The following is a 113,246-nucleotide window of genomic DNA, read 5'->3' as shown; positions in this document are numbered from 1 at the left end:
GATCTTCTGCGGCTGGGGGTCGCAGGTCGCGAGGGGCGGCAGATCCGCTCCCGACTTCTGCCGCCAGGAGATCTACGACGAGTTCCTCACCACGCTGGCGACGGCGTCGCTGGAGCCGGGCACGATCATCGTGGACGATCGCTGGCAGGCGGAGTACGGCACGGCCGAACCGGATCCCGAAGCATGGCCGGACCTGCGCGGGTGGATCGCCCAGAGGCATGCCGAAGGACGCCGTGTGCTGCTCTGGTGGAAGGCATGGGATCCCACCGGCCTGCCGGTAGACGAGTGCATCACGGATGCCGCGGGCCGAGCGGTCTCGGTGGACCCGGGCAGCGAGGCATACATGAGACGGCTCGATGACATCATCGTCCGCCTGCTCGGACCGGATGGACTGGATGCCGACGGGTTCAAGGTGGACTTCACGCAGCGCACCCCGAGCGGCAAGACGCTCCGGCCGGCACCGGGCAGCGACGGAGTCTGGGGTGTCGCGGGGCTGCACCGTCTCGTGCAGCGCATCCACCGTTCCTCCAAGGCGGTCAAGCCCGACGCTCTCGTGATCACGCACACCGTGCATCCGTCCTTCGGCGACGTGTGCGACATGGTCCGCACGAACGACGTGCTCGAGCACGACGTCACGGGTGCGCCCGTCTCGGTGGCGGCCCAGCTGCGCGCGCGGTACGAGATCGTGGCCACGACTCTGCCGCGGCATCCGGTCGACACCGACCAGTGGCCGATGCCCAGCCGCGACGAGTGGCTCGACTACGCACGGGCGCAGGGCGGCATGGGGGTTCCCGCGCTGTACTACATCGAACGGGTCCGGGACGACATCGAGCGGGTCAGCGACGACGACGCCATCCTGCCCGAGCACCTCGCCGTGATCGGAGAGACATGGGCGGCGTATCGGAGCGCCCGCGAGTGACCGCCACCCAGATCGCGCGGGGCGTGTGGCGGATCGCCGACACGTGCCACGTGTACGTGCTCGTCGACCCCGACGAGCCGTTCGGCAAGCGCGATGCGGTGACCATCGACTTCGGGTCGGGTCTCGTGCTCGACCACCTGGCCGAGCTCGGCATCCGCCGCGTGACAGATGTGCTGATGACGCACCACCACCGCGATCAGGCCCAGGGTCTGCCGCGCGCCGTGCGGCATGGTGCACGGATCCACGTTCCGCCCGTCGAGGTGGAGCTGTTCGACCGCGTCGAACAGATGTGGTCCGGTCGCCAGCTCGACAACGACTACAACCTGCGGCAGGACCGCTTCTCCCTCCTCGCATCGGTGCCCGTGCACGGCACCGTTCCGGAGTATCGCGACCTCGTCTGCGCCGGCGTCGCCCTCAGGGTGCTGCCGACCCCCGGCCACACGATCGGGTCCGTCACCTATCTGCTGGAGCGGGACGGCGAGCGCATCGCGTTCACGGGCGATCTGATCTACGCACCGGGCAAGGTGTGGTCGCTGGCGGCGACGCAGTGGTCGTACACCGAGAACGAGGGGCCCGCCATGACCGTGCTCAGCGCGCTCATCCTCTCGGCCGAGAACCTCTCGCTGCTCGCGCCGTCGCACGGCGATCCGATGCGAGAGCCCGAGGTGGCGCTGCAGCTTCTCGTCGAGGCCATGCAGCGCTACATCGACTCCCGGCGGCCCTACCCGTGGGACGTGCGTGCGCGCCTGGACGATCCGTTCGTCGCCCTGACCCCGCACCTGCTCCTGAACCGTTCGACCATCTCGTGCTCCTACGTCTTGCTCTCAGAGACGGGCGAGGCGCTGCTCATCGATTACGGGTACGACATGACGACCGGGCTCGTGCACAGCCAGGAGCGCAGCGCCCGACGGCCGTGGCTCGCGTCGCTTCCGGCACTGCGCCGCCACCACGGTGTGACGAACGTCACCGTGGCGCTGCCGACGCACTATCACGACGACCACGTGGCCGGCATGCCGCTGCTTCGGGATGTGGAGGGCACCGAGCTGTGGATCCCCGAGAACGTCGCACCGGTCCTCGCCGATCCGTGGCTCGAGGATCTCCCTTGCCAGTGGTATGACCCGATTCCGGCCGATCGTGTCCTGCCGCTCGATCGGCCCTTCACGTGGAACGAGTACACCATCACGGCGTACGCGCAGCCGGGGCACACGCTCTATGCGGTCGCCTACGCGGTCACCGTCGACGATGTGCAGGTCGTGTTCACCGGCGACCAGCAGCAGGGACTGGGCGGCCGCGATGGGCGCCGCGACATCATGAACTACCAGTACCGCAACCTCTTCCGCCTGGGCGACTACATCCGGAGCGCGGAGCTCTATCAGCGGATCGCACCCGGCCTGATGGCGACCGGACACTGGGAACCGCGATGGGTGGAGCGCGGATACCTCGACTACCTGACCGAGGAAGGCCGGGCCGTGGACGACATCCACGAGGAGCTGCTGCCGCTGCAGGAGATCGGGATGGCACCGCACGGGCAGACCGCCCGGATCTCGCCGTACCGAGCTCGCGCCGCGGTGGGGGAGCGCCTCGCCTACCGCGTGTCTGTGCGCAATCCGCTCCCCGAGGCGGCGGACGTGCGTGTCGCCCTCGTACTCCCGCCGGGCTGGCACTCGCCCGAGACCGAGTTCGCTGCACGACTGGAATACGACGAGGAGGCGCTCTGGGATGTGGCGGTCGTTCCGTCCGCCCCGGGCCGCCGCTTTCGCTTCGCGATCGATGTCACCATCGGCAGGCTCATGCTGGGGCAGCACGCAGAGGCGCTCATCGATGTGGAGCCGGTCCCGGCTTGAGTGGTGCCGCAGGCTGATCGAAGGCGCCGTAGAGGGCGCGATACACGAAGCCGCGTCGCCGCTGCGACTGCCGAGCGCGCCGTTCGACGTCCGCCGGATCGACCGACTCCAGCAGCCGCCGGTGCAGGCGGTCGAGCTGCGCCGCGTGCTCCGCATCCGAGGCGAGGTCGCGCCGCTCTCCGGGATCGTGCGCGAGGTCGTACAGGTGCTGCTCGTGGCCGTGCACCAGCACGTACTTCCACGAGCCATCGCGGAGCAGAAAGCACGGCGCGTGGACGCCCTCTCCGTGATACTCCGCGATCACCGCGTGCTCCGGTGCCCGGTGACCACTCAGCGCGGGACCGAGGTCCGCGCCGTCGAGGTCAGGGGGCAGCGGTGCCCCGACGAGGCCTGCCAGTGTGGGCAGCAGATCGACGAGGCTGACGGGCGTGGAGATCTCGGCACCCTGCACGATCCCCGGCCCGGCGATGATCAGCGGCACCCTGATCGAGCGTTCGTAGAAGGCGCGCTTCTGCAGCATGCCGCGGTCGCCGAGCATGTCGCCGTGATCGGCGGTGAACACGATGATCGTCTCGTCCGGGCGAGGGAGCGCGCGCAGAAGCTCCCCGACGCGGATGTCGAGCTCGCGCACCAACGCGTAGACCGTCGAGTGCATCCAGCGCAGGTTCTCCGGCTGCATCAGCCGGTCCAGCACCTGGTGGACGTAGTGGAAGTCGTCGAGCCAGCGGTCCATCACGCCCGCGGGCGGCACCACTTCGGGAGTGAGCCGCGGGCGCGCGTCCGCGAACCGAGCCACCTCGTCGTCCGGCGCCCAGAACGGGTTGTGCGGGGCATGGTACGAGGCGATGGCGAAGAAGGGCGCGTCGTGGTCGCGCGAGAGGTAGCCGAGCGCCTCCGCGTGGATGTGCTCGTCCCGCTCGGTGTGCAATTCCTGCCGGAAGCGTCGGCGGTAGGCATCCGTCGATTCGCGCGCCAGGTAGGACTCGCCCATCATCTGAGGACTGTTCGGGTTGCCGGCGCTCGGTCGGTCCCAGTCGTAGGCGAGCGCGTACAGCCCCGGGTCGTGCGCCTTGCTGTAGTCGGTGTCGAGGGCCAGCCGCTCATCGAATCCGTGGTGCTGGTCGTGCCCGATGAAGTGCATCTTGCCGATGATGGCCGTGCGGTAGCCCATCGACCGGAACGCGTGCGCCACGGTCGGGTGGTCCGATGCGAACTCGCTCGCGTTGTCGAAGCAGTCCAGCCGGCTCGCGAGGCGTCCGGTCAGCATGGACGCGCGCGATGGAGTGCACAGCGGGGCATTGCAGGATGCCTCGAACCGCACGCCCCGAGCGGCGAGCGCATCGATCTCGGGAGTGGCGCCGTTCCGGTCGCCGTAGGCGCCGATCAGGTCGGGCGGCAGCGAGTCGCACTCGATCACCAGCACATCGGGCAGTTCGGGGCGGGACATCCCTCCACGATGCCACCGCCCGGCCGTGCTTCGAAGCACAGAACCGGTGCTCTTCGCAACCCCCGTGACTACCGGGCGGAGAAGGCGTGACAATCTTCTGAAAATGGGAAGGAGTGTGCGTTGGACATCGTTCTCGTTCCCGGGCTCTGGCTGGATGCCACATCGTGGCAGGACGTCGAGTCCCGGCTCGCCGCCGCAGGACATCGGCCCCTGGCGCTCACCCTCCGCGGCTTCGAGTCGCGGTCTGCCAACCGTTCCGGCATGATGCTGGCCGATCACGTGGCCGAGATCGTGTCGGCCATTGATCGCTCCGACGGTCCGGTCGTGCTCGTGGGGCACGCGGAATCCTGCGGGCTCGTTCATGCCGCGGTCAACAAGCGCCCCGAATCGATCGCGCGCGCCGTGTACGTCGGCGGACTGCCCAGCGCCGACGGCGCCGGGGTGCTCAGCGGCTTCACCGCCGACTCCGGGGGAAGGCCCACGCACACCGGCGGGCAGCGCGTGATCGACGCGGGCCTCGCCTCCCTCTACTACCGCATGACGGAGAACGCGTCGCATGTGCTGGACGGCGTGCAGCGGTTGACGGATGCTCGCCGCTACGACGTGCCCGTGACTGTCGTCGCCACCGAGTTCAGCACCGACGACGTCCGTCGGTGGATGTCGCTCGCGATCGACCCCGCCCGCGAACTGGCGCAGATCCCGGATGTGACCCTGGTGGATCTGCCTTCCGGCCGCTGGACGCAGATGGAGCGCCCCAACGATCTCTCGGATGTGCTGCTCGAGGCGGTCGCTCTCTGCGAGGCGCAGCTCGAACCCCGCTGATCCGTGCCCGGCATGGTGCTCTCAGGTCAGGACGTCGTCGAGGGCGAAGACGGCGTCCGCCGCGGATGCCGTCCGGGCGATCAGGGCCGCATTGCGCTCGTCGGACTCCTCGACGAAGCGCGCCGCGTCCTCGGGGCTGCGTCCGGCTTGTCGATGGCGCGCCTCGAGGCGGGCGCGGCGCACCTCGGCCGGCGTATCGAAGTACCAGACGGCGTCCAGCTGCGCGCGGGCGGCGGTCCATCCGGATTCGGGATGAAGCAGGTAGTTTCCCTCGACGACGACCAGCGGCAGCCCAGCCGGCACCGTGATCGCATCCGGGATGGGGTCGCCGACGACGTGATCGAACGCCGGCACCGACACGTCCTGGTCGGTGGTGTTCCGGATGCGACGCAGAGCCGCAGCGAAGGCGTCGGCGTCGAACGTGTCGGGTGCACCGCGGCGGGCCAGAAGGGGGGTTCCCACGATCTGTGCGCGGGTGAGGTGGAACCCGTCCATCGGCACCACGACGGTGGTCGCCGGTCCGAACGCTTCGGCGATGGCGGAGGCAACCGTCGACTTGCCTGTGCCGGGCGGGCCGGTGATGCCCAGAAGAACCCGCGAGGGGCCGTCACGCAGCAGGGCACGCGTGGCCGTGACCAGTTCCGGGAGGTTCGTCGAGCGGGTCATGTCACTGCCACCTCGGGAGCACTTCGTCAACCCCGATGACGGCAGGGAGCGAAGCGTGATTGTCTGACGGAGAAAGGAGCATGAAGCCCAAGGCGCGCGTCTCTTTTCGTCGCGATCAAGGGGTGGGATCGATTGCATACGACGCTAGTTCCGACGTCCCATCGACCGCAATCGTCAAGGTCACGAATACACAACGGAACGCCAGGATGCGGGCGCAAGTGCCTTGTGCGTAAACGCATCCCTCCTGTACGGTCACGTGTGGGATGGTTCCCACACAGCACCACGCAACTCGCACTCCCGCGCGAAGGCGCCTGGGAGCGTGCGCCCGAAAGGACAGTTCAATGAAGAAACGGCAGAACGCCCTCGTCGCGGTGACAGCCGCGGCGTCCCTCTTCACACTCACCGCGTGCGGTGGTGGGGGCACCGCGACGACCGAAGGCGCGGAATTCTCGGAGGACTACTCCGGCACTCTGACGGCGTGGGGGTTCCCGGAGCCCGACGAGGTCGCGCAGTCCCGCATTGACCTCGCAGACGACAAGCTGGCCGAGTCCGACACCGAAGTCGATCTCGACAACTCGCCTTTCGACGCGCAGAAGTTCACCACCCTCGCGGCCAGTGGCAACATCCCGGACGTCGTCGTGATGGACCGGCAGTTCGTCACCACCTACGCGTCCCAGGGCCTGATCATGCCGATCGACGACTGCTTCGCCCTTTACGACATCGACCCGCGCGAGTACTGGTACCCCCAGGTCGTCGACGACGTCACGTGGGACGACGAGGTCTGGGCGGTCCCGCAGTTCTACCAGCCGCCGGCGATCATGCTCAACGCCCGGGTCATGGGCGAGACGGGCGTCACTCCGGAGCAGCTCAATGTCTCGGATCAGGACGCCTTCCTCGCTGCCGTCGAGAAGATGACGGTCATGAACGGGCAGAACCCCACGCGCCTGGGCTTCGACCCCCAGGGTCCCTCCAAGGCGGGCCTGTGGATGCTGAGCTTCGGCGGGTCGACGATCGGTGAGGACGGCGAGCCCACGCTCGACAACCCGAAGAACGCCGAGGCGATCGACTTCCTCAAGAAGATCTACGACCTGCAGGGCGGGTACGCGAACGTGAAGAGCTTCGTCGACTCCTTCGACGTGTTCGGCGAGAACAACTCGTTCGTGGCCGACCAGGTCGGCGCCGCGATCTTCGACCAGTGGTACGTCAATGTGCTGACCTCCTACGCCGAGCAGGTGGACATCGGGGCGATTCCGGTCGTCACCCAGGAGGGTGAGCCGTTCACGGTTGCCAGCGGGACATCCGTGGTGATCCCGGCGGCGTCGAAGAACCCCTCGGCGGCGTGCGATTGGGCTCTGACACTCACCTCGCTCGAGGCCTGGGAGGCGGCCGGCGCCGCTCGCGCCGAGACGACCGAGGCCGACCCCGGTCGCAACGGCATCAACGCGGGTCTGTTCACCGGTTCGCCCGAGGCCGACCAGACGATCCGTGAGTCGTACGTCAAGGAGACGGGCTACGCCGGCTTCGACCAGGCGATCGCGACGTACTACGACGTCGCATCCAGCGGCGCCTCGTTCGGATCCTCGCCCGCCGGTCAGCAGATCCAGTCCGAGCTGCAGAACGCGGTGACCTCGGCCCTCCTCGGAGAGAAGTCGGCCGCCGACGCGCTCGCCGACGCTCAGAGCGCCGCACAGCGCGCGTACGACCAGGTCGCAGGCTAGGCAGGCCAGGCTAGACACCGCCGGCCGGCACCGGTCGGCTGGGCACCACCACAGGGCGGCCTCCTTCGGGAGGCCGCCCTGTGGCGCGCCGGCCGCCGTGCACAACGGCGGCTAGGCAGGCCAGGTTAGACACCGCGGCCGGCACCGGTCGGCTCGGCACCACCACAGGGCGGTCTCCTTCGGGAGGCCGCCCTTTGGCGCGCCGGCCGCCGTGCACAACGGCGGGGATTCCTTAAGACACCCCGAGCTTGGGCTTCCGGTGTCGGTGTGTCCCAGTGGATCGCCGCGGTTGTGCCGGCCGGACTCTCGTTCGGCGTGATGAATCGGGCTGAATGTCGAGCGTGCGTCTCCCGCCGCGAGTGCACCTTCCGGGCCGCTCAGCGCCCACTGTCGCGGCGGATCGTGCACTCTTGCGTGGGTTGGGGCGCTCGACTCCATCCCGGCCATGCCCTCCAGCCGAGTCCCGGCGGGCCGCCAGTGGTGTGCACACGGGCGCAGATCCGTCGCCAAACGCCGGGTTGCGGCGTCCGTTCTCGGTGTGTCGAAGCGGATCTGCGCCGTTGTGCTCGGGGTCTGCGGCGGGCTTCAGAGGCGGTGTTGCGAGTGGGGGTTGGAGGCGACGGGCGAGGGTCGGTGGTGCACAACGGCGGGGATTGTCGGGGACACGCTGGGCTGCGGCGTCCGGTGCCAGTGTGTCGGGGAAGACACCCGCCGTTGTGCTCGGGCGGCCCGTCAGCGAGGAGGCGCTGGGCCTCGGGTCTTCCCGGATCGGGGAATGGGCCAACACCGGTCGAGCACAAGGGCGCAGATCCGTCGGGAAACGCCGGCTGCGGCATCCGGTTCTCAACGTGTCGAACTGGATCTGCGCCGCTGTGTTCGGGGAGCCGGTCAGCGAGGCGGCGTTGGGCCTCGGTACTCTCCGGATCGGGAGCCGGGCGAGGTCGGTCGTGCACAATGGCGGGGACTGTGGGGGAGACGCCGAGATTCGGCATCCGGTGTCGGTGTGTCGGAGAGGATCACCGCCGTTGTGCTCGTGGTCGCGGGGGGAGCCGGCGCAGCGAGTTGCGGGATCGTGGATCCTGGGCGCCCCGCCAGGCTCGAGTGAATTCCGGGTCCACGGAGCGCGAACGCTCCGCGGGTTGGATCGGCAGCCGGAGGGCCCGGGATCGATACGACGAGAAGAGGGCGGCAGCCCGGATGCGGGATGCCGCCCTCTCACGGTCGAACGGTGATCAGCCCTTTCGGCCCTGGGTTGCGAGGCCCTCGACGAAGTACTTCTGACCGATCGCGAACAGGATCAGCATCGGGATGGTCACGAGGAGCGCGGCGACCATCACGTACTGGTAGTCGCCGTGGCCGCCGTTCGTCGGGCTGTACTTCGCCATCGCCGATGCGATGCCGAGTGGGGCCGTGTACCCCTCCGGCGAGCCGGCGTTGAGGTAGATCAGCGCCGCCTGCAGGTTGTTCCAGCTCGCCTGGAACTCGAAGACGAACACGATGATGAACGACGGGATCGACAGGGGCATCGCGATCTTCCAGAACATGCCCCAGTAGCCGAGGCCGTCCATGCGCGCGGCCTCGAACAGTTCACGCGGCAGTCCGAGGAAGAACTGCCTCTGCAGGAAGATGTAGAAGGCCGAGCCGAACAGGTTCATCCCCCACAGCGGCACGCTCGTCCCGACAAGGCCGAGCTGGTTCCAGATGAGGTACTGCGGCACGAGGGTGACGGCTCCCGGCAGCATCATCGTGGCGAGCACCAGACCGAAAAGGAGCTTCTTCGCCGGGAAGTTGAAGTACGCGAAGCCGAAGGCCACGATCGAGCTCGAGACAGCCACGAAGGTCGCCGCCAGGAGCGCGATGTAGAGGCTGTTGCCGATCCAGTTGAAAAGCGGCAGCTCCGAGAACACCGTGACGAAGTTGTCGGGCCGGAAGGTCTTCGGAATCAGCCGGTTGTCGAAGACCTCTCCGCGCGGCTTGAAGCTCGCAGCGAGCAGCCAGGCGAAGGGGTAGAGGAACAGCAGGGAGAAGCCGATCAGCAGCGCCCACTTCAGGACGGTGGCGACCCAGCCGCCGAGAGACTTCTGCTTCTTGCGCTTGGGCGGCTTCGCGGCGGTCGTCGGCTGCGAGGGGGTGGAAGCGGTGCCCTCGCGGTCGGCGCGCTCGTCGGCCGTTTCGGGGGCCGCGGGAACAATGCGCTCGGTAGTCATCAGCGTTCGCTCTCGTAGTAGACGAATCGGTTGCTCAGCTTCACCTGGATCAGTGAGATCACGATGATGATGATGAACAGGAGCCATGCCATGGCCGCGGCGAACCCGAAGTTGAACTGCCGGAAGGCCTGCTGGAACAGGTAGATCCCGTAGAAGAGGGATGCGTCGGATGCTCCTTGCACCTGATCCCGGTAGAACAGCAGATACGCCTGGTCGAAGACCTGGATGGCCGCGATCGTGAGCACGATGATGTTGAAGAACATGGCACCCGAGATCATCGGCAGAGTGATCGAGAAGAAGCGGCGGATCGGTCCCGCGCCATCCAGCTCGGCCACCTCATACAGATCGCGTGGCACGTTCTTGAGCGCCGCGAGGAAGATGATCATCGTTCCGCTGACTCCCCAGAGGGTCATCAGCACGATCGAGGGCTTGATCCATGCCGGGTCGAGCAGCCACTGCGGCCCTTGGATTCCGATCGCGGCCAGACCCTTGTTGATCGCACCTTGGTTGCCGTTGAGCAGGAGCAGGAAGATCGCCGCGGTGGCGACCATCGGCGTCATCTTCGGCAGGTAGTAGAGGGTGCGGAACACGCCGGATCCCCGGTTCACCCGGTTGAGCAGCAACGCCAGGGACAGCGCGAAGATGATCTCGAAGGGCACGGCGAGAACGGCGTAGAAGAGGGTGTTCGACAGCGAGAGCATGACCTTCGGATCGGAGATCAGCGCCTCGTAGTTCGCGAAGCCGGCCGGGCGAGCGGTGTTGGTGGCCAGCTGGTAGTGACTGAAGGAGATCACCAGGCTGTAGACCATCGCGCCGAACGTGAAGACCAGGAAGCCGAAGAGCCATGGCGAGATGAAGAGATAACCCGCGATCGCCTCGCGACGGTTGTACTTCTTCCCGCGGACCTTCTCGATCTTCTTCTTCTTGCCGGCCTCCGCCGCTTCGGGCGCTGGCTTGAGTTCCGTCGTCGTCATCTCGATGACCCTCGACGGCGCTTTCTCGTCAGTAAGAACATCGCCGTTCCCCTTTCCTGAGACATCATTGACTCCAGCCACGAGTGTGGTATCGATACCACATAGCACATTCGAGCTTATGCGCGGCCTGCGCGGGGCGCAAGACGGGAGTAATTCCGGACCTGCTGCGGTATAATCCTACGTTTCCGGGCCTCGGGGGGCGCCGAAACGCGGGATATCCGTGTGAACGGCTCCGAGTATGCCACTTCGCGCGGAATCCCGATATCCCGCTTGGCTGTGCTCAACGGCGGCCGAAGTCCGTTGACCGCCTAGGCCGGATGTGGGTACGTTCTCACACCGGGCGAAGTGGCATCGGGTGGGGCGACGGGATGTCGGGGTGCTTCAGGATCGGTTGCGCGAGCAGGGCGGCGTGCTGCCGGGGTAGCCGATCAGGACCTTCTCGTACGCAGTCGCGCGATCGTCTCCTCGTCGAGCTGAGCCGCGCCGGACGCGCTCAGGTCGAGCGCGAGACGAGCGCTTGCCTCCAGTTCCTCCGCACGATCCGCGGCGCGCTCGACGCTCTCGCCGCAGCAGAGGCTCCCGTGGTTGGCCAGAAGAATCGCCACCGCACCGGCGTGGACGGCCGCCGCGAGAGGTTGGGCGAGTGCGGGCGAACCGGGGTCGGCGTAGTCCAGCAGAGGCACATCGCCGAGGCTCATCACGCGATAGGGGGTGTATGTCGGGAGCGCCGCCGACCCGCCGGGCTCGGCGGGCAGGCAGGCGATCGCCGTACTCGCCGCCGAGTGCAGGTGCACGACGCCGCCGATCGCGGGATCCGCGCGGTACGCCGCGGCGTGCAGCGGCCACTCCTTGCTGGGCGCCGCGCCGGCGAGCCGGCGTCCGTCCAGGTCGAGAACGGCCAGATCGGATACCTCCACGCGCGACAGCGCCGACCCGGTCGGCGTCACGAGCAAGCGGTCACGGACCCGGGCGCTGATGTTGCCCGAGGAGCCGGGCGAGAGACCCTGGGCCACGAGGTGCCGGGCCACCGCGACGATGCGCCGGGCGGTGTCGGACTCCTCGTCGCCGGAGACGGGTGTGGTGTGCGCGGTCACGTGGCAGCCGCCTCCCACGCCCGTAGGAACAGGTCTTCGCCGCCGAAGTTGCCGGACTTGAGCAGCACGTGCAGGCGAGGACCTCCGGCGACCGCCCCGGCGGCGCCGATGCCCCACGCCACCCCGGCATCGACCCGACGCGTCAGGCGCAGACGCTCGATGCCGAGGGCGCGCGTCACGGCGCCCGAGGTCTCGCCCCCTGCGATGAGCAGGTGCCGGGCGCCCAACCGCTCGACAGAGCCGAGGGCGATGGCGGCCAGCGCATCCTCGACGGCGGCTCCCGCTCGCTCGACGCCGAGCGCCTGCTGGGCGAGGCGGAGCGCCTCGAGATCGTGGCTCGCGCTCACCACGGCCGGGCGGTCCGGATGCCGCATCCAGAAGTCTTCGAGCAGCGCGAGTGCCCGAGCGACCTCGCCGCCGCCATCCGCGGCCGCGGCCACCGCGTCGACGGTCGCGGTGACGGGACCGCCCCTGGCGACCTGAGCCCGGGTGCGCTCGGAGGCGCTGCCGACGAGGATCAGGCGCCGGCCTCCTTGGTGTGCCTCGACGGGATCGGATGTTCCGCCGCCGGGCCCGGCGCGTCTCGCCAGCGCGGTGATGAGCCCGGCGCCGCCGCCGACGAGGCAGGGGTCGAGGGCCTCGACGGCGATCGCAATCGAGTCGAGGTCGCGTTCATCGAGCGCGTCGACGAGAAGGTGGGGGGCGCTCGCCGTGCGTATCGCCGCTGCCAGCGCGGGAGGACCCGCACGCACGTCCCGATGGCGCACCAGCCCGACCGGCAGTGTCGTCTGCCGGCCGAGCACGCGCACGAGGTCGGGATCGGTCATGGGCGTCAGCGGGTGATGTGCCAGAGAGCTCTCGGAGACGAGCCGGTCGCCGACGAACAGGTGACCGCGGTAGACCGTGCGATCCGCATGGGGCGTGCACGGGGTGCCGACGGAGGTGGCGAAACCGCCCGCGGCCATCAGCGCCTCGGCGACCGGACCGATCATGCCCTCGGGCGTGGAGTCGAAGGTGGAGCAGTACTTCTGATACCACCGGGTGATCCCGCGCCGGCGCAGCCACTCGGCGGCGGCGAGCGAGTCGTCCACCGCGACCGCTCGCGGTGCGGTGCGGGTGCGAAGGCCGATCACCACAGCGCCGCCGTCATCGGGCAGGTCCTCTTGTGCGGGAACGCCCAGCAGCACGTCGACGGTCAGCCCGATCTCGCGCAGTTCGGCCGCCACATCGCAGGCTCCCGTCACATCGTCGGCGATCACGCCGATGCGCTCGTTCACGGAACCACGGCCGTCGGCGTGACAGCCCCTGCCGAAGCCGAGGCCGAAGCCGAAGCCGACGCGGAAGCGGATGAGGAGGCGGAAGACGATGCGGCGACGTGGAGGGTAGGACCGGCGACTGTCCCGAGCGCTGCCGCACCGGCCGCGTCGGTGACGATGTCATCCACCGCATCCAGGCGGGCGAGGCGTATCGGTGCCCTCGCACCGACCTTGGAGGCATCCGCCACGACGAGCACCCGGCGGGCCGCGGCGATGAGGGCGCGCTTGACGGCCGCATCCAGCGCATCGCCGCCGAGCAGCCATCCGTCATCGATCGCAGGCACGCTGATGACCGCGACATCCAGCGCCAGGCCCTCCAGCGCGTGCAGCACGGCGGGACCGACGAAGCTCCGGGTCGCCCGCTGGTACACGCCTCCGGCGACGATGAGGTCGAGGTCGTCGCGGCGCTCGACGGCTTCGATCACGGGCACCGAATGCGTGACGACCCCGCTGTGCGGGGGAAGCACCGGCGCCAGGAGGGCGACGGTGGTGCCCGAATCCAGGCCGATCGTGCCACGGTCGAGCAGCGAAGCGGCGTGCTGGGCGATGGCGCGCTTCGCGTCGGACGCCAGCCCCGCTCGCACCCCGAACGCGGGTCGCGCGGTCCCGCCCAGCCACGCCCCGCCGAGCACGCGCTCGAGCGCGCCCTCCGCGGCGAGCTTCTCGATGTCTCGCCGCACCGTCATCTCGGAGACCCCGAGCGCGGACGCCAGTTCCGCGGAAGCGACATAGCCGGTTCGCCCGGCGACACGGAGGATCTCCGTTCTGCGGGCATCCGCTTGTCGATAGCGCATGGCGTCATCAAAGCGGGCGCTCCTTGGTTTGTCAATCCGCGCTCATCACTTGACCGGTTTGTGAATCGCCGCACATACTGACATCCATGCTCGTGAGTCCCGTTGTCCGCCGATCCGGTGCGAGGGCGATTCCGCAATGGTGATCGCGCTCGGCATCGACGTGGGAAGCACCGCGGTCAAGGCATCCGCGGTCGAGCTGACGGAGAGCGTGCGCGAGCTCGCCGTGGCGACCGCTTCGGTCGCCGGCCTGGATGCGCCGGCGCTCGTGCGCGCCGCCCTCGCCGCGGCGGCAGCGGCGCTCGAACGTGCGGCGGCCGGCCCGGCGCGGGTCGTCGGAATAGCATCGATGGCCGAGACCGGCGCGATCACCGACGCCGACGGATCCTCGCACGGTGCTCTCGTTCGTTGGGACCGGCTGCCGGACCACCGACGCCGGGACGAGCTCGAGGCGCGCCTCGATCCTCGGGCGCTGCACGCTACGACGGGCGTTCCGCTCACGCGCAAGCTCCCCCTCCTGACGTGGGCGGAGCTGGCCACCGGGCAGGACGAGCCGCCGAGGCACTGGGCGTTCACGGCGGACCTCGTTGCCGCGGCACTGACCGGCCGCCGGGCGACCGACCACACCCTCGCCGGAAGGAGCGGGGCACTGCCGCTGCCCGAGGCATCCGCGTCGCTGACCCTCGCCTGGGATGACGAGCTCCTGGCGGCCTTCGGCATCGCCCGCGGGTTCGCTCCCGACGTTCTCGCCCCGGGCGAACCGGCGGGGATCGTCAGCCAGGAGGCCGTCGCCGCCCTCGGTGGGCTGGTCGATCCGGATGCATCGGTGTACATCGCCGGTCATGACCACGCCGTCGCGGCCTGGATCGGGAGTGCCCGTTCGCGGGGACGTCGCGTGCGGTCGATCGGGACGACCGAGGCGGTCGTGGCGATCGCCGCCGGCGAGGTCGACAGGGAAGCGGCCTGGCGAGAAGGCATCAGCGTCGTGCGCGCCGTCGACGGAATCCTCGAGGGCGCGCTCGCCGGCAGCCCGGCGGCCGGGTCACTTATCGAGGACTGGCGCACACGTGTTCTGGAAGACGGTGAAGACGGCGACGAGCTGATGATGCGCGCGAGGCTCGAACGTGGCCCTGACGAGGCGATCGCGCTGCCGTATCCCCGTGGCAGGCAGTGCCCGCACCCCGACGCGTCGGCAGCACTCGTCTTTCGCGGCGTGCCCGCCGGGGACCGCATCGCCGAGCTGCACGCGCTGCTGCGCGGCATCGCGGCGCACGGCGGCTGGATGATCGAGGCGGCCGAGGCGCTCTGCGGGGTGGCAGCACCACCGGTGCTCGTCGGTGCGCCGTACCGGCTGAACGGGCGGCTCGCCGCCCTCAGCGCCGCGGTGGCCGGAACGCCTCTCGAGCTCGTCGATCTGGCCGCGCCCGTGGCAAGCGGTGCGGCGGCGCTCGCCGCCGACAGGGACGGTCTCGCCGGGGAAGTGCATGCTCCGACACGTCTGATCGACCCCGACCGCGTGACCGATGACGGCTTCGTCGATCGGTTCCGGGCGGCGATCGCCGAGTCGGCAGTCTCCGCCCGGCCGCCGACCCGCACCCCATGACCGACCACCGCCCGCACGCCGCACCATCGCGCCGCGTGCACCGAAGAGGAGAACCATGACCCGCACACTCGACGCGATCGCCCGACCCGCGGGCGGCCTCGCGATGGTCGCCATGGACCAGCGCGAGAGCCTTCGTCACATGTTCGATCAGGCAGGCGCCGGCCGGCCCGGCGACGAGGTGCTCGAGCGGTTCAAGCGAGATGTCGCCACCGAACTCGGCGGACTGGCATCCGGATTCCTCGTCGACCGCGACTTCGGCGGCCTCGGCATCCTCGACGACGGCCTCCTTCCGGCGGGATGCGGCTTCATCCTCGCCGCGGACGCCCTCACCCAGGATCCGGGGGGTCCGGTCGAGGAGACGGAGCTGGACGAGGGCGCACTGCACAGCGTCCGCGAGGGCGTGGATGCGATCAAGCTCCTGATCATCTGGCGACGCGACGACCGACGTTCGGACCGGGTGGCTCTGGCCGAGCGATTCATCGCCGAGGCGCGCGAGCGCGGCGTGCTCTCGGTGCTGGAGCCCGTCGTCCGCGCGACCCCCGCCGAGCTCGACGACGGCTCGTGGGACGTGGAGGCGGCGATCCGCGAGGCCGCGCGGGAGCTGTCGACCCTGCGTCCTTCGCTCTACAAGGTGCAGGTCCCCCTCGGCGGTGCGGGCGAAGAAGCGGAGCAGCGCGCGGCGAGCGAGGAGCTGGCGGCGGACATCACGGGGCCTTGGGTCGTGCTCTCGCAGGGCGTGGAACGGGACCGCTTCGCACAGGCTGTCGAGGCCGCGTGCCGCGCCGGCGGGAGCGGATTCCTCGCCGGCCGGGCCCTCTGGAGCGACATCGTGGGAGCACCGGATGTGCCGGTGGCGCTCCGCGAGAAGGCGCGCCCGCGGCTCGAGCACCTCGTCGGCATCGTCGACCGGCACGCCCGGCCGTGGACGGAGGCGTGACCGTGCGCCTCGGTCTGCTGCACACGGTGCCCGCTCTCGCGCCCCGGTTCGACGGCATGCTGGCGGCTCGCGTGCCCGGTTCGACGGCGCTGCACATCGTGGATGCCGAACTGCTCGCCGAGGCGGTGCGTGCGGGCGTCGGAACCGAGGTGCGAGAGGCGGTCGCCGCGCACGTCCGGTACTTGGTGGACCTCGGAGTGGACGGGGTGCTGGTGACCTGCTCGTCGATCGGCGAGGCGACCGAGGTCGCGGCCCAGGACGTGGCCGTCCCCGTCGTGCGCATCGACACCGCCATGGCGGAGCGCGCGGTGCGCATCGCCCGAGCGGGAAGCGGCCGGATCACGGTGCTCGCGACCCTGGAGGCGACGCTCGGTCCGACCGGCCGCCTGCTCGAGCGGCTCGGCGGCGATGGGCAGCGCGTCCGCGCCTACGTCGTGGCGGGCGCGCTGAGCGCGCGGGAGGCGGGCGACACGGATCGGCACGACGCCCTCATCGTCGACGCGCTGAGGGCGGCGGCCGCCGAGGCGGACGTGCTCGTGCTCGCGCAGGCCTCGATGGCGCCTGCCGCCGACCGTGCCGGGCTGGACATTCCGGTGCTCACTTCACCGGATCTGGCGATGGATGCCGTGATCGAGCGTGTCAGGGGGCGCTGAGGTGGGGCGATCGGGCGTCCGGCTGCTCGTCTATGCGGACAGGCTCGGCGGCGACCTGACCCGGCTGGGCGCGATCCTCGACGGCCCGCTGCGGGACCTCACCGGCGTGCACATCCTGCCGTTCTACACACCTTTCGACGGTGACGATGCGGGGTTCGACCCCGTGGATCACGCCCGGGTCGACCCGCGCCTCGGAGACTGGGCCGACGTCCGGCGGCTGGCAGCGGATCGGGAGGTGACGGCGGATCTCATCGTCAACCACACGTCGGCGGGGTCGGAGGAGTTCCGCGACTGGCAGGCCAAGGGCAGCGAGTCCGTCCATGCGGGCATGTTCCTCACGATGGACCGGGTCTTCCCCGGCGGGGCCACCGAGGCCGGCCTGACCGGCTTCTACCGTCCGCGCCCGGGACTGCCGATCACCCCGTACGCGGTCGGCGGCCAGCGGCGACTCGTCTGGACGACCTTCATGCCCAGCCAGGTCGACCTCGACGTCGATCATCCGGCCGCGCTCGCCTACATCGACCGCATCGTGTCGAGGCTCACGGAGGCGCGCGTGGAGGTGGTGCGCCTCGACGCCGTCGGGTACGCCATCAAGACCCCCGGGACCGACAGCTTCATGACGCAGCACACGCTGGCGTTCGTGGAACGCCTGACAGCGCGCATCCGGAAAGCGGGCCTCCGCGTGCTCGTCGAGGTGCACGCGCACTTCGAGCAGCAGCTGGCGATCGCCCCCCTTGTCGATCTCGTCTACGACTTCGCCCTGCCCGCGGTGCTGCTGCACGCCCTGGGCGCGGGCGACGTCGAACCCCTCGCGCGCTGGCTCGACATCCGGCCGCGCAACGCCGTCACGGTGCTCGACACCCACGACGGCATCGGCATCATCGACGCCGGCCCGGTCGCGGGCCGACCCGGGCTGCTCACCGAACAGGACATGCGGGCGATCTTCGTGCGTGCGTCGCAGGCGACCGGCGGACATTCGGAGCTGGCATCCGTCACCCCGCAGTGGGCGAGCATGCCGCATCAGATCAACGCCACGTTCCCGAGCGTGGTGAACGATGACACCGCCTATGTGATGTGCCGCGCGGTCCAGCTGCTGCTGCCGGGCGAGCCGCAGCTGTATTACGTGGGGCTGCTCGACGGGCGGGACGACCGCGAGCGGTTCGCCGCGACCGCACAGGGGCGCGAAGTCAACCGCCATGTCTACGACGACGCGGAGCTCGCCGAGGCGCTTGCACGGACCGTGCCCCGGGCGCTGCTCGCCCTCGCCCGCCTCCGCCGGAACCACCCCGCGTTCGATGGGGAGTTCTCGTGGGAGCGACTCACCGAGACGTCGCTGCGTCTCGGGTGGCGGTCTGCCGACGCGTCGCTCGAACTCGACGCACAGTTCGCCCCCGACTCACGCGGGTTTGCCCTGCGGAGCCGGGTCGGTGAACGGGAATGGTCCTCAGGCACGGTGGCGGAGCTGGCGAACGGCGCACTCCAGGATGACGGCCGAGAGGGCATCACGTGAGGAGCGACCGAGAACGAGGAGGCGCCTTGCCGGTGCGGCCCTCTACGCCTCCGGCCAATCCCTCAGCTCGGTGGTGAGCTGCTCGAGGTACGCCGGCGGTCCCGCCTCGGCGAACCACAGCCAGAGCTCGGCGGCGTGGATCGGGAACCATGCCCGCACGAGGGACGGGTCGGCGCCGTACCCGTTGACGAGCGCGTCGACGGATCGAGGGTCCTTGCGCGACGCGCCCCAGGCGGCCCGCGCGAGCTCCCTCAGGGGGTCGCCGAGATGCGCCGCTTCCCAGTCGAGAACGGCCGTGATGGTGCCGTCGACGGCGAGCAGGTTTCCGTCCGTCCAGTCGCCGTGGCAGAACACCTGGTCACCGGCGGGCGGAAGGGCGAGGGGCAGCGGGGGACCGCCGGCGTCTCGGTAGCGGCGGATGATATCCGCGTCGTCCGGCGCCCCCGGCAACCCGACGGGAGGCGGCAGCTCGTGCAGCCGACGAAGGAGCACCGCCGACGCGCGGAGGCCGTCGAGCCGAGCATCGGCGCTCTCGCTGTCCAGTCGCTCACCGGCCATGAGGGTCATGAGAATCGATCCGGGGCGCACCTCGACGAGCTCGGGCACCGGCAGGTCGGTCTCTGCAAGGGCGCGCAGGGCGAGGACCTCGGTGTCGTGCCGCGAGGCATCCGTCATCCGCTTCTCCACCAGGGTGCGCCCACGGTGCTCCATCAGCCGGACATGACCCACCGCCCCCTGCCGCATGCCTTCATCCTGGCAGTCGCTCGGGGGCGATGTCCCGGTTCCCGGATGGGCCGAGGGTGGTATCGTTACCACAACTCGCCCACACCGCGGCTGAGGCGCCAAGACCTCGATCCGTCCCGGTGCGGCTTTCACGAGCCGACCCCGACACGATCGACGCCCCTGGCAGCGAGGAAGACATGAGCTCCAACCCGTTCCACCCCGTCGCGGTTCCGCGGCGTCGGGCCACGATCAAAGAGGTCGCCGAGGCCGCAGGAGTGTCCCGCTCGACTGCGTCCCGTGCGCTCGGGGGCAACGGCTACGTCGCCGAACCCGTTCGTGCGCGGGTCCGTCTCGCCGCGAAGAAGCTCGGGTATGTCGTCGATGCGACGGCGCGCAGCCTCAAGCAGCAGTCGAGTCGCCTCATCGGCGTCGTCGTCTCCGACCTGAAGAACCCCTTCTACGCGGGCCTCGCCTCGGGCGCGGCGCAAGCTGCGCGCTCCGCCGGCTACACGACCGTGCTCATCGACGATCGCGATGGCGGATCGGACGAGAGCTACGCGGCCGAAGCCCTCGTCGCGCTGCGGGTGGCGGGCATCGTGGGAACGCCCGTCTCGGATGAACTCGTCACCTTCGCGCTCGGGCACGGCATCCCGGTCGTCGAGGTGGACCGGCGCTTCGCGCCGGACCGGGCCACCGGGGTCGTGGTCGACAACCGTGCGGCGTCTCGTTCGGCCACCGAGCACCTTCTCGCGCTCGGGCACCGCCGGATCGCGCTTCTCATCGACGAGACGGAGTGGACCACCGGGCTCGAGCGGCTGGAGGGGTACTCCGACGCGCTGCGGGGGAGCGGCCTGCCGCTCGATGACCGACTGATCGTCTCGGCCGGGTGGGATGCAGCGGACGCGCGTCGCGCAGCGAACGAACTCCTCGGCGCCGGCGATCGACCGACCGCGATCTTCGCCGCCAACAACCTGCTCGCCGAGGGGGCATGGCGCGCCGCGCACGATCGCGCGCTTCGGATCCCCTCCGACCTGTCGCTCGTCGCCTTCGACGACGCCGCGTGGATGTCGATGGTCGAGCCGGGCATCACGGCTGTCGTGCAGGACCCCGGAGCCATCGGCATCGCCGCGGTGGAGGCGGTTCTCGCGAAGATGAAGGTCCCCGCTTCACCCGCCGCGACGGTGATCGTTCCCACACGCATCGTCCATCGCGGGTCGACGGCCGCCCTCCCCGGTTGACGGCACCGCGGAGACCCGCGCGACAGCGCGAGTTGACCGCCCCGAAACGTGCCCATAGGATGTGGGAACGATGTCACAGCAATCCCACTGGACATCGATCGGTTATCGAGGCAGGGGACGTCATGGCCGCTGAGTCGCCACCGGTACTCGCACTGGACATCGGCGGGACGAAGCTCGCCGTCGGCGTCGTGACCCCGGTCGGCGACATCCGCGGCTATATCGTCGAGCCGACGCGGAAGGACGAGGGCCATCGGAAGGTGATCCGCCGCCTGTTCGCCCTGGGGCAGCAGGCGATCCGGGATGCCGCGCTCGGGCCCGTGGCAGCTGTGGGAATCAGCAGCGGTGGGCCGCTCGACCCCGAGACGGGTGTCGTGATGGCTCCCCTCAACCTGCCGGACTGGATCGACGTTCCCCTCGGCGACCTCGCGCGCGCCGAGTTCGGCATCCCGGCCGTGCTGGTGAACGACGCGACCGCCGGCATGCTGGCGGAGCATCGGTACGGCGCCGCTCGGGGAGCCGATATCGCGCTCTACCTGACCATCTCGACGGGCGTCGGCGGGGGCGCGGTCGTGCACGGCCGACTGCACCGCGGATCCGCCGGCAACGGGGGCGAGTTCGGCCACGTGATGGTGCGCCCTGGCGGCCGTCGCTGCACCTGCGGGCGGCTGGGCTGCCTCGAGGCGTACGCCTCCGGCACCTCGATCGCCGCTCGTGCACGCGACGCTCTTGAAGAGCACGGCGCGACGTCGCCTCTCGCCGCCCTGCCCGTCGTGGGGGCCGAGCAGGTCGTGGCGGCGGCGCGCGCCGGTGACGCGCTGGCCGTGCGCCTCTGGACGGAGACCACCGATGTCATCGGTCAGGCCATCACCGACCTCGTGAACACGTTCGAACCCGAAGTGGTGGTCCTCGGCGGCGGCGTCACGCGCGCCGGCGACCTATTGATCCAACCGGTCCGCGACATCGTCGCCCGCACGGGGATGCCGCTGGCGGCCGCGTCCGCGCGCATCGAGTTCGCCGAACTCGGCGAATCCGTGTGCGTGGTGGGGGCTGCCGCCCGCGCATTCGACTATCTGGAGGAATACACCCTTGTCCGTTGATCATCCGGACTGGATGCATGCTCAGCTCAACGACCATCGCGCCGTCGCCGACGCGATGCAGGACCTTCTGCCCGGCGTTCGCTCGGTGGGCGAACTGCTCATCGAGGCGTATCAGGGGACCGGCATCCTCTACACCTTCGGCAACGGCGGCAGTGCCGCGGATGCGCAGCACCTCACGGGGGAGATCATCGGACACTACAAGCGGGATCGTCGCCCGCTGCCGGCGGTGACGCTCTCGACCGATCCGACGACCATGACCTGCATCGCGAACGACTACTCGTACGACGACGTCTTCTCGCGACAGGTGCGGGCCCTCGCGCGGCCGGGCGATGTCGTGGCCGCCTTCACGACGAGCGGGCGCAGTGCGAACATCGTCGCGGCGCTGCGCGCCGCAAAGGAGAAGGGCGCGACGACTGTGCTCTTCGGGGGTGGCGACGGTGGCCCGTCGAAGGAGTTCGCCGACGTCGCGCTGCTCGTGCCGTCATCCACCACACCACGAATCCAGGAGATGCACACCTTCATGCTTCACGCGATCTCGGAGATGGTCGACGCGTGGGCCGACGAGGACGAGGAGTACGCGTGAGCGATGCGTCGAGGGCCGGTGCCCCCACGGCCAACGCCCCGTCCGGCCCGCAGCCGCGTGACCTCCCGGCCGCCCCTAGACCCGCGGCATCCCCCGACCGCACGATCCACATGATCGGCAACGCGCACCTCGACTGCGTGTGGCTCTGGCCATGGCAGGAGGGTTACCAGGAGGCGCGCGCGACGTTCTGGTCGGCGATCCAGCGGATGGACGAGTATCCGGACTTCGTGTTCACGTGCGATCAGATGGTGCTGCTGTCGTGGGTGGAGGAGTCCGATCCCGAACTGTTCGAGCGCATCCGCGAGCGGGTCGCCGAGGGGAGATGGGTCAACGCCGGTGGGTGGTGGGTCGAACCCGACTGCAACATGCCGATGGGGGAGTCCTTCGCGCGGCAGGGGCTGTACGGACAGCGGTACCTGCAGTCCCGATTCGGCCGGATGGCGGAGGTCGGCATGAACGTCGACCCCTTCGGCCACAACGTGATGATCCCGCAGATCCTGCGCCAGCAGCGCATGGACTCGTACATGTTCCTGCGGCCGGGCCGTCAGGAGCTGGACTTCGACGACACGCTGTTCTGGTGGGAGTCGCCCGACGGCTCCCGGGTGCTCGGCTACCGCATCCCGTTCGAATACGGCAGCCCTCCGGGCGACATCGTGGGGCAGACGGAGAAGTCCCTCGGCATGCTGGACCGCAGCCTCGGGCAGATGATGGTCTTCTACGGCGTGGGCAACCACGGCGGGGGCCCGACCAGGGCGAACATCGAGTCGATTCATCGGTATGACCGGATGGGCTCGTTCGGGAGGATGAAGATGTCGTCTCCGCGGGAGTACTTCGACGAGATGCTCGCGCGAGGCCCGAGATTCCTCGACGCTCTGACCGTGCGCCGCGATGACCTCCAGCATCACGCGCCCGGATGCTACTCGTCGCACTCGGGCATCAAGGCGTGGCAGCGCCGCGCCCAGTTCGCGGTGCTCTCCGCGGAGCGGTGGGCGGCCGTCTCCGCCCTCCACGACGGGATCGAGTACCCGCGTGGGGAGCTCGAGAACGCCTGGAAGCAGATCCTGTTCAATCAGTTCCACGACATCCTGCCGGGTTCCGCGATCGAGCCGAGCTACGACGATGCCCGCGACCAGCTGGGAGAGGCCACGGCGATCGCCAAGCGCATCATCGCGAAGGCGCACAACGTGCTCGCGCGACAGGTCGACATCCCGATCGACGTGGGCACCCACCCGGTGCTGGTGTTCAACCCGCACCCGTGGCCCGTGTCGCCCGACGTGGAACTGCAGTTCGGCAACGAGCCGACGGGCGTGCACGTCACGGATGCCGAGGGCACGACGATCGTGAGTCAGATCAGCCAGTCCACGGCGACGACCGACGACAGGAGCCGCGGCGCCATCGTCTTCCGCGCCGACGTGCCGGCGTTCGGCTACCGCCTCTACCGCCTGCGGTCGGGCCAGGCGCGGGTGGACCCGCCTTCGCGCCCCTTGGCCGTCACCGAGTCGCTCCTCGAGAACGAGCACCTGCGCATCGAGATCGATCCGGAGACCGGCTGGATCTCGTCGCTCGTCGACAAGGCGACCGGCGTCGACGTGCTGGCGGGGACCCGCGGACAGCCTCACACCCAGATCTGCGACGACCCCACCGACACGTGGGGCCATCGGGTCGTCTCGTATGCCTGGCCGGGCGCCGAGATGACGCTCGACCGGATCGTCGTGCGCGAGACCGGCCCGCTGCGCTCGCGGGTGCGCATCGAGCGCAGCTGGGGCGCATCGACGCTCGTCGAGGAGCTGGTCCTCTCGCACGACAGCCGGGTGCTCCGCGTGAACGCGACGCTCGACTGGCGGGAGAAGGCCCACCTGCTGAAGCTCCGATTCCCCACCGCGCTCGAGTCGCCCACGGCGACCTACGAGGTGCCGTTCGGGGTTCTCGAGCGTCCGGTCGACGGAGCCGAGGAGCCCGCGCAGGCGTGGGTGGACCTCACCGGCGAGGTCGCCGGTCGCTCCGCCGGCCTGACCGTGATCGCGAACGGCAAGCACGGGTGGGATGCCTCGCCCGGGAAGTCGGCGAGCATCGGCATCACCGCGGTGCGGAGCCCCGTCTACTCCTGGCACGATCCTCGACTGCTCGACCCGGAGGGCATCTACAGCTTTCAGGACCAGGGCATCCAGCGCTTCAGCTACGAACTGGTTCCGCACGCCGGCGACTACCGCGCCGCGCAGCCGGCCAGGCGGGCCGCTGAGCTGGGCTCGTCCGTGCGGGCCATGCTCGAGTCGTTCCACCCCGGCGAGCTCCCGACCAGCATGAGCTTCGCGGATGACGGTGGCTCCGGTGTTCTGGTGACGGCGATCAAGGGGAGCGAAGACAACTCCGCGGAAGCGGGCGGCGCAGACCTCATCATCCGGGCGGTCGAGACTCGCGGCGAACACGTCCGTGCCGTGATCGATGTGCCGCTCGTGGGGCGAGTCGTCGAGGCGGACTTCAGCCCGTACCGCATCCGCACCTTCCGGGTTCCCCGCTCGGGGCCGATCGAGGAACTCGACCTGCTGGAACTCCCCCTCGAGGCGGCCGCCGACGAGCAGCCGCCGCTGAACGAGGAAAACGAGTAGCGCTCCTTCTCAATCCCAGCCAGCGGCGAGCACGGGATCAGGAGATGTCCACCGGATCAGGCCGAGATCCCGAAGATCCGCCTGGGCTCGTGACCATCGCCTGATCTCGCGCACGCCGCCCGATACCGGCGCGGCACCGCCAGGAGCGTCGCCAACGTGCGCGATCGATTCCTGCACAGCCGGTTGCCGACGCCGCGTTCGCCCTCGGGCTAGCCGTAGCTCAGGGCCAGGCGGCGGAGCCCCTCATCGATCGACACCGACGGGGACCAGGCCAGAGCCCGGCGCGTGTCGCGCTGGTCGAACCAGTGCGACGTCGAGAGCTGTTCCGCGAGGAACCGTGTCATCGGCGGCTCGTCGATTCCGGGCTTCACGGCCCACACCCGCTCGATGGCGGACCCCGCGGCACGGCCGAGGCCCGCCGGGATGCTCCAGCCGGGAGGCCGCACCCCCGCCGCCCGGCAGATGCCCGCGAACATCTCCCCGACGGGACGCGGCTCGCCGTTGGTGAGCACGTACGCCTTGCCGTGGGCTTCATCCGCGCGGTGCAGCGCCGCGACGATGCCGGTCGCCGCGTTGTCGATGTACGTCGTGTCGACGAGCGCGGTTCCGCCGTTGAGCAGCGGAAGCCGTCCGCGGCGTGCGCGTTCGACGATGCGTCCGACGAGCATCGTGTCGCCCGGACCCCACACCAGGTGCGGACGGATCGCGAGGACGTGCATCCGGTTCGAGTCGCGGCCCAGCGCCAGGAGTTCGCCCTCCGCCTTCGTTCGCGCGTAGTCGCCGTGCGCGTGCAGGGGGGATGCCGGTTCGGCGGCCACTCCGGCGAGCGCCGAGCCGGAATACGCCACCGAGGGCGACGACACCTGGACGAAGTGCGATACTCCGATGCGTTCCGCCGCGTCGAGGAGCGAGCGGGTGCCTTCGACGTTCACGGCGCGGAACTCCTCCGGCGCCCCCGCGAGCGAGACCTTCGCCGCGAGGTGCACCACGCCCTCGGCACCATCGATCGCCCGAGCGACATCCGCCGGATCCGTGATCGAGCCGAGCACATCGGTCGCGCCGTCGACGCCCGAGGGCCGCCGCTGGAGGGTGCGGACCTGGTGGTCGGCTGCCACGAGCTCGGCTGCCACGGCGCGGCCCAGGAAACCCGAGGCGCCGGTGACGAGCACGATCACGGCGCGACCGGCCTTCCGCCGGCCAGCATCCGCTCCGCCCAGCGCGAGAGGCGGGACCGGTCGATCTTCGAGTTGTGCCGGATGTCGGTGGGTAGACGCGGGACCGCGAGCACCGCTACCAGCGGGAGGTTCGTGCTCGCCCGCACCGCGCCGCTCAGCTCCGGACCGGCGAGGCCGGGCCGAGCGGTCGGTGGCACCGTTTCCACGACGGCCACGGCCTGCCGCAGGCCGTGGGGACCGATGCCGACGACGGCGGCGCGGCGCACGGCGGCCACCCGCTCCACGTCCTGCTCTGGTCCGACGGGGGCGATCGGTCCCGTCGCCGCGACGATGACGTGCGGCATCCGTCCCTCCACCCACAGGCGGCCGCGCGCGTCGAGATGCCCGACGTCGCCGGTGCGGTGCCAGCGCTCGCCGGCACCGGCGGCCGCAGCAGCGCCATCCGGGGCGCCCGCGTCATCCTGATCGGTCGCCGTCTCGCGCTCGGCGTCACGATCGGTGAGCCAGAGCCGGTCGTAGTGATTCTTGAGATGCGCGGCCGACACGACGATCTCCCCGAGCACGCCGGGGCCGGAGCCGGGAATGCCCGTGGCCCGACCGTCTGCGTCCAGTGCGCTGATGAGCACGCGATTAGAGCCGATCGGGGGTCCGACGCAGACACCGGCGTCTGGTTCGTCCGCCGCCGACCGGATCCCGTCGAGCGTCACGTCGGTCACCAGGAGGCACTCCGTCATGCCGTAGGGGGTGTGCGGCGTCGCGTTCGGCATGAGCTCGCCGGCCGACGCGAGCAGTCCCGCGCCGATCGGGGCGCCGGTCGAGAGGAACGTCTCCACGCGGGCGAGGGCGGCCCGATCCTCGGGTGCCAGGTCGTCGGCGGTGGCGACGACGTTCAGGATCGCCGCGGGCGAGAGGAACACGATGCGGGCATCGGACTCGCGGACCGCAGCGGCGACGGCGGTTGCGGTGAGGGTGCGAGGAGACGAGACATCCATGTCCGGCGTCACCGATCGGGTGCCGAGAGCCGGCCCCAGGAGCGCGAACGGGGCGAACCCGGTCACCAGCCCGGAGTCTGCGGTCACGTCGAAGTGGCTTCCCAGAACGTCACGCAGCGCGGAGAGCTGAGCGTGTGTGTAGACGACGCCCTTGGCGGGACCCGTGGATCCGGACGTGAAGAGGATCGCCGCGTCGTCGCGGGGGTCCGGGGCCTCGGGCACCTGGCGGTCTGCGCCCAGCGCGGCGATCTCGGCGAGGCTGTACGAGACGCGCAGTGCCCCGGCGGACACCTTGGGCAGACGCGCGGCGGAGATGCGAACGCCCGGCCAACCGAGGGCGCGCGCGGCGATCAGGCCGGGCGCCTCGCCGATGACGAAGTCGGGCCACGAGCCGCGCACCGCTCGCGTGAGGCCCCGGATGCCGAGACCCGCGTCCGCGACGACCACGACGGCTCCGATCCGCAGGCAGGCGTACACCACGGCCGTCAGTGTGGGACCAGGCGGAATCAGCAGCGAGACGCGGTGGCCCTTCCGCACGCCGATGCGGGAAAGGCCCGACGCGATCGCTCGCACCCGGTCATCCAGCTGCCGCCAGCTCACCCGCCGGGGACCCGCCTTGCCGCGTGTGGTCATGTCGGCGACCGCGATGGCTTCGTCGTCTCGACGCTCGTCGAGACGATGCCACAGGGGCGTGAAGGGCGCGTGTCCCGGCTCGTCGGACGGCGCGGGGCGAGGCGCCGGCACCCGGGAATTCGCCGGAGCACCGGTCAGACGATCGAGGTTGTCGCCCAACCACGCAAGCACCGCGTCTGCGTACGGACGGTCCTCGGCGAGCAGGTGTCCCGCGCCCTCGAACCGATGGATGTCGGCGTGCGGGAGCCGGTCGGCCAGATCGTCCAGGTAACGATCGCTGAAGATGGGATCCTCCGGTCCCCACAGCATCAGCGCCGGAACGCCCAGCGCCGCCACGCCCGACGCGATGCGCTCCAGTTCGGAGAAGCTCTCCGAGCGTCGATCCGCCGGGATGTCGGCGACGAAGCCGCCGATCCCCTCGCGCCGCCCCGGTGACCGGTAGGGCGCGCGGTACGCGTCCTTCACCGCGCCCTCCAGCGCCGGACGGGCGAGCGCGAGCGTCGTCTCGAGGAACGCCGGGGTTCGGACCGTGGATGCCGCCAGCACTCCGCGCGCGCCCGCGACCCGCAGCGGCGCCGGAAGCGGCACGCCTTCCGGGTGGTGGATCGCGGTGTTCAGCAGCATGACGCCTGCCAGTTCGGCGGGGTGGTCGATCGCCCACCCGAGGGAGACGACGCCTCCCCAGTCGTGACCCAGGGTCACCACAGGACCGTTGAGCCCGAGCGCGTCGGTGCACGCCGCGAGGTCGACGACCCGCTGCGCCAGCGGGCGGTGCGTGCCTGTGCGCTGCGAGAAGCCCATCTCGAGCTGGTCGACCGCCACGACGCGCCACGCGGGGGAGCCGGCCTCCGCCGCACGCACCGACTCCGTGATCAGGCGGCGCCAGAGGTAGGACCACGTCGGATTTCCGTGCACCGCGAGCACCGTGCCGGCGACGGGCACGCCGAGACGCGCGAGCTCGTCGCCTGTGTCGAGGAGGTGCCATTCCCGTGTGAGGCCGTGATCGGTGCCCCGCCCGGGGACGGACAGCACGCGGCTGAAGCGCGCCTCGAGCCCTGGAAGTCCGGGTGCCGGAAGCGCGGCACTGTGGCTCACCAGGCGAGTTCCATCATGGCCGTGTTCAGGCCGGAGCCGACCCCCATCAGAAGCACGCGATCGCCCCGGCGGAGCGTCGCCTGCTCTTCGACCAGGGTGATCGGTATGGAGGCGGGGCCGACGTTGCCGAAGCGGCCGAACGTCGTAGGCACCCGGGTTCGATCGAGTTTGGCCGCCTTCACGATCGCGTTCGTGTGCACCGAGGAAACCTGATGGGTGATGTAGCGGTCCATCGAGCTCCAGTTCCACTCGACGGATGCCTCTTTCCAGGCGGAGACGACGAGATCGAGGCCGCCCTTCAGCAGCGCCTTCGCATCGGTGAACATGCCGTCGACGCTGCCGACGCAGAGGTCGTGGAACTGGGTCGCGGCACGCGTGACTCCCCCGAGGATGCGGTGACCGCCGGGGTGCTCGTCGGTGCGCCCGAGCACCGCGGCGGCGGATCCGGAGCCCAGCGTGAGCGACGCGAACTCGCTCATGAACGCGTCGCGATCGACGTCCGCGTTCAGCAGGCGTTCGATGGTGTTGATCTGGATCTCGTCGGCGTCCTCGCCGTTCACCACGATGGCGTACCGGATCTGCCCGGACTCGATCATGCTGGCCGCGAGACTCATGCCGTTGACGAATCCCAGGCAGGCGTTCGCGACATCGAAGTTGACGGCGGAGCTCGGCAGCCCGAGACCGTGGTGCAGGCGCACTGCGACGGACGGCTCCAGGTGCTTGCGCGTGACCGACGTGTTGATGAGGAGCCCGACGTCGGACGGGCGGACCCCGGCCTCGGCCAGCGCACGCTCTCCGGCGGAGACAGTGGCGTCGTCGGATGACTCGCCGGGACCCCAGTTGCGGCGTTCGAGCACGCCGGCGACGCGTTCGAGCAGCCCGGTCGGCAGTCTGAGGCGCGCCAACGCGTCCGCCAGGCGCTCCTCGATGTCGCCGGACGTCGTCACCCGGCTGGGCAGGGCACTCGCCACCGACAAGAGAGACACATTGTCGAAGCGGGTCGTCGCATTACCGGCCACGAAACCTCCGTCGAACGAGCCCGTCGGGCGCGGTGCATCGAGTGTCAACTTTACGCCCGCTCCGGGGGCTTCACGTACGAGGGCTGGCAGCCACTATAGTTCGCCCGCCGTGCGGTGTCAGTTCCGCCCCGGCTGGAGTGACGGTGGCGGGATCTTCCTCGGCATGCGCCGGCGAGGCGCACGTAGACTGTGGATGTGAGGCGACGCATCGCTCGGGAGACCACGACGGGCCCATCGCGTCGGATCCCGATACCGAGCATCGTCGTCCGGGAGGGCACGAACCGGGTCACTACGTTCGAGCTCTTCTTCGATCTGGTCTACGTGTTCGCGTTCACGCAGGTCTCGCGGCTCATGGCCGAGACGCACAGTGCGCTCGGGATCCTGCAGGCTCTCATCGTGCTGTCGCTGCTGTGGTGGACGTGGGCCGGCTTCAGCTGGATCTCGAACCAGGCCTCCGCGGATCAGCCCTTCCTCCGTTCGGGCATGACGCTCGCGATGATCGCGGTGTTCGTCGCCGCGCTCACCATTCCGGAGGCGTACGAGGATCTCGAGGGCGGGTGGTACGGACCGCTCGTGTTCGCGGGCGCGTACGCCGCCGTGCGGATCATCCACATCTCCCTGTACGCGGTTGTCGCATCCGGCGACGCTGCCCTGCGTCGTCAGCTGCTCCTGTTCCTCATCGCGCTGATCCCGGCCGTCAGCCTCATCTTCCTCGGCGCCGCGGCCGGCGGGCAGGCCCAGCTCTGGCTGTGGCTCGTGGCCATGATCTACGACCTGGCCGCGACACGAGTGGGCTCGGTGCTCGGCCGCGGGTGGCGGCTGCCTTCCGTTGAGCACTGGGCCGAGCGCTACGGGCTCATCGTGATCCTGGCCCTCGGCGAATCGATCGTGGCGATCGGCGTGGGAGTTGCCCAGGAGCCGATCGACCTGGCGATCATCCTGGGAGCCGCGGCATCCGTCACGATCTCGGTGCTGCTGTGGTGGTCGTACTTCGCGCGCTTGGCGGCGTACGGCGAGCACGCCCTCGAACGGTACGACGAGCGCGCACGTGCGACCCTCGCCGCCGACGCGTACTCGTACGTCCACTTCGTCATCATCGCGGGCATCATCCTGACGGCCCTCGGCATCGAGGACGCGATGAAGCACATCGACGAGTCCGAGGCCTTCGGCTTCTTCGGCGCCACCGCCCTCGGAGCGGGGGTCGCGACCTTCGCCGTGGGAACGGCGCTGTTCGCCCTCCGCGTCGGCATGGGGTGGCCGTTCATGCGCACGATCGAGGCGATTCTGCTGCTCCTCGCCATCCCGGTGCTGGGGGCGGTGCCCCCGCTCTCGGCGCTGTTCCTGGCGTTGGCGCTCATGGGCGCCGTCGCGATCATCGAAAGCAGAGTGCACAGCCGGCTCGACGCCGACGCCGCCCAGTGAGCTCGGGCGCGGAAGCTATTCGGGCTCGTCCGCGGACTTCTCCGTGACGCCGAACTCCGCCTCGGCGGAATCCTCGCGCACTTCGTCGGTCACTCCGTCGGTCGGTGGGGCGTCGTCGGCTCGCGCGTCTTCGGCATGCGTGGCGTGCGGTTCGGGATTGCTCATTTCGCTGGACCTCTCATCTGGTGGAGCGTGCGGATGTAAGACATCCTGACCCGCCGGCGCGTGCTCGGTAAGTCGGTTGACACGGGCGATCCACTCGGCAAGGAGCGCGGCGAGCAGCTCGGGTCGTTCGTGCATGAGCGCGTGGCCGGCGTCCTCCACGACGGCGAGAGTGGCCCGCGGGTGGCGTTCGAACAGCCTCATCGCTTCGGAGCATCCCGCCGTCGAGTCGCGTCGCCCGGCGACGATCAGGGTCGGCCCGGCGTACGGCGCCGATCCGGGGTCCATCGTCCACCCCTCGAAGATGCGCCCGAGAGCGCCTTCATCCACGAGCGTCGTCCCGGGCACGACGTGGTCGCGGTAGCGACGAGCGGTGTCCGCCGTGCGGACCACGAAGTATTCGTCGAAGCCGTCGTGCTGGGCCGGATCGAGCTCGTCGTGCGCGTCGGCGTCTTCACGCACCACGACGTGCTGCGGCAGATCCTGCGACTGCTCGCCCAACGGGCAGAGCAACGCGAGACCGAGCACGAGGTCCGGTCGATGGGCCGCCAGCCCGCCTGCCAGGTAGGCGCCGTAGGAGTGCCCGACCAGCAGCACCGGTCCGGCGCCGAGGTCGTCGATGAATGTGACGAGCCGGCGCACCACATCGTCGTTGCAGACCAGACCCTCGGCTGTGGATCGACCCATGCCCGGCAGGTCGGGGTAGACGCGTCGGCAGTCGCCGAGGGGGACGACGGCCTCCATTGCAGCCTCCATCTCGCGGTGGTCCACACCGGCGCCGTGCAGCGCCATGAGCGGCGTACCGCGACCCCGCTCAACGTAGTGCACCCGGGCTCCGTTGATCCGGCTCTCCATATCGCGCGAGTGTAGCGATGACCTGGCATTACAGCGGCGTGCTGGAACTCACTGCCTGGGGACCGATGCCGGCCGGGCGCCGCCCGGGCCCTCTTCGGCGGGAGCGGCGGGCGCGGCGGTGCTCCGGCGCCCGTCGAGCACGATGCCGAGCACGGCGACGAGTGCGGCGACGAGCATGGCGGATGCTGAGACGGCCAGGTAACGGCAGTGCGAATTGCAGGCGCCGCCCTCGTGCTCCCTCGCCCTGGCCGATGAGCTCGCCGCGGAACTGACCGTCCTGGAGGAGCGGCTCGCCTGCCTCACAAAGAGCCGCGACGCGTTCGCGCGCTATCTCGAGCTGACGCGTCACGGAGACCTGCTGACGTCCGCGGGCACCGCCTGACGGCATCTGCTGCCCGGATACACCGGTCCGGTTCGGGTCCATCACTTGACAGTGATATCACGCCGTGATGATATCTATGCATGCACCCGCTCGAGGTCCTCGGCGATCCGGTCCGCCGACGCCTGATCGAACTGCTGGGCGACGGTCAACGTACGGCAGGTGAGCTCACCGCTCGCATCCGCGAGGAGTTCGCCGTCGGCCAGCCGGCGGTGTCGAATCAGCTGAAGGTGCTTCGAGAGACGGGGTTCGCACGCAGCACACCGCAGGGAGCGCGCCGGCTCTACGCCCTCGAACCCGCGGGGCTCGACCAGGTGGACGCCTGGGTGCGTCAGCGTCGCCGCTTCTGGACCGGCCAGCTCGACGCGCTGGGCGACGCCCTGAGCGAAGACCACGGGGAGGACGCCTGATGAGAAACGATCCCCGGTCGCCCGCGACTCGAGAGCTGCGCATGGAGACGGTGGTCGCCTCGCCGCTGCCCTACGTCTGGGCGGCGTGGACGACCGAGCCGGGCCTCGCCCGCTGGTGGTGGAACCACTGGGCGGATGTCGAGATCGACGTCGACGCCCGTGTGGGCGGCGCCTACCGATTCGCTGCCCCCCACGCGGGCATCGTCGTGACGGGCACCTACCTCGAGGTTCACGAGCCCACCCGGCTCGTGTTCACGTGGGAGTGGCGTGACGCCGACGGCGTCCAGAGCGACGAGACGGTCGAGGTCGACTTCGTCGATGTGGACGGCGCCACCATGGTGGCGCTGGTCCACCGGGGGCCATGGGCGGAGGAGTCGGCGGCGGACTCGTACAGGCAGGGCTGGGCGTTCGTCCTGGATGCGCTCGCTCGTGCGGAGTGAGAGGGACCGGCGCGCGATCCGCGGATAGTAGCCTCAGGCGGGGCCGTGGGAAAAGGGGATGCCGTCTCGCCGCGTCCTCTCCATACTGGCCGGATGCTGAATCGTGCCGCCGGCTTCGTCGGCGAGGTGCTGCGCGGCCTGTTCCGCGCGATCCTTTTCGTGCGGCGTCCGCGCCCGATCCACTCCCGCGGACGCGTGCTGCGCGGGGAGATCTCGTGGATCGCCGGCGCCGCGCCCTCCGGCATCCGCTGGATCGATGAACGCCCCGTGCATCCCGTGCCCGTGGTGGCGCGCCTGTCGCGATCGGTCGGGCTGCCGGCTGCTCTGCCCGACATCATCGGTCTCGCCCTGCGAACGGATGCCGCCGGCCGGACGGTCGACATCGAACTGGCGTCGACGGGCCTGGGCATCCCATCCCGATACCTGCTGCTTCCGCACCGCTCGCCGTCCCACGCGCGCTACGGCAGTCTGCTCCCGTACTGGTCACCTCGAGGCCCGATCCTCGTCTGCGCCCGCCCTCTGACGCCATCCGAGCCGCTGCCGGCAGGGGGCCGCGCGCTCGACGAGGCGCTCGTGCGGGAGCCATGGCGGTTGCGGCTGTACCACGCCACGCCGACGGGGAAGTGGCATCCGTTCGCTCAAGTCTCGGTGCGGCTCGACGAGAACCAGGATGACACCGGCCTGCGTTTCGATTCCGTGCGCCACGCGCTTCCCGGCGCCGACACCTATCCGTGGGTGCGCGCCCTGCGCCAGCCGTCCTACCACCTGGCGCAGGATGCGCCCGTGCGTCAGCGGAGAGGCTGACCCCGCGACACGGTCTCGACCAAGGCGACGAACTGACGGGCCTGAGCGGCGAGTCTCTGCGAGATCGGAACGATCCAGAACTGCTCGACCCCGTCGATGGCCACGTAGAACTGCCGGCGGTGCACGCCCGTCTTGAGCGTGGCCTCGGTGATGGCGCCGGTGGGCCCGAAGAGAAGCCCGCCGGCGAGGGCGCGAGCCAGAGTCGATCGCTTCACGACGTCGCTCCCGGGCTCGTACGAAGCCATCGCGCCGGCGACCGGCTGACTGAGGTCGCCGTAGTGGATCCAGTCCCCAGCGACCGTGATGCCCGCGAAGGTGTGCTGCTCACCGATCGGCTGGCTGCGAGAGGTCCACCGCAGGCCATCCCACCAGCGCAGCCGTCCGCGATGATCGTCGTACCAGCCGGGACCCTGCGGGGCGGGCGGCGTCAGTGGCGAGCTGCGGAGTTCGACCCGCGTGCCGGTCATGTCGGCGTAGTCGTCGGTCCACCGATCGCCGTCCCACCAACGCTGGTTGCCGGAGCCGTCGTCGTACCACCCCGCTTCGACGTTGCCCATCCGCCGATCGTAGCGATCTCGCGGCGTCTTATCCCGGGAGACCGATCACGCCCGCAGCTGGGCGAGCAGCTCGACGTCGCCGGTCGTGCCGGAGAACTCGGTGATGCGCCCGTTCGTCACGCGGTACATCCCGAACTGCGCCACGTTGGCGTGCCGTCGGGTGGGTGCGATGCCGAGGAACGGCCCGAGATGCGTGCCGCTCGCCCGGACGTGAGCGGCCAGGCGATCGTCCTCGACGATGAGCTGGATGCGACGCCAACGCCAGTCCGGGAACCCGTGGAACAGGTCGGCCATGTCGGCCACCCACGCGTCCTCCCCGCCCGGCAGGTGCGCGCGTCGAACCGACGGATGGACGAACGAGCGGATCGCGTCGAGATCGTGGCGGTTGCAGGCGTCGAGGTAGTCGGCGTACCACTCGCGCATCTCCCACGGCTCCACCTCCTCATTATCCGCGCGCGTTCCGCACGGACGCTCAGCGGACGTTCGCGAGGATCCGTTCGACAACAGTCCGGGCTTTCCGAGCCTCGGCCTCCGGATCATGCGACCCCGCCGCGCCGGACATCAGCAGCATGGCCTTCCACAGTGCCCAGGCGCGCCCGCGCGCCCATACTTCGTCGTGCCACGGGAGTCCGTCGCGGAACGCCCGGCGAGCGGAGTCGTCGAACACCGTCCACGCGATCGCGAGATCGCAGGCCGGGTCTCCCACACCGGACGTCCCGAAGTCGATGACGGCCGCCAGTCGCCCGTCGCGGAGCAGCAGGTTGCCGGGCGCGATGTCGCCGTGGAACCACACCGGCCGCCCCGTGATCTCGGTGTGCAGCGCCGCCTCCCAGACTGCGCGGGCGGCATCCGTATCGATCGCCCCGTCGAGCTGAACGAGCGATCGCTGCACCTCGTCGTCGTAGAACCGGGGGTGCGCGCCGCGCCAGAAGCTGTGCCGTCCCGCCGCCGGTCCCTCCGAGGGATCGACGTCCGCCAGGGCCGTCAGGAACCGCGCCACATCACGTGCGAAGCCGTCGAGGTCGTGGATCGCACCCTCGCCGGCCGGTACGCCGTCGATCCAGCGGTACACCGACCACGGCCTGGGAAACTCCGCCGTCGGCATTCCGAGCGCGACGGGCTCCGGGATCTCGAAGGGAATCAGCGGGGCGATGACCGGAAGCCAGCGCTGCTCCTTCTCGACGGCCTCGGCGTAGCCGTCGGCGCTCGGCAATCGCACCAGCAGGTCGTCGCCGAGGCGAAAGGTCCGGTTGTCCCACCCGCCGGGCACGACCGGCCGGACGGGGAGGTGAGCCCATCGGGGGAACTGCTCCATCAGGAGGCGGCGCACCAGATCCTGGTCCAGTTCCATGCGCCCAGTCTCTCCCAGCGCCCCTCACTCGCGCACAACGACGCCTGAGGGAACGCGCGACCGGGTCTTCGACGGCGGGCGGGTGAGCGGTCCGGGTGCCACTACGTTGACAGCATGCATCGCATCGTCACCGTTCACCCGGTTCCCGGTCCGGGCGCCGAGGATGTCGTCGTCGGCCACTCCGGCGCCGACGAGGGCGCCGTCTTCACCGGAACGGCAGACGGGTCGATCTTCCGGGTGAGCCACGGCGGGGACCGGGTGGATCGAATCGCCCGCACCCAGGGACGGCCGCTGGGCCTCGAGCTCGACCCCGACGGCCGGCTGCTGGTGTGCGATGCGCACCGGGGGCTGCTGCGCATCGACACCGGCACCGGCGACGTCGAGGTGGTCGCCGGTGAGGTCGGGGGCCGCCCGATGCGGTTCTGCAACAACGCCGCCATCGCCGCCGACGGCACCGTCTGGTTCTCTGATTCCTCCACGAAGTTCGGGATCGGGGAGTGGAAAGCGGACTTCGTCCAGAACACCCGTACCGGGCGGCTGCTGCGCCTCGACACAGACGGCACCGTCACCGTCGTGCTCGACGGGCTGGCCTTCGCCAACGGAGTTGCGCTCTCCCGTGCGGAGGACTTCGTCGCCGTGGCAGAGACCGGCGCCCGCACGGTGGTCCGGCACTGGCTGAGCGGACCGAAAACCGGGACGCGCGACCTGCTCTGCGATGACCTTCCCGGCTATCCCGACAACATCGCACGCGGCAGCGACGGTCTCATCTGGGTCACCATCGCCAGCCCTCGCGATCCTCTCGTCGAGCGGCTGCAGGCGGGCCCGATGGTGCTGCGGCGGCTCTCCACCAGGCTTCCCGAGAGGCTGCAGCCCGCCCCTAAGCGCACCGTACGGGTCCAGGCTTACGACGACGAGGGGAGGCTGATCCACGACGTCGACGCCGATCCGAAGTCTCAGCAGACGCCGTACCACATGGTCACCGGCGTCCGCGAGCACGAGGGCCGCGTCTGGCTCGGCAGCCTGCACGAAGCCGCGATCGCCGTCGTCGACCTCTGACCGGGCGATCTCGACGGGGCGGTTTGGCAGCGACATCCAGGGGTTGATCTCCCCTGGCGGTGGGCGTCAGGCTGGGTCCCGGCCGAGCTTCGTGGGTCCTCGGCGAATGAAGGAGGAGCCGGATGGCGAAGATCGTGGTCAGCAGCATGGTGAGCATCGACGGCTACACGGAAGGCGCAGGCGGTGACGTCTCGCAGATGCCGATGGATCTCGCCTTCGCGGAGCACAACGCGGACCGCGTGCGAGCCGCCGGCCGCCTGCTCTTCGGAGCGACGACTTACCGCGGGATGGTGCAGTACTGGCCGAATCAAGTGGAAAACCCCGATGCGATCCCGCAGGACCGCTACATCGCCTCCCGTTACGCATCGGACCTCGGTATCACCGTGGTGTCCGACACCCTCGCTCCCGCCGACATCCCGATCTGGGGCGACCGAACCGAGATCGTGTCGCGGTCGGACGCGCACGAGCATCTGCGCCAGCTGCGCGAGACCGAGGACGCCGACATCCTGGTCTTCGGCAGTCGCACCCTCTGGACCGACCTGCTCGCGCACGGCCTCGTCGACGAGCTGCACCTGCTGGTCGGCCCCAAGATCGTGGCGGGCGATGCCCGTGCGTTCAGCGATCTTCCGCAGATCGATCTCACGCTTCTGGGGGCTCGGACGTGGCGGGACTCGAGCACGGTCGTGCTGTCCTACCACCCCGACAACGCGGCCGCCGGCCTGACGCACGGCGCGGAGGACACTGGACGTCATGCGATCTGAGCAGCCGATGCCAGGGAACCCATGGCCGCACGAGATGACCATCACCGTCGAGGACCGGCCGAACGCGCTGCTGGAGCTGCTGTGGATCCGCGAGGCGTACGGCCTGCGGCTCGTCGGGGATCACCTTCCCCCACCGTTGGTGGACTCCCCGCCAGCCGTCACGGGCGGCACCAGCACACCCGCCACGCGCGGAGCGTGGGAGGAGGCGTGGCCACGGATCTGGGATGGAGCCGCCGCGCATGCCGGCGCTGAGGCGGATCCGAGTCAATTCGAGCGGCTTGGCCTGACGGGGCCGGGCTCGATCGAGCGCGCCGAGCTTCTGCGGAGGATGGTGGGTCCGACCTGGCGCGATGAGTTCGGCGACGATGCGTTCGCCGACGATTCGTACAACCGGTGGCTCCAGATCGGGATGGACGCCCATCTCGCAAAGCTGCCGATCAGCCTCGAGGACCACCCGGAGCGACGTGACCTCGCGGTCCTGATACCCGCCTGGCGCGCGGGCCTGACGAAGGTCGTCACGATCCCGTGCGCCGGCGAGTACGTGCACAGGGTCGGCGCTCATGGTCTCCTGATGACCGATGGCACACGCGAGGACAGCGACGCCTACCGGCGCGCGCTCCGATCCTTCGCGTGACGGATGGCGCGTTCTCTGGATGAGCCTGCCGAACCGGTTCTCGCCACCGCGGGGGGCCTCGCGTAGCGTGAGTCCATGGCGCCTTCCCTGTGGCCCGAGACCTGGCCGACTGATCATCCGGACTACCCTCGCCGCCGTATGCAGCGCCGGGAATGGCAGAGCCTCAACGGCATCTGGGAGTTCGCCGTCGCGGGCGGGGTCGAGCACCCGAGCGCGATCCCGGCATGGGATCGCCAGATCATCGTGCCGTTCGCGCCGGAGAGCGTCGCCAGCGGCATAGACGACCGCACTCTCGGGGCCGACGTCTGGTACCGCCGCGAGATCGAGTACACGCGGCGCGAGGACGTGCGGCTCCTGCTGCATTTCGGAGCGGTGGACTACCGGGCGAGGGTATGGGTCGACGGCCGTTTCGTCGGCCAGCACGAAGGAGGGCACACCCCCTTCTGGTTCGACATCACCGACGCGCTCAAGAAGAACCGCGAGGTGCATGAGATCGCGGTGTGGGCGCACGACGAGCCGCAGGGTCTGGCGCAGCCACGCGGCAAGCAGGATTGGCAGGACGAGCCGCACAGCATCTGGTACCCCCGCACAACCGGCATCTGGCAGACCGTCTGGCTCGAGGAGGTGCCGTCGCGCCGTCTGTCCGATGTGCGGCTCACGTCGCACCTGGATCGATGGACGCTCGGCTTCGAGGCCCGGCTGTACGGCCCCGACCGGGGCGAGGACCTGCGGGTGCGCCTTCGTCTCTCGGTCGGTGACCGGCTGCTCGCCGACGACCTGTACGACGTACAGGAAGAAGAGGTGCACCGCCGCGTCGCTCTGGCCGATCCCGGCATCGACGACTCCCGGAACGAACTGCTCTGGTCGCCGGACTCACCGACGCTGATCCGCGCCGAGGTGTGGCTGCTCGACGGCGACCAGGTGATGGACGAGATCCGGTCCTACACCGCGATGCGCGGCGTCAACCTGCAACGAGGGCGGATGCTGCTGAACAACCGCCCCTACCCCATGCGCCTGGTGCTCGATCAGGGCTACTGGCCCGACACCCTCATGACGCCGCCCAGCGAGGAGGCGCTCATCCGCGACATCGAACTCACCAAGGCGGCCGGGTTCAACGGCGTGCGCAAACACCAGAAAGTCGAGGACCCTCGGTACCTCTACTGGGCGGATGTGCTCGGCCTGCTCGTCTGGGAGGAGATGCCCAGCGCCTACCGCTTCACACGCGACTCCGTCGAACGCCTGACCCGCGAGTGGGTGGAGGTGATCGACCGCGACAGCGGGCATCCGTGCATCGTCGTCTGGGTGCCATTCAACGAATCGTGGGGCGTGCCCGACTTGCCGAACGTGGAGAAGCACCGGTCGTTCGTGCAGTCGCTCTACCACCTCACCCGCACTCTCGACCCGTCGCGGCCGGTCGTCGGCAACGACGGATGGGAGTCGACGGCGACCGACATCCTGACCATCCACGACTACGAGAGCGATCCGGCCCGTCTGCTCGCCCGCTACGCCCGCACCCCGGGCGGCGGCCTGCCCGAGGCGCTGCGGAGCGCCTTCCCGGCTGGGCGCGTGATCACCCTCGACGAGCATCCGCACGACGGGCAGCCGGTGGTGCTGAGCGAATTCGGCGGCATCGCGTGCCGCACGACAGACGAACCGGGTGGCGCCTGGGGCTACTCCGTGACCGGCTCGTCGCAGGAGCTGCGCGCCACGTACGAGCAGCTGCTCAGCGCGGTGCACGAGTCGGAGATGTTCGCCGGGTTCTGCTACACGCAGCTCACCGACACCTTCCAAGAGGCGAACGGCCTGTTCACCGCACAACGTGAGCCCAAGTTCGACATCCCGGCGATGCACCGCGCGACGCGCGGGGTCCGGCAGCACCCGGCGGAGGTCCCGGTCGAGGCGGTGGATCGCGAACCGACCTCCTGATGGGGGAGGTGGCCTGTACATTGCCCGCCATGGCCGAGCGAGTGGAATCGTGGTGGGCGCGTCGCCAGTTCTCGCGCGGCGTGGAGGTGCCGTATCCGGTAGGGACGTATCGGGAGGCGTGGGCCCCGTTCCCGATGCTGATCCGCCAGTATCACCCCGAACTGAACGCCGGCATCACCCTGACGCAGGTTCCTCCGGCCGCCGATGTGCTGCTGCTGTGGCAATGCGAGGCGGGTCATCAATTCGTCGCGACGCCGGCGGAGCAGCGAGCCCGTCCGGGGCGGGAGCGTCGCCGATCGGCCTGGTGCCCGGAGTGCGCGACGCTCGCCAAGCCCCCGCGGGTGCGTCCGGCGGGCGCGACTCCGTCCACGCGTCCGCGGCCGCCGCAGGCGCTCTGCCCCAAGACCCCGCCATTGCCGGTGGGCGAGCCGTTCCAGAGCGAATGCGCGCCCAAGCCGGCGTCCGCGGTCGAGGCGAAGCTGCGCGAGGACCTGTTCGCGCGCCTCGGCGTCACCCGGGGCTTCAACGCCGTACGGGTGGGCCGGCCGTTCTTCGACCACGTCGAGGTGTGGCCCGACATCCTGCTGCCCGAACTGCGCATCGCCGTCGAATACGACAGCACCGGCCGGTTCGGGCTGGAGCATGTCGGCAAGCGCGAGGAGTCCGATCGACGCAAGGACCGCCTGTTGCGTGCGGCGCACTGGGAGGTCGTGCGCATCCGCACGGGCAAGCTCCCGCTGCTCGGACCCTACGACCTGCAGCTCTCCAGCGTGAGCCGCCGGGGCTTGGAGCGCCTGCTCGACGCGTTCCGCGACATCCGCGGGCCTCTGTTCGTGGACGCGTACCTGCAGTGACGCGGGCCTGACACCGACGCGGGCCCGACACCGACGCGCGCGTCAGGGCGGCGGCTCAGAGGGATCGCCCGCTCACGTCACCTCGCCGCTGTCCTTGTCGGCCATCGGAGCTTGGGGAGCGTCCTTCGCGGGGCCCACACCCACAGGAAGTCCGGCCTCCGGGTGGTTCATGTCGAACGCGGGGCGCTCGCTGCGGATGCGGGGGATCGAGGTGAAGTTGTGCCGCGGCGGAGGGCACGACGTCGCCCACTCCATGGAGGCGGCGTAACCCCACGGGTCGTTCACCGTGACCCGAGGCGCCTTGCGCGCCGTCACCCACACGTTGAGCAGGAACGGCAGCATCGACAGGCCGAGGAGCATCGCCCCGACGGTGGAGACCTGGTTGCCCCAGGTGAACCCGTCCTGGTCGGAGTAGTCGGCGTACCGACGCGGCATGCCGTCGGCCCCCAGCCAGTGCTGGATCAGGAAGGTCATGTGGAAGCCGATGAACAGCATCCAGAAGTGCACCACGGCCAGGCGCTCGTTCAGCATCCGCCCCGTCCACTTCGGCCACCAGAAGTAGAAGCCCGCGAACATCGCGAACACCACCGTGCCGAAGACCACGTAGTGGAAATGCGCGACGACGAAGTAGGAGTCCGACACGTGGAAGTCGAGCGGCGGCGAGGCGAGGATGACGCCGGTCAGGCCGCCGAACACGAATGAGATCAGGAACCCGAGCGCGAAGATCATGGGCGATTCGAAGGTCACGGATCCGCGCCACATGGTGCCGATCCAGTTGAAGATCTTCACCCCCGTCGGCACCGCGATCAGCATCGTCATGAGCGCGAAGAACGGCAGCAGCACCGCCCCGGTGACGTACATGTGGTGCGCCCACACGGCGACGGAGAGCGCGGCGATCGCGATCGTCGCGTACACAAGGGTCTTGTAGCCGAAGATCGGCTTGCGCGAGAACACCGGCAGCACCTCGGAGATGATGCCGAAGAACGGCAGCGCGATGATGTACACCTCGGGGTGCCCGAAGAACCAGAACAGGTGCTGCCACAGCAGCACGCCGCCGTTCAGCGGGTCGTAGATGTGCGACCCGAGCACCCGGTCGGATGCCGCCGCCAGCAGCGCCGCGGCCAGCACTGGGAATGCCAGAAGCACGAGCAGACTCGTCACGAGGGTGTTCCAGGTGAAGATGGGCATCCGCCACATCGTCATGCCGGGCGCCCTCAGCGTGATGATCGTGGTGACGAAGTTCACGGCACCCAAAATCGTACCGAAACCGCTCATGGCAAGGCCGAGCATCCACAGGTCTCCACCCACTCCGGGCGTGAACGTCTCGCTCGCCAGAGGCTGGTACGCGGTCCACCCGAAGGATGCCGCTCCCTCCGGCGTGAGGAACCCGGACACGGCGATGGTCGAGCCGAACAGGAACAGCCAGAACGCGAAGGCGTTGAGGCGGGGGAAGGCGACGTCGGGCGCACCGATCTGCAACGGCATGATCGCGTTCGCGAAGCCGGCGAACAGCGGCGTCGCGAACATCAGCAGCATGATCGTGCCGTGCATCGTGAACAGCTGGTTGTACTGCTCCTTCGTCGGCACGATCTGGATCCCCGGAGCGAAGAGCTCGGCCCGGATGATCAGCGCCATGATCCCGCCCAGCAGAAAGAACATCACCGAGGCGATCAGGTACATGTACCCGATCGTCTTGTGGTCAGTGGAGGTGATCCACTTGACGACGATGTTGCCCTTCTCCTCCACGCGGGTGGCGGTCAGCAGCTCGGATTGACGCGGGGGGATTCCCGTCGGGCGGATGCCGGAGGGCACACCTGTCGCGGGTGCTGCCATCGTCCGTTCCCTCCAGATCGGTGCTCGTGTCGATGAAGGAATGGTAGGAACCGCGCGGGGAGCGGTACACGGGGGTTGCCTTCGTGCGTCGGCGGGGCTATACGACTCCGCTGGTGAGTGCGGTGGACGGTGTCGGACGGGGGCGGTACTGTCGCGGTGTCGTCCGTTGATTCCGTCGAGAGAAGCGGTGCCGCCATCCCCACGACTTCTGCCGCTACATCGTTGCCCACTCCGCGCCGCGTGCAGGGCACCTACTACACACTGATGCTCGGCAACACGCTGGCGGCGTCGTTCATCTGGGGCATCAACACGCTGTTCCTGCTCGATGCCGGCCTGTCCAACTTCGAGGCGTTCGGGGCCAACGCGTTCTTCACGGCCGGCATGCTCATCTTCGAGATCCCGACGGGTGTGGTCGCGGACACCGTCGGCCGGCGCGCGTCGTTCCTTCTCGGCACGATCACGCTCGCCGGGACCACCATCCTGTACTGGCTGCTCTGGGTCTGGGAATCCCCGTTCTGGGCGTGGGCCATCGTCTCGGTGCTGCTGGGCCTCGGCTTCACGTTCTTCTCGGGCGCGGTCGATGCGTGGCTCGTCGACGCGCTCAAGGCCACGGGGTACCGAGGCAGCCTCGAGACGGTCTTCGGCAGGGCGCAGATCGTCGGCGGCATCGCGATGCTCTCCGGTTCGGTCCTCGGCGGCGTGATCGCGCAGGCGACGAACCTCGGCGTCCCGTTCCTGATCCGCTGCGGCATCCTGCTGGTGATGTTCGTGGTCGCCGCGCTGCTGATGAGGGACCTCGGCTTCCAACCGGATCGGAGCGAGGGGCCGTTGAAGGCCACACGCACGGTGCTGCGCGCCTCCATCCGCTACGGACTCGCCGATCCGCCGGTGCGCTGGCTCATGATCGCGAGCCCGTTCACCGCGGGCGTCGGCATCTACGTCTTCTACGCCCTGCAGCCGTATCTGCTCGAGCTATGGGGCGACGAGGAGGCCTACACGGTCGCCGGGCTCGCCGCCGCGCTGGTGTCGGGTGCGTCCATCCTGGGTGGCGCCATCGCCCCGTGGGTGCGGAGGCGATTCCGCCGCCGCACGTCGACGATCCTGCTGGCCACGGTCTCCAGCGCCCTGGTGCTCGTCGGGCTCGGGCTCGTGCGGGACTTCTGGTTCGCCGTCGTGCTCGTCGCCCTGTGGGGCGTCGCGTCCGCCATCGATGACCCCGTGCACAGGGCTTACCTGAACGACATGATCCCGTCGAAGCAACGAGCGACCGTGCTCTCTTTCGACTCGCTGATGGGGTCCGGCGGCGGGGTGGTCTTCCAGCCGGTGCTGGGTCGGGTGGCGGATGTCGGGGGCTACGGCGCATCCATGCTCTGGAGCGGCGTGATCTCGGCCATCGCCGTGCCCTTCGTGCTGCTGAGCAGGGCCCAGCATCCGTCAGCCGATACGGCTCGCGATGTCACCGGGGATGGGGAGGGCGCGCAAGCGGCAGACCCGGTGAAGGAGGGCTGAGGCCGCCGCCCATCCGCATTCCTCAGCCTGCTGCAGCCGGGCAATAATACGCGGCCGGTTCGGCCCTGGCAACCATGTGCCCTGGCTTGAAGCGGCGACCTAACCTCGTCCGCATGACTTCTCACACACCAGATCCCAACCAGTCTCGGCAGGTGTATGACGCCGACGCCCGCGACGCGGCGGTGCCGGTGGAAGGCGACGGAACGGCGCGCGGCAGCGTCGTCGAGCGCCAGAAGGAGCGGTACGGCGGCATAAAGTTCGGCTCGGCGTTCTTCGGGTGGCTGACGGCGACCGGGCTCGCCGTGCTGCTCACGGCGCTCGCCGGTGCCATCGCCGCAGCGGTCGGCCTCCAGTCGGAGGGAACCGTGGAAGAGGCCGCGGATGCCGCCGCCGACAACGCCGGAACCGTCGGCATCGTCGGTGCGATCATCGTGGCCGTCGTGCTGCTCGTCTCCTACTACGCCGGCGGCTACGTCGCCGGGCGGATGGCCCGGTTCGACGGGGCCAAGCAGGGTCTCGCCGTCTGGCTGTGGGCGCTCGTGATCGCGGTCGTCGTGGCGATCCTGACGGCGGTCGCCGGCAGCCAGTTCGACATCCTGGCCAACCTGAACAGCTTCCCGCGCATCCCGCTCGATCCGGAGAGCGCCACCCTCACGGGGATCATCACAGCGGTGCTCGCCGCGGTGATCGCCCTCATCGGCGCCATCCTCGGCGGCGTCGCCGGCATGCGGTTCCACCGGAAGGTCGACCGGGTCGGACTCGACCGCTGACACCCGAACTCCCCCCGAAATCCTCGCCTTTCCACTAGGAACAAGAAGGAAGAGCATGATCAACACTGAGAACATCGGCGGACTCATCGGCTCGAACGTCATCGGCTCCGACGGCGACAAGATCGGATCGGTGGGCCAGGTCTACGTGGATCCCGACACGGGACGGCCGAACTGGATCACGGTGCGGACCGGACTGTTCGGATTGCGCGAGTCCTTCGTCCCGCTCGACGCGGCGGAGCAGTCAGGGGACGACATCCGGGTGCCCTACTCGAAGGACTTCGTCAAGGACGCCCCGAACATCGACCACGAGGGAGCGCTCGAAGAAGACGAGACGGACAATCTCTACTCGTACTACGGCGGAGGCACTGCCGGCTACAGCACGGGCACGACCGGCGGCTACCGCACCGGCGATGACACCCCCGGAACCGCGGGCTACACGGCCGCCGCGACCGGCCCCGCCGGCACCGGCGCCACGACCGGCACCCCTGGTACGACCGCGACGGGCGGCGTCAGCGGCGCGGCCGGCACGTCGGGCACCGACGACTACGACACCGGACGCAGGACCGAGGGGTACGACACCGGACGCAGGACCGAGGGGTACGACACCGGACGCAGGACCGAGGGGTACGACACCTCCGGGCCCACCACCGACGACGCGATGACCCGCTCCGAGGAGCGGCTGCACGTCGGCACCGAGCAGGTGCAGACGGGTCGCGCCCGGCTGCGCAAGTACGTGGTCACCGAACAGCAGAACGTCACGGTTCCGGTGACGCGCGAAGAGGTGCGCGTGGAGCGTGAGCCCATCACCGACGCGAACGTCGGCAACGCCATGAGCGGTCCCGACATCAGCGAGGAGGAGCACGAGGTCGTCCTGACCGAAGAGCGCCCCGTCGTGGAGAAGGAGACCGTTCCGGTGGAGCGCGTCCGCCTCGACAAGGAGACCGTCACCGAGAACGAGACCGTCACAGGAGAGGTCCGCAAGGAGGAGATCGAGATCGAGGGCGACTCCACCACCCGCGACCGCTAGCGGCACCCCCGACGCGGGGCGTGGACCCGCCGCCGAAGGCGCAGGGCCGCCTGATCGCTTCGATCAGGCGGCCCATTCCTGCATCCACCCACCACCGGTACCACCGAACGAGAACGGACGCGCGATGGCGCAACCAGCAGGCGACGGATCGACGGCCCGCGACCGGCCGGGAATCGTGCTGCCCGGCTTGCTGCTCGGGATCGGGCTCGGAGGATTCGTCGACGGCATCCTCCTGCATCAGGTGCTGCAGTGGCATCACATGCTCACGAGCTCGGCCACCGCGAACATCCCCATCGGGGACTACCCGGCGACGACCGTGCACGGCCTGCAGATGAACACGCTGTGGGACGGCCTCTTCCACGTCGTCACGTGGCTCGCCGTGCTCGCCGGGCTCGGCATCCTGTATTCGCGTGTCTCGCACGCGCGCGGGCGCCTCTGGCGATCGAGGGTGCTGTGGGGCTGGATCATCGCAGGCTGGGGGGTCTTCAACGTGGTCGAGGGCATCATCGACCACCACGTCCTCGGCATCCATCACGTGATCAGCGGCCCATACCAGACCGTCGCCGATGTCGCCTTCCTCGGGCTCGGCGCGCTCCTGATCACCGGCGGGTGGCTGCTCCAGCGCTCGGGCAGAGCCGATGCCGCAGGCGACGCAACGGCCGTGCAGGTCGCGGACGTCGAGGCGCGGCGTTCGGGATGAACCCGCACCTCCATCCGCAGGTGACCGGTACGGAAGCGGCCGTGCCGCTGGCGGTCGCGTGCGCGGTGGCCGCGCTGTACCTGATCATGGCCCTCCGTGCCCACCGCGACCCACGGGGGTGGAATCTGTGGCGCACCGCCTCCTTCTTGGCCGGCATCGCGCTGGCAGCTGCGGCGTTCGCTTCCGCCTCGCCGTTACCCCCTGGCGACTTTCGCTCGCACATGCTGCAGCACCTGATGATCGGCATGTACGCGCCGCTCGCCCTCGTCGTCGGCGCGCCCGTGACGCTGGTGCTGCGGTCGGTGCCCGTGCCGGCCGGGCGGGTGATCGGGCGGGCGCTGAACTCGCGACTCATGGCCCTGCTCTCGCATCCGATCGTCGGCCTGCTGCTCGCGGTCGGTGGGATGGCGGTGCTCTACTTCAGCCCGCTCTACACGGCGACACTGACGTCGCCGCTGTTGCATCACGCGGTGCACGCGCACTTCCTGCTGGCCGGCTACGTGTTCGCGTACGCGATTGCGGGACCGGACCCGGCTCCGCACCGACCATCCGTGCCGTTCCGGCTCGTCGTGCTCGGCATCGCGATCGCCGCGCACGCGTCGCTCGCCCAGCTGATCTACGCGGGCGCCCTCGTGCAGGTCGAGGCGCCGGCGGTGCAGCTGCGCGGGGCCGCCGACCTCATGTACTACGGCGGGGACATCGCGGAGCTGCTGCTGGCCGTCGCGATGGTCAGCACGTGGCGGCCCCTGCGTGCCGCCGGCCCCGCCCGACGACCGGCGGGAGCGACGGCGCCCGCCTCGCCGTCGCGGTGAACAGTCGCAAGGGAAGGGCCAGTGGGAATATATGCCGGATGATGCCTAGATGAGCGTTGCCTCATAGAGCGAACGGCAGAGCCCTGCGGATCCCCTCGACGGCCCCGGACAGAGGTCCCGCTGCCGCCACGAACCCGTCCGGGCGCACGAGATAGCACGTACCCGGCCGCAGCCGATCGTTGCGAAGTTCCGGAAAATGCATCACGGGCAGGGGGACGTATCCGCGCAGCCGCTCGAGGGCGGGGGCATCCACGGCGCCGTACAGGTGCACCTGCCATCGCATGCCGCGGAGTGCTTCGTAGTTGTCGCCGTTCCACGGCAGGCGCCGTCCGACCACCCTGCCTCGGCTGCCACGGGAGGTCACCCTCTCGCGCTCACTCATCCAGTAGTGGATGCGGGTCTGGGACAGGTATTCGAAGAGCCGGGACGCCCGCCGGGCGCGCGGCACGACGGCCGCGCCGACCGGCGCGAGCACGCGCAGCACACGCCGGCGGAGGAATCGCGGCCCTCTCTTGACCGAGGTGACGAACCCGAAGAGCGTGTCGGTCGTGCCGACGAGGCGCCGGGCTACGGGCATCCGCTCGGCCTCATACCGGTCGAGGTATGCGTCGGGTGCGCCCCTTCGGAGCACGTCTGCGATCTTGCATGCGAGGTTGTGGGCGTCCTGCAGCCCGGTGTTCATTCCCTGTGCTCCGACGGGGGAGTGCACGTGCGCGGCGTCGCCCGCGAGGAACACCGGCCCCTGCCGGAAACGCTCGGCGACGCGGTGATGCACGCGGTAGGTCGAGAACCAGAGCGCGGACTCGTACGTGACTCCGAAGACGCGCTCGAGCGTCGCACGGACGGGGGCCTCCGTCACGTCCTCATCGGCGGCAGTGCGGACGACTCCGATCAGGCGATGGTGCCCGGCACCGGTCATCGGGAAGGCGAGCAGGAACTGGGTGTCACCGAAGCGGAGGTTGACCGCGTGCGGCACGAGGCCTTCCACGGCCGCAGCATCGGCGACGTAGAACGTGTGCTCGTTCGTCACCCCCGTGAACGGGATGCCGGTCGCCTCGCGCACGGGCGACGAGGCGCCGTCGGCTCCGACGCAGAATCGCGCCGTGATCGTCAGGGTGCCGACGGCGTCGGGATCGGAATCCGTCTCGCAGACGACGCGCGCACCGCCGTCCTCCGTCCGCACGACCGAGACCATCCGGCACCCCCAGCGCACCGCCGCGCCGAGCGCTTCCAGGCTCTCGGCGAGCAGCCGCTCGTTCTTGCTCTGCTCGAGCACGTACAGGCGAGGGAACGGCGTGACACCCGTGGCGAGCCGCCGAAGGTCGACCGCGCTGAATCGCGTCTTCTCGAAGCCGGGCACGAGCGCACCCACGAGTTCGGCCTGTTCGAGCACGCGCGCGGCGAGCCCGAGCTGATCGTAGATCTCCATCGTGCGCGCCTGGAGGACGAGCGCCCTCGACTCACGTGTGGGGCCGGCCTTGCCGTCCACGATCACGCAGGACACGCCCAGCTTCGCCAGGCAGTTGGCGAGCATGAGCCCGGTCGGACCGGCGCCCACGATCACGACGTCGGTGTCGAGATTCTCCATGCATTCACTATCGCGCCCTTGCGCGAGAATGTCAGGGGCGGCTCAGCTCTCCACTTCCTCGGCGGGGGCGAACTGGCTCGTTGCGAAGGCGACCGCCGCGTCGAGGTCCTCGTCGCTCGTGCCCCACGCATCCTGTACCGGGCGCGCCCACGCGCGGCAGCTTTCCGCGGCGAACTCCCTGACCTCCGCCGTGTCCTCCCATGTCGCCGGGTCGAAGTCCGCGCCCCCGAGGTGCAGGTCGAGGCCGAGCAGGGCGATGTCCCAGCCGCCACCGATGCCGATCGTACCGCCGGGGCCATATGCCTCGACCAGCACGTCGACGATCTGGGCGGGCGACGAATGCTCGAGTTCCAGCACGGTCCCGCCTTCAGGGGCGGGGGAGAGGCGGAGCGCGACCTCGGTGTCCATCCCCTCGCCGAGCGACCACGTGACCTCGAGGTGCTGCGGCGCATCGCAGCGCTGCACCACCCCGCCGGCGTTGCCCTCCAGTCGGAACGCTCCACCGAGGCGCAGGTCTCCCGTCACGGGACCGAGCCACCGGCCCAACCGCTCGCGCGACGTGCAGGCGTCCCAGACGTCCTCGATCGGTGCGTCGTAGGTGCGGCGCAGCAGCAGCGACCGCCCATCGCCCGTGCTGAGAGGTGCGTTGCCGATCTCGCGGTGCGTGGCGTTGATCTGGTTCACGATGTCGATCACGGGTGGTTTCCTTCCTCGTTGTTCTCGCTCTTGTTCTCGTTCTTCTTCTCCTGCGGACGCCGTGCGGCCGATGAACGGTGCGCCCTCGAGCCGCGCGCCAGCTCGGTTGCGAGCGCGTCGAGGTGCTGGGTCCAGTACCCGCGGAAGTGGTCGAGCCACACGTCCGCCTCCTGCAGCGCTTCCGCTTCGACGGCGTAGAGCCGGCGGGTTCCCTGGGCGCGGACGCGTGCGAAGCCCGCCTCGCGCAGCACCCGCAGATGCTGCGATACGGCGGGCTGGGAGATCCCGAATTCCGAGCGGATGACCTCTGTCACGGCACCGGCCGCCTGCTCGCCATCGGCGAGCAGTTCGAGGATGCGCCGGCGAACCGGGTCGCCGAGCATGTCGAGCGCGTGCATGACGACACCTTATCAATGGCGACTTATATAAGGCAATACTGATGATGAGTTGGCGCTACTCGCGCCGGGAGCGCGTGGCAATCCCCTCGCCGGTGTGCCCTGCGCGCCGTAGCCTCGGCGCAAGGGGAGACCGAGCAAGAGGAGAGCACCATGTCAGGCACACAGGATGCAGGGTCGGACCCCATCGAAGACGGATCTCTCGAGGCGTTCGACATCGAGAGCCCGGACGCCGTGGGGAGCGGGAGCGGCCCCTCGGAGGACGACGAGGCCACCGAGAAGCCGGGCGGCTTGGGCGAGGACGGCACGATCCCCAGCAACCCCAACGGCGTGGCCGCCGGTCACACCGGAGAGCAGTCGACGTTCGAGCCGGAAGAGGACGAAGAAGCGGACCTCTGACAGCGGCACCGCCGCCGCGGCGGCGAAGCCGATGTCATCCGGCGCTTCGGCATTCCGGCGCGGATGGGGCGCGGCGTGGCGGGCGGTTCGCGCTGCAGTTATCGTCGGGCGCTGCGTGAACCTGAGCCGCGCGCGCAGGAAACAGCCGCGCGAAGCGCGGACGGCGGGGCGCTGGCGCCCCGTCACTCCGGAACGCGATACCGGTGCTCGGGGCGCCCGGTCGATCCGTACTTCAGCGAGACCTCGACCGCCCCGCGGGTCGCCAGGGAGGCCAGATGCCGCTGGGCTGTCGCGCGCGAGATGCCCGCTCGTGCGGCCACGTCCGCGGCCGAGGACTCCTCGTCGCCGAGCAGTTCGAGGATCAGGCGCTCGGTCGTGGAGCGCGTGGTCGGCGCCGCACCGCCGTCCCGGGCATATAGGACCCGCTGCGCACGCTCGATGCCTGACTGATCGAGCCGGCGCTCGCTCGGCAGCAGGTTCAGGAACCGGCGGTACGCGTCCAGCCGTTCGGCCAGCACCGCGGGCTCGAAGGGCTTGACGAGGTAGTCCCAGGCGCCGGCGCGCAGCGCGCGGCGCACGGTCGCACCCTCCGACGCGGCGCTGATCACCATCGCATCGACGTCGAGCTCCGACACGAACTCGATGCCGTCCCCGTCGGGCAGGTACACGTCGCAGATCACCAGGTCGGGCGCCTGGTCTCGCACGGCGGCGCGCGCGGAGCGCACCCCGCGCACCGGTTCGAGCGCCGTGAAGCCCGCTCGGCCGGCGACGATGTCGCGGTGCAGCCCGCCGACGTGGAAGTCGTCGTCGACCACGAGCACGCGGATACTGTCGGTCATGACGGGTGTCCTTCCTCGAGACGCGCAGCGGATGCCGCCCGCATGACCCCCGGCATCCGTGCGCAGAACACCGCACCATGGCCGTCGTGCCCGCCGGCGTCCGCGAGCCACACCACGCCCCCGAGGCGGGTTGCGATCTCGTGCGCGAGCGGAAGACCGATGCCATGGCCGTGCACGGCATCCGGATCCGCCGGCTGGCGCCGCGTCGGCGAAGGGATGCCGCCATCCGGCATGCCGGGTCCGGAGTCGGTCACCGTCGCCACCAGGGTGTCGGCTTCGTCGAGCAGCTCGACCTCGACCCACCGGGGTTCCCGCCCCCGCACCGCCGCCGCGACGGCGTTGTCGATCAGGTTGCCCAGCACCGTGGCGACGTCCTCCGGCAGGTCGACCACCCCGAGCACCAGCGAGTCATCGCCGACGCGCAGCCAGACCCCTCGTTCGGCGGCATGGACCGCCTTGGCCTCGAGGAACGATTCGAGGAACGGCTCGCCGAGATCGTGCAGCGTCGGGGCACCATCATCCGCCACCTCCCGGATGCCGTCCAGATACGTGCGGGCGTCTGCCACGCGCCCCGCGTCGATCAGTCCCGCGGTGACGTGCAGCCGGTTCGCGAACTCATGGCGCTGCACGCGCAGCGCGTTCGTCATCGCCGCGACGGTCTCGAGTCGCTCGGTCAGGCCGACGATGTCGGTGCGATCCCGGATGATGGCGATGAGGCCGAGGTCGCGTTGCCCGCGCGACACGGGGTGCGTGTCGATGAAGACCACCCGCTCCCCGAGCGGCAGGGGCTCGGCGCCCGAAGCGGGCGACAGGATCGCATCGCGCACCGCAGCGGGAAGGTCCAGGTCGCGCACCTTGCGGCCGACGAGGTCGCCCGCTCCGAGGAGGGCGACCGCGGTGCTGTTGGCCACCGTCACGGTGCCCTCGGGGTCGGAGGCAAGCACCCCGTCTCCCACCCCGTCCAGCACGGCCGCCTGGTTCTGCACCATCCCCGCGAGCTCCTCGGGCTGCACGCCGAGTGTGAGGCGCTCGAGCCGGCGTCGCAGCACGAGCGAGGCGAGAACACCCACCGCGACGGCGGCCAGCGCCGCGATGACGATGCCCACGATCAGCACCGGCAGCTCTCCGAACACGCTCGCACGGGCGAAGCCCACGCTCACCTCCCCGACAGGTTCGGTGCCCCCCGGTTCACGGACCGGCACCTTCGCCCGGGCGGATTCGCCGAGCGTGCCCGAATCCCATCCGACCGTCTCGCGACCGGCGAGTGCGTCCTCGAAGCTCGTGCTCACCACTTCGCCCAGGCGGTCCGGATCCGGGTGCGCGAGGCGGATCCCCTGATCGTCCGTGATCACCACGAAGAGGGCGCCGGTGCGCTCCTGCACGTCGGCGGCGAGCGACTCCAGCGCGCCGCCGCGAAGCTCGACCGCCGCCGGCGTCCCCGGTTCGGCGGAGATGCGGGCCACCTCCGCGCGCACGTCGCCGTCCACGGCGACGGTGCGGGCGATCGAGAGGGCGGACGACTCGGCCTCCGACCTCAGCTGCTGCACGCCGAGCCAGACGAAGACCGCGGTGCACACCGCCACGACGGCCGTGACGCAGGCCAGCTGCAGGACGAGCACCTGAGTTCCGAACCGCATCACCGAACCCCTCGCGCCGTGGTCGTGAGCGAAATGCGCAGAACTCACGATATGCGCAATAGGTGCATCAAAGCGAGATACCGGATGCCGCGACCGCCGCCCGGCTAGCTTCGTGCGGAACACCCACCGGTGGCTTTTCGGCCACTGCCACGAGACAAAGGAGTCGACGTGCTCGTCATCCTCGGATTCACCATGATCCTGACCTTCATGGTCCTGATCATGACCCGGCGCCTGACCCCGATGGTCGCGCTGATACTGGTCCCGACGATCTTCGGACTGTTCGCGGGGGCAGGGCTCGGCCTCGGCGACATGGTCATCGAGTCGATCGGCGACCTCGCCCCGACGGCGGCTCTGCTGATGTTCGCGATCATGTTCTTCGGCATCATGATCGACGTCGGCCTGTTCGACCCGCTCATCCGCTTCATCACCCGCTTCCTCGGCAACGACCCCGCGAAGGTCGTGCTGGGCACCGCTATCCTGGCGGGCGCCGTGTCGCTCGACGGCGACGGGTCGACGACCTTCATCATCACGACATCCGCGATGCTGCCCATCTACCTGCGCCTGGGCATGAGCCCGGTCGTGCTCACGTGCGTCGCCGGCCTGATGAACGGCACGCTCAACATCGTCCCGTGGGGCGGTCCCACCGTTCGGGCGGCCTCGGCCCTCGGCGTCTCGCCGACCGACATCTTCGTGCCGATGCTCCCGTCGCTGGCGACCGGCCTCGTCGTCTCCCTCGTGTTCGCCTGGATGCTCGGACTGGGCGAGCGCAAGCGCATCGGTTCGCTGGAGTACTCGCCGGCCGCCGCCGCCGAAGGCGCAGCCGCCACTTCCGGCGACCCCGGTTCGTCGCGCTGGCGCCGGATCTTCGGCGGCACCCGGGTCGTGCGGGGCACCGAGGTCAAGCCGGGCGCGCTGGCGACTCTGTCGACCACCGGCATCGTCACCGTCCGCGGTGACCGGCCGGCTCCGGCCGGTGCCGTCGTCACGGCGGTGGAGGACCAGCACGACACGATGATGGCCGACACGATGCTCCACCCCGACCGCCCGACGCTGCGCCCCAAGCTCATCTGGGTGAACTTCGCGCTGACGATGGCCGTCATGGTGCTGCTGGTGCTCGACCTCATGCCGCTGCCCTACATCTTCATGGTCGGCACGGCGCTCGCGCTCGTTCTCAACTTCCCGAAGCTGCGCAGCCAGGCGGACGAGATCGTCGCGCACGCGCCGAGCATCGTGGGCGTCGTCTCGATGGTGCTCGCCGCCGGGGTGCTGGTCGGCGTGCTGAACGGCACCGGGATGGTCACCGCGATGGCGGACTGGGTCGTTCAGATCGTGCCCCCGTCGATGGGGCAGTACTTCGCGGTCATCACCGGGCTGCTCTCCATCCCGATGACGTTCTTCATGTCGAACGACGCCTTCTACTTCGGCATCCTCCCGGTGCTCGCCGAGAGCGCCGCGGCCTACGGCATCGACCCGGTCGAGATGGCGCGCGCGTCGATCGTCGGCCAGCCGGTGCACCTGCAGAGCCCGCTCGTGCCGGCCATCCTGCTGCTCGTCTCCCTCGCCGCGGTCAACCTGGGCGACCACCACAAGAAGGTCCTGTGGCGCGCGACCATCGTCTCGCTGGTGATGCTCGCCGTCGGCGTGCTCGTCGGCTCCATCCCGTTCGGGTAGCGCTTCGCGCTGCACTTCTCCCCGCCCGCCGCGGCAATCGGTGCCGCGAGCGGCGGAAACCGCAGCGCGAACCCGGATGCCGGAACCGCACACCCCGGAGGCCCTGCCGGTACAGGTACCGACAGGGCCTCCCTCGTGGGCGCAGGCCCGCCTAGGGTCGAAACCGACGGCTCGGAGACGCAGTGGGGCGAGCACGTGACCGACGACGAACACCTCGCCAACCGGAACGGATGAGGAGCACACGATGGAATACACACGACTCGGCAACTCGGGGCTGAAGGTCAGCCGCATCGCCCTCGGATGCATGAGCTTCGGCGACACATCCAAGGGCTTCAACGAATGGGCGCTGGATGACGAGGGCGCCGAGCCGCTCTTCCGGCAGGCCCTCGACCTGGGCATCACCTTCTGGGACACGGCGAACGTCTACGGCTTCGGAACCTCGGAGGAGATCGTCGGGCGTGCCATCGACCGCTACTCGCGCCGCGAGGACATCGTGCTGGCGACGAAGGTGCACTTCCCCATGCACGGCGGACCGGGCGGATCGGGACTCTCGCGCAAGGCGATCATGGAGCAGATCGACGCGTCGCTGACCCGCCTCGGCACAGATTACGTCGACCTCTACCAGATCCACCGCTTCGACCCCGAGGTGCCGGTCGAGGAGACGATGGAGGCCCTGCACGACATCGTGAAGGCCGGCAAGGTCCGCTACCTCGGCGCATCCGCGATGGATGCGTGGCAGCTCGCCAAGATGCAGTACACCGCCGACCTGCACGGCTGGACGCGGTTCGTCTCGATGCAGGACCAGTACAGCCTGCTGTACCGCGAAGAGGAGCGCGAGATGTTCGGGCTGCTCGCCGATCAGGGGGTCGGCAGCATCCCGTACAGCCCGCTCGGGAAGGGGCGCCTCGCGCGCCCGTTCGGCGAGCACACGACGCGCTTCGACAACGATCCTGTAGGCCGCCGCCAGTTCGGCGACGGGGACGAGGGGATCATCGGGGCGGTCGAGTCGATCGCCCGGGATCGGGGGATCCCCATGGCGCAGGTCGCCCTCGCCTGGGTGCTGCGCAACCCGGTCATCTCGGCGCCGATCGTGGGAGCGACGAAGCCGCATCACCTGCCGGATGCCGTGGCCGCGCTCCAAGTGCAGCTCACCGACGACGAGGTCACCGCCCTGGAGGCGGGATACACCCCGCACGAGCCGATCCGGTAGATCGCTCCCAAAATCGCGCCGCGCCGGCGCCCGGACGCACAGAAGGCGCCTGCGGATGCACTTTCATCCGCCGGCGCCTTCTGCAGGGTTGTTACGCCTTGGTGCCGCGACGGTTCACGATCAGGCCGTAGATGAGCAGCACGATGATCGCGCCGCCGATCGCGAGCAGCCACGTGGAGAGGTCGAAGAAGTTCTCCAGGCCGGTGCCGAACAGCACGCTGCCGAGCCAGCCTCCGAGGAGGGCACCCACGACTCCGAGGAGCAGGGTGATGAGCCATCCGCCACCCTGCTTGCCGGGCAGGATGAGCTTTGCGATGGCGCCGGCGATGAGGCCGAGCAGCAGGAATCCGAGGAAACTCATGGTCTCTCTCTCTTTCTTCTTCTGTTGTGAGGACACAGCCCGGTCGCCCGGGCTCGCCACAACGCCATGAAGCGATGCGGGCGTTGCCGACTGTACCCTCTGCTGTGACTTTGGTGACAACCCCTCGCCGCGACACGGTCGATCTGATATGGCGATTGACATGCAAGTATCCACTTGCCTATCCTGTGTTCGTGACCGACGTCTTCAAGGCTCTCGCCGACGAGACGCGGCGCACGATCCTCGACGAGCTCGTCGAGCGGGATGACCAGACCCTGTTCGAGCTGTGCGCGCGCCTCGCCATGAAGCACGGGCTCACGAGCTCGCGGCAGGCCGTCTCGCAGCACCTCGAGGTGCTCGAGAGCGCCGGTCTCGTGCACAGCGAGAAGCGAGGCCGCAGCAAGTTCCACACGATCGACACGGCGCCGCTGGCAGCGGTCGTCACCCGTTGGCCACTGAAGGAGAACCCATGAGAATCACCAGCCACAGCATCTTCGTCGACGATCAGGATGCGGCGATCGCCTTCTATCGTGACCACCTGGGCTTCGTCGTCACCGCCGATTTCCCGGTCGGCGAGCACCGCTGGATCACGCTCGCCGACCCCGAGAACGCCACGGGCACGCAGATCGTGCTCGAGCCGAACGACCACCCCGCGGTGCCCGCGTTCACGAGCGCCCTGGTGGAGGACGGCATCCCGTTCACCTCGTTCGGCGTCGAGGACGTGCAGGCCGAATACGAACGGCTCACGGCGCAGGGCGTCGTCTTCACCCAGCCGCCGACGGCGATGGGACCCGTGATCACCGCCGTGCTCGACGACACCGTCGGCAACCTCATCCAGCTCGCCCAGATGGTCGAGCAGCCGAGCTGACGGTCGACACCGCCGGGGCAGTCGCGACTAGTTGACTGCGGAGGTGAGGCGCGCGACGCCGTCCAGGAACGTCGCCTTCGCCGGTTCCTGCTTCCACTGCTCGAGGGTGAGTTCCCGTCCGGCGTCACGGTACCCCTGCTCGACGGCACGCATGTCGCGCACGAACGATTCGCCGAGCACCATCAACGACGATTCGGAGTTGAGGCTGAACGAGCGGATGTCCATGTTGCTCGACCCGATCACGGCGATGTTGTCGTCGATCGAGAAGTGCTTGGCGTGCAGGATGTACGGCGCGGGGTAGAGGAAGATGCGGACCCCCGCCTCGAGCAGCTCACCGTAGTAGGACCGCTGTGCGTGGTACACCAGTCCTTGGTCCCCGATCTCGGAGACGAACAGCTGCACGTCGAGGCCGCGTTGGCACGCCGTCGTGATGGCGTAGATCATCGGCTCGTCGGGCACGAAGTACGGGCTCGTGAGGATGACCTTCTCCGTTGCTCCATGGATCAGCGACAGGAAGAGCCTCAGGCCGTTCTCGGTGCCGTAGCCGGGCCCGCTCGGCACGACCTGGCAGACGAGCGAATCCGGTGACGGGTCCGCGGCGACCTGATTCGCCGGCACGTGCTCCTCGTCCACGAGGAGCACGTCGGTCTCGATCAGCCAGTCCGACAGGAAGATGGCGTTCACCGCCGCCACGGTCGGACCCTCCAGGCGGGTCATCAGCTCCTGCCACTGCAGCCCGCGCTTGATGTTCTTCGGCGAGTCGTAGTTGCGGTTGATCAGGTTCTGCGAGCCCATGAAGGCGACCCGGCCGTCCACCACGACGAGCTTGCGGTGGTTGCGCAGGTCGGGGCGCTGATACTTGCCCTTGAACGGCATGACCGGCAGCATCCACGCCCACTTGACTCCGATGCGGTCGAGTTCTGCGAACGTCTCCTTGCTCCTGGGGACCTTGCCCGATGACAGGTGGTCGGCGAGCAGCCGCACAGAGACGCCCCGGGCCACGGCCCGCTCCATCGCGCTGAAGAACGCGCGGGTCGTGTCATCCCACGCCACGATGAAGAACTCGACGTGAACGAAGCTCGTCGCGGTGTCTATCTCCGCCGTCATCGCATCGATCGATCCCTGATAGTCGCCGATCAGCGTCGCCTTGTTGCCCCCGATGGCCGGCAGGCCGGTCAGGAGCTCATTCTGCTGCGTCACCCGTTCGAACCACCGCGGCCAGTCCCGGTCGGGCGAGGGCAGGTCGCGGCCGGCCGCTCGCTCCTGGATGATCCCGTTGATGCGAGCCTGCTCGTTCCGCCGCTTCGCCGGCAGCTTGAAGTTGCCGATGAGCAGGTAGAAGAGGAGGCCGAACAAGGGCAGCAGGATGATCAGCAGGATCCACGCCATGGCCGCGGTGGGCTTGCGGTCGCGAGGGATGAAGATCAGCGCGCCGATCACGATGGCAGCCTGGATGAGAATCGCGATCCAGGCGAGGTTGGGTCCGAGCACGGCGCCTAGAGCGTTCACGCGAGTCCGATCGTCGGAGGGGTTCGTCCGCTCCGAAGATGGACGGCGAGGTGCCCTCAGAGTATTGGATCCCCTGAACCCGGGCTTCACCCAGAATGCACGATCCGCCGGGTCCGGGACTGCAGCTGCGCCGGTCGCCGGGCTAGCGTGGACGAATGGTCTCCACGCCCTTCTCCTCCCTCGACAGCTTCGTCGCCCTTCCGCGCATCGAGGCGCTCGCCCTCTCACCCGACGGGGCCCGCGTCGTCCTGACGGTCGCCACGCTCAAGAAGGACGGCACCGCCTACGAGCGCTCGCTGTGGTCCGTGCCCGCCGACGGATCCGGCCGTCCGACGAGGCTCACCCGCTCCGCGAAGGGCGAGAGCGGAGCGGCGTTCACGCCGGCCGGCGACATCCTCTTCGTGTCGGCGAGACCGGATGCCGAGGCCGACGAGGACGACGAATCGGGCCAGCTCTGGCTGCTTCCGGCGGCCGGCGGCGAGGGTCGCCCCGTGACCCGGCTGGCCGGGGGAGTGTCCGGCATCGCCGCGACCGCGCTGGAGAGCGAACGGATCGTGCTCGATGCCGAGCTGCTGCCCGGTGCGGATGAGGGGGGTGCCGGTACGGGCGGTGCCGGTGCGGGCGGTGCCGACGGGGGTGCCGGTTCGCTCGAGGCCGAGGCGGCGCTGCGCGCGCTTCGGAAGAAGAAGAAGGTGTCCGCGATCCTGCACGAGGGCTATCCCGTGCGGTTCTGGGACCACGACCTCGGGCCGGCGCAGCCGCATCTGCTCGCGCTCGACCTGGACGAGCTCGTCGACACCATCGCCGCGGTGGTCGAGGAATCCGACGAGAAGGCGCCGGACGAAGCCCCGGAGAAGGGCGGCGAAGCCGGCGCGCCGTACCCCGAGACCCTTCCGCGTCCGCGCGATCTCACGCCGAGGCCCGGCCGTTCGGCCGATCACGCCGGCGTCGCGCTGAGCCCGGATGGCGGCATCCTGATCGCGTCCCTCCGGCTGAGCGAGCAGCGCGCCGGGCGACAGGCGCTCGTCTCGATCGACACGACGACCGGCGACCGGGTGACGCTGTTCGATGAACCCGACGTGGACTTCGAGTCGCCCGCGGTGAGTTCCGACGGATCTCGGATCGCTTTCCGGCGCGTGGCCAAGAGCACCCCCGCGGGGCCGACCGACGTCGAGGTCTGGGTAGCCGGCGTCGACGGCTCCGGCGCCCGGCGCATCGCGGCGGGCTGGGACCGGTGGGCGAACGACCTGCGCTTCGACGCGGAGAACTCGGCCCTGATCGCCACCGCCGATCAGAACGGCCGCGGGCCGATCTTCCGCCTCCCGCTCGACGGAGGCCCCGCCGAGCAGCTCACCGACGACGACTTCACCTACACCCACGTGCACGTCGACCGTTCGAGCGGGGATGTCGTCGCGCTGCGCTCGTCGTGGGTCGTTCCGCCGCATCCGGTGCGCGTCGCGCGCGACGGCGTCGTCACGCCACTCGCAACGCCGGCCGCCGCCCCCGCGACGCCGGGAACCATCACTGAGGTCGAGACGACCGCGGATGACGGGGCTCGTGTTCGCGGCTGGCTGCTGCTGCCGGAGGGGGCATCGGATGCCGCGCCGGCTCCGCTGCTGCTCTGGATCCACGGCGGACCCCTGAACAGCTGGAACGCCTGGAGCTGGCGCTGGGCGCCATTGCTCGCGGTGGCCCGGGGCTATGCCGTGCTGCTCCCCGACCCGGCGCTGTCCACCGGGTACGGGCTGAACTTCATCGCCCGAGGGTGGAACAGCTGGGGAGCGAAGCCCTACACGGACCTGCTCTCGATCACCGATACCGTCATCGAGCGGGCCGACATCGACGAAACACGCACCGCTGCGATGGGCGGTTCGTTCGGGGGCTACATGGCCAACTGGGTGGCCGGGCACACCGACCGGTTCCGCGCCATCGTGACCCATGCCAGCCTCTGGGCGCTCGACCAGTTCAGCGGCACGACCGACAGCTCGGAGTACTGGCAGCGCATCTTCACGCCGGAGGCCATGGTCGAGCACTCACCGCACGGGCACGTGAGCGACATCCGCACGCCCCTGCTGGTCATCCACGGAGACCGTGACTATCGGGTGCCGATCGGCGAGAGCCTGCGGCTGTGGTCCGAGCTCGCGGAGCATCACGCCCAACCCGACGGCACCACGGTGCACCGTTTCCTGTACTTCCCCGACGAGAACCACTGGGTGCTGAAGCCCCAGCACGCGGTGGTCTGGTACCAGACCGTGTTCGCATTCCTCGATCAGCATATCAACGGCGCCGAGTGGAAGCGCCCGGAGCTGCTGGGGTAGCGGCCGTGAACTCCAACGGTGGGGATGCCGATCCGAAGGCGCCGCAGACGAACGTTCCGGACGCGGACGTTCCCGTGTCGATCCCGCTGTCATCGTGGCTGGACAAGCTCGCCCAGCCGCGAGGAGCGCCCGGCGGCGGCGCGGCCTGCGGCGTCCTGGCGGCGATCAGCGCCGCCCTCCTGCACATGGTGGCGGAGTACACCCGCGATTCTCCGGATGCCGGCGCGTGCGCGGACCGGGTAGCCGCCCTGCGCGTCCGCGCGCTCGAGGCGGCCGAGGCCGACGGCGTGGTGTCGGCGGAGCTGGGTGCGGCGCTGCGCCCCTCGGACGACCCGGGGCGAGACGACCGCGTGCGCCAAGCGGCGGTGGCGGGGGCGGACTCTTCCGTCGCGCTCGGGCGCATCGCCGCGGAGCTCGTGGACGAGCTCGCGCTGCTCTTCGAGATCGGGAACACATCGCTGCGAGCGGATCTCGAAGTGGCGGGCGAGGCGCTCTCCGCGGCCCTCGGCAGCGCGCGCGTCAATGTACGGGCGAATGTCCGGAGCGTGGAGGCGCACCGGGACGAGCGCGACCGCCTCGACGAGTGGCTCGTGCGGGTCACCGACGCCGCCGACCAGCTCCACGCGGCGAACCGCCGCACCCGCGAACTCACAGGTGCAGACCCTCGTCGCTGAAGGGACGCGATCTGCGGCTTGGGGGCCGCCGAGGCGGCAGATCGCGTCCCTTCGGGTTCGCTGGCTCGGGCTCACGGTGCCGGGTCACCGACCATGACCGCTGAAAGGACGCGATCTGCGCGTTCGGGGCTTCCTAAGCCGCGGATCGCGTCCCTTCGCGGTGTTCTAGCGGGGGCTCACCCGGAGGGTCGCGGTCGCGGCGATGTCGCCGACCACCGGAGCCACATACTGCGGCGGCTGGTGCGCATACTTCCGTCGGTATGCGTCATCCAATTCCCGGTGATCGATGCCCGGCGGGACGTCGAAGGCGACGTCCTGCTCGACACCGCCCGCGCGGATCCGGCCGGTGCCGCTGGCGGCCGCTCGGCGGAACCAGCCGTTCTCGGGACCGTATGCCGAGCGGACGTAGAGCTGCCCCGCGACCGCGACGTGCCAGATGGTCGCGAACGGTCGCATCGTGCCGTCGCGCCTCACCGAGGCGATCTCGAGTTCTTCCGCGTCGCCGATCGCGCGCAGCTCATCCGCGTCCCAGGAACCCATGACCCGATCCTGCCACTCCCGTCAGTGGGTGGCGCGGGCCAGGTTGGCTTCGAGCTCCGCGGCATCCTGCCGGACGACGTACGCCGGCTGGTCGCGCTCCACGCGCCAGCTGTCGTGCAGCGCCCCGACGTTCACCGTGTCGAAGCCGAATCCGTCGTAGACGGCGGTCGCGAGTTCGGCCGCGTCCGGGGCATCACTCGCGGTGGCGAGGGCGCGGCGTCCAGGCGTGCCGGCCGGGGCGCCGCTGGTGAGGATGTCGGCGGCGAGGATGTGGTTGAACGCCTTGGCGACCTTGGACTCCGGAAGGTGGCGCTGCACCAGCTCCGAGGTCGTCGTCTTTTTCTCGTCGAGCTCGGCGATGCGACCATCGCGCTCCCAGTAGTAGTTGTTCGTGTCGAGCACGATCTTGCCGGCCAGCTCGTCGACCGGGACCTCGCCGAGCGCCTTGAGCGGGACCGTCACGATGGCCCAGTCGCCGGCCGCCGCGGCCTCGGCGGGCGTCGCGGCCCGCGCCTTCGAACCCAGCTTCGCGACGAGGTCGTCCAGAGTGTCTGGCCCGCGGGAGTTGCTGATCACGACGTCGTACCCCTGATCGACGAGCCCCCGCGCGAGCGCCGTGCCGATGTGTCCTGCCCCGATGATTCCCACTGTTGTCATGTCGGAGCCCAACGTGCTCGGCCGCGAGGCATTCCCGACCGACCGAGAGTTACTCGTCCGGGGGGTCCGGGGTGGCGTCGGTGGGCTCCGGAGTCGCGTTCGTGGACTCGGCGGTTTCGACCGGGGCCTGATCGGCCGCGGTCTCGAAGTTCATGTCGACGAAGCCGGAGAAGAAGCGGCGCAGCTCGTCCGACATGTCGACGACCGTGCGATCCAGGAGCCACTGCACCTGCAGACCGTCCCACAGGGCTATCGCCGCGACCGCGGCGCGGGCGGGATCGACCCCCTCGGCGAGGCGGCCGTCTCGCCCCAGTTTCTCGAGGGCCGTCTGCACCATGCCTCGCGTGAAGACGTATCTGCGGGAGAAGTACTCGTGAGCGGGATGATCCGGCGACGTCGCCTCCGCCGACAGGATGCAGAACAACTCGACCACGCCGGGTACCGACGCGTTGTGCCGAGCGAGATCGACGAGGCCCCGAAGGGCCGCCGCCCCGTCAGGCGCGTCGACGTCGACCATCCCTCGAGAGAGATCGTCGCGACGGTCGAGCACGGCTTCGAGGAGCTTCACCTTGCTCGGGAAGTGGTGCAGGAGCCCGGCTTCGCTCATGCCGACGCGCACTGCGACGTCCCGAAGCGAGCCGGATCGGTACCCGGACTCGGCGAACACCTCGAGCGCGGCATCCAGGATCGCCGTGCGCTTCGCGCTGGTCTTGGCGTACTCCCCACGGGGCTTGCGCGTCCGCTGAGGTGCGGTCGTATCGGTCATCGTCTCCACCGTATCGTCGGGCGGCGTCGGCCCCCGTCCAGAGCCGATCATCGCCCCTGAACGCCCAGTCTGGACCTTCCAGAAACAAAAAGCGAGCGGCCACTAGAAATTTAGCCCGAAAACCTAGTGCATGCTCGGGTTTGGTGTTATCGTCTTCAATCACCGGCGATCCACAGTGGGATCGCCCCTACCAAGAGGACTTCGAAGATGATCCGATGGAAGAGTGCCGCGGCAGCAGCGGCCATCGCCGTCACCACCGCTCTCGTTGCGACGGGCTGCGCCGGTGGAGGCTCCACAGGCGGCAGTGGAGAGGGTGGCGAATCGCTCACCCTGGGCGCGATCTTCGCGCCGGCGACGTTCGACCCCGCGGGCGCCGAGTGGGGCAACCGCGCACCGTACTACCAGGCGGTCTTCGACACGCTGCTCCTGGCCACGCCCGAGGGAACCATCGAGCCGTGGCTCGCGACCGAGTGGTCCTACAACGAGGACAACACCGTCCTGACCCTCACGCTCCGTGACGACGTCACCTTCACCGACGATTCCGCTCTCACCGCCGACGTCGTCATCAAGAACCTGCAGCGCTTCAAGGAGGGCACCTCCCCGGATGCCGGTTACCTCGCGGGCGTCGCCAGCATGGAAGCCCCCGACGACCAGACCGTCATCATCACCCTGAGCGCACCCGACCCCGCGTTCCTCAACTACCTGACGCGCGACCCCGGTCTCGTCGGCGCCGAGGCCTCGCTCGACAGCGCCGATGTCGCGACGAACCCCGTCGGCTCCGGCCCGTACGTTCTCGACACCGCGGCGACCGTCACGGGCACGAGCTACGTGTACACGAAGAACGAGGACTACTGGAACCCCGACGTCCAGCACTACGACGGCCTCACCATCAACGTCTTCGCCGACAACACCGCGGCGCTGAACGCCCTCAAAGCCGGCGAGGCGAACGGCATGAAACTGGCGACGAACGACAACCTGGCCGAGGTGGAGGGGGCCGGCTGGACGGTCAACGCCAACGAGCTCGACTTCCAGGGTCTGCTGCTGCTCGACCGGGCCGGCACGACACAGCCCGAGCTCGCCGATGTCAAGGTGCGCCAGGCCATCAACTACGCATTCGACCGCGCGGGGCTCCTCACGGCGCTGCAGACCGACCACGGCACCGTCACGACGCAGGTGTTCCCGACGACGAGCGACGCCTACGACCCCGAGCTGGACGAGTACTACACCTACGACCCCGACAAGGCCAAGGAGCTGCTCGCCGAGGCCGGCTACGAGGACGGTCTGACGCTGCAGATGCCTTCGGTCTCCGCGCTCGGCGCCGCCACCTACACGCTCATCCAGCAGCAGCTGGCCGATGTCGGGATCACGGTGGAGAACGTCGAGGTCGCGCCGAACAACTTCATCGCCGACCTGCTGGCACCGAAGTACGCGTCGTCGTTCATGGCCCTCGAGCAGAACCCGGACTGGCAGCTCATCCAGTTCATGATCGCGCCCCAGGCCGTGTTCAACCCGTTCCACTACGAGGACCCGCAGGTCAACGACTACATGCAGCAGATCCAGTACGGCGACGAGGCCACCCAGGCGTCGGTGGTCAAGGAGCTGAACCGCTACATCGTCGAGCAGGCCTGGTTCGCGCCGTTCTACCGGGTCCAGGGCAGCTTCGCGACGGATGCCGACACGACCGTCGAGATGCTTCCGACGAACGCCTACCCGGCCATCTACGACTTCGAGCCGAAGCAGTAGCGGCCTTCCGGCCCGCCCGTCCCCCGAGCGGGCGGGCCGGATCCTCTTCTCTCAGACCCAGGAGCAAAGCATGCTCACGTTCATCATCAGGCGCATCCTCGCCGGCGTCGTCCTCCTCTTCGTGATCTCCGTCCTCGCGTTCGGCCTGCTGTATCTGGACAGCGCGAACATCGCCCGACGGATCCTCGGCCAGAACGCCACCCCCGAGCTCGTGCAGCAGAAGGCTCAAGAGCTGGGCCTGGACCGGCCCATCGTCGTCCAATACTGGGACTGGCTGACCAGCGCCCTCACGGGCGACCTCGGACGGTCGTGGTTCAACGGTCAACTCGTGACCGTCAGCCTCTCCGGTCGCGTCGCGGTCACCCTCTCGCTCGTCATCGGGACGACCGTCGTCTCGGCCGTCCTCGCCGTTCTGCTCGGCGTCCTCGCCGCCCGACGAGGCGGTTGGATCGACGGCGGAGTCCAGTTCATCTCGGTGCTCGGCTTCGCGATCCCGGGCTTCCTCATCGCCCTCTACCTCGTGCTGATCTTCGCCATCAATCTCGGCTGGTTCAAGGCGACCGGCTACATACCCATAACGGAATCGTTCACCGGCTGGCTGTCGTCCGTGACACTCCCGATCGCTGCTCTCGCGGTGGGTGCCATCGCCGCCGTCACCCAGCAGGTCCGCGGCTCGATGCTCGACGCGCTGTCGCGGGACTACGTGCGCACCCTCCGCAGCCGCGGGCTGCCGATGAGCAGCGTCGTCTACAAGCACGTGCTGCGAAACGCGGGCGGACCCGCCCTCGCGATCCTCGCCGTGCAGTTCATCGGCCTCCTCGGCGGCGCCGTGATCGTAGAGCAGGTGTTCGCCCTTCCCGGCATGGGACAGCTGACAGTGCAAGCGGGGCTCCAAGGCGACGTCCCCGTGGTCATGGGCCTCGTCATGGCCTTCGCCGTGATCGTGCTCATCGTCAATCTCCTGATCGACCTCGCGCAGGCTGCGCTCAACCCGAAGGTGCGACTGTCATGACCGCCATCGAAGTTCCCCCCGCGATCCCGGTCCCGCACGTCAGGACCTCGCTGTTCCGCCGGCTCGTGCGCAAGCCGGTCGGGCTCATCGCACTGCTCTACCTGGCCTTCGTCGTGCTCATCGCTATCATCGGACCGCTCATCGCACCGCACGACCCCAACGCCGCCTCGATCCAGCTCGTGCTCGCGCCGCCGAGCGCCGAGTACCCCCTCGGCAACGACAGTGCGGGCCGCGACGTGCTCTCGCGCTTGATCGTCGCCACCTCCGTGACGCTGGCCGCCGCGGCTCTCGCGGCCGTGACGGCGCTCCTGATCGGCGTCATCGCGGGCCTCATCGCGGGCTACTTCCGCGGCTGGTTCGACGGCGTCGCCTCCTGGGTCACCTCGCTGGTCATGGCGCTGCCGGGCATCGTCGTCCTGATCGCGGCGCGTGCCGTGCTCGGGCCGTCGGTGTGGGCGGCGATGTTCATCTTCGGCATCCTGCTCTCGACCGCCTACTACCGGCTCGTATACGCGGCCGTCGTCGGCGTCCGCAGCGAATTGTATGTCGATGCCGCTCGCGTCTCCGGGCTCAGCGACATGCGCATCATCGGCCGGCACATCCTGTCGGTCGTGCGTGCGCCGATCATCATCCAGACGGCGATCATCGCGGGCATCGCGATCGGCATCCAGTCGGGCCTGGAATTCCTCGGTCTCGGTGACATGACGGTCCCGACGTGGGGCTCGATGCTCAACGACGGCTTCGCGAACATCTACCGGGCGCCGCTGCTCATGGTGTGGCCCTCGCTCGCGATCGCCACCACGTGCATCGCGCTGACGCTGCTCGCCAATGCGATGCGGGACGTGCTCGAGCGCACCATCTCGGTCCGCCGTCGGCGTCGCCGCGCGGTCACGACCGCGACGGGTTCGATGGCCGCCGTCACGACGTCGATCTCGACCGGTGGCGGGGATGCCGCGCCCATCGAGGACTCGATGGAGCTTCCGATGATCACGGAGACGATCGTCTACCCCGACGATGCGAGCACGGCGCGGAACCTGCACGAGCCCGTCCTGACCATCACCGACCTCCGCGTCGCCTATCAGCAGCAGGGCGGCGAGGACATCGAGGTCGTGCATGGAGTGTCGCTGCAGGTGCGCAAGGGCGAGATCCACGGCCTCATCGGTGAATCAGGCTCCGGCAAGACCCAGACGGCGTTCGCGGTGCTCGGCCTGCTGCCCCGCGGCGGACACGTGTCGGGCGGGTCGATCGACTACGAGGGCACGCAGCTCGCGGATGCCTCGGAGAGCGCGTTCGCGGGGATCCGCGGCAAGCGCATCGGCTACATCCCGCAGGAGCCGATGTCGAATCTCGACCCCTCGTTCCGGATCGGGTACCAGCTCGTCGAGCCGCTGCGGCGCAACCTCGGGCTCAGCACGAAGGAGGCGACCGAGAAGTCTCTCGCACTGCTCGACCGGGTCGGCATCCCGAATCCGAAGCGCACGTTCGACGCGTACCCCTTCGAGGTCTCCGGCGGCATGGCGCAGCGCGTGCTGATCGCGGGCGCCGTCTCGACCGACCCCGACCTGATCATCGCGGACGAGCCGACCACGGCTCTGGATGTGACGGTGCAGGCCGAGGTCCTCGACCTGCTGCGCGACCTTCAGCGCGAGCGCCACATGGCGATGCTCCTGGTGACGCACAACTTCGGTGTCGTCGCCGACCTCTGCGACCGCGTCAGCGTCATGCAGCAGGGACGGTTCGTGGAGCAGGGTCCTGCCCGCACCATCCTCGGCAGCCCATCGCACCCGTACACCCAGTCGCTGCTGGACGCGATCCTCGACGAGGGTCCCGCACGGCCGCCGCTGGTCACCGCCGGCGGTACCACCCGCATCGAAGGAGGACGCTCATGAGCACGCTGCTCGACGTCAAGGACCTTGAAGTCGCCTACCCGGGCAAGGGATTCCGGGCCAAGCCGTTCCAAGCGCTGAAGGGCGTCTCGCTCGACATCCGGCCGGGTGAGACCGTGGGACTGGTCGGCGAATCGGGCTCGGGCAAGACGACGCTCGGACGCGCCGTTCTGGGACTGGCGCCGGTGACCGGCGGGACGATCACCTACGACGACAAGAACATCAGCCACCTGCACCGCCGCGAGCGGCGCGCGCTCAGCTCTGAGATCCAGGTCGTCTTTCAGGACCCGTACTCGTCGCTGAACCCGTCGCTGACAATCGAGCAGATCCTCGCAGAACCGCTCACCGCCCGCGGCGTGTCCGGCAAGACCGCCCGCACCAGGGTGCAGGACCTGCTCGACAGTGTCGGGCTCCCCGCCAACGCCGCCGGCCGGCTGCCGCGCGAGTTCTCCGGCGGGCAGCGCCAGCGCGTCGCGATCGCCCGTGCACTCGCCCTCGATCCGAAGCTCATCGTCTGCGACGAGCCGGTCTCCGCGCTCGACCTGTCGACCCAGGCACGCGTGCTCGACCTGTTCATCGAGATCCAGGAGCGCACCGGCGTCGCCTATCTCTTCATCTCCCACGACCTGGCCGTGGTGCGCCACATCAGTCACCGTGTCGCGGTGATGTACCGCGGCGAACTCGTCGAGACCGGAGAGGGTGACCAGGTCACCGCCCGCCCCGAGCACCCCTACACCCAGCGGCTCTTCCTCGCCGCGCCGGTTCCCAACCCCGACCACCAGGCCGAACGCCGCGCTGCGCGGCGTCGACTGCTCGACGAGCAGGCGGCCGTTCTGAACGAAGGAGAGGCGGCATGACGACGCCGGCCACGTCCATCCAGCCCCCCGCCATCCAGCACCTGCTGCCCCTGCTCGAGCAGCTCACGCTCGACGAGAAGGCCGCCCTCGTGCAGGGTGCCGACTTCTGGACCACGGTCCCGCTGCCCAAGATCGGGCTCCGTGCGATGACCCTCTCCGATGGACCGGCTGGCGTTCGCGGCCCGCGGTGGGACGAGCGGGAGCCCTCGCTCAACCTCCCCTCCGGTTCGGCCCTCGGCGCCTCGTGGGATGCCGACCTGGCGTACCGCTACGGCGCGGCAGCGGCATCCGAGGCCCGTCGCAAGGATGTCGACGTCGTGCTCGGCCCGACGATCAACCTGCACCGCTCGCCGCTCGGCGGCCGGCACTTCGAGTGCTTCAGCGAAGACCCGGAGCTGAGCGCCGGGCTCGCCGCCGCCTACGTCGGGGGACTGCAGGACAACGGCGTCGCCGCGACTCCCAAGCACTACGTCGCGAACGACTCCGAGACCGACCGGTTCACGGTCGACGTGCGACCGGGGGAGCGCGCCCTGCGGGAGCTCTACCTCGTCCCGTTCGAGCGCGCGGTCGAGGCCGGCGCCTGGGCGCTGATGTCGGCGTACAACGCGGTCGACGGTGTTACGATGACCGAGAACGACCTGCTCGAGGATCCGCTCAACTCGGAGTGGGGCTTCGACGGCGTCGTCGTCTCGGACTGGACGGCCGTGCGCAGCCTCGCCTCCGTGCCGGCCGCGCAGGACCTCGCCATGCCGGGCCCCGCGCCGGCGTGGGCCGACCTCGCCGAGGCGGTGCGCGACGGGCGCCTGAACGAGGCGGACCTGGATCGCAAGGTGCTGCGGCTGCTGCTGCTCGCCGAGCGCGTGGGCGCCCTCGGCGACGGCGGCCCCGCTCCCGTGGCGGTGATCGATGGAGTGGCGCTCGCCCGTGAGGCCGCCATCGAGGGCTCGGTGCTGCTGAGCAACGACGGCCTCCTGCCGCTGGGCGTGGCGAGCCCCGTCTCGAGCATCGCCGTCATCGGTCACAACGCCCGTGAGGCGCGCACCCAGGGAGGTGGCAGCGCGACCGTTCTCCCGGAGCGCGTCGTCTCGCCGCTCGATGCCATTCGCGCCGCGGTGCCGCACGCGAGCGTGACCTACGAGCTCGGTGCGGTGGTGCAGGACGGTGTCGCCGCCCTGCCGCTCGAGCACATCACGAATCCGCGCACCGGAGAGCCTGGTCTGACGGCGACGTTCCTGGATGCAGGGGGTGCCGAGCTCTTCACGGAGGACCGCCGATCGACCGCCCTGGTGTGGTTCGGCGGCGACGCGCCGGTGGGCTCCGCCGAGAGGATCGTGCTGCACACCACCTACACGCCCGAGGAGTCGGGTCGCGTGCTCCTCGGCTTCGCCGGCGCGAGCCACGGCCGCCTGTTCGTCGACGGTGAGCTCGTCGTCGACGACCAGCCCGTCGTCACGGGGACGGACCTCGGGGCGGCGTTCCTGAACCCGCCGTCGCTGACGGCGGCCGTCGAGGTCACCGCGGGCCAGGCTCTCGACGTGCGGGCCGAGTTCCTTCTCGGCGACGTCGACTCCCCGCTCACCGGCGTCTTCAGCGCGACCGTCGGCATCGCGCCGGATGACTCGGACCCCGACGGCCTGATCGCGCGCGCCGCCGGAGCGGCCGCCGCCGCCGATGTCGCGGTCGTCGTGGTCGGCACCAACTCGAAGGTCGAGTCGGAGGGCTACGACCGCGAGAACCTCGACCTGCCGGGTCGTCAGGACGACCTGGTGCGCGCGGTCGTTGCGGCCAATCCCCGCACGGTCGTGATCGTCAACGCCGGGTCGCCGGTGGTGCTGCCGTGGGCCGAGGATGTCGCGGCCATCGTGCTGGGCTACTTCGGCGGCCAGGAGTTCGGACACGCCATCGGCGACATCTTGACCGGCGACGCCGAGCCCGGTGGCCGCCTGCCGACGACGTGGCCGGCGGCGCTCGCCGATGTGCCCGTGCTCGACGTGACGCCTCAGGACGGCGTGCTCATCTACGACGAGGGGATCCATATCGGCTACCGCGCGTGGCTGCGTGCGGGTGCCGCTCCCGCGTTCCCGTTCGGCCATGGCCTCGGCTACACCGACTGGACCTGGGACGCGATCGAGGCGGATGCCGATGGCTACGCCGTCACCGTCACGGTGACGAACACGGGCCGCCGGGCCGGCAAGCAGGTCGTGCAGGTCTACGCCGAGCGTCCCGACTCCGCCGTGGAGCGCCCGGAGCGCTGGCTCGTCGGGTTCGCCGTCGTGCGAGCGGATGCGGGGGAGACGGTCTCGGTCTCGGTTCCCGTTCCGGCCCGGCGCCTTGCACACTGGACGGGGGAGTGGACCGTCGAGCCAGGCGCCTACGCGCTGCGGGTCGGTCCGTCGGTCGCCGAGCTGCCGCTGCGCACCGAGTGGACGGTCGACGCGTGAGCGAGCCGGAACTCGGCGCGCGACTGCGCGGCAGGGCCGACAGGCGGCTCGGTGAGATCGTTGATCGACTCGACGGCTTCCTCGCTCAGGACCCCGATCTGTCGTTCCAGGTGGCTGCCATCCACGGCGGGGTGGTGGTGCTGGACGCATGGGGCGGACCGCACCTGTCTGCGGACTCCGTCACGGTGCCGTACTCGGTCACGAAGAACACGATCGGGCTGTCCATCGGGCTCCTCGTCCAGATGGGCGAGCTCGACCTCGATGAGCGCGTCGCGCATCACTGGTCGGAGTTCGCCCGATACGGCAAGGGCCACGTCACCGTCCGCCAGCTGCTGTCGCACCAGGCAGGCCTTCCGCAGGCGACGCCGGCGCTCTCCGCCGCCGAACTTCTCGATCAGCACGTCGCCGCGGAGCGACTCGCCGCATCGCCCCCTTTCTGGCACCCGGGCTCCGCCTTCGGGTACCACGGCATCACGATCGGCAACCTCGCTTCCGAGCTCATCTTCCGCGTCACCGGCCGCACCCTGCAGGAATACTACGAGGCCGAGATCCGCGCGCCCCACGACATCGACTTCTTCCTCGGCCTGCCGCCGGCGCAGGACGTCCGCAGGGCGCCGACGCTGCCCATGATCCGGCCGGTGGCCGACGCATCGCCTCTGTACACATCGCTGCTCGGGCCGATCGTGTTCGCCGCGCCGGGACCCGCGGTGGATCTCGCGAACGACGAGGTCAGCTGGCGATTCGGCCATCCCGCAGTATCGGGTGCGGGCACGGCCCGGGGACTCGCGCGACTCATGGCCGCCGCCGTCACCGGGGTCGATGGCGCTGCACCATTCCTGTCGGCCGACACCGTCTTCGCGATCGGGCAGCAGCAGGTCCGCGGGTACGACGAGGTGCTCGGGCAGCCCGACCGCGCGCACGCGATCGTGTTCCAGAAGCCGACCCCCTCGCTCGCCTTCGGCGGCCCCCGCGCCTTCGGTCACGACGGAGCCATGGGGGCGCTCGCGTGCGTCGACCCCGACACCGGCGTCGCGTTCGCCTGGACGATCGCGCGAGGGCCGTGGCCGGGCGGCGGGGACCCCCGGGCGGTCGCCCTGGCGGCCGAACTCGGCACCCTTCTCTCCTGACCCGCCCTGCGACGACGAGGAACACCGTGACCACGCTCTACAACCCGCTGCTGAACGGCTTCCACCCCGACCCGAGCGTCGTGAAGGTCGGTGAGGACTACTACCTCGCGACATCCACGTTCGAATACCTGCCCGGCATCCCGATCCACCACTCGCGGGACTTCGAGAACTGGACCCTGATCGGGCACGTCGCGCTCACCGAAGCACAGCTCGGCATCGCGGATGTCCCCACCGCCGGTGGCGCGTGGGCACCCACGATCCGGTTCCGCGACGGGGTGTTCCACGTGATCATCACCGTGGCGATGGCGCGCGGGATGCTGCACTTCACCGCCACGGACCCGGCCGGACCGTGGAGCAAGGGCGAGGTCATCCTCGGCGTCGACGGCGAGGAGAGCGTGAACGGCATCGATCCCGACCTGGCATGGGACGACGACGGCACCGCCTACGTCACCTACTCCGGACTGATCATGAGCGGCGCTCAGCTGGGGGCGCACCTCGGGGTGCAGCAGGTGAAGGTCGATCTCGACCGCCATATCGCGCTGGAGGAGCCCCGCTCGCTCTGGTCCGGCACCGGCCTCATGTTCCCCGAGGCGCCGCACCTCTACCGGCACGAGGGGCACTGGTACCTGATGATCGCCGAGGGCGGCACCGAGCGCGGCCACGGCATCAGCATCGCCCGCGGCGATTCGCCGGAGGGGCCGTTCGAGCCGGCGCCCCTCAATCCGCTCGTGTCGGCCCGCTCGACGAGCCGCCCCGTGCAGAACACCGGTCACGGCGACCTGGTGGTCGGCCCCGACGGCGACTGGCTCGTCGTGCTGCTCGGCGTGCGTCCCCGCAGCATGACCCGCGCCTTCTCGGCGCTCGGCCGTGAGACGTTCGTGACGAGCGTGCGGTGGGTGGACGGCTGGCCCGAGATCGATCCGGTGGAGCTCCGCCTCCGCCCGGGAACGGCGATCATCGAGGACTTCGACGGTACTGAGTCGGACGGCGACGAGCTGGACGGCGAGTGGATCGCGGTGCGCCGCTCGCCGGCGGGACTCGCCGACCTGACGAGCAGGCCCGGCTGGCTCGTGCTGCGCGGCGACGGTTCGACGATGGATGACGCGCATCCCGTCTTCGTCGGGCGCCGGCAGCAGCACCTCACGAACGCCGTGTCGGCGCGGGTGGATGCGTCGGCCGGCGTCGGCGGTCTCTCGCTGCGCTACGACGAGCGCTTCCACGTGGACCTCGAGGTGGGCGGCGGCTCGGTGACCGGCCGCGCCGTTCTCGGCGGGCTGCGCCAGGAGTGGATCCATCCCTTCGAGGGCGACGTGCTCGACCTGCACATCGTCAGCGGGCCTCCTGAGGGCGACGGGGGCTTCCCCCGCACCAGCGACATCATCCGGCTGGCGGCCACCATCGACGGCGAACGGGTCGAGCTCGGCGAGGTGGACGGCAGGTTCCTGTCGTCGGAGACGACCGAGTCGTTCACCGGCCGCGTCATCGGCGCCTACGCCGTGAGCGGCACGTTCGCGGTGGACCGCTTCGCGGCAGAAGGGCACGACGAATGACGCGCATCGCGACCATGCGGGCCGAGTTGCGGGATGACACCGCCCTCGTCGCCACGGCGACTCCGCGCCTGAGCTGGACCGTCGAGGCGGAGCAGCCTGGATGGCTGCAGGCGTCGGCCGAGCTGCGTGCCGGGAACGAGTCCGCCACGATCTCGGGTCGGGACTCGGTGCTCGTGGAGTGGCCGTTCGCCCCGCTCCAACCCGGGGAGGTCCGCGCCGTCGAGATCCGCGCGACGGCCGAGAGCGGCGACACGACCCCGTGGAGCGAGCCGCTCGCGGTGAGCGGAGCCTTCCTGGGGGAGGGCGAGTGGATCGCGGAGCCGATCGGCCTCGCCGACCCGGCGCGCGAAGCGCAGCCCTTCCGCGTGCGCACGAGGTTCGAACTCGACGCGCCGGTGCGCCGAGCCACCCTCTTCTGGACGGCCCTCGGCGCTGCCGAGCCCGAGCTCAACGGCGCTGCGGTCTCGGACGACGTGCTCGCACCAGGATGGACCAGCTACCGCGACCGCCTCGTGCACGAGACCGTCGATGTGACCGACCTCGTCCACCCGGGGGAGAACGTCCTCGGTGCCACGGTCGCCGGTGCCTGGTACACCGAGAAGTACGGCTTCTTCTCCTTCGCCGACCGCGTCTACGGCGACCAGCCGTCGTTCCTCGGCCAGCTGAGGCTGGAGTTCGAGGACGGGTCCACTCGCACGATCGCGACCGACGGAGGCTGGCGGGCCGACGGGAACGGCCCGGTCGTGGCATCCGGAATCTACGCCGGCGAGCACCACGATCTGCGCCTCACCGACGCCGCGTGGTCGGCGCCCGGATACGACGACGCCTCCTGGACTCCCGTGCGCGTGGGCCCGGCGTCCCGGCCGGGCTACGAGAACGTGCCGGTGCCCGAGGCGCGCATCGCACCGCCCGTGCGCCGGATAGAGACGCTTCCCGTGGCCGAGGTGCTCACGTCGCCCTCCGGCGCCCTGGTGCTCGATTTCGGCCAGAACCTCGTCGGCCGCCTGCGCCTGCGCGTGGCCGGTCCCGCCGGCACGCGTATCAGCGTGCACCACGCGGAGGTGCTGGATGGGGGAGAGCTGGCGCTGCGACCGCTGCGGAACGCGGCATCCGAAGCGCACTTCGACCTCGCCGGAGACGGCCCCGAGACGCTCGAGTCGCGGTTCACGTTCCACGGCTTCCGGTACGCGCAGCTCGACGGCTGGCCCGGAAAGTTCGACCCCGCGGACGTCGAGGCCCTGGTGCTGCACACGGACATGGTGCGCACCGGCTGGTTCGAGTCCTCGCACGCCCAGCTGAATCGCCTGCACGAGAACGTCGTGTGGGGGATGCGCGGCAACTTCCTCTCGATCCCCACCGACTGCCCGCAGCGCGACGAGCGCCTCGGGTGGACCGGCGACCTGCAGGTCTTCAGCCCCACCGCGAGCTTCCTGTACGACTGCGACGGATTCCTCACGTCGTGGCTGCGCGACCTCGCCCTCGAGCAGGCGCGCAACGAGGGGAACGTCCCGCTGGTCGTGCCCGCCGCACTTCCGGGCTTCGGCGGCCCGGCCGCCGTGGCGGCGTGGGGCGATGCCGCGACCGTCGCCCCGTGGGTGCTTCGTGAGCGCTTCGGCGACGATGGTGTGCTGCGCGCGCAGTACGCCAGCATGCGCGATTGGGTCGACGCCGTGCTGCGCGTTTCGACCGATGGTCTCTGGGCGCACACGTTCCAGCTCGGCGACTGGCTCGACCCGGCGGCCCCGCCCGACAAGCCGGGCGCCGCCAAGGTCGACTCCGACATCGTGGCCAGCGCCTACCTCGCGCGGTCGCTGCGGATCGTCGCCGACACGGCCGCACTGCTCGGGAACGGGGCGGATGCGGAGAAGTACGGCGCGCTCGCGGAGAGCAGCCGGGCGGCGTTCGTCGCCGAGTACGTGACACCGGGCGGGCGGATGATGTCGGACGCCCCGACCGCCTATGCGCTGGCGCTCGGCTTCGACCTCGTGCGCGATGCCGCGGTGCGGTCCCGGCTGGCGCGGCGCCTGGCCGAGCTGGTGCGCGCCGGCGGCTACCGGATCGGCACCGGCTTCGTGGGCACGCCGCTGGTCACGGATGCCCTCACCGACGGCGGCTACCTCGACGAGGCCGCCCGACTGCTGCTGCAGACGGAGAACCCCTCATGGCTCTACCCGGTGACGATGGGCGCGACGACGGTCTGGGAGCGCTGGGACAGCCTGCTCGAGGACGGCTCCGTCAACCCGGGTGAGATGACCTCGTTCAACCACTACGCGCTCGGCGCGGTCGCGGACTGGCTGCACCGCACCGTCGCGGGGCTCGCGTCCGACGAGCCGGGATACCGCCGCATCCGCATCGCCCCCCGGCCCCTGGCCGAGCTGGAGCACGCCTCGGCGCGGCACATCACGCCGTACGGGCCGGCATCCGTCTCCTGGCGCCGTGCCGGATCATCCATCGTCGTCACCGCCGAGATCCCGCCGAACACCACGGCCGTCATCGACCTGCCGGGCCTCGATGTCGCGGAGGTCGGCTCCGGGCGGCACGAGTGGACGTTCGCCGACCGGCCGACGCCCGAGTTCGCCGGACCGTTCGATCTCGACTCGTCCACCGCATCCGTGATCGACGACCCGCGCGCCTACCGCGCGCTGATCGATGCGATCGCGGAGCACGACCCCGGCAAGGCCGACGAAGTGCGCCGCGACACCGTGTGGGCGGAGGGGCGCACGGTGCGTCAGTCGCTCATGTTCACCCCGCATTCCCTGCTCGAGTACGTGGAAGAGGCGCTCGCCGCGATCACGGAGCACACCCCTCGATAGACCCGGCGGAAAGATCGCGGAAACCGCATCTCGAATCGGCCGACCGACCCAGCCCTTGGAGGCACAGCCCATGTTCGATCGCAGTTCCACCTTCGGCGAGGCACTCGACAGCCCGGCCGCGCGTTCCGTGCTCGAGGTGTTCCTCCCGGGCATCGCGGCATCACCCATGGCGTCGCAGTTCCGCGGCGCTCGGCTGGGTCAGGTCGTGAACCTGGTGCCCGGACTCGCCGAGTCGGTCGATAAGGACCGCTTCTTCGCGGCGCTCGCCGAGCTCGAGGAGGGCGGAGCGGGGCGCGCTCCGTATGCGCCCGCCATCGACCCGCATCCGGAGTACGAACCGGAGAGCGTGCCTCGCGGTTCCGCCGGTGTCACGCTCCCCCAGCCGACGCCGCAGTGGGGCGTCGTCGAGGTGCGCTTCGCCGGCCCGAGCCACGGCAACCCCTTCGTCGACGTGGAGCTCACCGCATCTTTCACGAACGGCGGTCGCACTCTCCGCGTCGGCGGCTTCTACGACGGCGACGGCGAGTACGTGCTTCGCCTGCTCGCCGAGGAAGTCGGCACCTGGCGGTTCGAGACGTCATCGACCGCCCGCTCCCTCGACGGGATCACCGGCGAGGTCGTGGTGACCGAGCCGGACCCGGGCGCACATGGACCCGTCCGCGCCGACGGCTTCCACTTCGTGCACGCCGATGGGACCCGGTACCGGCCGGTGGGAACCACGGCCTACGCCTGGACCCACCAGCCCGAAGAGCTGCAGGAGCGCACCCTTCGGGCGCTGGAGGGCTCCGGCTTCACGAAGATGCGCATGTGCATCTTCCCGAAGTCCTACCTCTACAACGAGAACGAACCGGAGGACTTCCCCTTCCCGGGGTCGATCGAGGAGGGGTTCGACCTCGAGCGCTTCGACACCGGCCACTTTCGCCGGGTGGAGCAGCGCATCGCGCAGCTCGGCGCGCTCGGCATCGAGGCCGACCTTATCCTCTTCCACGCCTACGACCGCTGGGGGTTCGCCGATCTCGGACGCGCCGTCGACGAGCGCGCCCTGCGCTACGTCGTCCGTCGCCTGGCGGCCTATGCGAACGTGTGGTGGGCGCTCGCGAACGAGTACGACCTGCTCTGGGCGAAGACGGAAGAGGACTGGGAGCGCATCGCCGAGATCATCGGCGAGGAGGATCCGCACGGGCACCTGACCTCCATCCACAATTGCCGCCCGTTCTACGACCAGACGCGTCCGTGGATCACGCACGCCAGCGTGCAGCGCGTCGATGTGTACCGCACGGCGGAGAACACCGACCATTGGCGCGAGCAATGGAACAAGCCGATCGTGATCGACGAGTGCGGCTACGAGGGCGACATCGACCAGGGCTGGGGCAACCTCACCGGCGAGGAGCTGGTGCGGCGCTGCTGGGAGGGCGCGATCCGCGGCGGCTACGTCGCTCACGGCGAGACCTACCTGAACGACGCGCACGAGCTGTGGTGGTCCAAGGGCGGCGAGCTCGTCGGCAGCAGCCCGGCGCGGATGGCGTTCCTGGACGGCATCATCGCCGAATCACCGACGGGAACGCTCGAGCCGCTCCCCTCCGATTGGGATGTTCCGTTCGGCGGTGTCGCGGGCGAGTACGTCGTCCTCTACTTCGGGTTCAACCGCCCCCGCTTCCGCAACGTCGTGCTGCCCGACGGGACCTTCGAGGTCGACGTGATCGACACGTGGGGGATGACGGTCGAGCCGGTGCCCGGCGTGCACAGCGGTGTCGTGCGCGTCGAACTCCCGGGGCGCCAGTACATGGCCGTGCGCCTGCGGCTCGTGCAGCCCTGACCCCCGTGCGCGAAGGGACGCGATCTGCTGACTCCGGTGTACCGAAGCCGCAACTTGCGTCCCTTCGGCAAGGATCGGGGAAGGGGTGCCCGGCGTCAGCTCTCGACGGTGGCGTCTGAATCCGAATCCGTCTCGCCCTCGACCTCGGTGGTGCCCTCGTAGAGCCCGATCGCATTGCCGTCCGGGTCGGCGATGATCGCCCACCAGCTGGTCGGGCTGATCGGCCCCTTCTCCATCGTCACGGTGCCGCCCGCGGCGACGGCGGCGGCGATGGCGTCATCGATCGAGTCGACCTCGACGTACGAACGAGGCTGCGTGAAGTCGGCGGTGCGCGGCGCGAGCCCGCCGCCGCTGACCTTGTTCGGCGCCTGCCACATCGGGTATCCCTCGTACCCCGGGGGCTCGGCGATCTTCCAGCCGAAGACCGTGGAGTAGAAGGACGCTCCCGCCGCCAGGTCGCTGACCGGGATGTCGATGTGCGTGATGTCGCCGTGAGCCATGGCGTCTCCTCTCGTCGGGTTCTGCCCGACGTGTCGCCGGGCGTTCCCGACAGTGTCCCGCCGATGGATGCGCACGACAAGAGGGTCACGCCCGATGCTCCGGGGCGCTCCTGCGGCCGGTGCTCGCGCGCACGTGCGCCCGCTCGCCCTGCTTGCCGAACAGGCTCAGGAACTCGACGGACTGGGCTTCCGCGGCCCCGAACCAGTGCGGAACACGCGTGTCGAACTCCGCGACCTCGCCCGGTCCGAGCACGAGGTCGTGCTCGCCGAGTACGAGGCGCAGCCGGCCGCTGAGCACGTAGAGCCACTCCCAGCCCTCGTGGGTCTGCGGATCGGGCTCGCGCACGACACCGGGCTCGACCATCTTGTAGGCCTGGATGCCGCCCGCGCGGCGCGTCAGCGGCACCATCGTGCGACCGTGTCTCGTGATGGGCCGCACGTGGATGCGGGGGTCCCCGGTCGGGGGAGCGTCGACCAGTTCGTCGAGCGTGACCCCGTGTGCCCGGGCCAGCGGCAGCAGCAGCTCGAGCGTCGGGCGGCGGTCGCCCGATTCGAGGCGAGACAGCGTGCTGACCGAGATGCCGGTGGTGGCGGACAGCTCGGCGAGTGTGGCGTCGCGCTGTGCGCGCAGCGTCCGGAGGCGGGGCCCGACCGCCAGCAGCGAGGCCGCGTCGAGGGCGGTGGGGTCATCGTCGCTTGCGGCATCCATGCGGTCAGTTTGCCATATCGGCAATAACGCTTGCCACACGGCATCCTCCGGCGCATCCTCGAGAGATGAATGAGAACCAGGATGCCGCGGTCGATGTCGTCGTGATCGGAGGGGGCGCCGCGGGGCTCAGCGGCGCGGTGACGCTCGCGCGGTCGCGCCGTTCGGTCGTCGTGGTGGACGCCGGCGAGCCGCGCAACGCTCCGGCAGCCGGCGTGCACGCGCTCCTCGGGCGCGAGGGCATCGCCCCGGCGGAGCTGCTCGAGCGAGGGAGGGCGGAGCTCGAGGGCTACGGCGGCACGATCCTCCGAGGCGAGGTCGTGCGCGCCGCGGCGGATGCGGACGGCTTCGCCGTCACCCTCGCCGACGGGCGCGCGATGCGAGCTCGCCGCCTGCTCGTCACGACCGGTCTCGTCGACGAGCTGCCCGCGGTTCCGGGCCTGCGCGAGCGGTGGGGTCGGGATGTGCTGCACTGCCCGTACTGCCACGGATGGGAGGTGCGCGACCGGGCCATAGGCATCCTCGCCACCACGCCGACGTCGGTGCATCAGGCGCTGCTCTTCCGCCAGCTGAGCGACGATGTGGTCTACTTCGCGGCGGGCGTCGGGATGCCGGAAGCCGAGGATGCCGAGAAGCTCCAGGCGCGCGGCATCCGGATCATCGAGGGCGAGATCACGGGCCTTCACATCGTCGATGACCGCCTGAGCGCCGTGCGTCTGAGCGACGGAGCGGTCATCGCCCGCGATGCCCTCGCCGTTGGTCCGCGGATGGTCGCCCGCTCGGCGGTCTTCGACGATCTGGGGCTCCAGCCGACGACCCACCCGATGGGCGAGTTCATCGCCGTGGATGCCACCGGACGAACGGCCGTGGCCGGGGTCTGGGCAGCGGGCAATGTCTCCGACCTGTCGGCGCAGGTCGGCATGGCGGCCGCCCAGGGCACGTTCGCGGCGGCGCAGCTCAACGCCGATCTGGTGGCGGAGGATGTGCAGATCGCTGTCACCAGGCACCGGGAGCGGGGGAAGATGGAGGCATGGTCAGCATCCCGAACATCACCCTGAACGATGGCAGCCCGTTCCCCGTGCTCGGGCTCGGCACCTACGGACTGCGAGGAGAGGACGGCATCGCGTCGCTCGTCGCGGGCATCGAGGCGGGCTACCGCCTGCTCGACACCGCGGTGAACTACGAGAACGAGGCCGAGGTCGGCGATGCCATCCGTCGCAGCGGCGTCGACCGCGACGAACTGATCGTCACCACGAAGATCCCCGGGCGCTCCCACGGCTTCGAAGAGGCGCTCGCCAGCACGAACGAGTCCCTCATCGTGCTGGGCCTCGATCGCATCGATCTCTCCCTGATCCATTGGCCGAACCCCCGCGTCGACAAGTACGTCGACACCTGGCGCGCGATGATCGAGCTTCGCAAACGAGGGTCGCTCCGCTCGATCGGCGTCTCGAACTTCACCGAGGCGATGCTGACGCGCCTGATCGACGAGACCGGAGTCGCTCCGGCGGTCAACCAGGTCGAGCTGCACCCCTACTTCCCGCAGACCGCGCTGCGCGCCTTCCACGCGGAGCACGGCATCCGCACCGAGAGCTGGAGCCCGCTCGCGCAGCGCAGCGAACTGCTGACCGAGCCGCTGCTCCGAGACCTCGCCGAGGTGCACGCCGCGAAGCCCTCCCAGGTCGTGCTGCGCTGGCACATCGACTCCGGCAGCACCCCGATCCCGAAATCGGGCGACCCGGACCGTCAGCAGGAGAACGCCGATCTCTTCGACTTCGAGCTCGACGCCGACGAGATCGCGGCCATCGCCGCCCTGGAGAAGGGGCGGCTCTGGGGCGCCGACCCCGACACCCACGAGGAATTCTAGGAGTCGGCCGGCGCCTGACGAAGGGCGGCGGCCACCGAGTCGACGTACTCGCGGGCATCGCGGGGGCCGAACAGCGCTGTGCTCGCGACGTATCCCTGCGCGAGGCTCATCACCGCCCGCGCGCTGTCGGCGACGAGCGACTCGGTGGCGGCTGGATCCGTCGCCTGCGTCTGCGCCCACGGCCGCAGAGCTGAACCCAGCGCTGCGCGGAGGCGGCCGACCGTTCCGAGCATCTCCTCCCGCATCTCCCCGGACATCGTGGCCTCGCCCCAGAACTGCAGCACGACTCCCGCCGGGAGCCCGTCCTCGGCGAACACCCCCAGCATGGTGGTGAGCACCTCACGAGGCGTGCGCACGTCATCCGTGCTCTGCAGGTAGTCCAGGCGCGGAAGAAGGTACTCGGCGACGACGTACCGGGCGAGTTCGACCTTGCTCGAGAAGTGCGAGTAGATGGCTCCCGTCGAAAGCCCGGACTCTTCGACGATGTCCGCGATCGATGTGTCGTGCACTCCCTTGCGCTCCAGGCACCGGATCGCCGCGAGGGCGATCTCGTCTCGACGGGCCTTCCGGTACTTCTCGCTGACGCGGGGCATGTAAAAAGAATACCCGTTCTGCTATTCTGCAAACAGAACACTCATTCTCTTTAGGAGTCCTCATGTCCGACACTTTCGTCCCGCGCGCCAAGTGGGGCCTCGCACTCGCGCTCGGCCTGGCGGCCTCGCTGGTCATCGCCGTGCTGATCATCGCTTTCGTGTGGCCGGCCGCGACATCCAAGCCGCAGAATCTGCCCGTCGGCATCAGCGGACCGGCGGATCGGGTCGCCGCTCTCGAGCAGGCGCTCGAAGCGCAGGAGGCCGATCCGTTCACCCTCGTCGAGGTGTCGTCCCGCGCCGACGCGGTCTCGCAGATCGAGGCGCGCGAACTGTACGGCGCGATCCTCCTCGACGAGCCGGAGGTGCTCACGGCGACCGCCGCGAGCCCCGCCGCCGCGCAGGCGCTGCGTGGCGTGGCGACCCAGCTGCAGTCCCAGCTCAGCACCGCGGTGCAGGATGCCCTGCTCGCCCAGGTGCAGGCGCTCGGCATCGCGCTGGCGACGGGACAGCCGCCGGCCGTCGCGCCGCCGGCGGGTGAGGGCGCCGACATCCCGTCGGTGACGGTGACGGATGTCGTACCCCTGGCCTCCTCCGACCCCACGGGCGCCGGCCTGGCGGCCGCGGCGTTCCCCCTCACGCTCGGCGGGATGCTCGCGGGCATCCTGCTGTCGCTGCTCGTCGCCGGCGCAGTGCGCCGCCTCGCGGGCCTCGTCGTGTTCGGCTTCGCCGCGGGAGCACTCGCGGCGCTCGTCATGCAGACGTGGTTCGGCCTGCTGCAGGGCGATTGGCTGCTCAATGCGGCGGCGCTCGGCCTCGGCATGTCGGCCACGGCCGCGTTCCTCATCGGCATGAACGCCGTGTTCGGCCGTCCCGGCCTCGGCATCGCCGCGATCGTCACCGTGTTGATCGCCAATCCGATCTCGGCGGCCGCCGTCCCGATGCAGTTCCTTCCGGAGCCGTGGGGCGCGATCGGGCAGTTCTTCGTGCCGGGCGCCGCATCGAACCTCCTCCGCTCGCTGAGCTACTTCCCGGATGCCGCGACCGCGGTGCAGTGGACCATCCTGGCGTGCTGGCTCATCGGCGGCGTGGTGCTGGCGCTCGTCGGGCACTACCGCGATCGGCCCGACATGCGCGTGCCCTCCGACCAACTGGAAGAGCCGGAGCTGCAGCCGGCGTAGTCCGGCGGGCTTCGCCCGCTGGCGGCCTCGGCGGGTGCCTGCAGCCGGCTTGACAACGACATCAGACCTGCTATATTCAACTCATCGGTTAAGAACTAAATGGTTGAATAAGGAGGCGGGGATGTCGGATGACCAGCTCAGCCGTACCTTCGCTGCCCTGGCCGACCCCACGAGGCGTGCGATGCTCGCACGTCTCGCGCAGGGGGAGGCGACCGTCGGGCAGCTCGCCGAGCCGTTCGACATGAGCTTCGCGGCGGTCTCCAAGCACCTGCGGGTGCTCGAGACCGCGGGGCTCGTCACCCGCGGACGCGATGCGCAGTACCGGCCGGCCACGCTCGATGCACGGCCGCTCGCCACGGCATCCGCCTGGATCGGCGACTATGCGCAGTTCTGGGCCGACAGCTTCGACGCGATGGGCTCGTACCTCGAGCGCATCCAGAACACGCAGGGCACAGGTGCCCGGAACCAAGAAGGAGAACACCCATGAACGACCAGATCACCGTCACCCGCACCTTCGCGGCGCCCCGCGAACTCGTCTGGGACGTGCTGACCACTCGCGAGCACTTCGCGGTGTGGTTCGGCACCGAGGCCGTGGACGTGCCCCTCGAGACGCTCGAATGGGACCTCGCCGTCGGCAACCGCTGGACCGCCGTCATGCACCTCCCCGACGGGACGACCAAGAGCTGGCTGGGGGAGTTCGTCGAGATCGATCGCCCCTCCCGCTTCGTCTTCCGCCTCACGGACGAGCCCGAGAACCCCGGTGACCTGGCGCCGGTCACGGTGGAGCTCGCCGACGTCGACGGCGGCACCGAGCTCACCCTCACCCAGGCGACCCCGGGGTGGAGCGACGAGAACCGCCAGGCTCTGATCGGCGGATACAACGCGTTCCTCGACTCGATGCAGGGGATTCTAGACCGCGTCGGCTGACCGGCCGCGGCATCCGCTCGTCGTCACCTCTCGACGGCGAGCCGGATGCCGGGTGTCAGACCTCGTCGCGCCAGGAGTGCTGCGGCTCGAAGCCCAGCAGCCGCCGTGCCTTGTCGATCGAGAGCATGGTGTCGTGCTCGCCGAGGTCGCCCCGAACCTCGACGCCGGGGAAGACCTCCGCGACGAGCTCGGCGTTCGGCTTCGACATCACGGTGTCGGCCGCCGCGATGATGAAGCGCTCGAAGCCCGGCGGCGCGACCTCGAGGGCGCGCTCGATCGCCAGCGCCCCGTCGCGGGCGTCGATGTAGCCCCACAGGTTCCACTTGCGACCGCGCGGGTCGGCGTCGTAGGAGGGGAACGCGGCGTAGTCCTCAGGCCACATCACGTTCGAGAAGCGCAGCGCCGTGATCGAGAGATCCGGGTGCCATCGCACCAGCTCGACGGCCATCGTCTCTTCGAGGTGCTTGACCAGCGAGTAGACCGACTCGGGGCGCGCCGGGTACTCCTCATCCACCGGGATGTAGGGCGGCGGCACGTCGAACGGAAGCCCCAGCACGGTCTCGCTCGATGCGTAGACGATGCGCCGGATGCCGAGGCGAACGGCGGCCCAGAACACGTTGAACGTGCTCGGCATGTTGTTGTGGAACGTGGCGACATCGCTCAGCATGCCGGGGGCGGGGATCGCACCGAGGTGCACGAGCGCGTCGATGCCGTCGTGCTGGTCGTTGACTCCGGCGAGCGCGTCGATCACCTGCCCGTAGTCGGTGAGGTCGACCCGCACGAAGCCCGGTCCTCGCTGCCCGGATACATCGAGATTGACGACGTTGTGGCCGTTCGCCCGGAGTTCGCGGACGACGACTGAACCAAGTTTTCCGGATCCTCCGGTGACGGCGATGCGCATGCAACCAGCCTGTCACGCCGGTGGTCGGCCGTGGGCGATCACCCCGACCCGGTCGCTGAGCCCTCACACTCACAAACCCGGTCGCTGAGCCTGTCGAAGCGTCGATGGCAGCGGCGAACGACCCCTCGACGGGCTCGGGGACCCTGATCAGGCGCCGCGCGTCTGTGCCTCCCGGTAGCCTCAACCGATGGTCGTGGAGCTGACGACGCGCGATGCGCGACGAATCGCCGTGCGCGCGCAGCTTCTGGATGCGGATCGCCCGGCAGATGTGGTCGAGGTGGCCGAGCAGCTCGGCGTGATCAACATCGACCCCACGGCCGCGGTCGCGCCGAGCGAAAACCTCCTGCTCTGGAGCCGCATCGGCGAGCCGTACGACCCTGGGCAGCTCAAGCGCGCCGCCGAGGTGGACCGCACCATCTTCGAGCTGGACGGCATGTTCCGCCCCGCCAGCCACCTGCCGTTGCTGCTGCCCGAGATGCGGCAGCCTCCGCGCTACGCGCAGACCCGCCAGTGGCTGGAAGACAACGATCGGTTCCGTCGCGACATCCTCGCCCTCCTGCGTGAGAGCGGACCTCTGCTTTCCAACGAGATCCCCGACACGAGCTCGGTGTCGTGGCCGTCGTCGGGCTGGACCAACGACCGCAACGTGAACCAGATGCTCGAAATCCTGGCGATGCGCGGCCAGGTCGCGATCGCGGGGCGCGAGAAGCGGCAACGGTACTGGGATCTCCCCGAGCGCGTCTATCCGCAGGATCTGCCGGAGCTCTCGCTCGACGAAGCGCGTGGCGAGCGCAACCCGCGGCGGCTTCGCGCGCTCGGAATCGCCAGGGCGAGATCCACCTCGATGCCGGGCGAGCCGATCGACGTGGGCGAAGCGGGTGTGGATGCCGTCGTCGACGGGGTCCCCGGGATCTGGCGCGTCGACCCCAATGCGCTCGACCAGCTCGGGGAGCCCTTCAAGGCCCGTACAGCGCTGCTCTCGCCGTTCGACCGGCTCGTGTTCGACCGTAAGCGCCTGTTCGAGCTCTTCGACTACGAGTACATCCTCGAGATGTACAAGCCGAAGGCGCAGCGCCGGTGGGGATAATTCGCGCTGCCGATCCTGCACGGGGACGAGTTCGTCGGCAAGCTCGATGCCGCGACCGACCGCAAGGCGGAGGTTCTGCGCGTGGGCGCCATCCACGAGGACGTGCCCTTCACACCGGATGTCGCGGCCGCCGTCGACGCAGAGATCGATGACCTCGCACGATGGCTCGGCCTGCGGGTCGATGGTGTCTGATCGGCACCTGGAACACCGACCGCATCCTCGGTACCGTGGCACGCATGTCCGACGTTCTCGATCTCCCCATCCCGTTCGCTGCACTGCGCGTGGGCGCTTCGCGCACGATGCGCTTCGAGGGCAAGGACTACGGCTCGGGCATCTCGTTCTTCTTCGTCGACAACGACCCCGGCATGGGACCGGGGCTGCACCGTCATCCCTACACGGAGACGTGGACCGTCATCGAGGGCGAGGCGACGATCACGATCGACGGCCGCGCCATCGTCGCACGCGCCGGCGATACGGCGGTCGTCGCTGTGAACACGTGGCACGGGTTCACGAACACGGGCGATGGGGCGCTGCGCATCCTCTGCATCCACGACTCGCCGGAGATCATTCAGGAGTTCCTGTACGAGGAGTGAGTCGCCTCGGGCGCCGCATCAACCTGCCGAGGGCTGCTCTGCCTGAGGTGGGCGCGCCGCCCCCGCCGCCAGCCGTCATCCGAACTCGCATCGGCTTCATGCCGGGACGAATCGCGCCGCTGCCCGCTCAGCCGACGGAACGGCTATCGTACAGAGCCGAGGTGCGATCGGGACCGGGGAGCGCAATGGACGAAGCCACGCTGGATGCCGTGAATATCGGCCGCGGTGCGCCGCGGCCCCGCCGCGTCCATCCCGGCTGGATCGTCGCCGCGGTAGCGTTCCTGGCTCTCGTCGCGGCGGCGGGGTTCCGCGCGGCACCCAGCGCCCTCATGCTTCCCCTTGAAGAGGAATTCGGCTGGTCGCGCAGCGTCATCTCGAGCGCGGTCACCGTCAATCTGCTGCTCTATGGACTGATGGCGCCCTTCGCCGCCGCGCTGATGAGCCGCTTCGGCATCCGTATCGTCACGACCATCGCCCTCCTGCTCGTCGCCGCCGGCGCGGGCATCAGCGTGTTCGCCACCAGCCCCTGGGTGCTCGTGCTGACGTGGGGTGTGCTGATCGGGCTCGGCACCGGGTCGATGGCACTCGTGTTCGCCGCCACGGTCGCGGACGCCTGGTTCGTGCGGCACCGGGGCCTCGTGGTCGGAACGCTCACGGCCGGCGGCGCGACGGGTCAGCTCGTCTTCCTCCCGCTCGTCGCCGCGATCGCCGAGGACCAGGGGTGGCGCGCCGCCACGCTGATCGTCTGCGGAGCGTCGCTCGCCGTCATCCCGCTCGTGCTCATGTTCGTTCGCAACCGCCCGTCGGATCTCGGCCTGCTCCCCGTCGGCGCCCCGGCCGATTGGGTCGAGCCACCGCGGGCCCGCGGGAACGCGGCGCTGCTCGCGCTGCGCACGCTCGGCCGCGCGAGCAGGTCGCGCACCTTCTGGGCGCTCGTCGCCGGCTTCGCCATCTGCGGTGCGACTACCAATGGCCTCGTCGGCACCCACTTCATCCCGAGCGCCCATGACCACGGGATGGCGCAGACCACCGCGGCGGGCTTGCTCGCCGTCGTCGGCATCTTCGACGTGATCGGGACGATCGTATCCGGCTGGCTGACCGATCGGTTCAATCCCCGGCTGCTGCTGGGCGTCTATTACGCGGGGCGCGGCCTCGGCCTCGCCGTGCTTCCGTTCCTCCTCTCCGACACCGTACGTCCGCCGATCATCGTGTTCGTGATCATCTACGGTCTCGACTGGGTGGCGACCGTGCCGCCCACGGTCGCGCTCTGCCGCGAGCTCTTCGGCCCCGACGGCCCGATCGTCTTCGGCTGGGTGTTCGCCGCCCACCAGTTCGGCGCCGCCTTCGCCGCGACCATGGCGGGCGTCATCCGTGACACCACCGGCGACTATTCCGTGGCGTGGTTCGGGGCGGCGGGGCTCTGCGTCGTCGCTGCCGTCGTCTCTCTGTCCATCCGGCGGGTGCGGACGCCGGAGCGCATGTGAGTTCGCTCGCTTGACCCTGCCACTGTGTCAGGGTTGACGCTGGGATCACCATGTACACCATCGGAGAGTTCGCGGCCTTCGGGCGCGTCAGCGCGCGGATGCTGCGGCACTACGACCGGATCGGACTTCTCGTGCCGGCGCGGGTCGACGAGTACTCGGGCTACCGGTACTACGACGGGTCGCAGCGCTCAGCGCTGGCCCTCATCGTGGAGCTCCGCGAGCTCGGCTGCTCGCTCGAGGATGCGGCCTCGGTGCTTCGTGCGGATGACACAACGGCGGCGCTTGCGGCGCTGCTGGAGCGTCGCCGCCGCGAGCTCGAGGACACACTCGCCGCCGACACGAGACGTCTGGATCGCATCGGTCTGCGCCTCCGACTCTTGAGAGGAGATACCCCCATGTCCACCCCAGAGATCGTCTTCAAGGACATCCCCGCCGCCCGGGTCTACGAGGCCGTCGCGACCGCGCCCGGCTTCGGTCCCGAGAACATCTCGCCCGTCATCGGGCCCCTGTTCGACAACCTGTACGACGCGCTCTCCCGTTCGGGCGCCGCCTTCGAAGAGACGGGGATCGCCTGGTACGAGCAGGGCGAGAACCCCGACACCGTCTACGTGCACGCCGGCTTTCCCGCGGGCTCCGACGCCCGGGACGGGGACGGGTTTCGCGTGCTCGAACTCCCGGCGCTGGCCGGTGCGGCGACGACCGTGCACCACGGCGACATGTCGAGCATCGGCGACTCGTGGGGCGCGCTGATGGAGGGAGTCGAACGCGAGGGATACCGGATGTCGGGGCCGAGCCGCGAGGTCTACCTCAGGTCTCAGCCCCTCCCGCAGACGGAGTGGGTCACGGAACTGCAGCAGCCTGTGGCGAAGGGCTGACGCGGCGGCCAGGGTTGGGGTTCGGTTGCTGACGGGTCGCCACCCCCCCGGGTCGCTGACGACCGCCACCCCCGGTAGCTGAGGGACCGCCACCCCCGGTCGCTGAGCGAGCGTAGCGAGACGAAGCGTCGTCGATCAGGGAACCTTGGTCACTGAGCGCCCCTCCTCTCGTCGCCTTGCTCCTCGCTGAGCGAGCGTAGCGAGCCGAAGGCGCTGCGCAGACAAGAACGCGGGTCGTGAGGTGCTCCGCGGCGTGCCGGCGGTGTCGCCGTTTCCTCCACAGGGAGCACCCGAATTAGGGTTTGAACAGGGCATGGTTTGTTTTGCTGATCTGGGCTGTTCCGGCGGTTCGGATGTCGGTGGTTGGCGGTTGAATGAACCCATGCACCCGCTCACCGACACCCTCCACGCGCTGGAACACGCGCTCGGTGAGGCGGTCGCCGCGGCGTTCGCCGCGGAAGCGGTGTCCGGGCTGGATGACGAGGACCTGCTCACGGTGATTGCGGCCGCGGGGCGGATCGTGCGTCGGGCGGAGGCGGTGCTGGTGGAGTGCACCGCCCAGGTGCAGGACCGTTCCGCCGCCGCCTCCCTGGACGGGCGGCTCACCCCCCGGATGGGGTGCCGGTCGGTGTCCGAGCTGGTCCAACGCGCCACGCTCGCCTCGAAGCAGACCGTCACCGGGTACGAGCGCGCCGCCCGCGGTGTGCACGAGCAGGTCGCCCCGTCGTCGGGGGAGAAGCTGCCGGCCCCGTTTCCGGGGATGCGGGCCGCGCTGATCGACGGCGCCGTCGGTGTCGACGGGGTCGTCGCGGTGCTAGCACCGTTGTCCCATCTCGCGATGACCGCGGGACGCGCCGCGCACCTGGCCGCCGACGAGGAGTTGGCCGCCTGCGCGCGCGGTGTGGGGGTGGATGCGGCACCCCCGGCGACCGCGGAGGAGCTGCGCGTGTGCGCGCAGGTGTGGGCGGTGTTCCTGGATCAGGACGGCACTGAACCCCGCGACGCGGCCGTGATGCGCACACGCGGAGTCACCCTGGGTGTGGCCCGGGACGGGGTGATCCCGGTCCGCGGGAACCTGCTCCCCGAGGTCGCCGCCCAACTGCAGCGGATCTTCGACGCACTGCTGAACCCGAAACTCGACGGCCCCCGCTTCACCCCCACCGACACCACGGACGGCGACGGGATGGACGCCGGTCATGCCGGAGCGGGGCACTGGGAGGGGAAGGGTGCCGACCCCCGGTTCGACGAGGACGCGCCCGCGGATCCGGGCAGTGTGGGTCTGCGTGAGGGCGTGTTGCGTGATCAGGCGGATCTGCGCACCCGGGCGCAGAAGCAGCACGACGCCCTGGCCACCGCCCTGAGCGTCGCCGCCCGGTCCGGGGAGCTGCCCACCCTGGGTGGGGCGGCGCCGACCCTGGTCGTGTCCGTCCGCGCCGCGGACCTGGCCGCAGGCACCGGGTACGCGCACCTGGACGGCACCGACCAGCCCGTCCCGATCGGGGTGGCCCGGCACACCGCCTGCGACGGGGTGGTGCAACGCGTCCTGATGGACGATCACGGTCGGATCGTGTCGATCGGAACCCTGGACCGGGTGTTCAACCACCACCAACGCAAGGCGATAACCCTCCGCGACGGGGGCTGCATCATCCCCGGCTGCCACATCCCCGCCGCCTGGTGCGAGATCCACCACGTCACCGACCACGCTCTCGGCGGACCCACCCACACCGACAACGGCGTCCTGCTCTGCTGGCACCACCACCGCACCCTGAACACCAACGGCTGGAACATCCGCATCCAGCACGGCACCCCCCACGTCCGCGGCCCCTCCTGGTGCGACCCCTCCGGCCACTGGCGACCCACCACCACATCCCCCACCCGCCTCCACGACCGGATCAACCGAAAACAATGATCAATCCGTCGTGAGGAGCGCCAGAAGGCGAGGAACAGCCCTCGGACCCGTCGCTTTAGCGAGCGCGGCCCGAGACCAGAGCCACCCACGGATTGGCACCAACCCGGTCGCTGAGCGAGCGCAGCGAGACGAAGCGCTCTGAGCAGACCAGAACGTGATCGCTGAACGCCCTTCGTCTTTGTCGCGAAGCCGGGTCAGTGAGCGCCCTTCGTCTCGTCGCTGCGCTCCTCGCTCAGGGACCGCTTGGCGAGACGAACTGTTCTGAGCAGACGGGAACGTCGGTCGCTGAACGACCTCGGTCATGTCGCCAAGCCGGTCGCCGAACGGCCTTGGTCATGCCGCGAAGCCGGTTGCACGAAACGCCTTCGTCTCGTCGCTGCGCTCCTCGCTCAGGGACCGCAATGCGAGACGAAGCGTCTTCGCCCAGAACCGGAACCTTGGGCGGCGCTCCCCTTCTCTGCGCTCGCTCAGCGACCCTCAATGGAGCAAGATCCTCGGGGCGTGCGATTCGAGGGCTGTTCGACCTAGTGTTGCGCCATGACTCAGCCGATTGAGGGTGACGAGTTCTTTGAGCCTGACAAGAAAGCCGTCTCGATCTACCGCGCACTCGCCCACTCACTCGTCGGACTCGAAGGGGTCGAAGTCGTCGTTTCCAAGAGCCAGGTGGCGTTCCGCGCGCGTCGAGGATTCGCCTACGCGTGGGCGCCCAAGCACCTAATGAAGAGCGATGTTCCAGTAGTGGTGTCCATCGCACTACGGGAAGAATTGCACTCCTCCCGGTTCAAGGAGGTCGCCCATCCGTCGCCGTCGACGTGGATGCACCATCTGGAACTCCGCCTGATGAAAGAGGTCGATGCCGAACTGATCGCTTGGATCAAGCGGGCCTATCAGGAGGCTCGCTAGACGACACGTGATGCCGGCGCCGCTGACTGGGCGACCCAGCGCGGTATAGCCCGTTGCGCCGCGCGGTGAAGGACCGGAAGAGATGCCCTTGCGCTCAGGCGAGTGGACCGAGCAACTCGCTCGCGGTCGCGGCCGAACGAAGTGTTGACAGCGGCCCGAGCAGCTCGCGCTCCTCGTAACGGAAGTGCGACTCCATGATCGCGGCGATGCCCTCCAGATGTCGTTCGAGCGCCCCGCGATCGGCTCCGCTTTCCATCGCCCCGCGGAACTGCAGGAGAAGATGGCTGAGCATCGAGTGGTCCTGCACCAGCTTGCCCACCACGGGACGCAGTTCGGGATGATCAGCCACGAGCGCCGGAAACAGGCCGGCGTCCTCGCTCCGGTGATGGCCGTCGAGGGCGACGCAGAAGCCGGTGCAGTACAGCAGGAGGTCCGCCGACGCAGCGGCCGCAGCATCGCGGAGCGCCCCGGCCCCCGGCGCGGCATCCCCGTCGCCCTCGAGAACCGCCGCCCGGGCGATCGCCAGGGACTGACGCAGCCGCGCGTGCACAGCGTGCAGCTCCGCGTCCCAGGCGATCAAGCGGTCGGCTTCCACACGCCCCAGGCTATGCGGCGGGCGACGCGTTCAGCGCGACCATCCAGTCGACACCGAACTTGTCGGTCAGCATGCCGAAGCGGCCGCCCCACGGAGGCGTCTCGAACGGCATCACGACGGTGCCGCCGGCGGTGAGACCGTCCCAGACGCTCTGCAGCCGCGCCTCGTCGTCGCCGCTGACCGAGACCGATACGCCGGCGGGTTCCTTGTAAGGCATCGAACTCGGTGTGTCGGCGGCCATCAGCGTCAAGCCGTCGGGCGTCTCGAGCTGGGCGTGCATCACGAGGTCGTTCTCGGCGGGGTCCTGGCCCATGTCGTAGCTGCCGAAGGTGTCGACCGCGAGTTCGCCGCCGAAGACGCTCTGATAGAACTCCATCGCCTCGCGTGCGTTGTTCCTGAACGAGATGTAAGGGTTGAGTGTGGTCATGGTTGGCTCCTGTGTCGGTGATCGGATGCCGCGGCCGGCCCCGTGACGCGACTCAGTGTTCTCCGGGCATCCGACATTCGCAAGCCCGGGGCGACGGCACCGCTCGGGTCAGCTGAGCTCCGACGGCATCACGATCCAGAGCACGATGTATACCCACAGGCTGAGGCCGAAGAAGACGACCGCCACTGCGGTCAGCACGCGCGTCAGCGTGACGTTCCAGCCGAAGCGCTGTGCGATTCCGGAGCACACGCCGGCGATGACGCGGCCCTGGGCGGGACGGGCGAGGGTTGTTGCCATGTCAGAGCTCGATTCCGTGTGACTCGTCGTTGACGCCGACATTCTTGCCGCGCCGGGACTCGTAGGCCAGGAGCCAGCCGATCGACAGGATCGCGCCGATCGTGATGCCGAGGGCGATGCTGCCCAGCACCGCGCCGATCAGCGCACCGAGGGCGAGCAGCCCGATCGTCCCGAGCAGCCAGTACGTGCGGCCGCGAGGCCATCCATTGCCTTGTGCCATGCGCCCACCATAGGCCACGCCGTCACGCGGGGGCAGGGGCCCACGGAACCGTGCCACCGTGTCACCGCTCGCGATGGTCCTCCGGATGCACACGCGCACCACGGCGAGGCTCTCGCGGCCCGCTCGCGCCGAGCAGGCGGATGACGCGCTGACGGTGCCCGGCCCATGGCGCCAGCAGCTCCAGCATCCCGTCATCATCGACGCGCTTCCCGGTGAGGGCGTAGCCGATCTCGTGGGCGAGGTGGTAGTCGCCGACGCTCACGGCGTCGGGGTCGCCGAAGGCGCGGATGCGGGTTTCCGCCGAGGTCCACAGGCCCACTCCCCGGAGGCTCGTCAGCACCGCATCACGCGCGGGCCCGTCCGGGGCGGCCGCCACCACGCGGGCGATCGTATCGCCCCGCCGGGCCGCTTCGACGATGGTGCGGGACTGCGGCGGCTCCAGCCCTGCGCGGTGCCACGCCCACGAAGGGATGCGCCGCCACTCGTCGACCGCGGGCGGCGCGAACATCGGCCGCGGCGTCGGGCCAGGCGCGCGTTCGCCGAACCAGGTGACGATGCTGCGCCAGGCCGCGAAGGCCTGCGTACCGGTGACCTTCTGCTCGATGACCGCGCTCGCGAGGGTGTCGAAGACGATGTCGGTGCGACCGAGCCGCAGCCCGGGGTTGCGGTGGTGGGCGTCCCGCACGAGCGGGTTCCCACCGGGGTCGAAGGAGGCCGCGTCATCGCGCGCGCCGCAGAGCGCGGGCGCCTGGTCGAGCGCCCACTCCGCGCCGGGACCCCAGGCGGCGATGCGGATCGCGCCTCGCGACACCTCGCGCAGCGCGACGGTGGCGATCCCGTCGGGCGTGCGGCTGGCACGCCAGATGACCGGACCCGCGAGAACCATCGTGGGATCACCGGCGCCCCGGCGCTCATACGCCACCGTGCGGCGGAAGTCCAGCGGATGCCGCGGCCGGTACTCGCTCTCGAGTCGAGGCGGCTCCGCCTCCCGATCGAGGCCCCGCGCCGCAGCCCTCCCGTGGGGCGTGCGGGCGCGGCTCTGCAGAGGGGGCCGCGAGGTCATGCCGTCACCCTACGCCGCCGTCCTGACACCCGGGCCGCCCCGTGTGCGCGAGGGGACGCGAACTGCCGCCGTGCCACCCGGAAACCGACGTTCTGCGTCCTTTCGGCAGGCCCCGGGACGCCCGAGAAGACAGGTCTAGAAGCGGTCCGGCGACGGGGTGCCGTGGCCGTAGCGGATGACGACATCCGCGTGCCGGTCGAAGCGGTATCCGACGCCGCGCACCGTGCGGACGACGTCCTCGTACCGGCCGAGCTTGGCCCGCAGGCGACGCACGTGAACGTCGATGGTGCGCTCGCCCGGCGCCTCCTCCTCGGCGGAGGCCTGCCACAGCGACGACACCAGCTCGGTGCGCTCGATCGTGCGCCCCTCCCGCAGCACGAGGTACTGCAGCAGCTCGAACTCCTTGAAGGTGAAGGCGGCCGACTCGCCGTCGATCAGCACGCGCTTGCGCGAAATGTCGACGACGACGCCGCCGCCGGCGACATCCTGCTCCTCGGGCTCTGCCTTCGTCCGAGCGATCGCGCTCGGCTCGTGCAGCGCGAGACGCACGACGTCCACGTCGCGGCCCCCGGAGCCCACGGGCGCCAGGGCGACGGTCGCATACGTCTCGGCGCTCGGGGCCAGTTCGGCGAGGGTGCGACGGAGCGCGTCGACGAGAACACCGAGGTTGACCCCGGCTTCGGCGGCCTTGGCCTCGTCGATCCCAACGTAGAGGGCGAAGCCGCGGGGGGAGCGCGTCAGCGAGCCGGGGGTTTGGGGCGGAGCCCCATCGGGGGAGCGCGTCAGCGAGCCGGGGGTTTGGGGCGGAGCCCCATTGAGAGACGTGCCCGCGGGGACGGCCCGCCCCGGAGTCGCGGGCGCCGGCTCGGCGGCCGGGGCCTCTGCTCGGGGAGGAAGGGCCTGCAGGTGCGAGGGACGGATGGAGGAGCGTTCGAGGAGTGCGGAGTTCGACATGATGATGGTCCTTGCGGAGGGAACCCGGGCTGTCGCCTGGAGCGGGTTCGGGTGTGCTGTAGTGCGGCGGAATGCCGGGAGACTTCAGACGAATCGATGTTCGCGATCGAATGAAGCGGGGCTCCGCGCCTCGGATCAGAAGCGGGCGGCGGGCCGGACGGAGGTCACTGGGTCAGCGACACATTCGACAACACATGCTGACGCGGCCGGCCATCATCATGCCGGCAGTCCTGTTCGCCTCCAAGGCGGACACAGGGCGTGCGTAGTCAGTCATAGAGCCGATTATGACGGAGCGTGTCGGAATGTGTCAAACCGCACGGATGCCGGCGGTATCGCATGACGAAATATGACAGATTGCTCAATCCTGGTCGATGGACCAGTCGGGAGCAGATTCCCGGATGACCGCGACCGATCGCGGCAGAAGGCGGATGGTGCTTTCGGCTCCGCTGATCAAGTCGACTCCGGTGCCCGAGAGCCGGACATTCCGGTCGCCGTGATTGAACACGAAGAGGTAGTCCGCACGTGCCCCGCGTCGGCGGACCGCCTCCACCTGGAGTTCCGCGGCGCCCGCCAGCAGCGGGCTCACGTCGGCGTCGCGGGCGGCTTCGGCGAGAAAGGCATCGAGCGAGGACTGCACCAGTTTCGTGGACACGTAGGTCACCGTTCCGGCTCCGACGTCGCGGCGCGTGATCGCCGGGTGGCCCGAGAGAGCACCCGATCCGTACTCGGCGATCGTCTCAGCGGACTCCATGTGCACAAGTTCCGTCCACAGGGAGCCCTGCCATCCGTTGCCGAGCGCGATGGTCTCGTCGTCGGCCAGGGGAAAGATCTGTTCCGCATGTGCACCGAGCAGCGACCGCAGCATTCCGGGGTATCCGCCCAGGACGATTCGCTGATCCTCGTCGGTCAGGCCGGTTGCGAAGGACACGACGAGATGACCGCCCGATTCTACGAACGACTCGAGCCACCGCGCGGTCGCCCGCGTCATCGCATACAGGGCCGGGACGACAAGCAGCCGATACCGGGAGGCGTCTCCACCCGGGCGGATGAAGTCGACGACGTGTCCGCTGCGCCAGAACGCCCGATGGGCGGCGCGCACCTCGTCGGAGTAGTTCACCGCGTCGGTCGGAAGGTGCGGCGTCTCCAGCGACCACCAGCCCTCGGCATCCCACACGATCCCGATCTGCGCATCGATCACCACGCCGTCGGCGGGCGGAGCGGCCACCTCGGCGATCTTCTCCAGGATCTCGCCGAGTTCGACTACGGTCTCGAAGACCTTCGTGTCGGCGCCCGCGTGCGGGACGAGCGAACCATGCCACACTTCCGATCCGGCGGCCGACGCCCGCCACTGGAAGAACAGGGAGCTCTGGGACCCGCGCGCGATGTAGCCGAGTGAATTGCGGATCATCCGATCCGGCTCCTTGGTGAAGAGCCGGTCGCCGACCCGGATGCCGGTGGCGTTCTGCTCCATCAGCACCCAGGGGCCGCCCGCCCATGACCTGGTCAGATCGGAGCCGTAGGCGACGTGAGTCTCGCCGTCGCGACCCGTTGTGTCGAGATAGTGGTCGATCGATACGACGTCCTGGGCGTCGCTCCACGACCACTGCTCCAGGTGATTCCACGTCGGCAGCATGAAGTTCGTCGTGATCGGCGCCGTCGATCCGGCGGCGCGGATCACCTCCTTCTGCTCGGTGTAAGCGGCGAGCATCTCGTCCGAGCTGAACCTCTTGAAGTCGACGAGGTGCGCCGGGTTGTGGAGGTACTGGGTCTGCATCGGGGGCAGGATCTCGTCCCATGCGCCGTAGCGCTGCGACCAGAAGGCCGTGTACCACGCTGTGTTCAGGTTCTCTATCGTCGAGTACTTCTTCGCCAGCCATTCGCGGAAGGCGCGTGCCGCATGCGGACCGTAGTCGATGGTCCCGTACTCGTTGTGGACGTGCCAGCCTCGCAGTCCAGGATGCTTCCCGTAGCGCTCCGCCAGGTAGCCGGCGATACCGCGCGCCCCCGCCCGGTACGCCGGGGCGCTGATCGCGTAGGTGTCACGCGAGCCGTGCAGCACGCGGGAGCCGTCGGGCCTGATCGGCAGGGCGTCCGGGTGCGCGAGCGTGAACCAGGGCGGCGGCGAGGCGGTCGGGGTCGCCAGAAAGAATCCGATGCCCGCCGAGTGGAGCATCCCGATCACCTCGTCCAGCCACTCCGCCTGGTACTCGCCCTCGCGCGGCTCCAGCATCGCCCACGAGAACACGCCGATCGTGGCGGTGTTGACCTTCGCGCGCGTCATCAGCGCGATGTCCTCCACCCACGTCTCCCGGGACCACTGTTCGGGGCTGTAGTCGCCTCCGAAGAGGAACAGGCCGGGGGAGTATGGTGCGCTCATCCCTTCAGTCCACCGCTCACGAGGTCGAGCCGCCAGTAGCGCTGCAGCACGAGCATCATCACGATCAGCGGAATGATCGAGATCGCGGCCCCGATGATGGCAAGGCTGTAGAGGGAGGGCGTGCCTGATCCCTTCGAGAGCAGGGTGTACAGACCGACGGTGAGCGGGTACATCCCCTCGTCCGAGAGCATGATGAAGGGGAGAAGGAAGTTGTTCCAGATCCCGACGAACTGCAGCAGGAAGATCGTCACCATGCCGGGCACCATCATCGGCAGCACGATGGCCGTGAAGATGCGGAACTCGCTGGCCCCATCGATCCGCGCGGCCTCCATCGTGTCGGTCGGAACCGCGGACGCGGCGTAGACGCGAGCCAGGAAGATTCCGAACGGTGAGATCAGCACGGGCAGCAGCACCGACCAGTACGTGCCGGCAAGGCCCACCTGCGACATGAGCAGGTATTGCGGGATGGCGAGGGTGATTCCAGGAAGCAGCACCCCGGCGAGGATCGCGTAGAACCACACCTGCCGGCCCGGGAACTCGTATTTCGCGAGGGCGAAGCCGGCCATCGTCGAGATCAGCGTCGAGAGCGCCGCTCCGACCCCGGCGTAGATGAAGCTGTTGAATGCCCACAGCGTGAACTGGCCTCCGCCGTAGGCGAAGAGATCCTCGATGTTGTCGAACAGCCCCGTGCCGGGGAAGAACGTGAAGGTGGTGAACAGCTCCGTGTTCGACTTGGTGGATGCGATGAGCACCCACAGGACCGGCACGAGGCAGTAGATGGCGCCGAGGACGAGCACCACGGAGGCGATCACGGGGCGGCGGGTGCGCCGCCGCGGCGCGATGCTCGAGTCCGGTCTGATGGATGCCGGCGGGCGGCGTTCGGCGACTGCAGTGCTCATTGCTCTCCTCCAAAGGCTCGCTTCTGCGTCACTCGCAGCAGCACGACCGACAGCACGAGCGTCCCGAGCGCCAGCACGACGGAGGATGCCGCGGCGAGGGACAGGTCATCGCGCACGAACGCATCGCGGTAGATCTTCATCAGCGGCACCCACGTCTGGGAGATCTCGTTGGTCATCGGGCGCAGGGTGGTCGGTTCGCCGTAGACCTGCAGCGTTCCGATGAGAGCGAACAGACCGGTGAGGATGAGTGCCGGCGCGACGAGGGGGATTTTCACGCGCCACGCGATGCTCCACTCACTCGCCCCGTCGATGCGCGCCGCCTCGTAGATCTCGTTCGGGATGCCGCGGAGCGATGTGTAGATGATGATCATGTTGAAGCCGACCGCGCCCCAGATCGCGATGTTCGCGACGGACGGATACAGCGATGCGCCACTGAGGGCCACCACGTCGGGCAGACCGAGCTGGTTCAGGATCCAGTTGAGGGGACTGGTGGATGGCAGATAGAGGAAGCCCCACAGGAGCGACGCGATGACTCCCGGGACGGCGTACGGAATGAAGATGGACGTGCGGGAGAAACGCGCGGCCCGCACCCGCGGAAGGTCCAGCAGCAGCGCGAAGAGAAGGCCCAGGCCGAGTGTCAGCGGGATGGCGATGAGGCCGTAGATCGCCAGTCGGCCGAAGCCCGCGAGGAACTCGGTGTCCGTGAACGTTCGGATGTAGTTCTCGAACCCGACCCACGTCTCCTCCCGGATACCGAAGGGCCCGGCTCCGGAAACCCGCAGTCCACGGAAGCTCAGGAAGATGGCGTAGATCATCGGTATCGCCAGGAACGCGATGAACAGCACTCCGGCCGGCAGGAGAAAGGCGTACGGCGCGACCCAGGCGGTTCTGCGCCTCCGGGCCGGAGTTGTGACGTGGTCGGTCGTCGCGGTCATCGCGCGCACCTCTTCCTACGGAACGTCGGTGGTCTGCTGAGGGATCGGCGGGTGCCGGGGCGACGACCCCGGCCCCCGCCTGATTGCTGCGGTCGCTACTGGCGGGTGACGGTGAAGCCGGATGTCTCCATGTCGGAGAAGACGACGTCCTCCGTCTCGGTGAGGGCCTCCCGCAGCGGCGTGCCGTTGGTCACGGCGGCCGACATGGCGTCCTGGAACGCACTGGAGGCGACGTTCACATTCGGGCCCCAGCTGAGATCGGGGATGGTCTCAGCGGCGATCTGCGCCGCGATCTCCCAGTAGTCCTCCTGCTGCGGCATCAGGGTCGGCGGATCGCTGTCCAAGGTCAGCTCCTGCCCACGGAGCGATGCCGGGTACTGGCCCTCCCGGATCTGGATCTTGGCACTCTCTTCGGATGCGCCGATCCACGCCGCGAACTCCGCCGCCTCTTCGGGGTGCTTGCTCGAAGAGCTGACGATCGCGGCCGAACCGCCCTGGAAGGCGACGGCTGGGTCGCCCTCGTTCCATTGCGGAAGCGGTGCCATGGCCCACTGGCCGGCCATCTCGGCCGCGACGCCGTTGATGACTCCGGCCGCCCACAGGCCGGCGGGCCAGGAGAGGATGTTGCCCTCGTTGAGGCTCGCGTTCCACTCCGGCGTCAGCAGGGGCTCGGCGAGCACGAGGTCGCGGTCGATCAGATCCTGCCAGTAGTCCGCGACGGCGACCGAGTCTGGGTCATCGAAGTCGACCGTCCACGTGTCGCCGTCGACCGTCCACCATTCGGCGCCCGCCTGCTGGGCGAACGCCGCGAAGCCGCCGAACTCGGCCGGCGCGAACGTCGTGATGTAGGCATCGGGGTCTGCGGCACGCACCGCTGCCGCGGCATCCGCGAACTCTGCCCACGTCGTCGGGACGGCGATGCCGAGTTGCTCCAGGCGAGCCTGGTTGTATGTCAGAGCCTGCGGACCGGCGTCTTGGGGGATGCCGTAGCTCGCCCCGTCGAACGTCGCCTGGCTCCACACGCCGGGGGCGAACTGGTCCTCCAGATCGCTGACGTGCTCGGTGATGTCGGTGGCGACGCCGGCGACGATCATCGCGGGCAGCGTGTTGTACTCGACCAGTGCCACGTCAGGGGCGCTGCCGGCGCGCGCCGCCGTGACGAGCTTTGCCGACGAGTCCGTCCCGCCGCCCGCGTCCGTGTGCTTGACCTGGATGTCGGGGTGCGCTTCGTTCCACGCGTCGACCAGCGGCTTTTGGGTCGTGCCCCACGCCCAGTATTCGAGCGTGACGGGGCCGTCACCACCGGCATCGCTGCCCGTATCGGCGGCGCAGCCAGACACTGCGAGCGCCGCGATGGCCACCGTCGCACTTGCAAACAATCGTCGTTTCATTGCACATCTCCCTCGACATGTCCGGGCGGTGACCGAATCAGCCACTCATCGAAGCGTTTCGCGGAAACGCTTCGACAGCACAGTACGCTGGAGCCGCGGCATTTGGCAACCCTTCGAAAGCATCCCGAGTCGACGAGCCCGTCCCGCCGCATCCGCGTAAGACGATGGAAGTCCAATGGCGAATATTCATGAGGTGGCCGACGCCGCGGGCGTCTCCATCAGCACCGTGTCGTACGCGCTGAGTGGCAAGCGACCTGTTTCCGACGAGACGCGGCGCCGAATCGAGGAGGCCGTCCAGCGCCTCGATTACCGCCCCAACGCGGGCGCACGGATGCTGGCCGGGCGCAGAACCCACATCCTCGCTGTGACCGAGCCGCTGCGAGCCGACACGCATGCGCCCACGCACATGGCGTTCGTCCTCGCTACCGCAGTCGCGGCTCGACGCGAGGACTACGACGTGCTCCTCCTGACCGAGGAGCAGGCTTCTGCCGGCATGCACCGTGTCGCCACGAGTGGGCTGGCGGACGCGATCATCGTCCTCGATGTCGCCCCGAACGACGAGCGCGTGGGGTTGGCGCACCACATCGCCGTGCCGAGCATCTTCGTCGGCGTGCCGGACGCGAGCGAGGGGCTCGTGTGCGTCGACCTCGACTTCGATGGGGCCGCACGGATGGGGGTCGAGCACCTCGCCGACGCAGGCCATCGCAAGCTGGGCCTCATCGGGCACGCCCCCGAGGCGTACGAGCTGTCCAATTTTCCACCGCGGGTGCGCGACGGGTTCGTGCGCTCTGCCGCCGAGCGCCATGTCGAAGGAGAATTCCGGATGCTCACCGGTGAGGGCCGGACGGAGGCGCGGGCTCGTCGCGCTGCGGCGTCGCTCCTCGACGCCGGCGCAACCGGCATCCTCCTGCACTGCAACGACGACGCGCACAATGGTGTTCTCTCCGAGATCGCAGACCGGGGACTGCGCATTCCGGAGGACGTGTCGCTCATCTCCGTGGGGTCGACTCTCGACACCACGGCTTTCGATGTGCCGCTGAGCTCCATCCCGCTGATTCCGCACCTGTCGTGCGACCTGGCGGTCTCGCTCGCAATGCAGTTTCTGTCGGGTGAACCGCCCGAGCCCGGTGTGCGGCTGATTCCGCCGACCTTTGTGGACCATGGCTCGATCGGCTTCCGTGCGGCATCGCCCGGCGAAGCCTGATCTCGGGGAGGGACTTGCCAAGGAGCCGAGGTGGCTCTATGGTGATCGAAACGCTTCGACGAAGCGCTTCGATGATCCACATCGCTGAGCGACTTCTCGGCGGAGCGATCTGTCAAACACCCAGGACGACGGAGTCGACATGGCGAAGATCCACGAGGTGGCGAAGGCCGCCGGTGTGTCCATCAGCACCGTGTCGTATGCCTTGAGCGGCAAGCGGCCCGTGTCGCTGGCCACGCGACGCCGCATCGAACGGGCGGTGCTCGAGCTGGACTACCGACCCAACGCCGGCGCCCGAATGCTCGCGGGCAGTCGCACGCACATCTTCGCGCTGACCGAGCCCTTTCGGGCCGACACGCATGCACCGACGCACATGGCGTTCGTGCTCGCCACCTCGATCGCCGCCCGCACGCACGATTACGACATCCTGCTGCTCACGGACGAGCAGGCCATCGCGGGCATGCGCCGGGTCGCGTCCAGCGGGCTCGTCGATGGCGTCATCGTGCTCGACGTCGCTCCTGACGACGCACGGGTGGAACTCGCCCGGCACCTCTCCATCCCGAGCGTCTTCATCGGTGTTCCCAACCACCCCGAAGGCCTGATCTGCGTCGACCTCGACTTCGAGGCGGCTGCTGCGCTGGCGGTCGACCGCCTCGCGGACGGGGGCCACACCTCCCTGGGGCTCGTGGGGCAGGCGCAGACCGCCTATGAGGTCTCGAACTTTCCGCCCCGCGTGCGGACTGCGTTCGAGGCGGGGGTGGCGGCTCGCGGCCTCGAGCCGATGTTCCGCACGAGCGGCGGGTCCCGCACAACGGCCGAGGACGCGCGTCGCGGTGCCGAGGAGCTGCTCGACGCCGGCGTCACGGGGCTTGTGCTGCACTGCAACGAAGATGCGCACGCGGCCGTGCTCGCCGGGCTGGCTGGGCGCGGCCTGACGATCGGCACGGACGTCGCCGTCGTCTCGGTGGCGGCCACGTTCGACACGTCGGCCTTCTCTACGCCGGTCGATGTGATCCCGCTCCTTCCGCAAGCCTCCGCCGACCTCGCGGTCGGACTCGCCATGCGCTGTCTCGGCGACAACCCGCCGGCGCCCGGCCTTCACCTCATACCCCCCACCTACATCGACCACGGGTCGGTGTCCGCCCTCGGCCGGAGCTCGGCCGCCTCTCGGACAGGCGGCGCCCCCGCCGCCTGATCCGACCCGCGTCGCGGGGCCTTCGCAGGCGCGTCATCGAAGCGCTTCGACAATCCACGTCCATCACCGAGAACCCAACAGAACCACTCGCATCAAGAAAGGAGTGCCGAAGATGGCACACTCATTCACACGCAAGACCCGCACCCGGCTGCTCGGCGCCGCCGTGGCGGTCACCGTCGGAGCGCTCGCACTCGCCGGCTGCTCCGGCGGATCCGGAGACGCCGGAGGCGGCGACGGCGACATACTCAAGCTCTGGCACTACGAGGGCGCAGACAGCGCCATGGGCAAGGCCTGGGCAGAGGCCATCAAGGTCTTCGAGGAGGAGACCGGCGCAACGGTCGAGTTCGAGGAGAAGTCCTTCGAGCAGATCCAGAAGACGGCGAGCCAGGTGCTCGACACCGACGCGGCTCCCGACCTGATGGAGTTCAACAAGGGCAATGCGACCGCGGGCTTCCTCGCGAGCACGGGCCTCATCACCGACATCTCGGACGCCGTCGACGAGTACGGCTGGGCGGACAAACTCGCCCCGTCCCTGCAGACGACTGCCAAGTACAGCGAAGACGGAGTCATGGGTGGAGACACCTGGTACGGCGTCCCGAACTACGGCGAGTTCGTGGGTGCCTACTACAACCTCGACGCCTTCGAGGCGGCGGGTGTCGAAGTTCCCACCACGTACGAGGAGTTCGTCGCGGTGCTCGACGCCTTCGTCGCGAAAGGGATCACGCCGCTCTCCGAGGCGGCGGCGGAATATCCGCTCGGTCAGCTCTGGTATCAGCTCGCGCTGAGCCAGGCCGACCGCCAGTTCGTGGACGACTACCAGCTGTATGAGAACCCCGTCGACTGGCAGGGGGACGAGATCACGTATGCGACCGAGACCCTCCAGGACTACGTGGACAAGGGCTACATCGCCTCGGACGTATCGTCGATCAAGGCCGACGACGCGGGAGTCGCCTTCATCAACGGATCGGCACCGATCTTCGTATCGGGGTCGTGGTGGTTCGGCCGGTTCGTGGCAGAGGCGACGGGCTTCGACTGGTCGCTGCAGGCCTTCCCCGAGAGCGAGCTGTCGCTGGGCTCGTCGGGCAACCTGTGGGTGGTGCCGGAGAACGCTTCGAACAAGGAGCTCGCATACGAGTTCATCGACATCACGATGCGTCCCGAGATCCAGGCGATCATCGGCAACAGCGGCGGCCTGCCGGTGGCGGCCAACCCGGCTGACATCACGGATGAGAAGAGCGCGGAGCTCATCTCGACCTTCAACGGGATCCTCGACAACGACGGCCTCTCGTTCTACCCGGACTGGCCGGCACCGGGCTTCTACGACGTGCTCGTTCAGGAGCTGCAGGGCCTGGTGACGGGAGTGCAGGACGCCGAGACGACGAACGCCAACCTCGGTGAGGCGTATGACGAAGGCACAGAAGAGTTCCGTTGACCCGCTGGTGGGGGCGGCGCCCGGAGCGGTGCCGCCCCCGCCCACTTCCTGGAGTTGAGACATGTCTCTTGCAACCCGCACCGACCGCGGAAAGACGACCCGCGTGAAGCTCCCCCCGGAGGAGCCGTCCATCCCTCAGCGCAAGGGGGGAACAGGCGGCTACTGGCTCTACCTTCTGCCCGGCTTCGTGCTGCTGCTGGTGATCGTGATCGTTCCACTCCTCTGGAACGTGTATCTCACGTTCACGAAATGGCGAGGAGTCGGCACGCCTGAGTTCATCGGCCTCGAGAACTGGCAGAAGATCTTCACCGACGAAGACTTCTGGACCTCCTTCACGAACTCCGTCTGGATGGTCATCGCGATGGTGGTCGTCCCGACCATCGTCGGGTTGATCGTCGCGGCGCTGCTGTTCGACGTCGTCGGCCGCAAGTTCGGCGGAAAGGTCGGCAGCTTCCTGCGGGCGACCTACTACCTGCCGCAGATCCTGCCCGTGGTCGTTGCCGGCATCGTGATCGGATGGATCGTGCGACCGGGTGGCGACGGCGCCCTGAATCAGATCCTGGGCTTCTTCGGCGTCCCACCATACGACTGGCTGGGGCAGATGCCTTCGGCACTCATCGTGCTCATGGTCGTCCTCATCTGGGTGCAGGTCGGCTACCCGGTGGTCATCTTCATGGCTGCACTGCAGCGTGTCGACCCTGAACTCTACGAGGCGGCTGAACTCGACGGAGCGAACTGGTTCCAAAGGTTCTCCGCCATCACTGTGAGCATCATCCGGCCCGAGATCTTCGTCGTCACGCTGACCTCGACGATCGCTGCGCTGAAGGTATTCGGCCCCGTCTACGTCATCACCCGGGGAGGCCCGGCGGGCGCGACCCTGGTTCCGGCCTACTACGCCTACCAGGAGTTCTTCACGAAGCGGAACGTCGGCTACGGCGCGACCATTGCGACCGTCTTGACCATCGTCGTCGTGATCGTGTCGATCATCTTCATCCGCGTGCAGAACTCCATCGAACGCAAAGAAAGGGCGGGCCTCTGATGGCTGTCGGAACCGTTCTCGTCACGACCGGGAAAGGCGCCAAGCGCGCTGGACGCGCCCGCGGCGGCATGACCAAGAAGCGCGGAGTCGACTGGCTGCTGCTCGCGCTCGTGATCGTCGGCGCCCTCGCGGTGATCGCGCCCTTCTACCTGGTGCTGGTCAACTCGTTCAAGTCGCCCATCGACTATGCCACCGGAGGGCCGCTCGCCCTGCCGGAGTCGCTCGATTTCACGGGCATCGTCAAATTCTGGGAGCGGGTGCACTTCCCGCAGAAGGTATGGAACTCGATCTTCATCTCGGGGGTCGTCGCGGTGCTCGCCGTGGTCATCTCGATGCTCAACGCATTCGCGATAGGAATCGGAAGGGTCAGAGGACGCGCGTGGATCGTGCTTCTGTTCCTGTTGGCCAACCTGCTGCCGCAGGAAGCGCTTCTCTACCCGCTGTACTACATGTTCAAAGAGATCGGCCTCTACGACAACGTCTGGTCGGTGATCATCATCTTCACCGTCATCCAGGCGGCCTTCGGCACCTATCTCCTGTCGTCGGTCTACGGCACGTTCCCGAAGGAGATCCTCGAAGCGGCATCCATCGACGGCGCGACGCGCTGGCAGATCCTGTGGCGCGTCGTCTTCCCCATCAGCCGTCCTACGCTGTCGGTGCTGCTCATCTTCTTCTTCATCTGGACGTGGAATGAGTTCCTCATCCCGTTGACGTTCCTCGCGTCCAACGACTATCAGACCGTCCCCGTCGCGATCAGCGTGCTGCAGGGCGACCGGCTGATGGATGTCACCACCACGAGCGCGTCGGCTCTGCTCGGCATCATTCCCACGCTCATCTTCTTCCTCATCTTCCAGCGCACGCTGACGCGCGGCATCACGGCAGGAGCAGTCAAGTAATGAAGTTCACCGATGGGTTCTGGCAGCTGCGACCGGGGGTCACGGCGCTCTACGCGCAGGAGGCGTACGACATATGGCAGGCGGATGCCGCGGCGGGGCTCAGCGGAACTGCCCCGGCGGCCCTCGGCCGAACCTCCGATGGAGCCGGTCTCGTCGTGACCGCGCCCACCGCGGTGATCGCGAAGCGCGGCGACATCCTCAACCGCCCCACCCTGACGGTCACCCTCTCGTCGCCGCTCGAGGGGGTGGTGCGGGTGCGGGTCGCTCATCACATCGGCGGCCGGTGGCATGGCGGCTTCGGGCTGCCGGGCGCTGTCGAGGGCGGCGCCGGCGCGGCATCGGTCAGCGAGGAAGGCGGCACACTCGTCAGCGGCCCGCTGACCGCGCGCATCGCCAAGGGTGCACCCTGGTCGCTGTCCTTCGAGCACGACGGCACGCGCCTCACGGGCAGCGGTCACAAGGCGCAGGGCTACGTGCAGCTCGCACCGAACGCACAGGTCGACCCCGGCGTCGTCGGCAACGCCCGCAGCGGCGGCGCTGGTCCGCAGAGCCGCGCCTACGTGCACGAACAGCTCGATCTCGGCGTGGGGGAGCTCATCTACGGCCTCGGCGAGCGATTCGGTCCGATCGTCAAGAACGGCCAGACTGTCGACATCTGGAACGCCGACGGCGGCACCTCCAGCGAGCAGGCCTACAAGAACGTGCCGTTCTACCTCTCCAACCGCGGGTACGGGGTTCTGGTGAACGACCCCGGGCACGTCTCGTTCGAGATCGGCTCGGAGGCGGTCGAGCGCCTGCAGTTCTCGGTTCCCGGCGAGGTGCTGGAGTACTTCGTGATCGCCGGGCCGACGCCGAAGGACGTGCTCGAGCGGTACACGGCCCTCACCGGCCGCCCGCCCATCGTGCCGGCGTGGTCATACGGGCTCTGGCTCTCGACCAGCTTCACCACCGACTACGACGAGCAGACGGTCACCTCGTTCGTCGACGAGATGGCGCGCCGCGAGCTGCCGGTTTCGGTGTTCCACTTCGACTGCTTCTGGATGCGCGAGTTCAACTGGTGCGACTTCGAGTGGGATCCGCGGGTCTTCCCCGACCCGGAGGGCATGCTCGATCGCCTGCACGGCAAGGACCTGCGGGTCTCGGTGTGGATCAACCCCTACATCGGCCAGCGCTCGCCCCTTTTCGCCGAGGGCGCGGAGGCGAAATACCTCGTCAAGCGGGCCGACGGCTCGGTGTGGCAGTGGGACCTCTGGCAGGCGGGAATGGGTCTCGTCGATTTCACCAACCCCGACGCGACGGCGTGGTTCCAGTCGAAGCTCCGCGCGCTCGTCGATCAGGGCGTCGACTGCTTCAAGACCGACTTCGGCGAGCGCATCCCGCTCGATGTCGCCTGGTTCGACGGCGCGGATCCCGAGCGCATGCACAACCTCTACACGCTGCTCTACAACAAGGCGGTGCACGATGTGCTCGTCGGCGCCCGGGGCGAGGGTGACGCGGTCCTCTTCGCCCGCTCCGCCACCGCCGGCGGCCAGAGCATGCCCGTGCACTGGGGCGGCGACTCCACGTCGACCTTCGCGTCGATGGCCGAGACCCTCCGCGGCGGGCTCTCCCTCGCGCTCAGCGGCTTCGCGCACTGGAGCCACGACATCGGCGGCTTCGAGGGCACCCCGGATGCCGCGGTCTTCAAGCGCTGGACCGCGTTCGGGCTGCTGGGCAGCCACAGCCGCTTCCACGGCTCCACGTCCTACCGGGTGCCGTGGATCTTCGACGAGGAGGCCGTGGATGTGACCCGCACGTTCACGCACCTGAAGATGCGCCTGATGCCGTACCTCTTCCAAGCGGGGGTGGATGCCGCGGCATCCGGGGTCCCCATCCTGCGGCCCCTGCAGCTGGAGTTCCCGGAGGACCCCGCCGTCGGCTACCTCGACAGGCAGTACATGCTCGGCTCCGACATCCTGGTGGCGCCGGTCTTCACCGCGTCGGGAGACGTGGAGTTCTACCTCCCGGCCGGAAGGTGGACGCACCTGCTCACCGGCGAAGAGGTGACGGGCGGCGGCTGGCGCCGCGAGACGCACGGGTTCCAGAGCCTGCCCATCTACGTGCGGCCGGGGACCGTGCTGCCGTGGGGAGCGCGGGTCGATCGGCCCGACTACGACTATCTCGACGGGCTGACGTTCCGCACCTTCGCGGGCGAACCGCGCGGCGCGGAGGTCGTCGTCACCAACCCCGACGGTCGCGTCGGCCGTTTTGACACACAGGGAAACGCCATCGGCGGGACTGGAAAGGTAGGAGAATGACTCTCTTCTCGACGGCCGGCATCAAGGGCTCCACCGACTACAGGGACGCCGGACTGGTGTTCCCGCCCGGATTCACCTTCGGCTCCGCGACCGCGGCCTACCAGGTCGAGGGCGGCGCACAGGAGGACGGGCGCGGTGCCTCGATCTGGGACACGTTCAGCAGGACGCCGGGCAAGGTGTGGAACGGCGACACCGGCGACGTCGCCTGCGACCACTACCACCGCTGGGAGAGCGACCTGGATCTGATGGCCGAACTCGGCCTCGGCGCGTACCGGTTCTCGATCGCCTGGCCCCGCATCCAGCCGACCGGGCGCGGGCCCGTCAACCAGGCGGGGATCGACTTCTACTCGCTCCTCGTCGATGGCCTGCTGGAGCGGGGCATCAAGCCCGTGGCGACGCTCTACCACTGGGATCTGCCCCAGGCCCTCGAGGACGGGGGCGGATGGCCCGCGCGTTCGACCGCCGACGCGTTCGGGGAGTACGCCGCGATCATGGGCGCGGCGCTCGGTGACCGGGTGCACACCTGGACGACCCTCAACGAGCCGTGGTGCTCGGCATACCTCGGATACGGCCAGGGCGGCCATGCCCCCGGCCGGCACGAACCCGCCGCGGCGCTCGCTGCGGTGCACCACCTCAACCTCGCGCACGGCCGGGCGGTGCAGGCGCTGCGCGCCACGTCGACGGGCGACCCCGACTACTCCATCACGCTGAACTTCCACGTGCTGCGAGGCAAGGGCGACGGCGCGGCGGAGGCGATGCGCCGGGTCGATGCCCTGGCCAACCGAGCATTCACGATGCCGCTGCTGCGGGGCGAATACCCGGCCGACCTGCTCGAGGACACCGCAGCGGTGACCGACTGGTCGTTCGTGCGCGAGGGCGACCTCGCCGACATCTCGCAGCCGATCGACGTGCTCGGCGTCAACTACTACTCCACCGCCACGGTGCAGCTGTGGGACGGCGTTTCGCCGAAGCAGCAGAACGACGGTCACAAGGCGGCGGGCGGCGGAACGGCGTGGCCCGGCAGCGACGGCATCGTGGAGTTCCTCGAACAGCCCGGTCCCTACACCACCATGGGCTGGAACATCGCTCCCGAGGGTCTGGAAGAGCTGCTGCTCTCGCTGAAAGACCAGTTCCCCGAGCAGCCGCTGATGATCACGGAGAACGGCGCTGCCTTCGACGACGTGGTGGCCGAGGACGGATCGGTACCGGACGCCGACCGGGTCGACTACCTTCGGCGGCACTTCACGGCCGCTCATCGCGCCATCGAGGGCGGCGTCGACCTGCGGGGCTACTTCGTCTGGTCGCTGATGGACAACTTCGAGTGGGGCTACGGCTACGCGAAGCGGTTCGGGATCGTGCGCGTCGACTTCGACACGCTGGAGCGCACGCCGAAGGACAGCGCGCGGTGGTTCCAGCAGCTGGCGGGCAGCGGGATCCTCCCCGCATAGCGCGGCTCCGAGCCCAGCGGCGGTAGCGGGCGTACGATTTTCAGGTGAGTTCCTTGACGTTCATGCATGAACCGGATGCCTCGCGCTACACGCTCCGCAGGGGCGCAGACCTCGTCAGCATCCTCGACTACCGTGACGACGGACGCACCGTGGCCATGACGCGGGCCTACACCGTGCCGACGTTCCGGGGCCACGGTTACGCCGCCGAGGTCGTGGAGCGGGCCGTGTCCGATCTGGAGGAGACCGGCGACCGCAAGGTGATCCCGGTGTGCTGGTACGTCGCGGACTGGTTCGATGAGCACCCGGATCGCCGCGGCATCCTGCAGGGCCGTCGCAGCGCATAGGGGCGCCTCCAGGTCCCTAGCGCGCGCCCCCCGGCCCTTCGGCTGGGCGCCGCTACGCTGAGCCCGTGGACTTCCCGGTTTTCGTCTCGCTCGAGATCTTCTTCGCCGGCGTGACGATCGCGTTCGAGTTGCTCGGCGCGGTGGCGATGATCGTCGGAACGGTCATCGCCGCGATTCTGTGCGTGCGATCGCTGCGCCGCGGCGAGGGCGGCCAAACGGCGTTCACGACGCTCCGCAACACGCTCGGTGCGGCCATCCTGCTCGGGCTCGAAGTGCTGGTCGCGGCGGACCTCCTGCGCACGATCACTTCGAAGCCCTCGATGGAGGAGGCCCTCATCCTCGGGCTGATCGTTCTGATCCGGGTGGTGCTCTCCTTCTCGATCCAGGTGGAGATCGACGGGATCTCCCCGTGGCGGCGGGCGCTGCTGACCAGCGGCGGCCAGCTGATCGGGCAGGCCGTCGCCAAGGATCGCCGGGCCCAGTCGTCATCCGACCCGCGCTGAGCCGTCGTACACGGGGCCCTGTAGACCGTCAAGCCCCTTCCCGCGCGCGCGCCCGCGCGCGAGGCTGAACGGCAACGAGAGGACTCGCGATGAGCAACCCACAGGATCCGCAGGACCTGCCAGAAGGCGTCATCAACAACGAACCGGCCGGCGGCTGGGGAAGCGAAGAGGCGTCGGCCACCGAGGCGGATTCCGACCGCAGTTCGAGCGGCCTTCCCCCCAACACCCCCACTGGCACCGATGCCACCGCCGACGCTCCCGGCCAGCCGGCGGAGCCGTCCGGCCCCGAGGCGCCGAGCGCCCCGGCCGGTCCCATCGAGGGCGACGGGGCCGGCCAGGGCCTGGATCCAGATCTGGCCACCGACGCCGACCTGGAGCAGGGTCGCGGCGAGGACCCCTCGCTCGACCCCGGCGCACGCGAGCGACAGGAAGGCCTGTGATGAGCGAATACGAGAAGAACGGCGGGGATTATCCCGACAAGGGCGGCACCTGGTCCGGCCCGGTCTCCGATGACGCGAAATCCCAGCCCGAGTCCGACGGCGCATCCGGCGCCGGCACACAGGCGGGGGTGTCGGAGCCCGGTACCCAGGACGAACCCCTGCAGGACATGCACCCCACGTCGGTCGACGAGAAGATCGAGGGCATCATCGCCCAGTCCCGGTCCGACTTCGCGGGGAGCGGGGACATGGACCTGCCGCTGCTGGTGCGCCGCCGTCTCGAAGACGCCGGCATCCAGGCCTCCGACGCTGACATCCAGCGTGTGGTCGACCGCGTCGGGAACGTCGACGACGGCACGCGGATCGAGCCCGGAGTCCATCCGGATCGCTGAGCCGTACCCGAGGGCCGGGGCGGGCGGCGGGGGGCGGCGGGGCCCCGGGGGGGGGTGGGGGGCGCGGGGTGGCGCGCCGACGCGGCGCGC

The 113,246-nt window shown here is 69.4% G+C and carries 105 protein-coding genes and 1 pseudogene (1 of these 106 cut by a window edge); 65 read left to right on the top strand and 41 right to left on the bottom strand.

The features are described 5' to 3' along the window. Together ACPW96_RS02335 and ACPW96_RS02330 are read left to right on the top strand one after the other, a co-directional pair. Window positions 1–919, top strand: partial view of a hypothetical protein gene (locus ACPW96_RS02335; protein WP_425881882.1) — the 3' portion only. The gene continues 881 nt to the left of window position 1, outside the view; the window shows 919 of its 1,800 coding nt (coding positions 882–1,800); the start codon falls outside the window, past its left edge; it ends in the stop codon at window positions 917–919. Then, on the top strand, window positions 916–2,763 hold the full coding sequence (locus tag ACPW96_RS02330) for an MBL fold metallo-hydrolase (RefSeq protein WP_425881881.1): 1,848 nt from the start codon (window positions 916–918) through the stop codon (window positions 2,761–2,763). The genes ACPW96_RS02335 and ACPW96_RS02330 overlap by 4 nt, the downstream gene beginning before the upstream one ends. On the opposite strand, the gene ACPW96_RS02325 is transcribed toward ACPW96_RS02330, so the two are convergent. Continuing rightward, entirely contained in the window at window positions 2,735–4,210 is a 1,476-nt protein-coding gene (locus ACPW96_RS02325) for a sulfatase-like hydrolase/transferase (RefSeq protein WP_425881880.1), read from the bottom strand. The genes ACPW96_RS02330 and ACPW96_RS02325 overlap by 29 nt on opposite strands. 120 nt (window positions 4,211–4,330) lie before the next feature. On the opposite strand from ACPW96_RS02325, the gene ACPW96_RS02320 reads away from it, so the two are divergent. Then, on the top strand, window positions 4,331–5,032 hold the full coding sequence (locus ACPW96_RS02320; protein WP_425819560.1) for an alpha/beta fold hydrolase: 702 nt from the start codon (window positions 4,331–4,333) through the stop codon (window positions 5,030–5,032). A 21-nt stretch (window positions 5,033–5,053) separates the two neighbouring features. Here the strand turns inward: ACPW96_RS02320 and ACPW96_RS02315 are convergent, their stop codons facing one another. Beyond that, window positions 5,054–5,698, bottom strand: a complete 645-nt coding sequence (locus ACPW96_RS02315; RefSeq protein WP_425881879.1) for a nucleoside/nucleotide kinase family protein — start codon at window positions 5,696–5,698, stop codon at window positions 5,054–5,056. A 341-nt stretch (window positions 5,699–6,039) separates the two neighbouring features. Here ACPW96_RS02315 and ACPW96_RS02310 point away from each other — a divergent pair, with 341 nt between their 5' ends. Continuing rightward, window positions 6,040–7,416: an ABC transporter substrate-binding protein gene (locus tag ACPW96_RS02310; protein WP_425819564.1), complete on the top strand. Its 1,377-nt coding sequence runs from the start codon at window positions 6,040–6,042 to the stop codon at window positions 7,414–7,416. A 1,232-nt stretch (window positions 7,417–8,648) separates the two neighbouring features. On the opposite strand, the gene ACPW96_RS02305 is transcribed toward ACPW96_RS02310, so the two are convergent. The 5 genes from ACPW96_RS02305 to ACPW96_RS02285 form a co-directional block, all read right to left on the bottom strand. After that, window positions 8,649–9,623: a carbohydrate ABC transporter permease gene (locus ACPW96_RS02305; RefSeq protein WP_425819566.1), complete on the bottom strand. Its 975-nt coding sequence runs from the start codon at window positions 9,621–9,623 to the stop codon at window positions 8,649–8,651. After that, on the bottom strand, window positions 9,623–10,597 hold the full coding sequence (locus ACPW96_RS02300) for a carbohydrate ABC transporter permease (protein WP_425819568.1): 975 nt from the start codon (window positions 10,595–10,597) through the stop codon (window positions 9,623–9,625). The genes ACPW96_RS02305 and ACPW96_RS02300 overlap by 1 nt, the downstream gene beginning before the upstream one ends. Before the next feature lie 428 nt (window positions 10,598–11,025). After that, entirely contained in the window at window positions 11,026–11,691 is a 666-nt protein-coding gene (locus ACPW96_RS02295) for a class II aldolase/adducin family protein (RefSeq protein ID WP_425881878.1), read from the bottom strand. Continuing rightward, window positions 11,688–12,968, bottom strand: coding sequence for a 3-oxo-tetronate kinase (gene otnK, locus ACPW96_RS02290; protein WP_425881877.1), 1,281 nt, complete (start codon window positions 12,966–12,968; stop codon window positions 11,688–11,690). Before otnK ends, ACPW96_RS02295 begins: the two co-directional genes overlap by 4 nt. Beyond that, entirely contained in the window at window positions 12,965–13,801 is an 837-nt protein-coding gene (locus tag ACPW96_RS02285) for a DeoR/GlpR family DNA-binding transcription regulator (protein WP_425819574.1), read from the bottom strand. The genes otnK and ACPW96_RS02285 overlap by 4 nt, the downstream gene beginning before the upstream one ends. 136 nt (window positions 13,802–13,937) lie before the next feature. Here ACPW96_RS02285 and ACPW96_RS02280 point away from each other — a divergent pair, with 136 nt between their 5' ends. The 4 genes from ACPW96_RS02280 to ACPW96_RS02265 are packed head-to-tail and all read left to right on the top strand — an operon-like array spanning window position 13,938 to window position 18,501. After that, window positions 13,938–15,401, top strand: coding sequence for an FGGY family carbohydrate kinase (locus ACPW96_RS02280; RefSeq protein WP_425881876.1), 1,464 nt, complete (start codon window positions 13,938–13,940; stop codon window positions 15,399–15,401). Window positions 15,402–15,456: 55 nt separating this feature from the next. Further along, window positions 15,457–16,338 (top strand): hypothetical protein, encoded by an 882-nt coding sequence (locus tag ACPW96_RS02275; protein WP_425819578.1) that lies wholly within the window; start codon window positions 15,457–15,459, stop codon window positions 16,336–16,338. After that, a complete protein-coding gene (locus ACPW96_RS02270) occupies window positions 16,335–16,991 on the top strand; it encodes an aspartate/glutamate racemase family protein (protein WP_425881875.1) in 657 nt (218 codons plus the stop codon). The genes ACPW96_RS02275 and ACPW96_RS02270 overlap by 4 nt, the downstream gene beginning before the upstream one ends. 1 nt (window position 16,992) lies before the next feature. Next, on the top strand, window positions 16,993–18,501 hold the full coding sequence (locus ACPW96_RS02265) for an alpha-amylase family glycosyl hydrolase (RefSeq protein ID WP_425819582.1): 1,509 nt from the start codon (window positions 16,993–16,995) through the stop codon (window positions 18,499–18,501). Between the two features lie 42 nt (window positions 18,502–18,543). Here ACPW96_RS02265 and ACPW96_RS02260 read toward each other — a convergent pair whose 3' ends face one another. Further along, window positions 18,544–19,245, bottom strand: a complete 702-nt coding sequence (locus ACPW96_RS02260; RefSeq protein ID WP_425881874.1) for a phosphotransferase family protein — start codon at window positions 19,243–19,245, stop codon at window positions 18,544–18,546. 176 nt (window positions 19,246–19,421) lie between these two features. On the opposite strand from ACPW96_RS02260, the gene ACPW96_RS02255 reads away from it, so the two are divergent. From ACPW96_RS02255 to ACPW96_RS02240, 4 genes are all read left to right on the top strand, one after another. Beyond that, a complete protein-coding gene (locus ACPW96_RS02255; protein WP_425881873.1) occupies window positions 19,422–20,462 on the top strand; it encodes a LacI family DNA-binding transcriptional regulator in 1,041 nt (346 codons plus the stop codon). A gap of 122 nt (window positions 20,463–20,584) precedes the next feature. Beyond that, window positions 20,585–21,559 (top strand): ROK family protein, encoded by a 975-nt coding sequence (locus tag ACPW96_RS02250; RefSeq protein WP_425881872.1) that lies wholly within the window; start codon window positions 20,585–20,587, stop codon window positions 21,557–21,559. Between the two features lie 13 nt (window positions 21,560–21,572). Continuing rightward, window positions 21,573–22,142 carry a D-sedoheptulose-7-phosphate isomerase gene (locus ACPW96_RS02245; RefSeq protein ID WP_425881871.1) on the top strand — a complete coding sequence of 190 codons (570 nt, stop codon included), beginning with the start codon at window positions 21,573–21,575 and terminating at the stop codon, window positions 22,140–22,142. Further along, window positions 22,139–24,748 carry an alpha-mannosidase gene (locus ACPW96_RS02240; protein WP_425881870.1) on the top strand — a complete coding sequence of 870 codons (2,610 nt, stop codon included), beginning with the start codon at window positions 22,139–22,141 and terminating at the stop codon, window positions 24,746–24,748. The genes ACPW96_RS02245 and ACPW96_RS02240 overlap by 4 nt, the downstream gene beginning before the upstream one ends. A 209-nt stretch (window positions 24,749–24,957) precedes the next feature. On the opposite strand, the gene ACPW96_RS02235 is transcribed toward ACPW96_RS02240, so the two are convergent. From ACPW96_RS02235 to ACPW96_RS02225, 3 genes are read right to left on the bottom strand one after another with little or no spacing between them, the layout of a single operon-like run. Then, window positions 24,958–25,923, bottom strand: coding sequence for an NAD-dependent epimerase/dehydratase family protein (locus tag ACPW96_RS02235; protein ID WP_425881869.1), 966 nt, complete (start codon window positions 25,921–25,923; stop codon window positions 24,958–24,960). Next, window positions 25,920–28,643, bottom strand: coding sequence for an alpha/beta fold hydrolase (locus ACPW96_RS02230; protein ID WP_425881868.1), 2,724 nt, complete (start codon window positions 28,641–28,643; stop codon window positions 25,920–25,922). Before ACPW96_RS02230 ends, ACPW96_RS02235 begins: the two co-directional genes overlap by 4 nt. After that, the gene (locus ACPW96_RS02225) at window positions 28,640–29,662 is read right to left on the bottom strand and encodes a 3-oxoacyl-ACP synthase III (RefSeq protein WP_425881867.1); all 1,023 of its coding nucleotides are present in this window, start codon (window positions 29,660–29,662) and stop codon (window positions 28,640–28,642) included. Before ACPW96_RS02225 ends, ACPW96_RS02230 begins: the two co-directional genes overlap by 4 nt. 195 nt (window positions 29,663–29,857) lie before the next feature. On the opposite strand from ACPW96_RS02225, the gene ACPW96_RS02220 reads away from it, so the two are divergent. Further along, window positions 29,858–31,084 (top strand): low temperature requirement protein A, encoded by a 1,227-nt coding sequence (locus tag ACPW96_RS02220; RefSeq protein ID WP_425881866.1) that lies wholly within the window; start codon window positions 29,858–29,860, stop codon window positions 31,082–31,084. Between the two features lie 15 nt (window positions 31,085–31,099). On the opposite strand, the gene ACPW96_RS02215 is transcribed toward ACPW96_RS02220, so the two are convergent. Beyond that, window positions 31,100–32,101, bottom strand: a complete 1,002-nt coding sequence (locus tag ACPW96_RS02215) for an alpha/beta fold hydrolase (RefSeq protein WP_425881865.1) — start codon at window positions 32,099–32,101, stop codon at window positions 31,100–31,102. A 48-nt stretch (window positions 32,102–32,149) separates the two neighbouring features. Next, window positions 32,150–32,278: a hypothetical protein gene (locus ACPW96_RS02210; protein WP_425881864.1), complete on the bottom strand. Its 129-nt coding sequence runs from the start codon at window positions 32,276–32,278 to the stop codon at window positions 32,150–32,152. 37 nt (window positions 32,279–32,315) lie between these two features. Between ACPW96_RS02210 and ACPW96_RS02205 the strand changes: the two genes are divergently transcribed. From ACPW96_RS02205 to ACPW96_RS02190, 4 genes are all read left to right on the top strand, one after another. After that, on the top strand, window positions 32,316–32,483 hold the full coding sequence (locus tag ACPW96_RS02205) for a hypothetical protein (protein ID WP_425881863.1): 168 nt from the start codon (window positions 32,316–32,318) through the stop codon (window positions 32,481–32,483). Window positions 32,484–32,563: 80 nt separating this feature from the next. Beyond that, window positions 32,564–32,890: an ArsR/SmtB family transcription factor gene (locus tag ACPW96_RS02200; RefSeq protein ID WP_425881862.1), complete on the top strand. Its 327-nt coding sequence runs from the start codon at window positions 32,564–32,566 to the stop codon at window positions 32,888–32,890. Beyond that, window positions 32,890–33,330: an SRPBCC family protein gene (locus ACPW96_RS02195; RefSeq protein WP_425881861.1), complete on the top strand. Its 441-nt coding sequence runs from the start codon at window positions 32,890–32,892 to the stop codon at window positions 33,328–33,330. Before ACPW96_RS02200 ends, ACPW96_RS02195 begins: the two co-directional genes overlap by 1 nt. Before the next feature lie 93 nt (window positions 33,331–33,423). Next, window positions 33,424–34,134: a hypothetical protein gene (locus ACPW96_RS02190; RefSeq protein ID WP_425881860.1), complete on the top strand. Its 711-nt coding sequence runs from the start codon at window positions 33,424–33,426 to the stop codon at window positions 34,132–34,134. Here the strand turns inward: ACPW96_RS02190 and ACPW96_RS02185 are convergent. Genes ACPW96_RS02185 through ACPW96_RS02175 form a run of 3 tightly spaced genes read right to left on the bottom strand, consistent with a single transcriptional unit; the run spans window position 34,119 to window position 36,042 of the window. Then, window positions 34,119–34,691: a DUF2510 domain-containing protein gene (locus ACPW96_RS02185; protein ID WP_425881859.1), complete on the bottom strand. Its 573-nt coding sequence runs from the start codon at window positions 34,689–34,691 to the stop codon at window positions 34,119–34,121. The two genes, ACPW96_RS02190 and ACPW96_RS02185, sit on opposite strands and share 16 nt — an antisense overlap. Window positions 34,692–34,736: 45 nt before the next feature. Further along, window positions 34,737–35,129 (bottom strand): ester cyclase, encoded by a 393-nt coding sequence (locus ACPW96_RS02180; RefSeq protein WP_425819614.1) that lies wholly within the window; start codon window positions 35,127–35,129, stop codon window positions 34,737–34,739. A 34-nt stretch (window positions 35,130–35,163) separates the two neighbouring features. Next, window positions 35,164–36,042, bottom strand: coding sequence for an aminoglycoside phosphotransferase family protein (locus ACPW96_RS02175; protein WP_425881858.1), 879 nt, complete (start codon window positions 36,040–36,042; stop codon window positions 35,164–35,166). A gap of 114 nt (window positions 36,043–36,156) precedes the next feature. On the opposite strand from ACPW96_RS02175, the gene ACPW96_RS02170 reads away from it, so the two are divergent. The 5 genes from ACPW96_RS02170 (at window position 36,157) to ACPW96_RS02150 (ending at window position 41,273) form a co-directional block, all read left to right on the top strand. After that, entirely contained in the window at window positions 36,157–37,098 is a 942-nt protein-coding gene (locus ACPW96_RS02170) for an SMP-30/gluconolactonase/LRE family protein (RefSeq protein WP_425881857.1), read from the top strand. Window positions 37,099–37,220: 122 nt separating this feature from the next. Further along, window positions 37,221–37,859: a dihydrofolate reductase family protein gene (locus ACPW96_RS02165; protein ID WP_425881856.1), complete on the top strand. Its 639-nt coding sequence runs from the start codon at window positions 37,221–37,223 to the stop codon at window positions 37,857–37,859. Between the two features lie 34 nt (window positions 37,860–37,893). Continuing rightward, window positions 37,894–38,493: a hypothetical protein gene (locus ACPW96_RS02160; RefSeq protein WP_425881855.1), complete on the top strand. Its 600-nt coding sequence runs from the start codon at window positions 37,894–37,896 to the stop codon at window positions 38,491–38,493. Between the two features lie 75 nt (window positions 38,494–38,568). Beyond that, the gene (locus tag ACPW96_RS02155) at window positions 38,569–40,419 is read left to right on the top strand and encodes a glycoside hydrolase family 2 protein (RefSeq protein ID WP_425881854.1); all 1,851 of its coding nucleotides are present in this window, start codon (window positions 38,569–38,571) and stop codon (window positions 40,417–40,419) included. Between the two features lie 29 nt (window positions 40,420–40,448). Continuing rightward, complete coding sequence (locus ACPW96_RS02150; RefSeq protein WP_425881853.1) at window positions 40,449–41,273, top strand: zinc-ribbon domain-containing protein; 825 nt, start codon at window positions 40,449–40,451, stop codon at window positions 41,271–41,273. A gap of 72 nt (window positions 41,274–41,345) precedes the next feature. On the opposite strand, the gene ctaD is transcribed toward ACPW96_RS02150, so the two are convergent. Then, window positions 41,346–43,106 (bottom strand): cytochrome c oxidase subunit I, encoded by a 1,761-nt coding sequence (ctaD, locus tag ACPW96_RS02145; protein ID WP_425881852.1) that lies wholly within the window; start codon window positions 43,104–43,106, stop codon window positions 41,346–41,348. Between the two features lie 222 nt (window positions 43,107–43,328). Between ctaD and ACPW96_RS02140 the strand changes: the two genes are divergently transcribed. The 5 genes from ACPW96_RS02140 to ACPW96_RS02120 all read left to right on the top strand — a co-directional run bounded on the left by ACPW96_RS02140 (window position 43,329) and on the right by ACPW96_RS02120 (window position 47,924). Beyond that, complete coding sequence (locus ACPW96_RS02140) at window positions 43,329–44,615, top strand: MFS transporter (protein WP_425881851.1); 1,287 nt, start codon at window positions 43,329–43,331, stop codon at window positions 44,613–44,615. A 113-nt stretch (window positions 44,616–44,728) separates the two neighbouring features. Then, the gene (locus ACPW96_RS02135) at window positions 44,729–45,385 is read left to right on the top strand and encodes a hypothetical protein (protein WP_425819630.1); all 657 of its coding nucleotides are present in this window, start codon (window positions 44,729–44,731) and stop codon (window positions 45,383–45,385) included. A gap of 55 nt (window positions 45,386–45,440) precedes the next feature. After that, window positions 45,441–46,412, top strand: coding sequence for a DUF2382 domain-containing protein (locus tag ACPW96_RS02130; RefSeq protein ID WP_425881850.1), 972 nt, complete (start codon window positions 45,441–45,443; stop codon window positions 46,410–46,412). A 124-nt stretch (window positions 46,413–46,536) separates the two neighbouring features. Next, the gene (locus tag ACPW96_RS02125) at window positions 46,537–47,112 is read left to right on the top strand and encodes a DUF2243 domain-containing protein (protein WP_425881849.1); all 576 of its coding nucleotides are present in this window, start codon (window positions 46,537–46,539) and stop codon (window positions 47,110–47,112) included. Beyond that, window positions 47,109–47,924, top strand: coding sequence for a cytochrome c oxidase assembly protein (locus ACPW96_RS02120; protein ID WP_425881848.1), 816 nt, complete (start codon window positions 47,109–47,111; stop codon window positions 47,922–47,924). Before ACPW96_RS02125 ends, ACPW96_RS02120 begins: the two co-directional genes overlap by 4 nt. Window positions 47,925–47,985: 61 nt before the next feature. Here ACPW96_RS02120 and ACPW96_RS02115 read toward each other — a convergent pair whose 3' ends face one another. The 3 genes from ACPW96_RS02115 to ACPW96_RS02105 are packed head-to-tail and all read right to left on the bottom strand — an operon-like array spanning window position 47,986 to window position 50,606. Then, on the bottom strand, window positions 47,986–49,512 hold the full coding sequence (locus ACPW96_RS02115; protein WP_425819638.1) for an FAD-dependent monooxygenase: 1,527 nt from the start codon (window positions 49,510–49,512) through the stop codon (window positions 47,986–47,988). A gap of 42 nt (window positions 49,513–49,554) precedes the next feature. Beyond that, window positions 49,555–50,208: an SRPBCC domain-containing protein gene (locus ACPW96_RS02110; protein WP_425819640.1), complete on the bottom strand. Its 654-nt coding sequence runs from the start codon at window positions 50,206–50,208 to the stop codon at window positions 49,555–49,557. Continuing rightward, window positions 50,205–50,606 (bottom strand): ArsR/SmtB family transcription factor, encoded by a 402-nt coding sequence (locus ACPW96_RS02105; RefSeq protein ID WP_425819642.1) that lies wholly within the window; start codon window positions 50,604–50,606, stop codon window positions 50,205–50,207. Before ACPW96_RS02105 ends, ACPW96_RS02110 begins: the two co-directional genes overlap by 4 nt. A gap of 150 nt (window positions 50,607–50,756) precedes the next feature. Here ACPW96_RS02105 and ACPW96_RS02100 point away from each other — a divergent pair, with 150 nt between their 5' ends. Continuing rightward, window positions 50,757–51,002 carry a hypothetical protein gene (locus ACPW96_RS02100; RefSeq protein WP_425819644.1) on the top strand — a complete coding sequence of 82 codons (246 nt, stop codon included), beginning with the start codon at window positions 50,757–50,759 and terminating at the stop codon, window positions 51,000–51,002. Window positions 51,003–51,184: 182 nt separating this feature from the next. On the opposite strand, the gene ACPW96_RS02095 is transcribed toward ACPW96_RS02100, so the two are convergent. Together ACPW96_RS02095 and ACPW96_RS02090 are read right to left on the bottom strand one after the other, a co-directional pair. Further along, window positions 51,185–51,841 carry a response regulator gene (locus ACPW96_RS02095; protein WP_425819646.1) on the bottom strand — a complete coding sequence of 219 codons (657 nt, stop codon included), beginning with the start codon at window positions 51,839–51,841 and terminating at the stop codon, window positions 51,185–51,187. Further along, window positions 51,838–53,478, bottom strand: a complete 1,641-nt coding sequence (locus ACPW96_RS02090; RefSeq protein WP_425881847.1) for an ATP-binding protein — start codon at window positions 53,476–53,478, stop codon at window positions 51,838–51,840. The genes ACPW96_RS02095 and ACPW96_RS02090 overlap by 4 nt, the downstream gene beginning before the upstream one ends. Window positions 53,479–53,646: 168 nt before the next feature. On the opposite strand from ACPW96_RS02090, the gene ACPW96_RS02085 reads away from it, so the two are divergent. Together ACPW96_RS02085 and ACPW96_RS02080 are read left to right on the top strand one after the other, a co-directional pair. Beyond that, window positions 53,647–55,149 (top strand): CitMHS family transporter, encoded by a 1,503-nt coding sequence (locus ACPW96_RS02085; RefSeq protein ID WP_425881846.1) that lies wholly within the window; start codon window positions 53,647–53,649, stop codon window positions 55,147–55,149. 244 nt (window positions 55,150–55,393) lie between these two features. Then, window positions 55,394–56,359, top strand: coding sequence for an aldo/keto reductase (locus ACPW96_RS02080; RefSeq protein ID WP_425881845.1), 966 nt, complete (start codon window positions 55,394–55,396; stop codon window positions 56,357–56,359). Between the two features lie 91 nt (window positions 56,360–56,450). Here ACPW96_RS02080 and ACPW96_RS02075 read toward each other — a convergent pair whose 3' ends face one another. Then, on the bottom strand, window positions 56,451–56,720 hold the full coding sequence (locus ACPW96_RS02075) for a GlsB/YeaQ/YmgE family stress response membrane protein (protein WP_425819652.1): 270 nt from the start codon (window positions 56,718–56,720) through the stop codon (window positions 56,451–56,453). Window positions 56,721–56,911: 191 nt separating this feature from the next. Between ACPW96_RS02075 and ACPW96_RS02070 the strand changes: the two genes are divergently transcribed. Both ACPW96_RS02070 and ACPW96_RS02065 read left to right on the top strand, forming a co-directional pair. Continuing rightward, window positions 56,912–57,190, top strand: a complete 279-nt coding sequence (locus tag ACPW96_RS02070) for an ArsR/SmtB family transcription factor (protein ID WP_425819654.1) — start codon at window positions 56,912–56,914, stop codon at window positions 57,188–57,190. After that, entirely contained in the window at window positions 57,187–57,585 is a 399-nt protein-coding gene (locus tag ACPW96_RS02065; RefSeq protein ID WP_425881844.1) for a VOC family protein, read from the top strand. Before ACPW96_RS02070 ends, ACPW96_RS02065 begins: the two co-directional genes overlap by 4 nt. Before the next feature lie 27 nt (window positions 57,586–57,612). Here the strand turns inward: ACPW96_RS02065 and cls are convergent, their stop codons facing one another. Next, on the bottom strand, window positions 57,613–59,094 hold the full coding sequence (gene cls, locus ACPW96_RS02060) for a cardiolipin synthase (RefSeq protein ID WP_425881843.1): 1,482 nt from the start codon (window positions 59,092–59,094) through the stop codon (window positions 57,613–57,615). A 155-nt stretch (window positions 59,095–59,249) separates the two neighbouring features. Here cls and ACPW96_RS02055 point away from each other — a divergent pair, with 155 nt between their 5' ends. Together ACPW96_RS02055 and ACPW96_RS02050 are read left to right on the top strand one after the other, a co-directional pair. Beyond that, window positions 59,250–61,412 carry a S9 family peptidase gene (locus ACPW96_RS02055; RefSeq protein WP_425881842.1) on the top strand — a complete coding sequence of 721 codons (2,163 nt, stop codon included), beginning with the start codon at window positions 59,250–59,252 and terminating at the stop codon, window positions 61,410–61,412. A gap of 5 nt (window positions 61,413–61,417) precedes the next feature. Further along, window positions 61,418–62,086, top strand: a complete 669-nt coding sequence (locus tag ACPW96_RS02050; RefSeq protein ID WP_425819662.1) for a cyclodeaminase/cyclohydrolase family protein — start codon at window positions 61,418–61,420, stop codon at window positions 62,084–62,086. A gap of 165 nt (window positions 62,087–62,251) precedes the next feature. On the opposite strand, the gene ACPW96_RS02045 is transcribed toward ACPW96_RS02050, so the two are convergent. Genes ACPW96_RS02045 through ACPW96_RS02035 form a run of 3 tightly spaced genes read right to left on the bottom strand, consistent with a single transcriptional unit; the run spans window position 62,252 to window position 64,049 of the window. Beyond that, window positions 62,252–62,626 (bottom strand): DUF2255 family protein, encoded by a 375-nt coding sequence (locus ACPW96_RS02045; protein ID WP_425881841.1) that lies wholly within the window; start codon window positions 62,624–62,626, stop codon window positions 62,252–62,254. Window positions 62,627–62,647: 21 nt separating this feature from the next. Further along, window positions 62,648–63,283 carry an NADPH-dependent F420 reductase gene (locus ACPW96_RS02040; RefSeq protein WP_425881840.1) on the bottom strand — a complete coding sequence of 212 codons (636 nt, stop codon included), beginning with the start codon at window positions 63,281–63,283 and terminating at the stop codon, window positions 62,648–62,650. Between the two features lie 49 nt (window positions 63,284–63,332). After that, window positions 63,333–64,049 carry a TetR/AcrR family transcriptional regulator gene (locus ACPW96_RS02035; protein WP_425881839.1) on the bottom strand — a complete coding sequence of 239 codons (717 nt, stop codon included), beginning with the start codon at window positions 64,047–64,049 and terminating at the stop codon, window positions 63,333–63,335. 207 nt (window positions 64,050–64,256) lie between these two features. Here ACPW96_RS02035 and ACPW96_RS02030 point away from each other — a divergent pair, with 207 nt between their 5' ends. From ACPW96_RS02030 to ACPW96_RS01990, 9 genes are all read left to right on the top strand, one after another. Continuing rightward, window positions 64,257–65,792, top strand: a complete 1,536-nt coding sequence (locus ACPW96_RS02030; RefSeq protein WP_425881838.1) for an ABC transporter substrate-binding protein — start codon at window positions 64,257–64,259, stop codon at window positions 65,790–65,792. Window positions 65,793–65,862: 70 nt separating this feature from the next. Further along, on the top strand, window positions 65,863–66,804 hold the full coding sequence (locus ACPW96_RS02025) for an ABC transporter permease (RefSeq protein ID WP_425881837.1): 942 nt from the start codon (window positions 65,863–65,865) through the stop codon (window positions 66,802–66,804). Beyond that, complete coding sequence (locus ACPW96_RS02020) at window positions 66,801–68,693, top strand: dipeptide/oligopeptide/nickel ABC transporter permease/ATP-binding protein (RefSeq protein ID WP_425881836.1); 1,893 nt, start codon at window positions 66,801–66,803, stop codon at window positions 68,691–68,693. Before ACPW96_RS02025 ends, ACPW96_RS02020 begins: the two co-directional genes overlap by 4 nt. Continuing rightward, on the top strand, window positions 68,690–69,547 hold the full coding sequence (locus ACPW96_RS02015; protein WP_425819676.1) for an ATP-binding cassette domain-containing protein: 858 nt from the start codon (window positions 68,690–68,692) through the stop codon (window positions 69,545–69,547). The genes ACPW96_RS02020 and ACPW96_RS02015 overlap by 4 nt, the downstream gene beginning before the upstream one ends. Continuing rightward, window positions 69,544–71,988, top strand: coding sequence for a glycoside hydrolase family 3 protein (locus tag ACPW96_RS02010; RefSeq protein ID WP_425881835.1), 2,445 nt, complete (start codon window positions 69,544–69,546; stop codon window positions 71,986–71,988). Before ACPW96_RS02015 ends, ACPW96_RS02010 begins: the two co-directional genes overlap by 4 nt. Next, the gene (locus ACPW96_RS02005; protein ID WP_425881834.1) at window positions 71,985–73,115 is read left to right on the top strand and encodes a serine hydrolase domain-containing protein; all 1,131 of its coding nucleotides are present in this window, start codon (window positions 71,985–71,987) and stop codon (window positions 73,113–73,115) included. The genes ACPW96_RS02010 and ACPW96_RS02005 overlap by 4 nt, the downstream gene beginning before the upstream one ends. Window positions 73,116–73,141: 26 nt before the next feature. Further along, entirely contained in the window at window positions 73,142–74,665 is a 1,524-nt protein-coding gene (locus tag ACPW96_RS02000; RefSeq protein ID WP_425881833.1) for a family 43 glycosylhydrolase, read from the top strand. After that, window positions 74,662–77,478: a family 78 glycoside hydrolase catalytic domain gene (locus ACPW96_RS01995; RefSeq protein ID WP_425881832.1), complete on the top strand. Its 2,817-nt coding sequence runs from the start codon at window positions 74,662–74,664 to the stop codon at window positions 77,476–77,478. The genes ACPW96_RS02000 and ACPW96_RS01995 overlap by 4 nt, the downstream gene beginning before the upstream one ends. Before the next feature lie 70 nt (window positions 77,479–77,548). Next, complete coding sequence (locus tag ACPW96_RS01990; RefSeq protein ID WP_425881831.1) at window positions 77,549–79,294, top strand: DUF5605 domain-containing protein; 1,746 nt, start codon at window positions 77,549–77,551, stop codon at window positions 79,292–79,294. Window positions 79,295–79,389: 95 nt separating this feature from the next. Here the strand turns inward: ACPW96_RS01990 and ACPW96_RS01985 are convergent, their stop codons facing one another. Both ACPW96_RS01985 and ACPW96_RS01980 read right to left on the bottom strand, forming a co-directional pair. Further along, the gene (locus ACPW96_RS01985) at window positions 79,390–79,794 is read right to left on the bottom strand and encodes a VOC family protein (RefSeq protein ID WP_425819688.1); all 405 of its coding nucleotides are present in this window, start codon (window positions 79,792–79,794) and stop codon (window positions 79,390–79,392) included. 85 nt (window positions 79,795–79,879) lie between these two features. Continuing rightward, window positions 79,880–80,503: a helix-turn-helix domain-containing protein gene (locus ACPW96_RS01980; protein ID WP_425881830.1), complete on the bottom strand. Its 624-nt coding sequence runs from the start codon at window positions 80,501–80,503 to the stop codon at window positions 79,880–79,882. Window positions 80,504–80,568: 65 nt separating this feature from the next. Between ACPW96_RS01980 and ACPW96_RS01975 the strand changes: the two genes are divergently transcribed. Then, complete coding sequence (locus ACPW96_RS01975) at window positions 80,569–81,558, top strand: NAD(P)/FAD-dependent oxidoreductase (RefSeq protein ID WP_425881829.1); 990 nt, start codon at window positions 80,569–80,571, stop codon at window positions 81,556–81,558. Continuing rightward, window positions 81,531–82,364: an aldo/keto reductase gene (locus ACPW96_RS01970; RefSeq protein ID WP_425881828.1), complete on the top strand. Its 834-nt coding sequence runs from the start codon at window positions 81,531–81,533 to the stop codon at window positions 82,362–82,364. Before ACPW96_RS01975 ends, ACPW96_RS01970 begins: the two co-directional genes overlap by 28 nt. Here ACPW96_RS01970 and ACPW96_RS01965 read toward each other — a convergent pair. Further along, window positions 82,361–82,957: a TetR/AcrR family transcriptional regulator gene (locus ACPW96_RS01965; RefSeq protein ID WP_425881827.1), complete on the bottom strand. Its 597-nt coding sequence runs from the start codon at window positions 82,955–82,957 to the stop codon at window positions 82,361–82,363. The two genes, ACPW96_RS01970 and ACPW96_RS01965, sit on opposite strands and share 4 nt — an antisense overlap. A gap of 62 nt (window positions 82,958–83,019) precedes the next feature. Between ACPW96_RS01965 and ACPW96_RS01960 the strand changes: the two genes are divergently transcribed. The 3 genes from ACPW96_RS01960 to ACPW96_RS01950 all read left to right on the top strand — a co-directional run bounded on the left by ACPW96_RS01960 (window position 83,020) and on the right by ACPW96_RS01950 (window position 85,062). Next, window positions 83,020–84,135: a hypothetical protein gene (locus ACPW96_RS01960; RefSeq protein WP_425881826.1), complete on the top strand. Its 1,116-nt coding sequence runs from the start codon at window positions 83,020–83,022 to the stop codon at window positions 84,133–84,135. 121 nt (window positions 84,136–84,256) lie between these two features. Next, on the top strand, window positions 84,257–84,622 hold the full coding sequence (locus ACPW96_RS01955; protein ID WP_425881825.1) for an ArsR/SmtB family transcription factor: 366 nt from the start codon (window positions 84,257–84,259) through the stop codon (window positions 84,620–84,622). After that, on the top strand, window positions 84,619–85,062 hold the full coding sequence (locus ACPW96_RS01950; RefSeq protein ID WP_425881824.1) for an SRPBCC family protein: 444 nt from the start codon (window positions 84,619–84,621) through the stop codon (window positions 85,060–85,062). The genes ACPW96_RS01955 and ACPW96_RS01950 overlap by 4 nt, the downstream gene beginning before the upstream one ends. Window positions 85,063–85,117: 55 nt before the next feature. Here the strand turns inward: ACPW96_RS01950 and ACPW96_RS01945 are convergent, their stop codons facing one another. Then, entirely contained in the window at window positions 85,118–85,963 is an 846-nt protein-coding gene (locus ACPW96_RS01945) for an NAD-dependent epimerase/dehydratase family protein (protein ID WP_425881823.1), read from the bottom strand. Between the two features lie 187 nt (window positions 85,964–86,150). Here ACPW96_RS01945 and ACPW96_RS01940 point away from each other — a divergent pair. The 6 genes and pseudogenes from ACPW96_RS01940 (at window position 86,151) to ACPW96_RS01915 (ending at window position 92,814) form a co-directional block, all read left to right on the top strand. After that, window positions 86,151–87,242, top strand: a pseudogene (locus ACPW96_RS01940) (DNA glycosylase AlkZ-like family protein). Between the two features lie 44 nt (window positions 87,243–87,286). After that, window positions 87,287–87,643 carry a cupin domain-containing protein gene (locus tag ACPW96_RS01935; protein WP_425881822.1) on the top strand — a complete coding sequence of 119 codons (357 nt, stop codon included), beginning with the start codon at window positions 87,287–87,289 and terminating at the stop codon, window positions 87,641–87,643. A gap of 185 nt (window positions 87,644–87,828) precedes the next feature. Beyond that, window positions 87,829–89,127, top strand: coding sequence for an MFS transporter (locus ACPW96_RS01930; protein WP_425881821.1), 1,299 nt, complete (start codon window positions 87,829–87,831; stop codon window positions 89,125–89,127). Window positions 89,128–89,177: 50 nt separating this feature from the next. Next, the gene (locus tag ACPW96_RS01925; RefSeq protein WP_425881820.1) at window positions 89,178–90,002 is read left to right on the top strand and encodes a MerR family transcriptional regulator; all 825 of its coding nucleotides are present in this window, start codon (window positions 89,178–89,180) and stop codon (window positions 90,000–90,002) included. Window positions 90,003–90,384: 382 nt separating this feature from the next. After that, window positions 90,385–91,911 (top strand): DUF222 domain-containing protein, encoded by a 1,527-nt coding sequence (locus ACPW96_RS01920; RefSeq protein ID WP_425881819.1) that lies wholly within the window; start codon window positions 90,385–90,387, stop codon window positions 91,909–91,911. A 537-nt stretch (window positions 91,912–92,448) separates the two neighbouring features. Continuing rightward, the gene (locus tag ACPW96_RS01915; RefSeq protein WP_425881818.1) at window positions 92,449–92,814 is read left to right on the top strand and encodes a DUF5655 domain-containing protein; all 366 of its coding nucleotides are present in this window, start codon (window positions 92,449–92,451) and stop codon (window positions 92,812–92,814) included. 94 nt (window positions 92,815–92,908) lie between these two features. Here ACPW96_RS01915 and ACPW96_RS01910 read toward each other — a convergent pair whose 3' ends face one another. From ACPW96_RS01910 to ACPW96_RS01865, 10 genes are all read right to left on the bottom strand, one after another. Then, complete coding sequence (locus ACPW96_RS01910) at window positions 92,909–93,409, bottom strand: hemerythrin domain-containing protein (protein WP_425881817.1); 501 nt, start codon at window positions 93,407–93,409, stop codon at window positions 92,909–92,911. 10 nt (window positions 93,410–93,419) lie between these two features. After that, window positions 93,420–93,836, bottom strand: coding sequence for a VOC family protein (locus tag ACPW96_RS01905; RefSeq protein ID WP_425819720.1), 417 nt, complete (start codon window positions 93,834–93,836; stop codon window positions 93,420–93,422). A 108-nt stretch (window positions 93,837–93,944) separates the two neighbouring features. Next, the gene (locus ACPW96_RS01900; protein ID WP_425819722.1) at window positions 93,945–94,133 is read right to left on the bottom strand and encodes a PspC domain-containing protein; all 189 of its coding nucleotides are present in this window, start codon (window positions 94,131–94,133) and stop codon (window positions 93,945–93,947) included. Window position 94,134: 1 nt separating this feature from the next. Then, a complete protein-coding gene (locus ACPW96_RS01895) occupies window positions 94,135–94,353 on the bottom strand; it encodes a hypothetical protein (RefSeq protein ID WP_425819724.1) in 219 nt (72 codons plus the stop codon). 61 nt (window positions 94,354–94,414) lie between these two features. After that, complete coding sequence (locus ACPW96_RS01890) at window positions 94,415–95,416, bottom strand: DNA-3-methyladenine glycosylase family protein (RefSeq protein WP_425819726.1); 1,002 nt, start codon at window positions 95,414–95,416, stop codon at window positions 94,415–94,417. 135 nt (window positions 95,417–95,551) lie between these two features. Next, entirely contained in the window at window positions 95,552–96,370 is an 819-nt protein-coding gene (locus tag ACPW96_RS01885; protein ID WP_425881816.1) for a winged helix-turn-helix domain-containing protein, read from the bottom strand. A 358-nt stretch (window positions 96,371–96,728) separates the two neighbouring features. After that, window positions 96,729–98,747 (bottom strand): beta-galactosidase, encoded by a 2,019-nt coding sequence (locus ACPW96_RS01880; RefSeq protein ID WP_425881815.1) that lies wholly within the window; start codon window positions 98,745–98,747, stop codon window positions 96,729–96,731. After that, window positions 98,744–99,646 carry a carbohydrate ABC transporter permease gene (locus ACPW96_RS01875; RefSeq protein WP_425881814.1) on the bottom strand — a complete coding sequence of 301 codons (903 nt, stop codon included), beginning with the start codon at window positions 99,644–99,646 and terminating at the stop codon, window positions 98,744–98,746. Before ACPW96_RS01875 ends, ACPW96_RS01880 begins: the two co-directional genes overlap by 4 nt. Then, a complete protein-coding gene (locus tag ACPW96_RS01870; protein ID WP_425819734.1) occupies window positions 99,643–100,581 on the bottom strand; it encodes a carbohydrate ABC transporter permease in 939 nt (312 codons plus the stop codon). Before ACPW96_RS01870 ends, ACPW96_RS01875 begins: the two co-directional genes overlap by 4 nt. Before the next feature lie 95 nt (window positions 100,582–100,676). Continuing rightward, a complete protein-coding gene (locus ACPW96_RS01865) occupies window positions 100,677–101,972 on the bottom strand; it encodes an ABC transporter substrate-binding protein (RefSeq protein ID WP_425881813.1) in 1,296 nt (431 codons plus the stop codon). 175 nt (window positions 101,973–102,147) lie between these two features. On the opposite strand from ACPW96_RS01865, the gene ACPW96_RS01860 reads away from it, so the two are divergent. The 11 genes from ACPW96_RS01860 (at window position 102,148) to ACPW96_RS01810 (ending at window position 113,156) form a co-directional block, all read left to right on the top strand. Further along, entirely contained in the window at window positions 102,148–103,176 is a 1,029-nt protein-coding gene (locus ACPW96_RS01860; RefSeq protein WP_425881812.1) for a LacI family DNA-binding transcriptional regulator, read from the top strand. Window positions 103,177–103,315: 139 nt separating this feature from the next. After that, a complete protein-coding gene (locus ACPW96_RS01855; protein ID WP_425881811.1) occupies window positions 103,316–104,368 on the top strand; it encodes a LacI family DNA-binding transcriptional regulator in 1,053 nt (350 codons plus the stop codon). Window positions 104,369–104,480: 112 nt separating this feature from the next. Next, window positions 104,481–105,800: an ABC transporter substrate-binding protein gene (locus ACPW96_RS01850; protein WP_425881810.1), complete on the top strand. Its 1,320-nt coding sequence runs from the start codon at window positions 104,481–104,483 to the stop codon at window positions 105,798–105,800. Window positions 105,801–105,861: 61 nt separating this feature from the next. Then, complete coding sequence (locus tag ACPW96_RS01845) at window positions 105,862–106,839, top strand: carbohydrate ABC transporter permease (protein WP_425881809.1); 978 nt, start codon at window positions 105,862–105,864, stop codon at window positions 106,837–106,839. Then, window positions 106,839–107,735, top strand: a complete 897-nt coding sequence (locus ACPW96_RS01840) for a carbohydrate ABC transporter permease (protein ID WP_425881808.1) — start codon at window positions 106,839–106,841, stop codon at window positions 107,733–107,735. The genes ACPW96_RS01845 and ACPW96_RS01840 overlap by 1 nt, the downstream gene beginning before the upstream one ends. Continuing rightward, window positions 107,735–110,032: an alpha-xylosidase gene (gene yicI, locus ACPW96_RS01835; protein WP_425881807.1), complete on the top strand. Its 2,298-nt coding sequence runs from the start codon at window positions 107,735–107,737 to the stop codon at window positions 110,030–110,032. The genes ACPW96_RS01840 and yicI overlap by 1 nt, the downstream gene beginning before the upstream one ends. Next, window positions 110,029–111,480 carry a GH1 family beta-glucosidase gene (locus tag ACPW96_RS01830; RefSeq protein ID WP_425881806.1) on the top strand — a complete coding sequence of 484 codons (1,452 nt, stop codon included), beginning with the start codon at window positions 110,029–110,031 and terminating at the stop codon, window positions 111,478–111,480. The genes yicI and ACPW96_RS01830 overlap by 4 nt, the downstream gene beginning before the upstream one ends. Before the next feature lie 44 nt (window positions 111,481–111,524). Next, a complete protein-coding gene (locus ACPW96_RS01825) occupies window positions 111,525–111,824 on the top strand; it encodes a GNAT family N-acetyltransferase (protein ID WP_425881805.1) in 300 nt (99 codons plus the stop codon). A gap of 65 nt (window positions 111,825–111,889) precedes the next feature. Further along, window positions 111,890–112,327 (top strand): DUF1622 domain-containing protein, encoded by a 438-nt coding sequence (locus ACPW96_RS01820; RefSeq protein ID WP_425819750.1) that lies wholly within the window; start codon window positions 111,890–111,892, stop codon window positions 112,325–112,327. 89 nt (window positions 112,328–112,416) lie between these two features. After that, entirely contained in the window at window positions 112,417–112,767 is a 351-nt protein-coding gene (locus tag ACPW96_RS01815) for a hypothetical protein (RefSeq protein ID WP_425819752.1), read from the top strand. Next, entirely contained in the window at window positions 112,767–113,156 is a 390-nt protein-coding gene (locus ACPW96_RS01810; protein WP_425881804.1) for a hypothetical protein, read from the top strand. The genes ACPW96_RS01815 and ACPW96_RS01810 overlap by 1 nt, the downstream gene beginning before the upstream one ends. Window positions 113,157–113,246: the final 90 nt, after the last annotated feature.

It is taken from the genome of Micromonospora sp. DT81.3, assembly GCF_049847225.1.
Taxonomy (GTDB): domain Bacteria; phylum Actinomycetota; class Actinomycetes; order Actinomycetales; family Microbacteriaceae; genus Microbacterium.
This window is presented reverse-complemented; position numbering and strand designations above follow the sequence as displayed.

Bases quoted from the DNA above. Each gene is read 5' to 3' on its own strand.
- ACPW96_RS02325 (WP_425881880.1), bottom strand. From the start codon at position 4,210: ATGTCCCGCCCCGAACTGCCCGATGTGCTGGTGATCGAGTGCGACTCG.
- ACPW96_RS02315 (WP_425881879.1), bottom strand. From the start codon at position 5,698: ATGACCCGCTCGACGAACCTCCCGGAACTGGTCACGGCCACGCGTGCC.
- ACPW96_RS02310 (WP_425819564.1), top strand. From the start codon at position 6,040: ATGAAGAAACGGCAGAACGCCCTCGTCGCGGTGACAGCCGCGGCGTCC.
- ACPW96_RS02305 (WP_425819566.1), bottom strand. From the start codon at position 9,623: ATGACTACCGAGCGCATTGTTCCCGCGGCCCCCGAAACGGCCGACGAG.
- ACPW96_RS02300 (WP_425819568.1), bottom strand. From the start codon at position 10,597: ATGACGACGACGGAACTCAAGCCAGCGCCCGAAGCGGCGGAGGCCGGC.
- ACPW96_RS02285 (WP_425819574.1), bottom strand. From the start codon at position 13,801: ATGCGCTATCGACAAGCGGATGCCCGCAGAACGGAGATCCTCCGTGTC.
- ACPW96_RS02280 (WP_425881876.1), top strand. From the start codon at position 13,938: ATGGTGATCGCGCTCGGCATCGACGTGGGAAGCACCGCGGTCAAGGCA.
- ACPW96_RS02275 (WP_425819578.1), top strand. From the start codon at position 15,457: ATGACCCGCACACTCGACGCGATCGCCCGACCCGCGGGCGGCCTCGCG.
- ACPW96_RS02260 (WP_425881874.1), bottom strand. From the start codon at position 19,245: ATGCGGCAGGGGGCGGTGGGTCATGTCCGGCTGATGGAGCACCGTGGG.
- ACPW96_RS02255 (WP_425881873.1), top strand. From the start codon at position 19,422: ATGAGCTCCAACCCGTTCCACCCCGTCGCGGTTCCGCGGCGTCGGGCC.
- ACPW96_RS02250 (WP_425881872.1), top strand. From the start codon at position 20,585: ATGGCCGCTGAGTCGCCACCGGTACTCGCACTGGACATCGGCGGGACG.
- ACPW96_RS02245 (WP_425881871.1), top strand. From the start codon at position 21,573: ATGCATGCTCAGCTCAACGACCATCGCGCCGTCGCCGACGCGATGCAG.
- ACPW96_RS02215 (WP_425881865.1), bottom strand. From the start codon at position 32,101: ATGGAGAGCCGGATCAACGGAGCCCGGGTGCACTACGTTGAGCGGGGT.
- ACPW96_RS02210 (WP_425881864.1), bottom strand. From the start codon at position 32,278: ATGCTCGTCGCCGCACTCGTCGCCGTGCTCGGCATCGTGCTCGACGGG.
- ACPW96_RS02200 (WP_425881862.1), top strand. From the start codon at position 32,564: ATGCACCCGCTCGAGGTCCTCGGCGATCCGGTCCGCCGACGCCTGATC.
- ACPW96_RS02195 (WP_425881861.1), top strand. From the start codon at position 32,890: ATGAGAAACGATCCCCGGTCGCCCGCGACTCGAGAGCTGCGCATGGAG.
- ACPW96_RS02190 (WP_425881860.1), top strand. From the start codon at position 33,424: ATGCTGAATCGTGCCGCCGGCTTCGTCGGCGAGGTGCTGCGCGGCCTG.
- ACPW96_RS02185 (WP_425881859.1), bottom strand. From the start codon at position 34,691: ATGGGCAACGTCGAAGCGGGGTGGTACGACGACGGCTCCGGCAACCAG.
- ACPW96_RS02175 (WP_425881858.1), bottom strand. From the start codon at position 36,042: ATGGAACTGGACCAGGATCTGGTGCGCCGCCTCCTGATGGAGCAGTTC.
- ACPW96_RS02170 (WP_425881857.1), top strand. From the start codon at position 36,157: ATGCATCGCATCGTCACCGTTCACCCGGTTCCCGGTCCGGGCGCCGAG.
- ACPW96_RS02165 (WP_425881856.1), top strand. From the start codon at position 37,221: ATGGCGAAGATCGTGGTCAGCAGCATGGTGAGCATCGACGGCTACACG.
- ACPW96_RS02160 (WP_425881855.1), top strand. From the start codon at position 37,894: ATGACCATCACCGTCGAGGACCGGCCGAACGCGCTGCTGGAGCTGCTG.
- ACPW96_RS02155 (WP_425881854.1), top strand. From the start codon at position 38,569: ATGGCGCCTTCCCTGTGGCCCGAGACCTGGCCGACTGATCATCCGGAC.
- ACPW96_RS02150 (WP_425881853.1), top strand. From the start codon at position 40,449: ATGGCCGAGCGAGTGGAATCGTGGTGGGCGCGTCGCCAGTTCTCGCGC.
- ctaD (WP_425881852.1), bottom strand. From the start codon at position 43,106: ATGGCAGCACCCGCGACAGGTGTGCCCTCCGGCATCCGCCCGACGGGA.
- ACPW96_RS02135 (WP_425819630.1), top strand. From the start codon at position 44,729: ATGACTTCTCACACACCAGATCCCAACCAGTCTCGGCAGGTGTATGAC.
- ACPW96_RS02130 (WP_425881850.1), top strand. From the start codon at position 45,441: ATGATCAACACTGAGAACATCGGCGGACTCATCGGCTCGAACGTCATC.
- ACPW96_RS02125 (WP_425881849.1), top strand. From the start codon at position 46,537: ATGGCGCAACCAGCAGGCGACGGATCGACGGCCCGCGACCGGCCGGGA.
- ACPW96_RS02120 (WP_425881848.1), top strand. From the start codon at position 47,109: ATGAACCCGCACCTCCATCCGCAGGTGACCGGTACGGAAGCGGCCGTG.
- ACPW96_RS02115 (WP_425819638.1), bottom strand. From the start codon at position 49,512: ATGGAGAATCTCGACACCGACGTCGTGATCGTGGGCGCCGGTCCGACC.
- ACPW96_RS02105 (WP_425819642.1), bottom strand. From the start codon at position 50,606: ATGCACGCGCTCGACATGCTCGGCGACCCGGTTCGCCGGCGCATCCTC.
- ACPW96_RS02100 (WP_425819644.1), top strand. From the start codon at position 50,757: ATGTCAGGCACACAGGATGCAGGGTCGGACCCCATCGAAGACGGATCT.
- ACPW96_RS02095 (WP_425819646.1), bottom strand. From the start codon at position 51,841: ATGACCGACAGTATCCGCGTGCTCGTGGTCGACGACGACTTCCACGTC.
- ACPW96_RS02090 (WP_425881847.1), bottom strand. From the start codon at position 53,478: ATGCGGTTCGGAACTCAGGTGCTCGTCCTGCAGCTGGCCTGCGTCACG.
- ACPW96_RS02080 (WP_425881845.1), top strand. From the start codon at position 55,394: ATGGAATACACACGACTCGGCAACTCGGGGCTGAAGGTCAGCCGCATC.
- ACPW96_RS02075 (WP_425819652.1), bottom strand. From the start codon at position 56,720: ATGAGTTTCCTCGGATTCCTGCTGCTCGGCCTCATCGCCGGCGCCATC.
- ACPW96_RS02065 (WP_425881844.1), top strand. From the start codon at position 57,187: ATGAGAATCACCAGCCACAGCATCTTCGTCGACGATCAGGATGCGGCG.
- ACPW96_RS02055 (WP_425881842.1), top strand. From the start codon at position 59,250: ATGGTCTCCACGCCCTTCTCCTCCCTCGACAGCTTCGTCGCCCTTCCG.
- ACPW96_RS02045 (WP_425881841.1), bottom strand. From the start codon at position 62,626: ATGGGTTCCTGGGACGCGGATGAGCTGCGCGCGATCGGCGACGCGGAA.
- ACPW96_RS02040 (WP_425881840.1), bottom strand. From the start codon at position 63,283: ATGACAACAGTGGGAATCATCGGGGCAGGACACATCGGCACGGCGCTC.
- ACPW96_RS02035 (WP_425881839.1), bottom strand. From the start codon at position 64,049: ATGACCGATACGACCGCACCTCAGCGGACGCGCAAGCCCCGTGGGGAG.
- ACPW96_RS02030 (WP_425881838.1), top strand. From the start codon at position 64,257: ATGATCCGATGGAAGAGTGCCGCGGCAGCAGCGGCCATCGCCGTCACC.
- ACPW96_RS02025 (WP_425881837.1), top strand. From the start codon at position 65,863: ATGCTCACGTTCATCATCAGGCGCATCCTCGCCGGCGTCGTCCTCCTC.
- ACPW96_RS02020 (WP_425881836.1), top strand. From the start codon at position 66,801: ATGACCGCCATCGAAGTTCCCCCCGCGATCCCGGTCCCGCACGTCAGG.
- ACPW96_RS02015 (WP_425819676.1), top strand. From the start codon at position 68,690: ATGAGCACGCTGCTCGACGTCAAGGACCTTGAAGTCGCCTACCCGGGC.
- ACPW96_RS02010 (WP_425881835.1), top strand. From the start codon at position 69,544: ATGACGACGCCGGCCACGTCCATCCAGCCCCCCGCCATCCAGCACCTG.
- ACPW96_RS01995 (WP_425881832.1), top strand. From the start codon at position 74,662: ATGACGCGCATCGCGACCATGCGGGCCGAGTTGCGGGATGACACCGCC.
- ACPW96_RS01990 (WP_425881831.1), top strand. From the start codon at position 77,549: ATGTTCGATCGCAGTTCCACCTTCGGCGAGGCACTCGACAGCCCGGCC.
- ACPW96_RS01985 (WP_425819688.1), bottom strand. From the start codon at position 79,794: ATGGCTCACGGCGACATCACGCACATCGACATCCCGGTCAGCGACCTG.
- ACPW96_RS01980 (WP_425881830.1), bottom strand. From the start codon at position 80,503: ATGGATGCCGCAAGCGACGATGACCCCACCGCCCTCGACGCGGCCTCG.
- ACPW96_RS01975 (WP_425881829.1), top strand. From the start codon at position 80,569: ATGAATGAGAACCAGGATGCCGCGGTCGATGTCGTCGTGATCGGAGGG.
- ACPW96_RS01970 (WP_425881828.1), top strand. From the start codon at position 81,531: ATGGTCAGCATCCCGAACATCACCCTGAACGATGGCAGCCCGTTCCCC.
- ACPW96_RS01965 (WP_425881827.1), bottom strand. From the start codon at position 82,957: ATGCCCCGCGTCAGCGAGAAGTACCGGAAGGCCCGTCGAGACGAGATC.
- ACPW96_RS01960 (WP_425881826.1), top strand. From the start codon at position 83,020: ATGTCCGACACTTTCGTCCCGCGCGCCAAGTGGGGCCTCGCACTCGCG.
- ACPW96_RS01955 (WP_425881825.1), top strand. From the start codon at position 84,257: ATGTCGGATGACCAGCTCAGCCGTACCTTCGCTGCCCTGGCCGACCCC.
- ACPW96_RS01950 (WP_425881824.1), top strand. From the start codon at position 84,619: ATGAACGACCAGATCACCGTCACCCGCACCTTCGCGGCGCCCCGCGAA.
- ACPW96_RS01945 (WP_425881823.1), bottom strand. From the start codon at position 85,963: ATGCGCATCGCCGTCACCGGAGGATCCGGAAAACTTGGTTCAGTCGTC.
- ACPW96_RS01935 (WP_425881822.1), top strand. From the start codon at position 87,287: ATGTCCGACGTTCTCGATCTCCCCATCCCGTTCGCTGCACTGCGCGTG.
- ACPW96_RS01930 (WP_425881821.1), top strand. From the start codon at position 87,829: ATGGACGAAGCCACGCTGGATGCCGTGAATATCGGCCGCGGTGCGCCG.
- ACPW96_RS01925 (WP_425881820.1), top strand. From the start codon at position 89,178: ATGTACACCATCGGAGAGTTCGCGGCCTTCGGGCGCGTCAGCGCGCGG.
- ACPW96_RS01920 (WP_425881819.1), top strand. From the start codon at position 90,385: ATGCACCCGCTCACCGACACCCTCCACGCGCTGGAACACGCGCTCGGT.
- ACPW96_RS01915 (WP_425881818.1), top strand. From the start codon at position 92,449: ATGACTCAGCCGATTGAGGGTGACGAGTTCTTTGAGCCTGACAAGAAA.
- ACPW96_RS01905 (WP_425819720.1), bottom strand. From the start codon at position 93,836: ATGACCACACTCAACCCTTACATCTCGTTCAGGAACAACGCACGCGAG.
- ACPW96_RS01900 (WP_425819722.1), bottom strand. From the start codon at position 94,133: ATGGCAACAACCCTCGCCCGTCCCGCCCAGGGCCGCGTCATCGCCGGC.
- ACPW96_RS01895 (WP_425819724.1), bottom strand. From the start codon at position 94,353: ATGGCACAAGGCAATGGATGGCCTCGCGGCCGCACGTACTGGCTGCTC.
- ACPW96_RS01890 (WP_425819726.1), bottom strand. From the start codon at position 95,416: ATGACCTCGCGGCCCCCTCTGCAGAGCCGCGCCCGCACGCCCCACGGG.
- ACPW96_RS01885 (WP_425881816.1), bottom strand. From the start codon at position 96,370: ATGTCGAACTCCGCACTCCTCGAACGCTCCTCCATCCGTCCCTCGCAC.
- ACPW96_RS01880 (WP_425881815.1), bottom strand. From the start codon at position 98,747: ATGAGCGCACCATACTCCCCCGGCCTGTTCCTCTTCGGAGGCGACTAC.
- ACPW96_RS01875 (WP_425881814.1), bottom strand. From the start codon at position 99,646: ATGAGCACTGCAGTCGCCGAACGCCGCCCGCCGGCATCCATCAGACCG.
- ACPW96_RS01870 (WP_425819734.1), bottom strand. From the start codon at position 100,581: ATGACCGCGACGACCGACCACGTCACAACTCCGGCCCGGAGGCGCAGA.
- ACPW96_RS01865 (WP_425881813.1), bottom strand. From the start codon at position 101,972: ATGAAACGACGATTGTTTGCAAGTGCGACGGTGGCCATCGCGGCGCTC.
- ACPW96_RS01860 (WP_425881812.1), top strand. From the start codon at position 102,148: ATGGCGAATATTCATGAGGTGGCCGACGCCGCGGGCGTCTCCATCAGC.
- ACPW96_RS01855 (WP_425881811.1), top strand. From the start codon at position 103,316: ATGGCGAAGATCCACGAGGTGGCGAAGGCCGCCGGTGTGTCCATCAGC.
- ACPW96_RS01850 (WP_425881810.1), top strand. From the start codon at position 104,481: ATGGCACACTCATTCACACGCAAGACCCGCACCCGGCTGCTCGGCGCC.
- ACPW96_RS01845 (WP_425881809.1), top strand. From the start codon at position 105,862: ATGTCTCTTGCAACCCGCACCGACCGCGGAAAGACGACCCGCGTGAAG.
- ACPW96_RS01840 (WP_425881808.1), top strand. From the start codon at position 106,839: ATGGCTGTCGGAACCGTTCTCGTCACGACCGGGAAAGGCGCCAAGCGC.
- yicI (WP_425881807.1), top strand. From the start codon at position 107,735: ATGAAGTTCACCGATGGGTTCTGGCAGCTGCGACCGGGGGTCACGGCG.
- ACPW96_RS01830 (WP_425881806.1), top strand. From the start codon at position 110,029: ATGACTCTCTTCTCGACGGCCGGCATCAAGGGCTCCACCGACTACAGG.
- ACPW96_RS01815 (WP_425819752.1), top strand. From the start codon at position 112,417: ATGAGCAACCCACAGGATCCGCAGGACCTGCCAGAAGGCGTCATCAAC.
- ACPW96_RS01810 (WP_425881804.1), top strand. From the start codon at position 112,767: ATGAGCGAATACGAGAAGAACGGCGGGGATTATCCCGACAAGGGCGGC.